This window comes from Candidatus Njordibacter sp. Uisw_039 (genome assembly GCF_047730075.1).
Classification (GTDB): Bacteria; Pseudomonadota; Gammaproteobacteria; order Pseudomonadales; family Balneatricaceae; genus Njordibacter.
This window is the reverse complement of the sequence record NZ_CP159831.1, coordinates 335,001-450,343: the sequence shown is the minus strand read 5'-3', so window position 1 is coordinate 450,343 and position 115,343 is coordinate 335,001. Positions and strand designations below refer to the sequence as shown.

Below are 115,343 nucleotides of genomic sequence, written 5' to 3'. Positions count from 1 at the left end.
GCTTGAGGTTATAAAGACCACGAATAAATTCCATAAACACTCGTCAAATTTGAGGCCATTGACCTCAGCAAAAAGTAAGCGTTGCATTATATACCAGACCGGACTCATTTTGCGACTTAGAAACCGCTTATTAGAAGGCGATATTTGGGCCTATTTTGGGCCCTGTAAATGCCGCCACCGAAGACCCATTAACACTAGCCCAATGCCATAGGCCAAAATACCCAGAACCACGATTATCGCTAACTGCTCTACCCGCTGCCATAAGCCCCACACAAGCCACCTTTGAACAGGTTGAAAAGTGAGGTAAATAACACCACATAGTGCCCCACTAGCTAGCAATATGCGTAATGAAAATATTCCCCAACCGACACAGGGCTGCCAAATTTTTTGACGATATAACCCAAAACCCAAAAGCACCGCATTTAGTAACGCAGACAAGGAGGTGGCCATAGCTAAACCCACGTGGGCAAACTGCCAAACCAACAACAAATTCAATAACATGTTGCTCGCCATAGCCCAAATACCAATACGCACAGGTGTTTTCATATCTTGTCGTGCAAAGTAACCTGGAGCCAACACTTTAATCAACATAAAAAATAGCAAACCAAGGGCATAAGCACGTAAACTGGCAGCACTAAACAGCACGTCTTGATCACCCATAGCGCCGTAGTGAAATAGCGTCGCTACCAGCGGCTCAGCCAACAGTCCCAAAGCAATTGCTGCGGGCACACCAACCAACAACACCATACGTAAGGCCCAATCTATCGTATCACTAAATGCTTGAGGTGATTTTGATGCATGCCTTTGGGATAACCCAGGCAGAATAACCGTAGCGATAGCGATGCCAAACACACCTAACGGCAACTCCATCAGCCTATCCGAATAATATAACCAGGACACACTGCCACTTTGCAACAAAGACGCCAGTACTGTGTCTAATAACAAATTAATTTGCGCTACTGACACACCAAACATAGCAGGCAGCATCAATTTCATCACTTGTTTTACGCGTGTATCACTAAATCCAAGGCGTGGGCGCACCAACAAGCCCAACTGAGCCACAAAAGGCAACTGCAAGGCTAATTGCAAAATACCAGCAGCCAACACACCCCAAGCCAATGCCATCACTGGTATGGTCATTTGTGGCGCGAGCCAAAGGGCCGCCGTTATTAAACTCACATTGAGCAATACAGGAGTGAGCGCTGGAATGACAAACCGTTTAGCATGGTTTAATAAACTACCTAAAAAACCAGTCATGGATATCAGCAATAAGTAAGGAAAGGTAATACGCAACATATCTGCAGTTAAGCCTAATTTACCACCATCGCCTGCAAACCCTGGTGCAAATACCAAAGCCAACACCGGCGCAGCAACCAAAGCGATCACAGTGATCACACTCAATACCATCAGCAAGCTTCCGGCCACCTTACTGACCATGGCTTTAAGGAGTTGTTTGTTATCCTGCTGACTCATTTCTGCCAGCACGGGCACAAAGGCCTGATTAAACGCACCTTCGGCAAACAGTCTGCGTAAGAAGTTGGGGATTTTAAAAGCTACAAAAAACGCATCGGCATGGGAACCTGCACCAAATAAGGTGGCGATAACCACATCCCGCACCAAACCCAAGATCCTAGATAACATCGTCATACTGGCTACGATAAGACTGGAACCCAGCAAACCTTTTGCACCCTTAGATGGGTTCGGTGAAGACAGGTTAGATGACGAATAAGAACTCATAGATCCCTATAAATTATTAATTACAGGACAAAAAGTGCATTATTTTTGTCTGCTTACGGATGATTTATCCCATGTTAACGCAAAAACCTTAAAATGAACTGATATTTATAACAAAAAGGCCCAATCTAAGTTGACAAGAGGCGCCCAAACGGGAATAATTTCGCACCTCATAAACACCCTGCTATAAATCTTGTGTTTAACACTTTATTTTAAGCTTTTAATTATATTTATATAGGAGCCAGATCGTGGCCAATTCCGCTGGATCAAAGAAACGCGCTCGCCAGGCAGAAAAACGTCGCAGTCATAACGCAAGCCTGCGCTCCATGGCACGCACATACTTAAAGAAAGTTATCGCTGCTATTGAAACTGGTGACAAAGAAGCTGCCCAAGCCGCGTACGCAACTGCCGTATCTATCATGGACAAGAGTGTCTCTAAAGGCATTTATACCATGAATAAAGCTGCTCGCCATAAGAGTCGTCTAAGTTCAAAAATCAAAGCTTTATAATTTATTATAAGGTTTATAAAAAACCGGCTAAAGCTGGTTTTTTTGTGCCCAAATTAGGCGTACAAAGATCACTTTAGGTAACCTGAGCTTACTTAGCCACCGGCATTTTATCACTCAAACTATTGCCTCAACTCAATTGATTCTTTGCCGCCCAATAGTTCTTCTATACCTTCAGCACCGTTAAAGAGTCACTGGCCTAGAGAAGAACTAGGTTGTCGCGATGAATTAGTTCAGGCTCTGCAACATAGCCAAGGGTTGCCTCAATTGCATTACTGGCCAAGCCCATGATTTTGAGGGCTTCAGGAGAGGAGTAATTAACCAGACCACGGGCAATTGTTTGGCCATGAGAATCAAGGATTAGCACCATATCGCCACGAGTAAAATCACCTTTAACTAAGCTTACACCCACAGCTAACAAACTCTTACCTTGCTGAGTAAGCACTCTTGCTGCACCGGCATCCAAACGCAACTCACCCTTGGCCTTAAGGTGGCCAGCAAGCCACTGCTTACGAGCTAACAGAGGTTCTTGATCGGGAACAAATAAAGTCCCTAGGCTTTCGCCTTGGCGCAGGCGTTGCAAAACATCAGTAGTGCGCCCGTTAGCAACAATGGTGTTGGCGCCTGAGCGAGCAGCAAGTTTAGCGGCCTGTATTTTTGTAAGCATTCCACCACTGCCTAAACTACCTGCAGATCCACTAGCCATATGGATAAGAGCAGGGTCACCAGCGTGTACTTGCGTCAATAGTTTAGCATCGGCATGCTGCCGAGGATCTTTGTCGCACAAGCCATCTTGATCAGTAAGAATGACCAATAAATCCGCTTCTACTAAATTAGCTACCAAGGCACCCAAAGTATCGTTATCACCGAAACGAATTTCATCCGTGACAACCGTATCATTTTCATTAACCACTGGGATGACGTTATGACTCACCAAGGCACGCAAAGTGCCTCGCGCATTAAGATAACGCTCACGGTGAGTTAAATCATCATGGGTAAGGAGAATTTGTGCGGTGCGCATGCCATGGCGCGAAAAACTTTCTTCATAACATTGCACCAAACCCATTTGCCCAACAGCTGCTGCAGCCTGAAGGTTATGGATTTCTTTTGGACGCTGGGTCCAACCCAAGCGCACCATACCTTCGGCAATAGAACCTGAAGATACCAATACAACTTCTACACCCTGTTGACGTAACTGCGCTAACTGATCAACCCAGCCTGCAATGGCCCGCTTATCCAGGCCTTTACCGTCATCGGTCAGTAACGCACTGCCAATCTTAACCACCCATCGTTGGCCACTCACAGCGACCACATGGCTAGTCATAGGTGTACTCGACTTCAACATCATAGTCGTCGTCATCATAGTCCTCATCGTCAAGATCAGCATTGCCTTGCGCAGCTAGGCGCTGCTGATGACGAGCTAGCTTAAACTGCTGGACCCGTTCACGAGCTTCTTGCTCCAAACGCAACTTCAATTCTTCTTCTTGAGCAGCGTATTCTGGGTCTGCAAGGGTGCGCTCATTACGTTCTTCAATGTAGTCCATGATGTCGCCAGCAAGTTTTAGTGTTCCTTGCTTATTAATGGCAGCAATTTCAAATACTGGGCCTTTCCAGTCCAGCGCATCAACAACAGACTGGCAAAGCTCTTGGCGCTCATCGTCTGGCACTAAATCGAGCTTATTAAGTACCAACCAACGCTCACGATCTGCTAACGCCGGGCTAAATTTCTCTAGTTCACGGACAATTATTTTGGCCGATTCTGCTGGAGTAATGTCATCCCAAGGCGCCATGTCTACCAAATGTAATAGCAAACTGGTGCGAGATAAGTGCTTAAGAAATTGAATACCAAGGCCTGCGCCTTCTGCGGCACCTTCGATAAGGCCTGGAATATCAGCTACCACAAAACTACGATGGCGCTGCATGCTCACCACACCAAGGTTAGGTGTAAGGGTGGTAAAAGGATAGTTTGCCACTTTGGGTTTGGCAGCAGACACTGCACGAATAAAGGTGGATTTACCAGCGTTAGGCAACCCCAACAAACCCACGTCAGCTAACACCTTCAGCTCAAAGCGTAGATTACGCTTTTCACCAGGAGAACCGTTAGAGGTTTGGCGAGGAGCGCGGTTTACACTTGACTTAAAACGGGTATTTCCTAAACCGTGGAAACCACCTTGAGCAACTTTCACAACCTGACCCACTTCAGCTAAGTCGGCTAGCACTTCATCCGTATCGCGGTCAACGATAGTGGTCCCAACAGGAACCGTTAGGGTCATGTCTTCGCCAGAACCTCCAGTACAATCACTACCCTTACCAGATTCACCAGACTGAGCCTGGTAGCGTGGCTGAAACCGGTAGTCAACCAAGGTATTGAGAGTCTCATCAGCTTCTACGAAGATACTGCCACCATCACCACCATCACCACCATCCGGGCCACCACGAGGAATGTACTTCTCACGCCGAAAGCTCAAGCAACCATTGCCGCCTTTACCTGCTTCCACAATGACGTTACTTTCGTCAACAAATTTCATACATTCTCCGTACAGCCCAAGCTGCAAGATAAAGGCTCCGCGCCTTGATCAGTAATATTTAAATTGCCACACATCTGACGTCCTGCGTTGTGGCATACCGCTCGTCCTGAGCACAAAAAAGCCCCGCTAGGCGGGGCTCTTTTTAAAGACCCCTAAGGCCTCTTCAGGTTCTTAGCCTTAAGCCGGTACGATAGTAACGAACTTACGGTTTTTAGGACCTTTAACTACAAACTTAACGGTGCCAGTTACTGTAGCAAACAAGGTGTGGTCTTTACCACAGCCTACATTTGTACCAGCGTGGAAGTGAGTTCCACGTTGACGAACTAGAATGTTACCCGCTGCAACAGCTTGACCGCCAAAGCGCTTCACGCCTAAGCGTTTCGACTCTGAATCGCGACCGTTACGAGTACTACCACCTGCTTTCTTATGAGCCATGGGTTATCTCCTTACGATTAGGCACTAATGCCAGTAATCTTAACTTCGGTGAACCACTGACGATGACCCATCTGCTTCATGTGGTGCTTACGACGCTTGAACTTCATGATGCGCACTTTCTTGCCGCGACCGTGAGATACGATCTCTGCAGAAACATTAGCACCTTTAACAACAGGGGCGCCGATCTTCACATCTTCACCGTTGACTACCAAAAGCACACGGTCAAAATCAACGTTAGCGCCGACTTCAATGTTCAGTTTTTCTAGCTTAAGGGTTTCACCCTCTTCTACACGGTGCTGCTTGCCACCGCTTACAATTACTGCGTACATACACTTCTCCAATATGTGCTGATCCGGCTACTAAAAAAAGGCCTGCTGCTAATAGCATTTTAAGGCCCACAAGTGGTTCTTAAAAGTGCCATATGACAGGGAGCAAGTTGGACCAGTCACAGGGGGCGTAATATTACGCTAACTCACACCCATTCACAAGCACATAAGGGCAGTATATTAAGGGTTTTTAGTGGCCGCTTGCAGATACTTAAAGCCATGTAAAAAGCCGTTAGAATACTGCACCTGCACTTGGCGCTTTCCTTGACACTTGAGCTCTAGCTCACTAGCATGGCGCACTTAACTTTCTAACATTCGATTCCGCATAACCTATGCAGGCTACCGACCTATACTCTTCAGTAAGAGACGACTTCACAGCCGTTGATGCTGCCATTATTGAGCACCTTAGCTCACAAGTTCCGCTAGTGGAAAAAATTGGCCAATACATCATAGAAAGCGGTGGTAAACGCCTACGGCCACTATTAGTACTACTGGCCGCACGGGCCTGTGGTTACCAACAAGACCAACATATCACCCTTGCTGCAGTCGTTGAGTTCATCCACACTGCCACATTACTGCACGATGACGTGGTGGATACTTCTGATCTGCGGCGTGGCAAACCTACCGCTAATAATAAGTGGGGCAACTCCTCTAGCGTGCTCGTGGGGGATTTTTTATATTCTCGCGCCTTTCAAATGTTGGTCTCCATTGGCCAAGTTGATGTCATGGATACCTTATCGAACGCTACTAACGTCATCGCAGAAGGTGAAGTACTACAACTACTTAACGCCAAAAACCCAGACGTAAGCGAAGCCGACTATCTACACGTAATTCTTGGCAAAACAGCCATGCTATTCGAAGCAGCAAGCCATACAGGTGCTCAACTAGCTAAAGCCAACACCGAACAAGCAGACGCCTTGCGACGCTTTGGCCGACATCTTGGTATCGCATTTCAGCTAATAGATGACCTAATGGATTACGCTGGCGACCAAGCCACCATGGGCAAAAATGTAGGTGATGACTTAGCCGAAGGCAAACCCACCTTGCCACTTATTCATGCTATGGCCCATGCCACAGACGATGAACGCAAACTCATTCGCAAAGCTATTAGACAAGGCAGCTGCGAACACATTAGCGAAATTCAATCTATTCTCAGCCGCTGTGGTTCCTTGAACTATACCCACGCTAGAGCCTGCCAAGAAACCCAAGACGCCTTAACTTGCCTTGAATCACTTAATGATTCGCCCTATAAAACATCCTTAGCTGATTTATGCACCCTAGCCTTAACCCGACAAAACTAATAATGCTATAATGCTGTTCTAGTTAGTTATTATCCCTAGTTACCAAACAGTACTACCTACAAAGTTACCATACGGAAATATAATCATGAGCAGACCCTCTTCCTTTAACCGTGACGAATTATTGTCCTGCGGCAATGGCGAAATGTTCGGCTTAGGCAATGCACGCCTACCCGTTGGCAACATGCTTATGATGGATCGTATTACTCACATTTCTGAAACTGGGGGCAGTAACGATAAAGGTCAAATTATTGCAGAGTTGGATATTCATCCAGGCCTATGGTTCTTTGATTGCCACTTCCCAACTGATCCAGTAATGCCAGGCTGCCTAGGTTTAGACGCTATGTGGCAGATCGTTGGGTTTTACCTTGGTTGGAAAGGCAACGAAGGCCGCGGCCGTGCTTTAGGTTGTGGCGAAGTTAAGTTTTTTGGCCAAGTGTTACCCACTGCTAAAAAAGTAACCTACAAAATTGATATCACTCGCTGCATTGAGCGCAAATTAGTGATGGGTATTGCCAACGCCAGTATGGAAGTGGATGGTAGAGAAATCTACACCGCCAAAGATTTACGTGTTGGATTGTTTACCAGTACAGACGATTTTTAAGCTATTAATGACGCCTAAGGCACATTATCTAACTGCACATTAACGAGGTCTATTATGCGACGTGTTGTCGTTACCGGATTAGGAATTGTATCTTGCATTGGACACAATCAAGAGGAAGTTTTAGCATCCCTGCAAGCAGGTAAATCAGGTATTAGCTTTCAACCTGAATACCAAGAAATGGGATTCAAAAGCCACATAGCAGGCAGTGTCGATATTGACTTTGCGAGCTTAATTGACCGCAAATTAATGCGTTTTATGGGTGATGCCGCTGCGTACGCCTATTTATCCATGCAACAGGCTATTGCCGACTCTGGCTTAACAGAAGATCAGGTGTCTAACCCGCGTACTGGATTGATTGCTGGCTCTGGCGGCGCCTCTAACGGCAATGTTGTAGAAGCCGCCGATGGCATGCGTGAAAAAGGCCTACGCCGTGTAGGTCCTTACCGGGTTACCCGCACCATGGCCAGCACCGTATCTGCCTGTTTAGCGACACCTTTTAAAATCAAGGGTTGTAACTACTCCATTACTTCTGCCTGTTCCACCAGCGCCCACTGCATTGGCAACGCCATGGAACAGATCCAGCTCAACAAACAAGATGTCGTTTTTGCTGGTGGCGGTGAAGAACTGCACTGGAGCCAAAGTGTGTTGTTTGATGCCATGGGTGCATTGTCTAGCAAGTACAACGAAACACCGACAAAAGCTTCCCGCGCTTACGATGCTCACCGTGATGGATTTGTTATCTCAGGCGGCGGCGGTATGCTAGTACTAGAAGAACTAGAACATGCCAAGGCTCGCGGCGCAAAAATCTATGCAGAACTAGTTGGCTACGGTGCCACTTCAGATGGCTATGATATGGTTTCACCTTCTGGTGAAGGCGCGATGCGCTGTATGCAACAAGCCTTGAGCACTATGGACAAACCAATTGATTACATCAATGCCCATGGCACCAGCACACCAGCTGGTGACATACAGGAACTCAAGGCAGTGAAATCTGTATTTGGTGACAGCTGCCCGCCAATTACTTCTACTAAATCACTCACAGGCCACTCTTTGGGCGCTGCAGGTGTGCAAGAAGCGATATACAGCCTGTTAATGCAGGCCAATAACTTTATTGCAGCTTCTGCCAACATAGACGAATTAGATGAAGGTGCCAACGGCATGCCTGTTATTACCAAGAAGCAGAACAATGTGGCATTAACCACTGTAATGTCTAACAGCTTTGGTTTTGGTGGTACTAACGCCAGTTTGGTGTTTACTAAGTACGTTTAAAATAATGGGTTTTAGTTTGCAGTTTGCAGACAACTACAAGCTGCAAACACTGAATCTATTAACTAAGAAATCTCTGCTAAATTCTCTGTCATCCAACCAACCATCTGTTCGTGCATCTCTTTTGTAGGTGCATCAGGGCTAATTGGCTGGCCAATTCTCACTTCAACTTTACCAGCCTGCTTCAGCCATTTGCGCGGTGTAGACAAGCGCCCACTATTTTGCACGATAGGCAGTATTGGCACGCCAGCTTGGTGAGCCAACATGGCAGCCCCTTTGGTGCAGGAGCCTAATCGTCCCGGAGGACAGCGCGTGCCTTCAGGGAAAATAACCACAGAAATACCTGCATTCAAACGCTCACAACCCTGCTGGGAAAGCTGTTTCAGTGCATTGGTTTTGCGTTTACGATCTATGGCAATGGGGTTAAGCATAGCTAAAGCCCAGCCAAAAAATGGAATGTATAACAGTTCACGCTTCAGTACCGTACTTACCGGCAAACCCATGGTCAAAAGATAAAATGTTTCCCAATCACTCTGGTGGTTGCACGCCACAACCAAGGGCTGATCTTTAGGTATATTGTCTAAGCCTTTTATGTCAAAACTCACACCACACGTTATATTCATCCACTGCAGTACGCAGCGATTGCAATAACCAACAAACTTAAATCTAAGACGCCGCTTTACAAGAGGGGAAGTAACCACCAACAGTGTTGAAGCAACAATGGAAATAACGCCTAAACCGATATAAAAGAGTACCGCTCTAATAAATAAAATACGTTTAGCCTCCCGTTACTGGTGGGAAAAATGCCACTTCTGAAGATCTTGACACCACCGTCTCTGCCTTAGCCATGATTTGATCTACTGCAACTAGTAAGGTTTCATTGTTAAGATCGTGAGCCCAATGGGGGTGGGTTTGTATCATACCCTCCAGCAACTGTGACACTGTCACATTAAACTCTATAGAGACCTCAGTACCAGCAACGCCAAGCTGTTCTTTAAGCTGTCCAAAAAAAAGCACCTTAATCATGCATTACCTACCACTGAGGCATCCGCCACCCAATGGCCACTTTTACCACCTTGTTTTTCCATCACTCGTAATCCAGTAATTGTCATACCACGGTCAACGGCTTTACACATATCATAGAGCGTTAGAGCTGCAGTAGAAGCTGCACACAAGGCTTCCATTTCTACACCTGTGCGGCCATTAAGCTTGCACATGGTATCAATGCGAACACGATTCAGTTCCAGTTCTGGCGTCAACTCTACACTGACCTTAGATAACATAAGAGGATGACACAGGGGAATTAAGTCACTGCACTTTTTTGCTGCTTGAATACCCGCTATACGCGCCACGGCCAACACATCGCCTTTTTTATGTTTCCCATGGGTAATTAATGCCAAGGTTGTTGGCAACATTTCCACAAAGGCTTCGGCCCGAGCCACACGGGTGGTGATGTCTTTTTCAGATACATCTACCATGTGAGCATGACCTTGGCTGTCTAAATGAGTCAATTGTGACATAAAGTGGGGTTATCCTTAGCCTGCTACTGCGGCATTAAATTGTTGTTGGCGCAACACTGGATTGACATACATAGCTAGTGCATATTCTTTTTGCTTGACCGTAAGATCTGCAAAGCGCTGTTGCAAGGCATCTATAGATGGATGGGGTTTTCCCATAGTCATTGCATGAGCTGCCATGTTAGTGCCATGCAATTGGTAGTTCTTAGCAATACTTGAATCTATGGCGATGGAAATTTCTTCTGGCGTATTAAACTGACCTTCCAAGGGTTCACCGAAGACAACATGAACTTTACCTTTATAACCCACAATGCCCTTAACAATGCTTTTCATATCTTCAAATTTAGCTTTAACGTATTCACCACTGCTCGCCAAAGCTTCCAATTCACAAGCTTTAGCTTTGTCGCAAGGGTCAAATTCATAGGCAATAGACACGGGTACTATGTGCAAACTGTTAATATAGTCTGCGTAACTTTGGCCTGATTTCTTCTTACTCATATAGAGCATTTTCATCACTGCGGCATCAGTCGCGTCAATCCCATCTTTGGCACGGCCTTCTCGCTGAGCGATCCAAATATTGTGTCCCGCATGTACAGAATGATCGATATAAGTCGACAAATCCATATAGGCTTTCACTTTTTCACGCACTCCAATTGCGGAGCGCTTAACCACAAAACTTTTATTTAAGCGCATAATGTCGCTTACATAAGGTTTTTGCAAAAGATTATCACCAATAGCTACACGAGCTGTTTCCAAACCTTGTTGATCTAAACCATAACTCACCAAGGCCGGGTCCATAGTGATATCTCGGTGGTTAGAGATAAACAAATAACCTCTACCTGGTTGTAGTTTATCCAGTCCACTATAGGTTAATTTCGACACGGTACGCCTAAGCATTTTCCCCATATATTTGGCTATCATCTTTTGCCATGAAGCCACATCTGTAACGTGCCTAAATTCTCGCTTGAGCGCCCATTGGATGAGAGGATTTAAAGCAGGGCCCAAAAGTGCTTTTAAACGAGGAAATTTAAAGCGCCCCAATACATCCAGCAGCTCTTTGTTATTCACAAGTGCATCTATTACCGGCCTAACTTCTTCGTCGTTATAGGGTCTAATATCATGAAACGGATCAATGTTGTTGGTCATGTTTATGTAATTCTTATTATCCGCCAGTGGCGTTCATAAATCGGAGGATTTGCGGCTTCTCGTGCAAATCAAAATAGTGTTTTTCAGGTTTCAGTGCCATAGATGCAATAATGGCTTGTTTTAAAGGTGCTACTTGCCCAGGCTGGCCACGCAGTATTGGCATAAGATCGACGCTGTGTTCATTGCCTAAACATAACAACAAACGCCCCTCTACAGTCACCCTTACACGGTTACAGTCACCACAAAAGTTATGGCTATGGGGAGAGATAAAACCAATCCGAGTGTCATGATTTGGCATACTGTAGTAGCGTGATGGTCCTGCAGTTTTTTGAGGGTGATGAATTAATGGGTAACGTTGTTCTATGATTTCACGCACGTCGTCACTGGAACAATAAGTAATGGCGCGATCATGACTTTCGATTATACCTAGAGGCATTTCCTCGATAAATGCAATATCAATACCTTTATCTCGAGCAAACTCAACCAAGTCGAGCACTTCATCATCGTTACTACCGCGCATCACCACCGCATTAATTTTTATCCGCTCAAAACCTTCTTCAATAGCCGCATTAATACCCTGCAAAACCTGTGGCAATTTTCCAGTGCGCGTCATTACTTTAAACTTGGCTTCATCTAAAGAGTCTAGACTTACATTTAAGCGTTTTACGCCCGCATCTTTAAGGGCTTTGGCATAACGCACTAATTGAGAACCATTGGTGGTGATCAGCAGTTCATCTAGTCCCTCAATGCGGCCTATTTTATGTAAATTATCGACCAAACCTCTACGAACTAGCGGCTCTCCTCCCGTTAAACGGATTCGGTTCACCCCCAACTCCACAAACGCACGGGCAACAAGCTCAATTTCTTCGATACTCATAATGCTTTCGCGAGGCAAAAAAGTCATTTCTTCTGCCATACAATAAACACACCGAAAGTCACAGCGGTCGGTAACGGAAATACGCACGTAATCGACTTGGCGTCCAAAATCGTCTATTAGCTGATGTTGCATAGGTTCACTCTTGGCCACACTGAATGGCCGCTTCAAAATTTAATTACGAGACATTATACCCGCCCTTGCCCATCTCTTCTAACTTAGCCACAAATCTTTTTCGATTACTCCGGATTTTAGTCGTGGTTGGGGGCTGTTAGGAAGGATTATTAATTTATTCTGCAGCCCTAAACACCTGATCGATTACCTTAACAAGCCCAGAGCGCCAGGGTCTCTGACGGATACCAAAAGTGGACAGGATTTTACTACAGTCCAGCACGCTGTAGGCGGGCCGAGGCGCGTTTGCCGGCCACTCAAGACTAGTCACAGCATTAATGGTTTGAGCTTGGGTAACACCATGTTTTTTTGCTGCAGCAAGTATGGCTTCAGCAAAACCTTTCCAAGTAGTTACTTCAGCGCCACTGTAATGATAGGCACCCCAAACATTAATATCACATTCTAACTGTTCAATTATTGCAATAAGTACGCGAGCCACATCGTTGGCATAAGTAGGGCATCCCTGTTGGTCCGAAACAGCTTTTACATAATGATGCTCTTGCAATTGCCGCAGGGTTCTTAATACAAAATTATTACCTTGGGCGCTGAATATCCAACCCACACGAACAATAATGTGTTTGGGACAGTGTTGCTTGATCGCTTGCTCTGCAGCAAGCTTGGCCTCGCCGAAACAATTCACTGGGGCCGTATAAGCGTCTTCTTTGTAAGGCACTCGCTGCTCACCATCAAACACGTAATCAGTCGATAGGTGCAATAATGGCAGATCTAAGCCATGACAGGCCTGAGCTAACACTATGGCTACATCATGATTGGCAACGTGGCTTTTGTGCGGATTGTCTTGAGCCACATCCACCACAGAATCACTTACCGTATTCACCACATAATCCGGCTCGTAACTTGAAATAGCCGCTTGAATAGGTTCCAGTTGCAAGCTAGTGAGTGTACTGTCGTCAAACCAAACCACAGACATTCCTGCGCCCAATGCCCTTGCGCAAAGGGCAGAACCGACTTGGCTAGATGGGCCAGTGACCAGAAGTTTTATATTCCTCATGGTTTATTGGTTGTCCACATAAGCTTGCAGCTGTTGATGTAGTTCGTACTTGCGTCCCACACTACAAAAACTCGCATCAATAGCATTGTATGTAAAGTTAGCTAATTCTTTATGACTTAAGGTGTGAGCGGAGGCTACAGCATTGAAATTGTCGTTCATATAACCACCAAAATAAGCTGGATCATCAGCATTAATACCCACACTAACGCCTTGGCGCAGCAAATCAACGATATTGTGCTGATCCATAGAGTCAAAAACTTTTAGCTTGGTATTCGATAACGGACAGATGGTTAAATGCACCTTTTGCTCAACTAGCCTAGCTACCAATTGAGGGTCGTCAACACAACGCACACCATGATCAATACGGCTCACTTGGAGGATATCTAAAGCATCTATGATATTGCTTGATGGCCCTTCTTCTCCAGCATGGGCAACCGTAAGGTAACCTTGTTCACGGGCAGCAGCAAATACTCTGGCAAACTTTTCTGGCGGGTGGCCCACTTCTGAGGAGTCTAGACCTACAGCAACAATTTTTTCTTTCCACAACTGGGCTTGTTGAAGAGTATCAAAGGCACTTAGTTCATCTAAGTGCCGTAAAAAACACAGAATAAGCTGACTGCTAATACCCAATTCCGCCTCAGCCTTGGCCAACGCTTTAGTGAGGCCTTTCATAACTGTGTCAAAACCGATACCTCTAGCGGTATGGGTTTGTGGATCAAAAAACAACTCTGCATGAAGCACATTATCGGCTTTGCAACGTAGCATATAGGCCCAGGTTAAATCATAAAAATCCCGTTCAGTAACTAGGACCTGTGCTCCCTGATAATAGATATCCAAAAACGACTGCAAGTTAGAAAAATCATACGCTGCACGAACTTCATCCGGGTTAGCAAAGGGAATGTCTATATTATTCCGCTGCGCTAGCTCAAACATTAGTTCAGGTTCTAAGCTGCCTTCAATGTGCAAGTGCAGTTCCACTTTTGGCAAGCCAGCAATAAATTGATACAAAATAGGATTCCAATTAGACTGATATAATATAAGCGCAATTCTATCATTAATTACTCACTTCAAGCAGCTTCAGTAACTATATGCTTGCTTTTCAGCTGCCCATAGATTGCTTAAACTGGCGGCAGTAAATAAGCTCCCAAAATCACAATAATAGGCACGAGAAGCAACCCATGAGCTCGACTAAATCACCGCCAAGCAGCTACCCCAAGAACGGTGGCTGGAAGAGAATGTATACCGCTGCTGTATGTGTATCAGTTCTGTTCTTTATTTATGTTTGGGGTGAATTTATTTATCGTGGTTTTGGTTAATCGTTTATAGCTGTGTAAAAAAACTGTTTATATGCCGGCTTTTTTGTTGCTTGTAGCAGATAACACTAGAACCTAAAGTGTTCTTCATCTAAACCTTGCAAAGTGTCCGCACCTGCTAGCATGGTTGTCGCATGAGCTTGAATACGAGGCAATAAACGCACAAAGAAGAAGCGTGCGGTAAATAGTTTGGCGTTGTAGAAATCTGCTTCAGAAGTGTCTCCAACCAAAGCATCTTGCGCTACCTTTGCTGCTCTGGCAAAAAAGTATGCTTGAGTGACATAACCTGAGTACATTAAGTAATCTACCGAGGCTGCGCCTACTTCATTACGATCTTTTACGGCTGCCATACCAACTTTCACAGTGAGTTCGCCCCATTCTTTGTTAGCTGCGATAAGTGGTTTGATAAATTCAGCCATAGCTTCATTTTCAGCTTCTGCCTTACAGAACTGATGAATTTTCTTGGTAAAGGCTTTGAGGCTTTCACCTTGGGTCATCAGCACTTTGCGTCCTAGTAGGTCTAGGGCTTGAATGCCCGTGGTGCCTTCGTAGATGGTAGAAATTCGTGCATCACGAACAATTTGTTCCATGCCGTGCTCGCGGATATAACCATGGCCACCAAAACACTGCATCCCTAAGTTGGCAGACTCTAAACCGGTTTCGGTCATAAAAGCCTTGGCGATAGGAGTTAGCAATGACAGTAGTATCTCGGCTTCTTTCGCCCCATCACTGTTGGCATTGCGCTTAATTGTGTCATTTAACTGTGACAGGTAATAAACCAACATACGTCCGCCTTCCGCAAAAGATTTGGCTGTTAACAGCATTCTACGTACATCTGGATGCACAATGATTGGGTCTGCAGGCTTTTCTGGCGCTATTGGTCCAGTAAGGGAACGCATTTGTAAGCGCTCTTTGGTGTATTCTAAAGCGCCTTGAAACGCACCTTCAGCTGAACATAACCCTTGTGCCGCGGTACCTATTCGGGCGGTATTCATAAAGGTGAACATGCAATTTAAACCTTTGTTAGCTGGGCCAATAAGGTAGCCTGTAGCGCCATCAAAGTTCATCACACAGGTGGCATTCCCATGGATGCCCATTTTATGTTCTAAAGAGCCACACTTAACTTGGTTGCGGTCACCAAGGCTGCCATCTTTATTAACGTCGAATTTAGGTACGATAAACAATGAAATACCCTTGGTGCCTTGAGGTGCATCTGGTAGACGGGCGAGTACAATATGCACAATGTTATCCACCATGTCGTGTTCACCAGCAGATATAAAGATTTTGGTGCCGGTAATGGCGTAGCTGCCATCTGCTTGAGATTCTGCTTTCGTGCGTAACAAGCCTAAGTCTGTTCCACAATGTGATTCAGTCAAACACATAGTACCGGTCCAGCGGCCTTCAACCAATGGCAATAAATATTGCCGCTTCTGCTCTTCGGTACCATGGGCCTCTATGGTGTTCATAGCGCCGTGGCTTAGCCCAGGATACATGCTCCAAGACCAGTTAGCCGTGCCACTTAGTTCATTAATCATAGTGCCTAAAGATTCTGGCAAGCCTTGGCCACCTAAATCTGTGCTGTGGGAAATTGAAGGCCAACCACCCTCTACAAATTGAGCATAAGCTTCTTTAAATCCGGAAGGCGTAGTTACCTCACCATCATTCCAGCTGCACCCTTGTTCATCACCAGCGGCATTGATTGGCGCGAGTACATTTTCAGAAAACTTAGCAGCCTCTTCAAGAATTGCATCAATCATTTCTGCATCAATGTCTTCTCCACCGGGCAAGGTTTGATAGTGATCAGCCATAGCTAAAACTTCGTGCATTACGAATTGAATGTCACGACGCGGGGCTCGGTAATTAGGCATGATGACTCCATTGTTTTATAGCTTGATAGTATTTTTCAAACAACTGTTTGAAAAATACTCTGTTTAATAGCCTCACGTCAATTCCGAGACTTTATAGTCATTAAAATTAGGCAAATAAAAAAGACTGCCAGCATGCTATCTGGTCAGCGTATTAAGGTGTTATTTAAGCAGAGTTTCAAGGTCTAAATAAGCTTGACAAGCTTCAACCCGTTGAGAGGCTACATTAATCTCAGAAAAATTAGGCACCAAACCTAACATAGGAGCCTGAATGCGATGCTGCAAGGTGGTAACATTAGCGTCCAGTTCGTCCATCTGAGGATCGATACAGTTGGCTACCCAACCAGCAAGTTCTAATCCGTCTCTAGTAATTGCCTCTACTGTTAGTAACGTATGGTTAATACAGCCCAAACGCATGCCTACAACTAAGACCACTGGTATAGAGAGGGCTATAGCAAGATCCGCCAAGGTTTCACGTTCATTCACTGGCACCCGCCACCCACCAGCGCCTTCCACAAGAGTGAGATTTGCGCCTTGCATTAACACGCCACTGGTGAAGCCTGCCAGACGACCTACCTGCATACGCTGGCCCTGTTGTTGAGCAGCAATATGGGGCGCGATAGGTGCCATGAAAGCCACAGGATTCACCTGCTCGTAATACAAAGGTAAGGTGCACTGAGCCAACAATTGCTCAGCGTCATCATTTCTTAAACCATCTTTGGTATCGATACACCCAGCTGCCACTGGTTTAACAGCTGCCGTAGTCAGACCCTGGCCGCGGGCTTTTGCTAACAAAGCACAAGCCACCATAGTTTTTCCAGCATCAGTGTCTGTACCCGCTATAAAGTAACGCTTTTTCATCTGCCTCATGTACCCAGCTTGGTTTTAGCCTTTATATAGTAAACTTCGTAAGTGACAGGCAACTGGCCCTCATCATCACGCAAGGATTCGTAGGCTTGCACCATCTTACGCAAACGCCCGACACCCATAAGCCCTTGAGCCGCCTTGGGGTTGTGATTGCTGGCGCCGAGTTGTTTTAAATCCTTTGTGAGCTGCTGTACGGAAAGATATTTAAGTTCAATCATCTCACACTCAATGTCCACTTCTGCAAAGTGGTTTTCGAGCGTATCGCGAAGAGTATCTAACGCCACAAAGTCATTAACGTGTTGATAGTCATCTACTTGGGCCCACGCCCATTTAAGTTGATGTAAGGTTTGGGGGCCAAGGGTAGCACAATGAAAAAAACCATCTTGAGTAAGACAGTTAGCCACGCCAGAAAACACTGCATTAAGATCTTTACACCACTGGATGGCTAAGGAAGAGATCACGAAATTATAGGCCTTAGCACTATCTAACAAAGCATGTGGTAATTGTTGTGCATCACCTAACTGCCAGTTTAGCTTGCTGCTATGGTGTCGGGATTGGGCATAGGCAAGCATGCCTTCAGCAATATCTAACCCAGTCACTTTAGTGACTGCTGCAATATCTGCTAACTGGGCACTAACGTAGCCCGTGCCGCTACCAATATCTAACACTGTGCCAAAGTGAAGGCCGGCGCCTTTGTTTAATAGCTGATCGGCTGCAAGTCGTTGTAAGCCTGCAACCTGATCATAGGTTTTTGCTGCTTGGTTAAAGGCTTGAGCCACTTGCTGCACATCGGGTAAAAACTTCGAGTTAGGCATCACTTGACCACCCCAACATGAAAAAAACGGGCCATCGTGCTGTCGATACCGTCCTCTCCAAGAAAGTAGCCATGGCCACCTGCTACATAATTAACCTGCACATTGTTGGGTAATTCTAATTGATTAACCCATGCACATGGGACCAATTCGTCATCCTCAGCCAGTTGAAGACAACAAGGTTGAGAAATTTGGCAAAAATGTGCCCGCTCGTCCAGTTCTTGCAATAACGTAAGGCCAAAGGCTTTTTTAGCTTGCACAGGCATTAGTCGGATCATTTGGGCCGCCAGCACCTTGGGGTTGGATGAACCCTGTGCCTGTAGGCTGGCAAATCGAAGCAAGGTTTTATTTGCCAGTGTCTGATAGCCTTTTTTAAACTGCATCAACAGATCCCTTGACATTGCTGCTGGCCAATCATCACAAATGATAAATTTAGGATTAACAGCCATTAACATTATGCGCTGTACACGACTATCATTATGGGCCATTCGAATGGCTATTTGCGCGCCTAAGGACCAACCCATTAAGTTATACTGGCTGGGTAAAAGTCGTTTGGTAGCGGCAATCCACTCATCAAGTTGTTCTATACTGTTACGTTCATCTGCCACATAGGTGTCTTGCCCATGTCCGGGCAAATCTAATAGAATTAAATCATAGTTAGACCTCAGCCGTTGCAGCATCTCTTTAGGCCAACAGGTGTTGTCATAACCCCAGCCATGAAGCAATACCAGGGTTGGTTTGTGTGTGTTCAATTTAACGTCTAAAGGATAAATAATTGCATGCGCCATTTAGTCATCCACCGAAGCTAACAAGCCTTGCTGTTGCACCTGAGCTAATGCCTGTAATAGCTGCTGCAGATGACTTTCCGTATGAGCAGCAGACAAGGTAATTCTTAATCGAGCAGTATTTTTAGGGACCGTTGGGGGGCGAATAGCTGTGACCAACAAGCCCATTTCTTTAAGTGCGTGACTCAACTGCAGCGCCACAGCAGATGAACCCACCATAAGTGGCTGAATTGCAGTATCACTCGGCATCAATGGTAACGCTAAGTCTTTTGCCTGCTTTTTAAATACATCAATCAAGTGATCAAGGTGTTGTTGCCGCCAAGCCTCATCCATTAACAACTTTACAGCGGCAAGACTTGCTGCAGCTATGGCGGGAGGCACGGCAGTGGTGTAAATATAATTGCGGGAGAATTGAATTAGACTTTCGATCAATTCGTCACTACCTGCTACAAAAGCGCCATAGCTACCTAGAGCCTTACCTAGGGTTGCCATATAAATCGGGCACTCAAAAGTGGTTAAGCCTTGTGCTAGTGCGCTACCACCACCGTTAGGACCAAGCACACCAAAACCATGGGCATCGTCGATCATCAACCATGCTTGTTGTTCATTACAAAGCTTGCTGAGGGATTTTAGCGGTGCACTATCACCATCCATACTAAATACGGCATCCGTGGCAACCAAATGCCGCCGAGCTTGAGTCTTGCTTAATTGACGCTGTAAGTCGAGCGTATCCTTGTGGCGATAACGCTGGAACTTGGCTGCGCTCAACAGCCCACCATCCAGTAGTGAAGCATGATTCAGGCGATCTTGATAGACCGCGTCTTGGCGGTCTAATAGGCTATTCATCACCCCAATATTGGCCATATACCCACTTGAGAACAATAACGCTCTTGGGCGCTGGGTAACTTTGGCTAAGGTTTCTTCTAGCTCATGATGAAGGTCTGTATGCCCCACCACCAGATGTGAGGCTCCACTACCTAACCCATAGTCTGCACATGCTTTCTGTGCCGCACTAATCAGTTGAGGGTGATTTGCTAAGCCTAAATAATCATTACTACAAAAAGCCAACAACACTTGACCATTTACCTTGAGCTCTGGGGTTTGTGGCCCTGTATGTGAATTTCGGCTGCGGTAAAGGTGATCGAGACGGCACTGATTGAGTTCAGCGCCTAGTGTGTGTTCTAAACTGTGCATTAGAGACTAGCATCAACAAACATTTGCTCCGACTTTGCGTTCTCAATAGCCTGCTCAATTGCACCTCGATGGGCTTCGTCGGAAACATCTTGGCGCTTTTCTGGGCGAATACCTAACTTCACAAATAGCGCTCTATCTTTTTCTGCAGCTGGGTTTTCGGTAGTGAGCAAGCGCTCTCCATAGAAAATTGAATTGGCTCCGGCAAAGAAACACATGGCTTGCATTTGCTCGTTCATTTGTTCCCGGCCAGCAGACAATCGCACGTGGGATTGGGGCATTAATATACGGGCTACTGCTATGGTGCGGATAAAATCAAAGGGCTCAAGGTCTTCGACTTGATCGAGGGGAGTGCCCTCAACTTTGACCAGCATATTGATAGGCACACTTTCTGGGTGCTGGGGCATGTTGACTAATTGCTGTAACAGACCCACACGGTCACGCAGGTTTTCTCCCATACCCACGATGCCACCGGCACAGACTTTCATTCCTACATCACGCACATTGGTTAAAGTATCTAGGCGATCTTGGTAGGTTCTAGTTGTGATAATTGATCCATAAAATTCTGGCGACGTATCAAGGTTATGGTTGTAGTAATCCAAACCTGCTTCAGCCAATTTCTGCGCTTGATCCGGTGCCAACATGCCTAAGGTCATACAGGTTTCAAGACCCATAGCCTTCACTTCCTTAACCATCTCCAAAACGTAAGGCATGTCTTTAGCACGAGGGTTTTTCCAAGCTGCACCCATGCAAAAACGGCTGGCCCCTGCTGCTTTTGCCGCCGCAGCCTCTTCGATGACTTCTTTCACCTTCATTAATCGTTCAACTTCTAAACCCGTATCGTTGTGGACACTTTGCGGACAATACTTACAGTCTTCAGGACAGGCACCAGTCTTTATCGAAAGCAGAGTACTCACCTGTACTTCATTAGGATCAAAGTGGTCACGGTGAATAGCTTGTGCCTTAAATAGAAGGTCGTTCAGCGGTAGGGCGAATAACTGAGTAATTTCATCTACACCCCAATTATGTCGCTGGCCATTATCGAAATGTGGACTAAACTTAGTCTCTGTGTTGATAGAAGACGTTACAGCAGTGGTTGATGTCATGGAATATCCAGCTTTAAAGTTCAGCACATATTAAAAGGTCAACATTTTTAGTCAACCAATTCACTCAATGAGGTTTACATGTGGTCAATTATAAACCAGCTTAGAGGTGCTATTCAACCACCATGCATGCTTTGCGGCGCACACCCCCACCACCACGACAACTTGTGTGGCCCATGCCTTATTGATATTCCATGGACTAAAAATGCCTGCAACAGGTGTGCTGAGTATATCGAATCTAATGGCTTAGATAGTGCTCAGGTATGTGTCAGCTGTATCCAAGAACCACCTCTTTACAGCAAAACGGTGTGCGCTTTTGATTATCTTGTTCCTATTAAAGGTTTAATTAATCAATTCAAACATCAGCGTAATTTCGCCGCTGGACGTCTGTTAACATCCTGCCTTAGCCAAACCGTTTTCGAAATAATGTCGCAACACCAAACTATTACTCCTGATCTACTAATCCCCGTGCCACTACATAGGCGCAGGTTAAGACAAAGAGGGTTCAACCAAGCACAATTTATTGCCACTGGACTGAGTCAGTCATTGAAGTTAAGGATTAATACAAGGTTATGTCAACGCAGTGCGTATCAAGCACCTCAACAAGGCCAATCTCGTCGGCAACGGTTAAACCAAATGACAGGAATTTTTCAGGTATCACAAGCTGGTGTTGACCAGAAGATCAATAATATTGCCATAGTAGATGATGTCATGACAACAGGGGCCACGGCCCAAGCGTTAAGCAACAGTTTGATTAACGCTTGGGATGGTCCCTTAAACATCCAGGTTTGGTGTGTTGCGAGAGCACAACCACCTGATGTTCAGCTTGAGTGGTAAGGAAACTATTCTTCGACAGAGGATCCTGTATCAGAGGCTTTTTCGTCTTGAATACGTTGGTAAATTTCTTCGCGATGAACTGCAACATCACGAGGAGCATTTACACCAATACGAACTTGGTTACCTTTTACACCCAATACGGTGACTGTGACTTCATCACCAACCATTAGAGTTTCACCAACACGTCGAGTCAAAATTAACACATTAAAGCTCCTTCTTATTGGGCCGATAAACCAACCACAGTTGGTTTTCGAACACCTTAATTATTCCTACACAACTTGCTTTGTAGCGATATAAGTAAAACACTGACCTACACCAATGCCATCCTTACCCAATAATCATAAGTGTAAATGTACTAATCTTCAACTGTTCGAGGCTTATCCATCTCAAAAGTTGAGTGTAAGGCGCGTACAGCAAGCTCCAGGTATTTTTCGTCAATAACCACAGAAATCTTTATTTCTGAGGTCGATATCATTTGGATGTTAATGTTTTCTTTTGCAAGACTCTCGAACATACGGCTTGCAACACCAGCGTGAGAACGCATACCCACTCCAACAATGGAGACTTTTACAATTTTTTCACTGCCAATGGCATCCGTTGCATTAAGGCTTTTTGCTATGCCTTTTAAGATACTTAGGGCTTGATCATAATCATTACGATGAACGGTGAAAGTGAAGTCCGTAAGACCCTCAGCACTAACGTTTTGCAAGATCATATCTACTTCTACATTGGCATCACTGATGGGGCCCAAAATCTTAGAGGCAACTCCTGGCACATCTGGTACGCCAGTAATAGTAAGCTTGGCTTCATCGCGGTTAAATGCTATCCCAGAAATAACAGGTTGTTCCATGGTATCTTCACTCTCAGTTGTAATCAGTGTTCCCGGACCTTCGTGAAAACTATGCAGTACACGAAGGGGAACATTATATTTGCCGGCAAATTCAACAGCACGTATTTGTAATACCTTTGAGCCCAAACTGGCCATTTCCAACATTTCTTCAAAGGTAATTTCTGTAATGCGTTGGGCATTGTCTACGACTCTTGGATCGGTGGTATAAACGCCATCCACATCAGTGTATATTTGGCATTCATCGGCTTTAAGCGCCGCCGCCAGCGCTACGCCAGTAGTATCTGAACCGCCACGACCAAGGGTAGTGATGTTACCTTCGTCGTCGACTCCCTGGAACCCTGCTACCACTACCACACGCCCTTTGTTCAAATCACTACGCATATTGTCTACGTCAATATTTTGAATACGGGCTTTGGTATACGATGAGTCTGTCTGTATTTTAACCTGGCCGCCTGTATATGAGCGCGCAGGGCAATCTTTTTCAGCCAAAGCCATACACAGCAATGCTATAGTGACCTGTTCGCCAGTTGATACCAGGACATCCATTTCACGAGGTAAGGGTTTATCCTGTAGTTCATTAGCCATGCCGATTAGGCGATTAGTTTCTCCACTCATTGCGGATACAACCACCACGATATCATGGCCTTTATCTCTAAAACCTTTCACCTTATCTGCTACTTGCTGGATACGCTCTACTGAACCAACAGAAGTTCCACCAAATTTTTGTACGTACAACGCCATGTTAATTTCCTAATCGCTATCTATGTATTTCGCTACTTTAGCTTGCGTTTAAGGGTAACAACCTTATGCTAGCCTAATAATTCTTGCAACCAGACCTGAGCGCTTTTTAAAGCTTCAGGTAGTTGGTCTGCTTGACCACCGCCTTGAGCCATGTCTGGACGACCGCCGCCTTTACCTGACATGCTAGACGCTGTGTGGCGGATTAAATCTCCAGCCTTTACCCTGCTAGTAAGGTCTTGTGTAACACCCGCTACGATGCTGGCTTTTTCACCTTCTGTGACTGCTAGCATTACCACACCAGACCCAAGCTTATTGCGTAACTGATCCATAGCATCGCGCAAGGATTTTGGTTCTACGCCCTCAAGCCGACTAATCAGTACCTTTATGCCGTTGATATCTTGGGCCTGAGAAATCAAATCAGTACCTTGGGATGCCGCCATCTTGACTTTAAGCTGGTCTAGTTCACGCTCTAACTGCCGATTTTTTTCAATTAAGCTCTGCACCTTATCCGCAACCTGTTCACGGCTCGCTCTAACCAGGCCAGAAACTGCTGCCAGAATTTTACCAGTTGAAGCCAACCATTGACTCGCTGCAGCACCCGTTAGCGCTTCTACACGTCGGACGCCCGCAGCAACTCCTGATTCAGAGGTGATAATAAAGGCACCAATATCACCCGTTCGCTCAACGTGGGTTCCGCCACAGAGTTCCAAGGAAAACACATTGGGTGTCTGTTTTATATGAGTTTCTCCAACAGTGCCTACTGTTCCCATTGTGACCACACGAACATCATCACCGTATTTTTCTCCAAATAACGCCATAGCACCAGCTGCTTTAGCATCATCAATGGCCATAGTTTCAACTGTAACAGGGGTATTGTGGCGAATCTCCTGGTTAACCATTGATTCGATAATAACCAACTGCGCCGCAGTAACAGGCTCTGAGTGAGAGAAGTCAAACCTTAAACGTTCGGGGTCCACTAAAGAACCTTTTTGAGTCACATGGTCACCTAATACTCGACGCATAGCCTCATGGAGTATATGGGTAGCTGAATGATTTTTTGCGGAATCGGCCCGCAAAACAGTATCTACACGGGTTTTCACCTCATCGCCTACACTTAGCTCACCGGCAATCAGTTCACCATGGTGAACGAAATGTTGACCTTGTTTGAGCGTATCAGTCACTTCAATACAACCGCCCTGCCACTCGATAACACCATGGTCTCCGGTCTGGCCACCTGATTCAGCATAAAAAGATGTGCTATCCAAAACTAACTGAAGTTTACCCACCTGGCTTACACTGTCGTTTAGTTCGCCGTCGACAATTAATGCCACAACCTTGCCAGTGTGAGTTAGATTGTCGTATCCTTTGAAATTAGTTTGGCCTGTTAGTTCTAACTTGTGACTATAGTCAACACCAAAGCTGCTTGCTGAGCGAGCACGTAATCGTTGCTGCTCCATTGCATCTTCAAAGCCCTCGATGTCCATTTCTAAGTTTTTTTCACGAGCAATGTCTCCCGTAAGATCTGCAGGAAAACCATAGGTATCATATAATTTAAAAATGGTTTCGCCTGAAATCACATTACCCCTTAGCTTACTTAAGTCTTGCTCAAGAATACGCATCCCTTGATCCAAGGTTTTAACAAATTGAAGCTCTTCTTTGACAATGACTTTTTCAATAGTGGTTTGTGCTAGTGCAAGATCCGGATATGCTTCGCCCATTTCCGTAACAAGAGGAGCAACCAGTTGGTTAAAGAAACTCCCCTGCGCTCCCAGCTTATTACCATGTCGAATTGCACGACGCATGATACGACGCAGAACATAGCCGCGACCTTCATTGGATGGCATCACCCCATCCAAAATCAAAAACGATACTGATCGAATGTGGTCAGCAATAACACGTAAAGACTTGTTTTCTAAGTCCTCTGTGCCTAACACTCTGGCAGTAGCCTTTAGTAGGTGTTGAAACAAGTCAATTTCGTAGTTTGAGTGCACGTTTTGCAGAATCGCTGCAATGCGCTCCAACCCCATACCAGTGTCAATCGATTGTTTTGGTAAAGGCGCCATTTGGCCACTGATATCGCGGTTGTATTGCATGAACACCATATTCCAAATCTCTATATAACGGTCACCATCTTCTTCTGGCGTACCTGGAGGGCCACCCCAAATTCCTTCCCCATGATCATAGAATATTTCAGAACAAGGACCGCAAGGACCAGTGTCGCCCATAGACCAGAAGTTGTCTTCGTCTAGCCGCGAAAACCGTTGCTGATTGATGCCGATTTCCTCAAACCAAATTTTTTCCGCTTCCGCGTCACTATGGTGTACCGTAATCCATAATTTTTCTTCTGGCAGGCCGAGCTCAACGGTTAAAAAGTTCCAGGCAAACTTTATCGCATCTTGCTTAAAATAATCGCCAAAGCTGAAGTTGCCAAGCATCTCAAAGAATGTATGGTGACGAGCGGTGTAACCGACGTTCTCTAAATCATTGTGCTTACCACCAGCACGCACACAACGCTGAGACGTAACGGCACGTTTATAGGAACGTTCTTCATCACCTAGAAAAACGTCTTTGAACTGAACCATACCCGCATTGGTAAATAACAAGGTGGCATCATTGCCAGGAACTAGAGAACTACTAGGCACAATTTCGTGTCCTAATTGTTCATAATAATTAAGGAATGCCTGACGGATAGCCGCGATTTTCATGGTCAGTCTCGCTGTTAACACAAAAGCGTAAGTATATACTGAACCACTAATGGCTTTCGACCATTGCAGGCAATTTACATTCTAAATTAGCTGATTATTAAACATTTTTTAGAATAAATGACCAGACTCACGGGCGCTCGTCCAGTTGCGCATCTAAGGCGTAATAAATATGCTCTTGAGCAAAACCACGCTGATACAAATATCGAGCTTGTTTAGCCCTGTCTTGAGGGCTGGTTGCCACAGCCCAACCACAATGCTTACGCTTTTGTTGCAGCGCATTTTTGCGCCAGTCAAATTGCTGTTCCAGCATTTGTTGGTGCACTAAATTGCGGTCCAAGCCGTATTGAACACCCCATTGATAGAGGCGTGATGGACCAAACCCTGCGTTTGCTTTCGACCGAACCAGCACTTCTGAAAAGCGCAGGTCTGATTGCAAACCTTGCCGCTCAAGTTCATCGAGTAGAAACTCTAAATCAACATTCCAGCCCTTTTCTACCGCCTTAAGGTAAAGTTTTCTCTGGAGCTCATCACGGGATTGCTCACGTCGTGCCAATAAACCGATGGCTTTATGGCGCAAAGATGAAATTTGTTTTTCCACACCCGTTAGCACAACCCTCTTTTCCATAACCTAAAAACTTAACTCGGCAATTTAAAACGTCAGTGGCGTTACCACATCGTCAGCCACTTCTTTGGGCTTAGGAATGCTCAAAAGAGCTTCTCTAATTTGTAATTCAATCTCTTCACCGATCTCAGGGTGATCTAATAAATATTGCGCAGCATTGGCTTTACCTTGACCAATCTTATCGCCCTTATAGGCATACCAGGCACCAGCCTTGTCCACCAATTCTTGTTTAACTCCTAGATCAATAATTTCACCCATACGGTAAATGCCCTTACCATATATGATTTGGAATTCTGCTTGTTTAAAAGGCGACGCTACTTTGTTTTTGACAACTTTAACTCGAGTTTCGTTGCCTACAATCTCATCGCCATTTTTTACCGCGCCAATACGACGAATGTCCAAGCGCACAGAAGAATAAAACTTTAATGCGTTGCCGCCGGTGGTGGTTTCTGGACTGCCAAACATCACGCCGATTTTCATGCGGATTTGATTAATGAATATAACCAAACAGTTAGCATTTTTGATGTTGCCTGTGATTTTACGCATGGCTTGGGACAATAAACGAGCCTGAAGTCCTACATGATGATCGCCCATTTCACCTTCAATTTCTGCCTTAGGTGTCAACGCAGCCACAGAATCAATAATGATTACATCAACGGCATTTGAACGCACTAGCATATCGGTAATTTCAAGGGCTTGTTCACCCGTGTCTGGCTGACTGACCAATAAGTCGTCAACGTTAACTCCCAGTTTTTCTGCATAGCTTGGATCTAATGCGTGCTCAGCATCAACAAAAGCGCAGGTCTTACCAATTTTTTGGGCTTCTGCAATCACCTGTAACGTAAGGGTAGTTTTGCCAGAGGATTCAGGGCCATAAATTTCGCAAATACGCCCAAATGGTAATCCACCTATACCTAACGCAATATCTAGGCCAAGGGAACCTGTGGATACGGACGGCATAGCTTCTCTGGGTTGATCACCCATACGCATCACTGCGCCCTTACCAAATTGGCGTTCGATTTGGCCTAGCGCTGCTTCGAGGGCTTTTTGTTTGTTTGCATCCATGGGGTTCACCTTATTTTTTGGCTTAGAGCCTATGCCTTTGGTCTTTTCAAGGTACTGTAATTACATACAGTACCTGTTTGTATGTACAGTATTAAACCATACCTGAGAAAAAGTGCAAGGCTTAATTCATAATTTGTCTAAAAGCTTGTTTTGATGTTAATGATTGGATCGGCTTGATAGGTGTATTGATTAAAACGGTCCACTGTTTTTTGTACCCTGCACCCCCTACTTTAAATCATCTAATGTATTATGATCTGGGCTCAACTTACCCTCATCTACTCTCACATTATGAATGACGATACCCCTAAGGGTTGGTGCTTGTGTGGTCGTAAGCAAGAGATGTCAACATTGATTGACAACACCCTTCAATGCCATTCGCACGGCGGCACTTTGGATTTCTTTTCGCCCACCATCTAAATGATATAACCGACTCGTTAACTTTTGCTCAGGTCCGCACCAAGCTATCCATACACTGCCCACAGGTTTTTCAGTGGTACCGCCATCCGGTCCTGCGACCCCACTCACCGCCACACAAATATCGACCGCCATGGCTTTGCAACCCCCTACCGCCATCGCCTCAACTACTTCTTTGCTCACGGCCCCTTGAACATCAATGGTTTGGGAGTTCACGCCCAGCAAATGTATTTTTAAATGGTTACTGTAACTAATCACACCACCATTAAACCATCTTGAGCTGCCTGAAAGAGAGGTCAGCAAGGCGCCAATGGCGCCACCCGTGCATGACTCGGCAGTGGCCATTGAGAGGCCCTTATCCATCAGAGCATGAGCCACTTCATTGGCTAAAATTAGGTCCTGCTTTGGGTCTATGATCAACTTATTCTGCATTGTTAAAAGCACCATGATTGCGGAAAAGAAATTGGCCTCAGCGACCAATGGGTAACTATGACCTTAGGTACCACCTCAGTGCAAGTTAAAATGACACAATTACATGGGTTTCTATGGGACTGCATAAACGGTCTGTGGTAGACATCCATGACACCATAAATGCCACAGCCTAGGACTTTATAAAATTGTCTTTGTGTCGATCCCTAAGGATATTTTTTAATACCTTACCCATTGTGTTTCTGGGTAATTCATCAACGAAAAATATATTTTTGGGCCGCTTAAAGGCCGCAATTTTTTGCTGCAAAATATTTTTTATGCCATTTTCGTTTTGACTTGTATCGCCTGTCAGCACCACAACCGCCAACACGCCTTCGCCAAAGTCAGGATGGGGGACACCAATGACTGCGGATTCATAAACACCTTCAACATCATCCAGAATGATTTCTATTTCTTTTGGGTAAACGTTATATCCACCAGAGATAATAAGATCTTTTGAACGGCCCACAATGGATAGGTAGTTGTCGCCGTCCATAGTGCCAAGATCGCCTGTAATAAAGAAACCATCTTCACGGAATTCTTGTTTTGTTTTTTCGGGCATTTGCCAATAACCCTTAAACACATTGGGTCCACGAATTTCAACTGATCCAATTTCACCCTGACCAAGTTGTTGGCCACTATCTGCATCGGTAATACGCACCTCAACGCCAGGAAGAGGCATTCCTACGGTACCTGCACGACGCTCACCTTCATAGGGATTTGAGGTATTCATATTTGTTTCTGTCATGCCATAGCGTTCTAAAATTTCGGCACCTGTGACTGCGCTCCATTGCTTATGAGTCTCTGCCAACAAGGGGGCAGAGCCAGAAATAAATAAACGCATAGGGGCCACTGTTTTTGGGGAGAGATTAGGGGACTCTAACAATCTGACATAAAACGTTGGCACGCCCATTAACACTGTGGCCTTACTCATGAGTGATAAAATAGTCTCACTATTAAAGCGGGGCATAAATAACATAGACGCACCTGCACATAAGGTGACGTTAGTCGCCACAAATAGCCCATGGATATGAAATATAGGCAGGGCGTGAATCAATACATCGTGGCGATCAAAATGCCAACATTGTTGCAGTGCTTGGGCGTTGGAGACCAGATTGTCATGGGTGAGCATGGCACCCTTAGAGCGACCCGTTGTGCCAGAGGTATACAAAAAGGCTGCGAGATCATCTTTAGCCCTCGCCACTTCTTTAAAATTCTCAGTATGGGTGGGTAATGCCTCCATAAGTGTGCCTGTGCCATCGCTTGAAAGGGTCAACACTTTGCTAACACCTGCCTGCGCCGCTAAGCCTTCCAAGGTCGGCGCTGTTTCAGGATCACACACAAATATGAAGGGTTTGGCATCAGCCAAAAAGTATTCAAGTTCTGAGGGGGTATAAGCCGTATTAAGTGGCAGGAAAATACCACCTGCCAATATGGTTCCTAAATACAATTGTATCGACTCAATAGATTTCTCTAGCTGCGCCGCCACACAGTCACCAGGACTTAAACCAACCTTTTGCAAAGCGGCAGCATTTTTTTCAGCTGCACTAAACATTTCGCCGTAAGACAGGGTTCTACCATCAAGCATTTCGGCATAGAGGGTTTCATCTCGTCCCACTGACGCGGATCTTAAATGGTGGCCAAGGTGGTTAGTATCATACATTGACAATATCCTATTAAGTTTCTATTTCAAAAGTCGTTGCACAGTCTCTGAACAGATGATCGTTTTTAGATTGGCAAAGGCCTCATGGGGGTGCTCAATGGAACTGAGGTCATATAGATAATTGACCATCACACCCCAAGAGCTTTCCAATCTGCTTTCGCTTGGGTCAGCCTGGCTATTAATTTGCTCAAGACAGACGCCATTGCCTAAGTGAAACCGTGACACATAGTCGAAGGGACTGCTGTCACTCTTTTTAGCCTTGAGAAGATACCAAGCTGTCAATTTTTCAAGTAATCCGCAATCAACTCCAATGGCATCTTTTGAATTATAAAGTGAGCGTGCAGTTTCCTGAAGTGCTATTGACATTTTACTCAGTTTATTTTTCTCGACTTGCTGGCGCACCCAATGACACATTTCTGGTAAGGGAGATAGGGTGACAAATTGACTAAGGTTAGTGAATTCATGACGTAATTCTTCCATCACCTGTTTGATTAAAAAATTACCAAAAGAAATACCTTGAAGTCCTTTTTGACAATTAGAAATTGAATAAAACACAGCCGTAGTGGCTACTGATGGATTGAGGTGCTGCCGTTGTTTGGCGAGAATCGGGGTGATTGCCCGCGGAATATCAGCGGTCATCGCCACTTCAACAAATATTAGTGGTTCAGCACTCAGGGCTGGGGTGTTGTAAAAATCAAAGTAAGGTGATTGCTCAAAACGTCCCACTTTGATGAATACAAGATCGGTCGAGGGATGCCCCTGTGTCTTACTCATCCACTAAGGTGCCTTTTGCCGTGACACCGCCTTGGGTAATTAAATCAGCCTTATTTTTACTGTAGCCAAACAGGACCTCAATAAGCCCAGCCATTACGATTGCCCCTGCACCCACCCATTGCATCAGCACCATGGATTCTTCAGGGATAAGGATGGCCGCACTCACGATGGCGACTATGGCTTCAGTCATGGTCAAGATACCTACGCGCCCTGGGAATAATAATTGTGAGATTCTGAAAATCATAAAAAAGGAGGGTACGAAAATAAACATTGCCCAGAATGCAGCGGCTGGGAGTGCTGTCTTGATGGTCTGTAAATCGGGCATTGGATTAGCAGGCAACAGCTCAGCAGTTAATGCAGAACATAGGGTGGTTGCTAAAAATGTAAATGCCATCAGGGGAAAAATAGGAATCGCAGCCCACCGATTTAGTATGGAGATGCCAATGGCCCAAAATATGCCTGACAAAAGGCTATATAGGTCACCTATATTCAGCGGTTGGTTAGAGGAGTTTGCATTTGATAGTAGTAAAAACAAGCCTAGAAGTGCCACACCAATGGCAATCATTCGGGCTTTGGTTAATGGCTCTGAAAGCCAAAATACGCCTAGTAAAGTAGACCAGATCGGAGTTAAGTAATACAGTAAGGTGGCCCTGGCTACAGTGGTTTCTAACAGACCATTGGCATAGAGGGTGAAGGCTATACCGATTATGAGCCCGGCAAAAATAGTAGGACCCACAAGCCCTTTGAGTTGCTGGTAGTTGAACATGAGCAAGGGCACTAATACCAACAAAGGGCATGCATTAAAGAGGACAACGCTCCATGAAGCTGATACACCTAACTCTTCAATGGTTCTTAAAGGCAACCAATAAAGCCCCCAGACACCCGCGCTTAGGGCGAGGAAGATACTTAAGGTTTTATCAGACGTTTTTTCTAAAAACATGCACTCTATTTTCCTTATTTAGCTTGGCAGTTTAGTGTTAGACAACGCCCCTAGAAACGCCTCTATAGGGGGCAATATCAGTTCAGGGTGATCAAATGTCTGGGCATGATCTAGGCCCATAATGGGCACAAATTGGGCATTTGGTAGCCGTTTAACGCACCTTTCAACCTTAGAAATTCGGCGGTCATTTGTACCCACGTATAGGCAGCACGGCATAGTCATGGTGGGTATAGTTGACTCTAGGGAGTGACGATGATTCATGGCCGCAGCAAGTGCCTGTAAATCATTTGCGACGATCTGAGAGCGACTTTTTGGCGTAATACGAACATCCACAAAGGCCTCCATCGCCTCTATGAACGCATCTTCATCGGTGCCATCAATGTGATCAAAAACGTCCATTGCATCAGTATAAGGATGTGCCCCTCCCAAAATCAATGAGCGAATCCGTGGCGCAGCATACTTTGCTATACCGAAGCCAATCCAACCACCCATTGAGTAGCCCCAATAGTTAGTTGCTCTAATGCCCAGATCATCTAATACGGCGACAACGTCACTGACTCTGAGGGCTAGGGAATAAGACTCTACATCATGGGGTTTATCACTATGTCCATGCCCACGAGCATCCATCAGAATCAGTTGGTAATTTGGTTTAAGCAGTTCAACGTAACCACTTTCGTACCAAACATCTAGGCTTTCTGCACTGCCATGGTGGAGTATGATGGGTTCGCCCTTACCTTCTACTTGGTAATAAATACAGATACCTTGATTATTGGCGTATGGCACTAGTGCACCCTCCCCGATCACACAGGCTAATTGATAACAAAGTTGGCAACCATGCTAATACTAAGGGGTCGCTCAGGTAAACGTCTTTCTTTATTATAGCGCTGGTACCTTTTGGGCCTATTCAAAGGATGTGTAAACCTGCATCTTCTAGCACCCTCAGAGGAATCCAGAATAATCCACCAAACTCCGCCCACATAAAGGCAGGCCAATTTAGCTCGGTTCTCAACGGATATTCTCATGCTCTGTCCTTAGTGCTTAGAATCAAGGTAAATTGGCATATTGCTTGGCTTAATGACTAGTTTTAATGTTATTCAGGTGATGAATGCTGCCATAATTCCAGCTCAATGGGAGACAGTGGTGGCAGGCCAAGAATAGTGTCGCTTAACTTGTCTGCCAACATCAATGTGGGGGCATTGGTATTGCCATTGGTTACCCTTGGCATAATGGAAGCATCGACTACTCGCAAGGCTTTTATACCATGCACCCGCCCACTAGGGTCAACCACAGCACCCATTTTTGGGTCCATACCCATGCGCGCTGTACACGACAAATGCCACTGAGTGGTGGTCTCGCTATTAATGCACTGGTCTATCTCAGCATCACTTTTTAACGCATCACCAGGAAAAATCTCTGCCCCGCGGTATTGGTCTAGAGATGGCTGACGAACTAATTCACGCACCAAGCGAACACCTGAGCGTAAGGCTTCACGATCATGATGGTCGTGCAGATAGTTGGCCAAAATACTAGGCGCTGCTGCTGGATCTGCACTAACCAACTCAATCCTGCCCCGACTGTGCGCTTGCATTAAACCAATATGGATCTGGAAAGCATGTTCGTTGATGGGCTCCCAGGTGGTGTGATCTATGGCCAAGGGTGTGAGTGTCAATTGGAGGTCTGGATAAGCCACATCAGGATGGGAGCGGATACAGCCAACAACGTCAAAATGGTTGCTAGCACAGATACCCTTGCGGCGAGTTACCCACTCCACTCCGGCCATGATCCGTCCGACTAAGGTTAGTTTCGACCACATACTTACAGGCTTTACACATTTAAATTTCATCACAAGATCTGGATGTTCATTTAGGTTCTGTCCCACTCCAGGTAGATCTTCAACCAATAGAATGCCCATATCTGCCAAGTGCGCTTTGGGCCCAATACCTGAGAGCATAAGGAGCTTTGGAGAACCCACCGCGCCAGAACACAAGATCACTTCTTTATTCGCCAAGGCTGTGACACGTTCACCGCGTCGGTTTTTGTATTCGATGCCTGTAGCCACTTTATCACTAATCAATACTCGCTCTACCAAGGCACCGGTTTCAATGGTTAGATTAGATCTGTCACGCGCAGGGTTAAGGTAAGCACGTGTGGTACTCCAGCGTTCCCCATTATAAATTGACTGGTCAAGGGGACCAAAGCCTTCCTGACAATAGCCAACAATATCATCAGTCTGAGGATAACCTGCCTCTACACCCGCTTGCACAAAAGCTGACGACAACGGGTTACTAGGACTTGGACGATGAACTTTCATGGGCCCAGAATCGCCACGGAAGTCACTGCCGCCAGCGTCAAAGTTTTCTAAGCGCTTAAAATAAGGAAGCACATCGGCGTAACCCCACCCTTGGCAACCAGATTCTTTCCAGCCCTCAAAGTCTTGTGCATGACCCCGAATAAAAACCATACCATTAATGCTAGATGATCCACCGAGGACTTTGCCTCGGTCATGGATGATTTGCCGGTTATTTAATTCCGGTTCGGGATCGCCTTTGAAAGTCCAATTGTATTTTGTGCTTTTTAAATTAGCCAACATGGCGGCTGGGATTTTCAGCGACAAGGCACTATCCTTTGGCCCGGCTTCAACAACTAGTACACTATGTTGGCCACTCTCTGATAATCGATTAGCCAGAATACAGCCCGCTGAACCTGCTCCCACGATAATGTAATCAAATTTCATTTCAGCTTTCCTTGTGTCACTTGTGATCTCGTAACAGTCTGATTGAAGTTCATTCATTTCAGTGCTTTCATGACTAAAGAACGAAGCAGTTTACACCGTTGGTGTTTGCTTGAAGCTACTACTGACCGTACAATTGTGCTTTGCATCGTGGTGTTCCTAAGTCAGAATAACTACTTGCTCTTCAATTATTTCGTTTGGGTGATCCTTACTTAGGACGCCAATACGTTAAGCAAAGAACCTACAATAGAACCTTGACTAAAGAATGAGAGTTGCTGATGTAAACATTTACTTTAAGATACCACATGATACGCAAGTAAAATAAATTTATTTTTAATATAAACAATGAGTTATGCTTAAATAATGAATATTTCTAACAAAAACAAAGAATTAAAAAACGGCATTAACTCTAACCATACTCCCATGATGCAGCAGTATTTAGGCATTAAGCACGACCACCCCAATGATTTAGTATTTTACCGCATGGGTGATTTTTACGAAATGTTTTATGAAGATGCAAGAGATGCTTCACAGTTACTCGACATCTCCTTGACATCAAGAGGTCAGTCCGCGGGCCAACCCATACCCATGTGTGGCATCCCATACCATGCGGCTGAAGCATACATTGCTAAAATTGTTAATGCTGGTCGCGCTGTTGCTGTAGCCGAGCAAATCGGAGACCCTGCTACCAGTAAAGGCCCCGTAGACAGAAAAGTGGTTCGCGTTGTTACGCCAGGGACCCTCACCGATGAAGCATTAATGGACGCTAATCGAGACCATTTACTGACTGCTGTTTATCAATTACAAGAGACCTATGGCATTGCTAGCTTAGACATGAGTAGCGGTCGGTTTGCCCTAGTAGAGGCCAGCAATGCGGACCAATTGCAGACCCAGTTACAACGTTTGAGGCCTGCAGAGCTGCTTTTTGATGAGACCAGCGATCTCATCAATCACATACAAGATTGGCCCTGTCGCCGCCCGCAAGCGAGTTGGAATTTCGCTTACGATACGGCCCAGCGATTACTATGTAGCCAGTTTAATACCCGTGATCTAAGTGGCTTTGGCTGCGATGCCATGCAGGCTGCTATTTGTGCGGCCGGGTGTTTATTGAATTATGCCAAGGAAACTCAAAAAGGAGACCTTCCTCATTTACGTAATTTACAAGTAGAGCTACCTCAAGATACCCTTATTCTCGATGGTCCAAGCCGAAAGAATTTGGAAATCGACCACAACATTCAAGGTGGTGAACAGTTTACCCTCGCAGCAGCACTAGACACAACGGCTACCCCGATGGGCGGCCGGCTATTGCGCCGTTGGCTCAATAACCCTTTGCGCAACATTGAGACGCTCGAACAGCGGCAAGATTTTATAAGCCAAGCTATAGAGCGAGACGGCCCTGAAGACCTCCAGCAATGCCTTACCCCGATTGGCGACATGGAACGCATCCTGTCGCGCATCGCCTTGAGATCCGCACGCCCTCGCGATTTATCGCGCCTTTGTACAAGTCTTAGCGCATTACCAAATATACAAGTCTTATTGCTTTCTCTGGAGTCTACAAAAGCTCAGTCATTAGCCACAGACATTAGTGAGTTCCCGTCTATTGTTAACTTACTAACTAAGGCCATTGTAGACAACCCACCTGTGATTATACGAGACGGCGGGGTTATCGCCAAAGGTTATGACGAAGAGCTCGACCAATTACGTGGACTAAGCCAAAATGCAGGCCAGTTTTTGCTTGATTTGGAAACCCAAGAGCGCGAGCGTACAGGCCTGTCCACCCTAAAAGTTGGCTACAACCGTGTGCATGGTTATTATATTGAAATAAGCCGATTACAGTCTGGCCAAGCCCCTACTGAGTACGTCCGACGGCAGACTTTAAAGAACGCCGAGCGCTTCATCACCCCTGAACTGAAGGCCTTTGAAGACAAAGCCTTAAGCAGCAAAAGCCGCAGTCTGGCTAGAGAAAAGGCGCTTTATGAAGCGCTAATTGAAGACTTGGCTACTCACCTTCCTCGACTGCAATGCGCATCAGACGGCATCAGCGAACTTGATGTACTATCTTGCCTAGCTGAACGAGCGGTCTGCCTAGATCTTCGGCGGCCAAGCTTAAAAACTGAACCTGGAATCAGCATCATCCAAGGTCGCCATTTGGTGGTGGAGCAATTAATTACGGATCCGTTTGTAGCGAATGACACCAAACTCTCTACCAACGCCAGCATGATGATGATTACCGGCCCAAATATGGGTGGCAAATCTACTTACATGCGGCAAGTTGCGTTAATCGTTATTATGGCCCAAATTGGGTCTTACGTGCCTGCCTTCAGTGCCACCGTTGGCATTGTTGATCGAGTATTCACTCGTATGGGCAGTAGTGATGACCTTGCTGGTGGACGCTCCACCTTTATGGTTGAAATGACGGAGACTGCAAACATTCTCAATAACGCAAGCGCTAAAAGCCTAGTTTTAATGGACGAAGTGGGGCGCGGAACCAGTACCTTTGACGGTTTATCTTTAGCTTGGTCCTGTGCCTTAAATCTGGCGCAGGACATTGGCGCGTTGACACTGTTTGCCACTCACTATTTTGAAATGACACAGTTAGCGGATCAGTTACCACAAGTAGATAATGTCCATTTAGATGCCACGGAACATCATGACAACATTATCTTTATGCATAAAGTATTACCAGGACCAGCAAGTCAGAGTTATGGCCTACAAGTGGCTAAACTAGCAGGTGTACCCCATCAAGTTATAATCGAAGCTAGGCAAAAATTGCAACATTTGGAACAAAACGGAAGTCTAAGCACATCTAAAAAGTCAACACCAACAGTGACGCCCCTGCAATCAGATTTATTTAGTAGTTTAGCTCACCCTATCGAAGCGCTGCTAAAAGACAACAAGGCAGACGAGCTAACACCTCGACAAGCGCTCGACCTCATTTACCAAATGCAGCAACTACTCCATAGCCAGCGCAACTAAGATGCTCAACTTTAGGATTTAAAAAATTAAAGCTTAGCGTCCAACAAATCAGTACTGTTAAGACCCTCTATTTCTAAAATTTTACGCAGGCTACGCAATGCTCCTACTTGAATTTGGCGCACTCTTTCGCGGGTGAGCCCAATTTCTCTGCCAACGTGTTCAAGGGTACAGACAGTATGGCCTCGCAAACCAAAACGACGAGCAATGACATCCTTTTGGAGATCAGTAAGTAGGTCTAACCACTGTTCCATGTTACTCATTAGATTACTGTCTACTAAAGAATTTTCGGGGCCTTGGCTTGCAGTGTCTGCAATGGTTTCCAATAGTGTGGTATCACTATCAGGACCCAAGGAATTATCCACCGAACCCACCCTGTCATTTAAGCTCAACATGGCTCTAACTTGCTTTACTGGCTTACCTAGGAAGCAGGCAATTTCTTTTGGAGTCGGCTCATGATCTAACTTTTGCGCCAACTCTCTCGCCGCTCGCAAATAAACATTAAGTTCCTTGACCACATGAATTGGCAAACGAATAGTGCGTGTTTGATTCATGATCGCCCGCTCAATGGTCTGGCGAATCCACCATGTACCGTAAGTAGAAAAACGAAACCCTCTTTCAGGGTCAAACTTCTCTACGGCGCGTATTAAGCCAAGATTACCTTCTTCGATCAGGTCAAGTAAAGTAAGTCCACGATTGACGTAACGGCGTGCAATTTTCACCACTAGCCTTAAATTACTTTCAATCATCCGATGGCGAGCTTGCTCATCGCCCTTTAGTGCCAAACGAGAAAAGTGTTGCTCTTCTTCCGCCGTAAGTAAGGCACGAAAGCCAATCTCACTTAAATAGAGAAGGGTCGCATCTTTAAAATCGGTTACCTTGTTTGAATATTTACCAGCAGACTTATATTTTGCATATTGCAATTCACTGCGTTGTTCATGCGCCTCTTCTACAGATAATTCTTGCGTCATTTAAATAACCTATGAACTAACCTAATTAACCAGCTACTTCCATCAAAGACTACACCAGGTAATTTGTTATAGAGAATTTATAGCTTGGGCAAATACCTCAGTGGATTAACAGGTTTACCATCTTTACGAATTTCAAAATGTAGTCTTGGGTCCAATTGGGGGCCCTTGCCTACTTCCGCTATAATCTGGCCTGCATTCACCATAGTACCTTCCGCAACCAAAATACGGCTGTTATAGGCATATGCACTAAGGTAAGTATTATTGTGTTTTACCACAACCAACTTACCGTAGCCTTGGATACCACTGCCAGCATATACTATTATTCCACTAGATGCAGCTTTTACCGATTTTCCAAAAGTGGATGATAAATCAATCCCATGGAAAGCGTTGCCTTTATTAGAAAAAACTTGTATTAATTTCCCCTTCAAGGGCCAGCTCCAGTGAACGGACAGAGGGCCCTTGTAAGCCTTTCCATCTGGGGACTTAGAGGTGGAATTTGAAGCTGAAGAAGGCGCTTTATAAGTTGGTTTTTTGGTACTAACAACGGGCTTTTTGACAGATCCTTTTGAAACAGAAACATCAATTACATTATTACTATTTGTATCATTAAAATAAACGACCTGACCGACATAAATAGTGTATGGCGAGCCAATGCCATTCACTTTGGCTAGTTTTTTATAATCCCAACCAAAACGCCAAGCAATCGCAAACATGGTATCACCAGGCCTGACTTGATATGATACTGGAGTAGTTTTTACACTATTGCCCGCTAAAGATTGAGCAGTGCTGTAACCCAACTCCTGCACTGGTGCATATTGGCTGGCACTGCAAGCAGCAAGCAAAAAAGCAACCACGCCAACGCTACAACACCTAGTCACCCACAAAGTTACATTGTTAGAGCGCATATCTACGTCGCCAAATCTTGCAATTGAATACGGCCAAACTTAGCCACCAACAAACCCGCCAAGCAACAGACCAATATGCACCAAATAAGCTGATTATCGCTGCCGGTCATTTGGCTATAAACCCAAGGCATAAGGTTTTCTTGTTGCAGTGGTACTTCTAATCCCGCACTATTCAAGCGGTAACTGATGGTATGTTTCCATGGCCATAATTTTACCACCGAACCCATCATTAGTCCTGCTAAAAGACTCATTACAGCTGCAGTGTGTCGCTTCAGCAAATAACTAATCACTCGACTGAAGGCAATTAAACCAAAACCACACCCCAAGGAAAATATAGCAATAATTTGAACATCTAAAGCCGCTAAGCGGGCAATTAAGAATGGGTAAATGCCCAACATTAGCAACATAAAGCTACCGGAAACGCCAGGCAGTATCATAGCAGTGATGGCCAAAGCTCCTGCGGCCATCAACCATAAATAACCCCACCCAGAAAACCCATCTACTGTATGCAACATAGGCACATTAGCTAAAGCCACACTCACCACCAAACCTAATACAAGCCAGCTCCGACGCAGCTGATTTTGAGCATATAACTCCTGTAGCAACAACAAGCTCGCCACCATTATCAAACCCAAAAATAAACTCCACATAATCAAAGGCTGCACTAATAACAGCCAAGTAATGAGCTTGGACAACAACAAGAGCGCGGTTGCCATACCGAGGCCAAGGTTCACCAAAAACAGACCATCAACATAGTGCCACGCTTTAGCCACCTGCCGCCCCATTACTAGCTTTAATAAATGCCGGTGACTGAGGTGACTAATTGCAGTTAATAAGCGGCCATAAATGCCACTCAACAAAGCCACACTGCCACCAGATATACCGGGTACTAAATCTGCGGTTCCCATAAGCATACCGGTCATGAACGTTCGCCATTGTATAGCCCTAGTTTTTACCGTCATCATACTAATCCATTAACTAGAGGCACAAAATTAGCCGCTTCTACTTTTTGTTTGCTAAAGCGGTTACCAGAGCGAGTGATTTTTAATAGGCATTGGTCATTATCACCTACGGGGATAATCATACATCCCCCTTCGGCAAGCTGCCACTGTAGCGCTTGGGGGACCAGTGAAGGTGCCGCCGTCACCATAATACCGTCAAAAGGTTCTCGTGCAGGCCACCCTTCGTAGCCATCACCATGTTTGTAGACAACATTGTGGATATCCATTAGCTGCAAGCGGCGTTTGGCTCGATTTAGTAAAGGCTCGATACGCTCCATAGTCAGCAATCTAGGTACCAGCTGAGCCAAGATACAGGTTTGATAACCAGAGCCCGTGCCAATTTCTAATACCTTTTTAGCAGGGCATGAAGCCAGCAAAAGTTCACTCATACGCGCAACGGTATAAGGCCGCGATAGGGTTTGATTATGACCAATGGGTAGGGACTTATCTTCGTATGCTCTATGAGCTAAAGCCTCATCTAAAAATAAATGACGAGGGGTTGAGCGCATCACATCCAGCACTCTAACATCCTGTATACCAAGCTCTATCAACATATCAACCAAGCGCTCTCGTGTTCGCTGGGACGTCATACCTATACCCTGCCTGTTAGCGACAGTCCTCTTAGGATCAGTAACACTGTAGCGCATTAAAACGTGTCCCGCAGCCAATCAGTTACAGTATCAAAGGCCCTATGGCAGGCCATATCTGGCGATAAGGGAGTAACAGATACATAGCCATGTTTTATAGCGTGAAAATCCGTGCCTTCACTGGCATCCTTAACCATACCTGCCGGGCCAATCCAGTAACATTGATGGCCGCGTGGATCCTGGGCATCGATAGCAGACCCCCCAAGTTCTCGACTACCTAAACGAGTGACTTTCACACCTTTAATCTGTTCATAAGGCAAATCTGGCACGTTTACGTTAATAATACAGCGCGGCGGTAAATCAAGCTGCTGTATACCTGTCATTAGTTGTCTGGCTACTTTTGCGGCCGTCAAAAAGTGAACTTTACCAACTAAAGAAACCGCCATCGCGTGGTGAGCAAGATAGCGACCTTCCATCGCCGCCGCAACGGTGCCTGAATAGAGCACATCATCACCCAAATTAGCTCCATGATTAATACCAGAAACCACCATGTCAGGCGTGATATCCAGCACCCCATTAATGCCCAAGTGCACACAGTCTGCAGGGGTACCATCTATGCCAAAAAAGCCATTTTCCTGTGGAATCAATCTCACTGGACGAGACAAGGTTAACGAATTGCTAGCACCACTCAAATCCCGATCGGGTGCAATGACAGTCACTTGATGATCTTGCACTAGCTCTTGTACCAAGTGCGATAGCCCTACGGCATGAACACCGTCATCATTAGAGATCAGTAGTTGCATCTTACCACTCCTTGCCTTGACTGCTTTTGTTAGTTGTCATTGGGGTTGTTCTGCCTGGGCTATTTCTCGCACCAATGCGGTCGCGTAACTGCCCCGCATCAAATGAAAATTTAGCGCCAATACATCGCCTTCACACCAACGCCAGCTAAAGGCTTTCGGCCATAAGCGCAAGCTACGCCTTTGGGCGGTCATATTTTGCACAACTAAGGCTTCTATCCAAGGCTGCCATGGATCTAGGGCTTGTGCTTCATAAATACTTGCAGAAGTAACTAGAGGATTGCCAACACGCCCAGCCATGACGCCGGTTGGGGCTAAATCACCCGTATCGATGCGCTGTTGGACAGCGGCTAAGTCAGTGGATGCACACGCATCAAACTGACTAAACCCATCACTAAACATACAGCGTTCACCCACAGCAGCTTTTAGCCAAGAACCATCGTCCACACGCTTACTCAAAAGCTGGTTAAATAGGTAAGAACGAACTGATGACAATGCCATACCGCGCTTAAAGCGGTCCTTTATACGCTTACCTTGCATCATCGACAAGGCAAGACCAAGATTACCACCCTGGCGCCCAAACCGCTGATCACCAAAATAATTAGGTGCACCTTGCTGTGAAATTATGAAGAGTTTTTGTTCTAAAGCTTCACTAGTTTTTATATTGCGTAAACGAATTGCAAAAAAATTACCCTGATGCACTCCGGTTTTTAGCTTGCGCTGATGCCTAACTACTTGGTGCAGATGGACCTCTGAGTTTTGCAACTGTTGCCAATCGGGATCTACAGCTTCTGCCTTTCCTGGTAGATGCACCCCAAACCATTGTCTAGTGACACCTCGGCGATCCTTCAGACCTGAGTAGTTAACTTGCCTAGCAGGCACACCCGCAAGTTTTGCAATATTACGCGCTAGAAAATCCGTATTAGTATCAGTTTTAGTGATGTCGAGGTAAACGTGCTCTCCCTCACCACAAGGCTCGTAACCTAGGTCCTCTGTGACTATAAAATCACTGCAATGGGATTTAATATGAGCTTTAGACTGGGGCACACCAGAGGCATGGGCCCATTCAACAGGCCACTGCAGAGGCTGTAATTCCAAACTATTCATTAATCTTCCACGAGTTGGTAAAAGGTTTCATTAGGTTTGACCATACCGAGATCGTGGCGTGCACGTTCTTCAATGGCAGCGATCCCCTGCTTCAAGTCCAATACCTCGGCATGGAGTTGTCGATTACGCTCAGACAAACTCGCATTCACCGTTTCCTGAGCCGTAATTTGCTCCTGTAGGCGTGCAACTTCAAGCAAACCAGACTGCCCCCACCAAAGGCTGTACTGCATAGCCACTAAGGCGATTAATATTAATCCAACTAACCATTTCATAAATATATCAACAAAAAAGGGAGCTGACCTTGGCCATAATTAGCCAACGTGAGCTCCCTAGACCAGGTCAATAATTGTTATTGGCCTTTAATTTCCTGACGCCCACGATAAGGAGCGTCAGCACCTAGTTCCTGCTCTATTCGTAGTAAGCGGTTATACTTAGCCACTCGATCTGAGCGACATAGTGAGCCCGTTTTAATTTGGCCCGCTGCAGTGGCTACGGCCAAGTCTGCAATAGTAGTGTCTTCTGTTTCACCAGAACGGTGGGAAATAACCACACTAAAACCCGCTTTTTGAGCCATACGGATTGCCGCCAAAGTCTCAGTAAGAGTGCCGATCTGATTAAACTTAATCAAAATAGAGTTACCGATACCTTGCTCAATGCCCCGACTCAATATTTTCGTATTAGTGACAAATAAATCATCACCTACTAGCTGAACACGATCACCACACTTTTGGGTAAGATCTTGCCAACCATCCCAATCACTTTCATCCATGCCGTCTTCAATGGAAATAATGGGGTGCTTATGCGTTAACTCAGTTAGGTAATCAGCAAAACCAGAAGCATCAAAGGACTTACCCTCACCACTTAGGTTATAAGTGCCATTTTCATAAAATTCTGACGCGGCGCAGTCCAACGCTAAGGTCACATCCTTACCAAGCTCATAGCCAGCATACGCTACTGCTTCAGCAATGACATCCAGTGCAGCTTCGTTTGAAGGCAGGTTGGGGGCAAAACCACCTTCATCACCCACGGCAGTACTTAAACCCCTTTGGCGGAGCACCTTTTTAAGGGCGTGGAAAATTTCCGCACCACAGCGCAGAGCCTCTGAGAAATTAGGCGCACTTACTGGTTGCACCATAAATTCTTGAATATCCACGTTATTATCAGCGTGTTCACCACCATTAATAATATTCATCATTGGCACGGGCATACTGTACTGCCCTGCAGTGCCGTTGAGCTCAGCAATATGTGCATATAGAGGTATGCCTCTGTATACCGCAGCTGCTTTGGCTGCTGCCAGGGATACAGCAAGAATAGCGTTTGCACCAAGAACTTCTTTGTTTTCTGTGCCATCCAATTCGATCATGGCCGCATCCAAGGCCTGCTGATCAGTTGCATCTATACCCTTCAAACGCTCTAAGATAGGTCCATGAATGCCAGCAATAGCATTGATAACACCTTTGCCTAAATAACGGGATTTGTCACCGTCACGAAGTTCTAGAGCTTCGCGGGAGCCCGTGGATGCGCCAGAAGGAGCGCAAGCGGTACCAAAAGCACCACCCGCCAGTAATACATCTGCTTCAATAGTAGGGTTGCCCCGAGAGTCCAACACTTCCCTTGCCTGGATGTCGGCAATTAATTGGTCCAAAATATTCTCCTGTTACTCAAGTAGCTTAAAATTATGACTATGTGATTATTTACTTTTCGCCTGAATAATTGCTGCACCCACAAAACCTTCAAACAGACCGTGGCCAGCGCGGGGCGTCGAGGTGAATTCTGGATGGAATTGGCAGGCTACAAACCAAGGATGATCAACTATCTCAACCATTTCCACTAAACTGCCATCCATAGAATGGCCAGAAACCTTCAGACCTGCCACTTCCAACTGCTTAATAAATGTATTATTCACTTCATAGCGATGACGATGACGCTCCGTAATCACTTCTTGTTTGTATGACTGGTGAGCCAAAGAACCAATTTGTAAACGACATTGCTGCGCACCTAAGCGCATAGTTCCACCCAAATCTGACGATTCTGAACGTTGCTCAAGCTGACCAGACTCATCCTTCCATTCGGTAATTAAACCGACAACACAATGTTCTGAACTTGCATCAAACTCACTACTATTAGCATCACTCCACCCGACTACGTTACGGGCAAATTCAATCACCGCAACCTGCATGCCCAGACAAATACCTAAATACGGTATTTTTTTCTCACGTGCGTATTGAACAGTCTTAATTTTACCTTCCGTGCCTCGCTCTCCAAAACCACCGGGTACTAATATCGCATCAACACCATCTAACAATGCAACACCTTTCGTTTCAATGTCTTCAGAATCAATATAACGAGTATTAACCTTGGTGTGTGACTTAATACCTGCATGGCTAATCGCTTCAATCAAAGACTTATAGGCGTCCAACAATTCCATGTACTTGCCAACCATAGCAATAGTGACTTCCCGTTTAGGGTTTAGCTTTGCTTCCGCTACTGCATCCCATTCAGTTAAGTCGGCTTCGTTACAAGCTAAGCCAAAGCGTTCAATAACGATGGCGTCTAAACCCTGCGCTTTTAATAAACTTGGAATTGTGTAAATACTCTCTGCATCAGGTAATGAAATAACCGCACGCTGTTCAACGTTGGTAAACAAAGCGATCTTGCTTCGTTCTGGCAATTCAATAGCAACTTCGGAGCGGCACACCAAAATATCTGGCTGAATACCAATAGAGCGTAGTTCTTTTACCGAATGCTGGGTAGGCTTAGTTTTCGTTTCACCTGCAGTGGCGATATAAGGCACTAATGTAAGGTGCATAAAGAGTGCACGGCCAGAACCAAGCTCGAACTTCATCTGACGGATGGCTTCTAGGAAAGGCTGTGATTCAATATCACCAACAGTTCCACCAATCTCTACCAATGCAATCTCTGCACCTTCAGAACCTTTGTATACTCGGCGCTTAATTTCGTCGGTAATGTGTGGAATAATTTGTACCGTACCACCTAAATAGTCACCACGGCGTTCTTTACGTAACACATGTTCATAGACGCGGCCTGCCGTAAAGTTATTACTCTTAGACATTTTAGTATCAATAAAACGTTCATAATGACCTAAGTCCAAATCTGTTTCAGCTCCATCTTCCGTTACAAATACCTCTCCATGCTGGAACGGGCTCATGGTGCCGGGGTCCACATTAATATATGGATCTAATTTCAACATGGTTACTTTGAGGCCACGTGCCTCTAGGATGGCGGCCAAAGATGCCGAAGCGATGCCTTTACCCAAAGAAGATACAACACCGCCAGTAACGAAGATGAAACGAGTCATGAAATGCCCTATGTCTTATTGTGGCGCACCATACACCAATTTGAATTAAAACACGGTAGAGCAACCACACAAAAGCACCGCAACAATGGCGAATACATGCCCACTAGTTTAACAAGTGGATGGATATCTCTAACGTTTATAAATTTTTGACGCGGAAACTGCAACCCGTTTTCAGGTTTTATTTTCCGACTTAAGATGGGAGTGTAGGATACCAGAAGAGACTAATCGGAACAATCAAAAGCTGTATTTTAAGTGCCCTTTTGCCAGCACCAAGAAGGGGCATCCAAGGCCGCTTCAAAACCCACATTTACCCACAAGTCTGCCACCATAGCGAGCTGTCCATTAACATAAAATAAGGGCAATTGATCTCGCTCCCATGCTGGCACTTTCGTTTCTTGCAGAAGTTTTTTAAGGCTTTGGCTATGCGCTCGCCCCAAGGGTCTGCAACGCTCACCACCAACTCTAAAGCGTCTCTCTAAACAATCGCCCTCCACTAGGGCCAAGCCAACCTTGGCTCCTTGCTTTAGGCAAAGCGCACCATCAGGTAAGGCAATTGAACGACTTACCAAAGCCTGCAGCTCTACATCGCAAATCCAACTCATTGCTACCACATTAGGCTGCTCAGATCGGCGCATCAACAGCAAATCACCTTGATTGCGACGCAAACACCAGTCTCCCAATTGCAGGTAAGGCTGACCGTCTAGGGCGCTATAGAGAAACTCCCTATCGATAGTTTGCATTGTCACATAGCTAGGCATAGGCACCTGATGTCGATCCAACCAATAGCGCAAGAGGTTATGCCTCCGGGCCCGGCTCAGGTTTTGAATCTCTGCACAAGGTAAGCACTCACCAACCTCAGTCTCTTTGCGCATCAGCATTAAATCAGCCGATGCCATCTCATCTAACAAGGCCTGTGTGTCGCCCATTAAGGATGCAACCGTGGCCATTCGCTGATCTAATGCCGGCCACCGCTGGCGCAACAATGGCATCACTTGATGTCGCAAATAATTACGATCAAAGCGAGTGTTTTGATTACTGGGATCTTCACACCAGTCTAAGTGATGGCTTTGCGCGTAGTCATAAAGATCGGTTTGGCGAACATACAGCAATGGCCTTACAAGGCAACCTAAACCCAACGTTCGCTGCTGCGGCATTGCCCGTAAACCTGCAACTCCTGCACCGCGCAATAACCGTAAAAATAGGGTTTCAGTTTGGTCATCAGCGTGCTGCCCTAACAAGATCACCTCACCCATCTGCACATGCTTTTTAAATATCTCATAGCGAGCGTTGCGAGCTGCTGCTTCTAACCCAAGCTGTCGCTGCTCTTGCGGGCACAAGGTGACCTTATGACTGCTACAAGGCAAGCCATAATCTTGGCATTTTTTTTCAATATCTTGCTGCCATTGATCCGCTTGCAGTTGCAGACCATGGTTAATATGTATGACACGTAGGGGCGGACAATGATGATCCCGCTGAAGCAGCACAAGCGCATGCAGCAGACACATAGAGTCCAACCCACCACTCACGGCAATCAACCAGCCAGAAGCTTGCAAATGAGCTTTCAAACCTGCTGCGTCAGTGATTAGTTGATAATGGGAGAATGACATAGGAGGGAATTTCAGGCCCTAATGAGCGGCCTAAGAACTTAGTCCGTAGGACATTAAACGTTTATATCGACGATCTACAAGCGCTTCAATTTCCATTGGCTCAAGCTCAGCTAACTGGCTAATCAGTGTCGATTTAATACTTGCCGAAACTAATTCAGCGTCTCGATGAGCACCACCTAGCGGCTCTTTGATCACATGATCCACCAAACCTAAGTCGTGCAAACGGTCAGAGGTAATACCCATCGCATTAGCAGCGTCGGCGGCATAATCGGCACTCTTCCAAAGGATGGAGGCACAACCTTCTGGCGAAATCACTGAGTAGGTGGAATATTGCAACATATTAAGTTGGTCACATACGCCAATAGCCAAGGCGCCACCTGAGCCACCCTCGCCAATAACAGTGGCTATAATGGGTGTTTTTAGGGCAGACATTTGGGCAAGATTGAAAGCAATAGCTTCACTTTGTCCACGTTCTTCAGCATCAATGCCTGGATAGGCCCCTGGGGTATCAATAAAGGTAAGGATAGGCATTTTGAAGCGTTCAGCCATCTGCATCATACGCAGGGCTTTACGATAGCCTTCTGGGCGCGGCATACCAAAGTTACGGGCAACTTTTTGCTTAGTGGAGCGACCTTTTTCTTGGCCCATGACCATGACGGCCTTACCATTAAGGCGAGCAATACCGCACACCATGGCCTGGTCGTCACCAAAGTGGCGATCACCATGCAACTCATCAAATTCATCAAAAACGCTATCAATGTAATCGATGGTGTGGGGGCGTTGTGGGTGACGAGATACTTTAGATACCTGAGCCGCGCTCAAATTAGAAAAGATAGACTCAGTTAAGCTAACGCTCTTATCAGAAAGCTTGGTTATTTCGTCACTGATGTTAAGGTCGTTGTCGTTGCCCACTAAGCGCAAGGCTTCAATCTTGGCTTCCAGATCGGCAATGGGTTGTTCAAAGTCGAGATAATTTGGGTTCATAAGGCCTAGCTTTAAAGGTGTGACTGGCGAGTATTGCGTTTATTATAACCTATATTTTACACATTTTATAATTTGCGGTAGCGCATTTTAACGGCATCTTCACCTAACAAATATGCTAACTCTTGCAGCATGTCATCTTCTACTTCTAGTCGCCATGGCGAGGCACAACGGATCACTCCTCGCCCCACACTATTTTGATACTGCAATTCAAGTTTTGCCGCAGGCGTATCGCCACGCACTTGATGGGGCGCAAGAATACCTAGCAGTTGCTGCAGACCCTTACCTTGCGCAAAGTCTGGCGCTATCGACAAACGCAAACCCTTTGAAAATACAGTACGCGCTTGCGGCATAGTAAGAATCTGCTGGGCACTAACTTTAAGACCGCCAGAATAATCATCTTCTGACACCTCTCCTTCAACGATGAGCAGGCGATCGTTGTGTAACAACTCTCGGTACTTTTCGTAGCTATCTCCAAACAAGGCCACTTCCACCCTAGCTCTGCGATCGTCTAGGGTTAAAAATGCAATGGTTTTACCGCGCTTGGTTTTCATGGTTCGACTTGCCACCACTAAACCCGCTATCCACTGTTTGTCTTTTTTAGCAATAAGCTGATCTAAACGACAGCGTAAAAAGCGCCCTAGCTCATGATCGTAGCTATCAATAGGATGACCCGTTACATACAAGCCTAAAGTATCTTTTTCACCTTTTAACCGCTGTTTAAGGGTCAGAGGCCGGGCATCTATGTGCCGCTCATAAGCTTGTTCCAAACCTGCCAATTCATCCACTGGCGTAGCCATTTCACCAAACAAATCCATCATCCCAGCGTCAGCATTACGCTCACTTTGATCCGCTGATTGCACAGCGTCAGGGATGGCACTATAAAGCACAGAACGTTCTTTATTAGGCACTAGGTTGTCTAAAGCACCACTAGCTATCAATGCTTCTAATACCCGCTTGTTGATTTTTTTACTACCAACACGCTTACAGAAATCAAACAAATCGATGAAGTCGCCACTTTCTTCACGAGCATTAATAATTGCCGCCACCGGCCCTTCGCCAACTCCTTTAACAGCACCAAGTCCATAAACGACTTCATTAGCATCATTCACTGTGAACTTGTAATGGCTTACATTCACATCGGGCAGGTTGAGAGGCAGTTCCATACGCCGACACTCTTCAACAAAAATAACTATTTTGTCGATGTTTTGCATATCCGCTGATAACACAGCAGCCATAAATTCTGCAGGGTAGTGGCATTTGAGCCAAGCGGTTTGGTAGGCGACTAAGGCGTACGCTGCAGAGTGGGATTTGTTAAAGCCATAGCCAGCAAACTTTTCTACCAGATCAAAAATATTGCCTGCCAAACCTTCGTCGATACCGTTGGCTACACTACCAGCTAAAAATCCCGCCCGCTGCTTAGCCATTTCTTCTGGCTTTTTCTTACCCATCGCACGGCGCAGCATGTCTGCCTCGCCAAGGCTGTAGCCTGCCATCACCTGAGCGATCTGCATCACCTGCTCTTGGTACAAAATAATACCGTAAGTTGGTTCCAGTACCGGCTGCAATGCATCTAGCTGATAATCTTCATGGGGCCATGCGAGCTTAGCTCGGCCATGCTTACGGTTAATGAAGTCATCTACCATGCCAGATTGCAATGGCCCAGGTCGAAACAATGCCACAAGAGCGATAATGTCCTCAAAGCTACTAGGTAACTGTCGCTTAATAAGATCTTTCATGCCCCGTGATTCCAGTTGGAACACCCCGGTCGTCTCTGCTCCCTGAAGTAGCTTGTAAACAGGTTCATCAGCTAGGGGGATTGTCTCGATAGCAATGGCTGCTTCGCCCTTGGCCTTGCGCCTCTCGTTGATCATACCCATGGTCCAATCAACAACAGTGAGAGTTTTTAAACCTAAGAAGTCGAACTTCACCAAACCTGCATCTTCAACATCATTTTTGTCATATTGGGTGACTAAACCGGAACCATCTACATCACAATATAGGGGTGAAAAATCAGTTAACTTGGTAGGTGCAATTACTACACCACCGGCATGTTTACCCACATTCCGAGTTAGTCCCTCCAACTGATAAGCCATGTCCATTATTTCTTGCACTTCGTCATTGTTATCAATGAACTCCCGCAGAGCGTCTTCTTGCTCCACGGCCTTATTTAAGGTTATACCCACTTCAAAAGGAATTAATTTGGACAGTTTATCAGCCAAACCAAAAGGTTTGCCTTGCACGCGAGCTACATCTCGCACTACGGCTTTAGCTGCCATGGTACCAAAGGTAATAATTTGAGATACGGCATCCTTGCCGTAGGTTTGCGACACGTATTCAATCACGCGGTCGCGGTTATCCATACAGAAATCGATGTCAAAATCAGGCATGGATACCCGCTCTGGATTCAAGAATCGTTCGAATAACAGATCGTATTTCAGTGGGTCTAAGTCAGTAATTTCCAACACGTAAGCCACTAAAGATCCTGCACCAGAGCCACGCCCGGGGCCCACAGGAATGTCGTTATCCTTGGCCCAACGAATGAAATCCATAACGATAAGAAAATAGCCTGGGAAGCCCATTTGGCAAATGATGTTGAGTTCAAAATCCAATCGATCATCAAAGGTTTTACGTTTGTGATGATATTCTGGGTCTGAAGGATCCAAAATAACTAGTAAGCGTTTATCCAGACCATCGCGAGATACCTGGCCAAAGAACTCATCGATGGTCATGCCTTCTGGCACGGGAAAATTAGGCAGGCAACATTGGCCTAGTTCAATATCCAAATTACAGCGCTTAGCAATCTGTACGCTATTAGCCAGTGCAGAAGGTAAATCTGCAAACAGGGACCGCATCTCTTCAGTGCTGCGTAAGTACTGCTGATTGGAGTATGCCTTAACCCTCCGTGGGTCATCTAAGGTCATACTTTGGTTAATGCACACCCGCGTTTCATGAGCTTCAAAGTCTTCTGCAGAAACGAACATTACGTCGTTGGTTGCCACTAATGGCACTTGTGCGACCTGTGCAAGTTCAACGGAAAGGTGCAGACAATCTTCGTCGTATTGACGGCCTGTACGCTGAATTTCTAAATAAAACCGGTCGCCAAAAATAGTGGTCCAGTATCTCAAAATCTCTTGGGCATCGTCCAAACCACGATTTATTAATGCCCGACCAACTTCGCCTTGAGCGGCGCCAGACAGCACGATAAGCCCTTCGTTTTTGTCAGCCAACCATTGCTTTTGTACAATGGCCTTACCGTCGGCCTGCCCTTCTTGAAAGGAGCGCGACACCAACTCTGTAAGGTTGAGGTAGCCTTTGGCATTCATAGCCAATAAAGTAATGCGACTGGCACTAGAGTCGCTTGTAGGCCCTGCTGCAATGAAAATATCACACCCACAGATAGGCTTAATACCGGCACCTTGCGCTGCTTTATAAAACTTTATCATGCCACACATGTTGGATTGGTCAGTTAAAGCGATGGCAGGAATTTGCTCTGCCTGCAGTGTTTTCATCAATGGTTTGATACGAATCATACTATCAATCAATGAAAACTCGGAGTGCATGCGCAAATGCACAAAGGGTACAGCTTGGGTCATATTAAGTTCCAATTAAACGTCGTACTGGCGCAAAACTGCGCCGATGGTGTGGGCTGATACCATACTCGTCTAAGGCTTTCATATGCGCCTGCGTAGGATATCCTTTATGTTTATCTAGGCCATAGCAAGGGTATTGCTTATGCCATTCTAGCATCTCCCTATCGCGGGTGACTTTAGCAATAATTGAGGCTGCGCCAATGGTGATTTCTTTCGCATCACCTTTGATAATGGCTTCACTTGCACACATTAGCGAAGGACAGCAATTGCCATCGATTAATGCCAGATCTGGCACCATGTCCAAACTTTCTACTGCTCGCTGCATGGCCAGCATACTGGCATGTAATATGTTCAGCTGGTCAATCTCTTCAACGCTGGCTCTACCTACACCTACACTGATGGCGTGTTGATAAATTTGCTCGTATAACCTTTCTCTCACTTTTTCAGTAAGCTTTTTCGAGTCACCTAAACCTAAAATAGGTTTTGCCGGATCTAGTACCACCGCTGCCGCAACCACCTCACCAAATAACGGCCCACGGCCTGCCTCATCAACACCACAAACTACACCCACTCTCGGTGCCACTGTAATTATAGCCACCTGTTGGCTCATGTCTTGCCCACTCGGGTAATATCTTCGCCGTGTTCTGCAATAACTTCAATCACAGCCTCAGCCGCACTAATATCGGCGCCACAAGCCAGCTGTTGATGTATATTAGCAAACTGACTGCGCTGTTTTTCGGCTGCCACCTGGTTAAACAATAACACCTCTAAATGATCTGCTATAAGCTGCGGCTGTACTTGGTCCTGTAGCAATTCTTCAACTATTTTTTCACCAGCCAACAAATTAGGTAAACTCACAAAAGAAATTTTAAGTTTGCGTTTGAACAAACGGTAACTAATTGGACTTAAGCGGTAACAAACTAGCATGGGTTTTTCAAACAACAGTGCTTCTAAAGTAGCCGTGCCCGAGGCCACCAACACTGCGTCTGCAGCCGCCAAAACCAAGTGAGACTGGCCTAATACCAGCGTCACCTTTAGATGTGGGTGGCCCTGTAATAAAGCGTTCAACTGTTGCTCTCTTTGCTGATTCGCCACCGCCAATACTAATTGTAAATTTGGGTTTTGGGTTTGCAATATGGCCGCAGCAACTAAAAAATCGGGCGCCAGTTGTTTGACTTCCATGGCCCTACTGCCTGGTAGCAAAGCCAGCACGGGTTGGTCTTTTAGTTGCAGATCCTGCCTAGCCTGTGTCTGAGTTAATACACCGGGAATGACATCTGCTAACGGATGGCCCACAAATGTAGCCGGTATCTGGTGGCGGTCATAATAAGGCAACTCGAAAGGCAATAGTGCTAACACTCGGTGGCATGCCTTCGCCACAGTGAACACCCGATCTTCGCGCCAGGCCCACACAGATGGGCTCACATAGTGGACTGTGGGTATATTGCTGGCTTTGAGTTGCGTTTCCAAGACAAGGTTAAAATCTGGCGCATCAATGCCCACCATAGCCAGAGGAGGCTGTTGGGTATAACGTTTAATCAGGCGTCTTCGAAGCAATAATAATTCGGGTAGGCAGCCCAAAACCTCTACCAAACCCATGACAGATAGGCGCTCTATAGGCACCAAACTTTTGAAACCAAGGGCGATCATTTGTGAGCCACCAATACCTTCAAAGTTGAGGCCCGGCTGTTGTTTTAACAAAGCCCTCATTAAACCGGCCCCCAATATGTCTCCAGAGGCTTCACCTGCAACAATGACAATGGTGTTATTGGACATGGAAAACCTGCTAGCGAATGATGCCGCGGCTAGAATTTTTCAAAGAAGCAATTAAAACTGACAGTTCATCATCACCTACAGACATATCCTGAAGACGCGTGATAGCCGTGTCTAAGGTTAACCCTTGGCGGAAGATGATTTTATAAGCTTGGCGCAAAACTTTAATGGCTTCTTCACTAAAGCCCCGGCGTTTTAAACCTTGGGTATTCATGCCATGAGGAGAAACAGAATTGCCATTGGCCATTACAAAGGCTGGAATGTCTTTCAAAACTACACTGCCCGCTCCAGTCATACAATGGGTGCCAATATGGCAAAATTGATGCACGGCAGTAAAACCACCCAAAATAGCATAATCAGCCACACGCACGTGGCCTGCCAAGGCAACATTATTAGCCACAATAACATGGTCGCCCAATACACAGTCATGGGCCACGTGAACATTGGCCATTAATAAATTATGGTTGCCAATTTTGGTCACACCAGCATCTTGAATTGTGCCGCGGTGCAAGGTGCAACCTTCGCGTATGACGTTGTGGTCGCCAATTTCCAAGCGGGTAGGTTCGCCATTGTATTTCATATCCTGGCAGGCTTCACCCACGGAACTGAATTGGAAAATATGATTGTTACGCCCGATGCTCGTTGGCCCTTTAACCACCACATGGGGTTCAAGCTTAGTGCCCGCTCCTAGTTCAACATTAGCGCCCACAATGCTATATGGACCAATTTCCACATCTGCGGCAATGACGGCGCTGGGATCAATAATTGCAGTCCCATGAATTAATGGTTGGGGCACTAAACCTTCCTATCTGCGCATAAGATAGTAGCAGAAGCAGCCAATTGGCCGTCAACACTTGCACTGCAATCAAACTTCCAGATACCACGCTTTTCAGACATAATAGAAGCCTCTAGCAGGAGCTTATCTCCAGGCACCACTGGGCGCTTAAAACGTAACTTATCAGAACCAACAAAATAATAGATAGATCCATCTTGTGGGGTTTTATTCATGGTCTTAAAACCAAGAATACCGGCAGCTTGGGCCATGGCTTCGATAATCAAAACACCTGGCATCACTGGGTGATCTGGAAAGTGTCCATTAAAGAAGGGTTCGTTGATTGTTACATTTTTGTAAGCCACGATGGAGTCACCTAAATTGAGTTCTGTGACCCGATCGACTAATAAAAACGGGTATCGATGGGGTAAGTACTCTCTAATTTCTTTAACATCCATAACCATGTTGGCACTTTCCTTATGTAGTACTTTTCGATATTGATCAGTTTTGAAGCCGAGCCATTTCTAATTCTAGTTGCTTAAGGCGCTTAGCCATCTGGTCAAGCTGTTTAAACCGCGCCGCGTTACGCCGCCATTTTTGATTATTGTCTAAGCCCGTGCCCGATGAGTATGCCCCAGGCTCGCTAATAGAGTGCGTCACTAAAGACATGGCTGTAACATGCACGCCATCACCTAAGGTTAGATGCCCAGTAATGCCGCAGGCCCCTGCAATGGTACAATGCTTACCCAGTTTAGTGCTGCCTGCGATGGCGGTACACCCCGCAATGGCAGTATAGTCGCCTAGTTCTACATTATGGGCAATCTGTACTTGGTTATCCAGCTTAACACCATAGCCTATAATAGTGTTATCTAAAGCCCCGCGATCTATACTTGTGCCCGCGCCAACTTCAACATGATCACCGATAATGACGCCACCTAGCTGGGCTATTTTAACCCAATCTGGGCCATCTTTTGCAAACCCAAAACCATCTGCGCCGATAACAGCACCACTATGAATAGTACAACAAGCACCCACTTTAACATCATGGTACAAAGTCACATTGGCTGCAACATTGGTGCCATTACCAATACTGGAATGAGCACCCACAACACTATTAGGGCCAATAGAAACAGTATCACCTAGTGTGACATAAGGGCCAATTACGGTACCAGACGCTAGATTAACAGCACTACCAATGGTGGCCGTAGGATGAACTTCTGCACTTTTATCAATACCACTAAAATCAGATGTTGGAGCAAACTGCTGTGACAATTTTGCATAACCCAAATAAGGATTATCTAACAGTAAACAGTGTCCAGCAAATAGTTTAGCTTGATCAGCATGCAAAACCACCGCACCAGCTTGGCTAGAATCTAGCTGGCTAGCATATTTCATATTTGCCAAAAAGCTCACTTGATGTGGCAATGCAGAAGCCAATGTAGCCAGACCGGTGACAGGGTAGCTTGCGTCACCTTCTAATTTCGCACCAATGAGCTCAGCTATGGCGCCTAAGGTTAAGTGACGCAATTACGGCTCCAAATTCAACAACTCAACTACCTTAGAGGTAATATCAATTCCAGCAGCGTTATAAATCGCAGACTGGCCGTTAATAATTAAAGAGATATCATTTTCTTCAATCAACTGGCGCAACACCTTATCTAAAACTGGGCGCATGTTGGCCAAAAATTCTTGTTCTACCTGCAGTTTGGCCTTGGATAGGTATTGCTTAAGCTTTCGGTAATCGACGCTCAGGGCCTGAATTACTGTTTGCAGTTTCTGCACTTCATCACTACTCATGATGTCTTTATCAGCCTCAAGGCGCTGTTTCAACGCTTGTAATTCCTGGCCCATAGCGTCGAAGCGCGTAGTTTGAGGCTTGAGTTGAGCAGACAAATTTTGTCCCAAAGCAATGGCTTTTTCCGTAGCAAAAATTGCCTTTTCAACTTTAAGCACAACAATGACGTTTGCTATTGCCAATTGCGGTGTACTTAAAGTAACGGCAAAGGCTGCAGCTGCGATCATTATCTTCACTTTATTCATAATAATTCCTTGTGAGTTTAGGCTAGAAAGGGCTGCCTAACGTAATGTGCGTTGATTGCGTTTTATCGCCAGTTTTTTGCCTTAACGGATTAGCTACAACTAAGGTTAAGGGCCCCACAGGGGTCAACCATGCAAGGTTAAGACCACCAGAAACTCTTAGTTCTCCCGCAGTAAATTCGCCAGATGTATACACGTTACCTATATCAGTAAACAGTGAAGTGCGCACCGAGGGCATATCGCTGAACAACGGGAAAATTAACTCTGCAGAAGCCGTAGTAATTAATTGGCCACCCAATGGCACATTATTGGAATTTTTAGGCCCCAAAGAATTATTGGCAAAACCACGCACACTGCCAAAGCCACCACTGTAATAGTTGGCAAAAAACGGCGCTATGGTGGTGGAGCCATAAGCACCTAATAGTCCTACCCGCGCACCCGTAGAGAAAACTAAAGATTCGTTGTAGTTAAGGGGCACGAAATTACGGTAATCATAGCTCAATTGATAGAAGCTGAGGTCACTATTAGGTAAAGTTAAATCTAAGTTAACGCCATGAGTGCTGCCTGTGGTTGGGTACCAAAAGTCATTCAGGGTATTGTTATTCCAGTTTACTGAGGTTTTAAACTGCTTGTACTTCTGTCCTTCTGCGGCTACAAAGGTTGCAGCTTCTGTGGCAGGAGAAGAGCCTAACTTTAGGTCCATACGTTCATAACCCATTTTAAAGTCTAACCGAGTGTAGTCGTTAATAGGATAGCCAAAGCGCATGCCGGCACCAACGGTATCGGTGGCAAAATCACTCACATCAACCTTGGAATAATCTCGTTTGGTATAATACAAATCAATACCACGACTCACACCATCAACAGTATAATAGGGGTTAAGATAGCTGAATCGATATTGATCAGTGCTTGAACTGGAAGTAAAAGACGCTTCCATCTTATTACCAGTACCTAAGAAGTTATTTTGATTGACCGAACCACCCCAAAAAGCACCGTCGCCATCACTATAACCAAACATTAAAGACCAATCAGCGGTAAGCCCTTCTTCTACGTTAAATTCCACATCCAGTTGGTCATCAGTGCCGTCCACTAGTGTTGTCTCTACGGCCACCTCGGTGAAGTAACCTAAACGCTGAAGGCGTAATTTTGATGTGGTAATGTCTGCCATAGACGCCACTGTACCTTCCATTTGGCGCATCTCACGTCGCAATACATCATCACCGGTGCGGGTGTTGCCACGGAAGTCTATGCGGCGAACATAGGTTCGTTTACCCGATCTAATTTGGTACTGCACATCAACAGTTTTTTGCGCTTCGTTAACTAGGGGAACTGGCTGCACTTCTGCAAAGGCAAACCCATTGTCTCCAAACAATTGCTGTACGTTCGCAGCTGCATTGACAAAGTTTTGCCGAGAAAAAACTTGGCCTGCAGGGGCGTCAACAAGAGCCCATATATCCGCCTCTTCTAGACTGTATTGGCCAGCAATACTTATCTTACCAATATTAAACTGTGTGCCTTCCACTAAGTTGATGGTAATAAACACTTCAGTTTTGTTAGCAGAAATAGCCACTTGTGTTGATTCAATATTAAACAGAACATAGCCTTTGTTTAAGTAATAGGATCGTATATTTTCTAGGTCTGCCGTGAGCTTTTCTCTGGAATACTGATCATCTTTAGTAAACAAGGTCCAAAACCCAGGCGTTTTCAGGCTCATTAAATCTGCAAGTTGGGCGTCGGTATAACTGTCATTGCCAATTATATTAATGTGGCTAATGGAAGAAGTGACCCCTTCATTAACTTTCACATCAATTGAGACACGATTTTCGTCCAAATCAGTTACCACAGATTCTACTAACACAGAGTATCGCCCCAGGCGATTGTATTGTCGTTCTAACTCTAGCTCTATCTGCGCCAAAGTGGCACGTTTAAAAATTTCACCTTCCTTTAGACCAGCTGCTTTTAAAGCAGAACGAAGGTCTTCTGTTTTAAGAATTTTATTACCCTCTAGGCTAATAAAACCGATGGCTGGGCGCTCTTGCACGATAACCAACAATAGATTGCCTTCTTGCTCTAGATGAATATCTTCAAAGTAACCACTTTTAAACATACTTCGCGTGGCGTAAGCCAAGCTACGTTCGTCGGCTTCATCGCCTATTTTTAGGGGTAACTGCGCGAAAGCCTGGCTTGATGTAAGCCGCTGCAAGCCTTCTATATGAATGTCTTCAATAATGAAGCTCGCGGCCGTGGCCATTTGCGACACTGCCAATGTGCAACTTAACAAAACAGCTAAAATAATTTGTTTCATATTTGACTAACCTAAAATGAGATTAAAGACGCATCAAGTCATTAGCCACGGCTATAATCATGATGCTAAACACTAATGCCATACCAATACGTAAACCGATGGCCTGAATACGTTCAGGCACTTTGCGTCCTGTAACTACTTCTACAAGGTAATATAACAAATGCCCGCCATCCAGCATAGGAACCGGCAATAGATTTAACACTCCAAGGCTGACGCTTAAGTATGCCATAAAGCTAATGTAGGCAATCACACCAGATTCTGCCGAAGCCCCAGCGATTTTAGCAATGCTAATGGGGCCACTTAAATGTTCAATAGACACTAAACCTTGCACCATTCGGCCTAAAAATCTTAACGTCAACTTCGCCATTTCCAAGGCCTGCTGACCACCAGCAACCAAACCAGCAACCAAACCCAATTGTTGTTGAAACTGTATAGATTGAGGCCACGAAATAGACGCCACACCTATACCAATAAGACCAATGCGACCACCTAATTCATTGGTATAAGACCCTAACTGCACGGGAATCTCTAAGCTTTGGGAATGCCGTTCAAGGGTGACGCTAACCTCCATATCTGCATGGCCTTGAACAAAGGCGACAAACTCATTGTAGCCTGCCATAGGCTGTTGATTAATAGCCACTATTTTGTCACCAACCTGTAACCCAGCTATTTCTGCTGACCCTTTAGGGACGATATGGTCAAGTGTGATTGGTACGTTGGGGCGCCAAGGCTGCAAGCCCAGTTGAGCCATGGGGCTAGATTGTATAGACGCCGACATCCACCGTGTCACTGCGAAATTACGCTCTACCGGAACACCTATAGCCGGCAAAGCATCAAGCTTATTTGGTGCTATTGCTTGATCTTGTAGCAACCGCTCATCGAGTCCCTGTAACAAAAAGTCTATGGTTGTCGTTTCACCTATACGCTTTGCAAGGGCGATATTCACCGCTTCCCATGTGGGGGTCTTGTGACCATCAATGGCTAGAATCTGTTGTGGTGATTCGAATCCAGCAATATTTTTGTCCACCGCCACGGCCACAGGAATCAACTGGGATGTGCCAGAAATCTGCACCACAGTGTAGAGTAATGCGGCGAACAGCAGGTTAACCAAAGGACCTGCAGCAACTATAGCAATTCGTATCCAAGGAGACTGCTGATCAAAGGCCGCACTTAGGTCTTTAGTGCCCATCTCATCGTTGCGCGAGTCCAACATACGCACATAGCCCCCTAAAGGCAGCCAAGCGAACACGTATTCCGTACCATCTTTACCTAGTATGCGAAAAATAGGTCGTCCAAAACCTACAGAAAAACGTAATACTTTTACCCCACACCAGCGAGCCACAAAGTAATGGCCAGCTTCATGGACAGTAACAAGTACTGCTAGGGCAAATAGGGTGGTTAAGATGGTCATTACCATTACGCCATCATTTCCTTATGTACCAAACAAAATAAGACACAAAGCAAAGACTGGGGCGGCGGCCGTTAAACTATCAATACGATCCATTATACCTCCGTGTCCTGGTAGTATTGAGCCACTATCCTTAATACCACACTGGCGCTTAAACATGCTTTCCGTTAAGTCTCCTACAACAGAAACAAATAACAGTACTAAAGCCAATATATAGATACCAAAGGAAAGGTTTTGGGAAAAATGAAGGTACTGTTGAGTGATCATAGATACCAAGAGTACGGCAAGAGCAGCGCCACCAATACCCGCCCAAGACTTTGCAGGGCTTACATGAGGCATGAGTTTGCGCTTACCGAATCGTTTGCCAGCAAAGTAAGCCCCGGTGTCTGCGCCCCATACCATCAGAAACATATACACGATTAACCAAGGACCCTGATCCAGCTCACGGATATATACCATTGCAGCCCAGGTAGGTACCAGCACCAAAAAGCCAACAATGCCTTTGCTCACGCGCCCACACCAAAGGGCACAGGCTCTGGGGTAAAGCATCACCAACACTGTTGCTGCTAACCACCACAGAGCAGCTACGGCAAATATAATTTGCTCATAGTAAGGTAGGACTTTTTGGGCAACCACAATAGCGAAGAGCACGGACAACATATAAACCGTCCGCGCGCTTCGGCTCACAAGGCGCATCATTGCTGTCCATTCCCATGCAGCCATAAGCACGATAAGAGCCATAATCAAAGCAAAGGCTTGTGGGGGTAGAAAAAATACAGCCGCTAAAGTAAGTGGCGCGATCACCAAAGCTGTAGCAATTCTAGATTTCAACATATTATTATTTTACATTTTATTAAAGAGGCCAACCACTCCGTGGTTAAACACTTGATTCTTATTCTATTGATTGCGCACTAGTTTGGCCAAATCTCCTTTGTCTTTGACCAAACTGAGCTAATGTATCCACCATTTTTTGATGTTTAAATTCTGGCCAAAGCGCATCTACAAATACTAATTCTGCATAGGCCATTTGCCACAATAAAAAATTGCTTATACGCTGCTCTCCACTAGTGCGTATGCATAAATCAACTGCAGGCAAGTCCCCTAGACACAGAAATTTGCCAAAATCATCTTCACTTATAGATTCCGGGGGGGTGCCGTTTTCCGCGAGATCTATAGCCATTTTTTTGGCCGCTTCAAGAATATCCCATCGGCCGCCGTAGTTGGCCGCAATACTCAACTGCAACCCAGTATTAGCAAATGTTTTTCCTTCAGCAGCCACTATCAACTTTTGTAACTCAGGACTCAAGCCAGATGTATCACCAATGATGCGCAACCGAATATTATTGTCATGTAGCTTATTCACTTCGAGCTTTAATACGTAGGCAAATAGGTCCATCAACGCTTTGACTTCGAGGGGTGGCCGACGCCAATTTTCACTACTAAACGCAAATAGAGTAAGCGCAGGGATTTTATAATGCACGGCCGTTTCAATTACCGCCCGTACTGCATCAACGCCAGCCTTATGGCCCGCTACACCAGATAGGCTGTGGCTTTTGGCCCAGCGATTATTACCATCCATGATAATGGCGACATGCTCAGGCAGTGCTCCTAGTTTGCGGGCCAGAATGGCTTGGCGCGGGTCAGTCATGCATTAATCCTTAATCTAGGCCTTATCAGAAATAATGATGTAGGTTAAACCTCCATCAAATCCTTTTCTTTCGTTACTAAAGCCGCTTCGATAGTTGCAACGTGCGCATCAGTAACCTTTTGCACCATGTCTTCGCCACGGCGCGCATCATCTTCTGAAATATCTTTATCTTTCAAAAGGTCTTTGATATCGCTATTCGCGTCACGGCGAATACTGCGGACGGACACGCGGGCTTTTTCGGCTTCTTCCCGGGCACCACGAATAAAACTCTTGCGGGTTTCTTCCGTGAGCGATGGCATAGGCACTCGAATTAAATCACCAGAGGTAGATGGATTTAGTCCCAAATTAGCCTTCATGATGGCTTTCTCTATCTCTGGCACCATAGGCTTCTCCCACGGAGATACCGCTAAACATCGACCATCTTCAACAGAGATGTTAGCCAACTGGTTAAGAGGCGTATCACTGCCATAATAAGACACCATTACGCTGTCCAGGATACTTGGATGAGCTCGGCCAGTGCGGATGCGTTTAAAAGCTTCACTTAGGGCTGCAATGCTCTTGTCCATGCGCCCATTGGCATCTTGCTGGATATCATTAATCATTCTATTCTCCGCCCTTAGGCAATGTCACATTCACCAAGGTGCCTTCATGGCCACCAACCACTAAATTGACTAAAGCCCCTGGTTTATTCATATTAAATACTCGCACTGGCATCTCTTGGTCACGACACAAACACATGGCTGTAAGATCCATAATGCCTAATTGCTTTTCTATAGCTTCATCAAAGGTGATGTATTCATACTTCACTGCATGTGGATTTTTAACTGGATCAGAATCATAAACACCATCAACTTTAGTCGCTTTAAGCACCACGTCAGCTTCAATTTCTATGCCGCGTAATGAGGCCGCTGAATCTGTGGTGAAAAATGGGTTGCCAGTACCGGCAGAAAAAATCACCACATTACCCTGCGACAAATACAACATGGCATTACGACGGTCATAATGATCTACCACACCACTCATTGGTATAGCAGACATCACTCGGGTGGTTATATTAGAACGCTCTAGGGCGTCTCGCATAGCCAAAGCATTCATCACCGTAGCTAACATGCCCATGTGGTCGCCAGTTACACGATCCATGCCGGCTTCACTGAGGGCCGCACCACGAAATAAGTTACCCCCACCAATCACTAAACCCACTTGTACGCCAATGCCTACCAACTGGCCAACCTCTAGGGCCATACGATCTAAAACCTTGGGGTCAATACCAAAATTTTCACTCCCCATCAGTGCTTCGCCGCTGAGTTTGAGCAAAATCCGCTTATAGCGAGGTTGCCGCTTATCAGAAATTGGCATTTATATTCTCCAAAACGTTAGTGTGCAGGCGCTATATTATTACTACAAAGATATAGCCCTGACAAAACAATAAGATAGTGACGTATTAACAGCTCAAGGGCAAGTTATGCGCTCAACTTCAGTCAAAAAAAAACGCCACCACAGTGGACTCATCCACCATGGCGACGCTTCATGGAGACTAATAAGACTTAACCCTTTAGCTGCTGTGCTACTTCAGCAGCAAAATCCACTTCCTCTACTTCAATACCTTCACCTACTTCTAAACGATTGAAGGCAGTAACAGAGGCATCAGCAGCTTTTAACAAATCACTGATTTTTTGATCTGGATTCTTAACAAATGGTTGCTCAGTTAAACTGTTTTCAGCCAAGAACTTGTTAATACGACCCATCATCATCTTGTCAACGATCGCATCTGGCTTGCCGGCCATATCAGGCTGGGCCTTGATGATGTCCTTTTCTTTTTCTACTTCCTCAGCTGTCATATCATCACGGCTAACTACACGCGGGTTAATGGCTGTCACGTGCATGGCGATGTCTTTAGCCAGTTCACGGTCACCCGCAGTCAATGCAATCAAAGTAGCAATTTTGCTGTTGCTGTGGACGTAAGCACCAACATTAGCAGCTTCAAGCATAACGATACGACGAGGAGTAATGTTTTCGCCAATCTTTTGTACCAACGCCTCACGGGCGTCAGACAATTCGCCTTCCATCAACGCAGCCATGTCATCTTGCTTAGCAGCAAACGCTGCATCAGTAACCTTAGTAACAAACGCAAGGAAGCCTTCGTCACGAGCAGCAAAGTCTGTTTCTGAGTTCACTTCAACCAGCACGCCAAAAGAATTATCATCGGCAACTTTTGCAAACACAACACCTTCAGCAGCAATACGACCCGCTTTCTTTGCAGCTTTCATGCCACTAGACTTGCGCAAATCTTCAATTGCCTGCTCAATGTCACCTTCAGCAGCAACAAGTGCTTTTTTACAATCCATCATGCCCAAGCCGGTGCGCTCGCGCAGTTCTTTAACCATAGATGCAGAGATAGCAGCCATTAGGAAATCCTCAAATTGGGTTCTCAACGTCACACAGGACGTCTTTAAAAAAAGGGAGCCAAGCTCCCTTTATTATACTCGCCTAGCTAAACCAAAGGTTTAGGCTTATTCAGCGGCTGCAGCTACTACTGCTGATTCTGCTTCTTCTTCAGCAACTTCTACGAACTCGCCAGCAACAGATGTGCCATCGTCTTTGCCAGATGCACAAGCATCAGCCATGGCAGAAACGTAGATTTCGATAGCACGTAAAGCGTCGTCATTAGCAGGGATTACGTAATCAATGCCGTCTGGGTTGCTGTTGGTATCAACAATACCGATAACAGGGATGCCCAGTTTGTTAGCTTCGTTGATCGCAATGCGCTCATGCTCAACGTCTACCACGAACAATGCGTCTGGAAGACCACCCATGTCCTTGATACCGCCGATTGCGCGCTCAAGCTTTTCCATTTCACGTTGACGCATCAACGCTTCTTTCTTAGTCAACTGCTCAGAAGTACCGTCGCTGAACTGAGTTTCTAAAGTACGGAAACGGTTGATTGACTGACGAATAGTCTTGTAGTTAGTTAACATGCCACCCAACCAACGATGGTTAACGTAAGGCATACCAACACGACTAGCGTGTTCTTTAATCAACTTACCTGCCGCACGCTTAGTGCCAACGAACAATACTTTGTTCTTGTTGGAAGCCATGTTTTCAACGATCGCAAGAGCTTCGTTCAACGCTGGCAAGGTTTGGTCTAGGTTGATGATATGGATCTTGTTACGAGCGCCAAAGATATACTGGCCCATTTTTGGGTTCCAGTAACGTGTTTGGTGGCCGAAGTGGGCGCCAGCTTTAAGCAGGTCGCGCATACTTACTTTAGTCATTTTACTTTCCTTTGTACGGGTTAGGCCTCCATAAACCCTCGTCTTGCTTATACTTTATTAAAAGAAAAGCTAGAACCATAGTTCGATCAGAAGCCTTAAAGCAGACCTCCAACACCCAGAACCATGTGCCGGTTTATGTGTGACGTTATAGTTAAGCTCCAAATACACAGCCCTTTTTGTTATAAAGAGCCCAGAACGAATTTGGGCGCGCAATTTATACCATAACTATCAGAAAATATCAAAAGTAATCGGGGACATCAATGGCTTAATGACCCTCTAGTGGATAATCAACTCGCTAGATAACTGATTACTGCATCTAGCCATGGCGTATTGCAAAGCCATCAAACAACTCATGCTTCAGTTGGCTACTTATTTCACCAGCCAATTACTCTTCTGGCGTATGATATATGCTTTTGTGATCACAGGCATCAATACTCGCGGCAAGGATATAAAAATCTTACTTCAAAGCCATGGGCTCAACTATGTCTGATATAATTACTCAAAATTTGGTTTACTATACAGATAGCCTTTCCAGTATAAAAAAGCATCGAGAAATACATGAGCATATTGATTAAAGACGCCGCTGAAATTGAAAAGATGCGTATCGCTGGCCGCTTGGCAGCGGAAGTATTGGAGATGATCCACGAACACGTGCAAGTGGGAGTGACCACCAATAAGCTTAATCAAATTTGCCATGACTATATTATTGATGTGCAAGAAGCTATCCCTGCTCCATTAAATTACCACGGCTTTCCTAAGTCTATTTGCACCTCAGTTAATCAGGTAGTGTGCCATGGCATTCCTAATGATAAGCCCCTTAAACAAGGTGACCTAGTTAATATTGATATCACCGTTATTAAAGATGGTTATCATGGTGATACCAGCCGCATGTTTGCCGTTGGCACAATTGCGCCCCACGCTGAACGTTTAGTCACCATTACTCAGGAATGCCTTTATAAAGGTATAGCGTTGGTAAAACCAGGTGCCCGCCTAGGTGACATCGGACATGTAATTCAAGCACATGCCGAGGCTAACCATTATTCTATTGTACAAGAGTATTGTGGCCACGGCATTGGTGTAGGCTTCCACGAAGACCCACAGGTACTTCATTACGGCAGGCCAAACACAGGCGTTGAACTCAAAGAAGGCATGATCTTTACTATTGAACCTATGCTTAATGCCGGCAAACGTCACGTTAAACTTAATAAGAATGATGGATGGACGGTAACCACCGTGGACAAGCGTTTATCTGCTCAGTTTGAACACACTATCTTGGTAACTGCCGACTGCTATGAAAACCTTACCATTCGTAAAGAAGAAATGGCCTAACAGTGTCTTTGGTTAGCAAGTCCCTGCAAGACCAACTTATTGATTACGAGCAGCTACAGCTACAGCTTGCCAGCCTCCCCGCTGCCAAAGTATTAAAAGCAGCCTTACACACGGGGCAAACCCAGCTCGACGACTTATTCAATGAGCATAAAGAAACACGGATTTACGAGCTTATCCATGCCCGTGCATGGTTAGTGGATCAGATTCTTTGCATAGCGTGGCAGCAATACTCCTGGCCAGATGAAGCTGCACTGGTAGCCGTGGGTGGTTATGGGCGCGGTGAATTACACCCGCAATCAGACATCGATTTACTTATTCTGTTAGGTAACGATCTTGATGAATCCTGCTGGCACAGTTGCACCCAGGAATTTATTACTTTTATTTGGAATCTAGGCCTGCAAATTGGCTCCAGTGTGCGCACCCTAAACGATTGCTACGAGCAGGCCAAAGGTGATATCACCATTGCCACCAGCCTACTTGAATCCCACACCATCATAGGCAAAGCTGGCTTACGCCGGAAAGTATTTGATTGGGTTATTTCTGAACAAGCGTGGAGTAATGAAGCCTTTTACAAAGCTCGCATTAAAACCCAACAACAACGGCACTTACGCACTAACGACACAGAATATAACCTCGAGCCCAACATTAAAAACTCTTCTGGTGGCTTGCGTGATATTCAAACTATTGGCTGGATTGGCAAACGACATTTTGGCCTGCGCTATATGGCACAACTTTCTGGACACAGCTACCTTAACCAAAATGAGTTAGACACCCTTAAAGCGGGTACTAATTACCTTTGGACTATTCGTTACGCACTTCATTTGATCACCAAACGACCAGAAGATCGATTACTATTTGACCATCAACGTAAATTAGCTGCTTTTTTTGGGTATGAGGATAATGACGATGAACTGGCTGTTGAGCAGTTTATGCATCGTTATTACCGCACAGTCATGCACTTAGCAGAGCTTAACCAAACCTTACTTCAACTGTTCGACCAAGCGATCTTACATGCACATGATGAAGATCTAGTTGTGTCCATCAATCGACGCTTTGAACTCCGCAATGGTCGTTTGCAGGCCTGTTATCCGAGCGTGTTTTTACGCCAGCCATTTGCCATCATGGAAGCCTTTGTCATATTAGCTCAACACCCCAAATGCCAAACCATTGGAGCCGAGTGCAAACGATTGATTCAAGCTCATCGTCACTTAATTGACGACAAGTATCGCCGTGATATTCGGGTGAATAGCCTTTTTATGGAGCTACTTCGCTCTCCCGAACGTATGTCTCACACTTTATTAGAGATGCAGCGCCAAGGTGTGCTAGGGGATTACCTTCCCAGCTTTCACAAGATTGTGGGGCGTATGCAGCACGATTTGTATCACATCTACACTGTTGACGCTCACACTATGAAAGTGGTGAAAAAAATGCGCGAACTGCTGCTACCAAGAGAGCAGAAGCGTTTCCCCGTGGCGGGTCGTTTAGTACATAAACTACCCAAGATTGAGTTACTGTACATTGCCGGCCTTTACCATGACATTGGCAAAGGTAGTGGCCGTGATCACTCAGTAGTTGGGGCTGAGGAAGTGCGGCAATTTTGCAAGCAGCATCAATTAGGAAAGTGGGACACGGAGCTGGTTAGCTGGTTAGTACGTCATCACTTACTCATGTCTATGACAGCTCAGAAACGTGACATTGGCAACCCCGATATCATCCATGAATTTGCCTCCAAAATGGGTGATGAATTACATCTAGATTACCTTTATGTGCTCACAGTTTGCGATATCAACGCAACCAATCCAGCACTTTGGAACAGCTGGCGTGCATCCCTATTACGCCAACTTTATACCGCCACCAATCGAGTGCTGCGTTTAGGCCTAGATGTACCGGTAGATCACCACGCACTTATTGAACAAAGCCAAACCGATGCCCGTAAGTTGTTGCAAGAACAGCGGTTTAATCCTGCCTCGGTAATGCGCTTATGGAAGAATTTGGGCGATGACTACTTTATCCGAGAGAACGCCAAAACCATTGCTTGGCATACTCGTACTATTTTAAACCACCAGATCGCAGGACCTTTGGTGGCTCTTAGCGAAACCTCATATAGCGCGTTTGAAGGTGGCACCCAGGTGTTCGTTTACACCCAAGACAAGGCCAACTTATTTGCTGCCCTTTGTGCCATCCTTGGCCAGCTTCACCTAGACATCCAAGATGCGCGCATCATTACCACAGAAGATGGTTACAGTATGGACACCTTTGTGGTGCTGGACACTGATGGCAACACCATAAACCAAACTCCCGCACTATTGGAAAAACTGCAACAACGCCTTACCCAAGCATTGCAGTACCCCGACGACTTTGCCTATATCGTCCAACAACGCCAACCTAGAATCCATAAACTTTTTAACCAGTCCTCCATCGTTAGTTTAAGCAACCCCAAAGGCCGTAGCTGGACCCGATTAGAATTATCTAGTGCTGATAGGCCTGGCTTATTAGCCAAAGTGGGCTTAGTATTTATGCGTTTGGGTATTAGCCTACAAAAAGCCAAGATCCAATCTATTGGGGGCCGTGTGGAAGACGTGTTCTTTATTACCCTAAGCAATGGCGAGCGCATTATTGACGAAAGCCTGCTGAAAACCCTCGAAAATAATATTTGCAGCGCCTTGGATGAATAAGGCTCACATGACATAATTTTAAACCTCTAAATAGCAAACACACCCGTACTTCTGATATTATCTGGTCTTGGTTTTTAGGGTCACAACACGCCCCTTCTACAAACTCTACGGAAACTCCTGTGACTCAAGTACATATGCATGGCATCAGTAATTGCGACACCATTAAAAAAGCCAAAAAATGGCTCACTGATGCAGGCATTGAGTTTAGTTTTCGGGACTACAAACAACATCCCCCCAGCGCTATAGAGCTTCAAAGCTGGTCGTACCAAGTGGGTTGGGAAGAGTTGCTTAATAAACGCGGCACCACATGGCGCAAGCTGTCAGAAGAACAACAGGACGCTTGCAATGAGACTACTGTTTGTGTGCTTCTCTCAGAGCAACCTAGCATGATAAAACGACCTCTGCTTGTAATACAACGTCAGCAAGATGGGCAACAAATTCAGGTCTTTGTGGGTTTTAAAGCCGGCCAATACGCCACTATTTTTAAACTATAAGTTTTACACATTATTTATTGGAGAGTTCCATGAGCCATTTTAGTTTTGCCTTTGGTGTTGGCAGCCAGTCTAGCCAAGGAGATTGGTTAGAGGTTTTTTACCCACAGCCTGTTTTAAACCCTAGTACTGATTTAGTTACCGCCATTACGGGCGTCTTAGGCAGCCATTTAGCTACCGGTAATCACGCCCTACAAATTAACGCTAAGCAAGCCAGTCAACTTGCTGAAGCTTGCACTATTGCAGGTGAGGCAGACCAGTCCAAATGGTTAACTCAGGCGGCCGATAGTGGCCAGCCCTTGGTCATTACTTTACTAGAGAATGATACTGGCCCACAAAGTACGCCCGAGGTGTACCTCAAACTACAGTTGCTATCTACCGGCCTTAAGCAACCTAACTCGATGGACCTTAACGGTATTTTTGGCCTTTTGCCTAACGTGGCCTGGACTAACGAAGGTGCTATCGCCATTGACGATTTAACTCAACACCAAATGGATGCCCGTTTACGTGGTGAATGGTTACACGTTAACGCCGTCGACAAGTTTCCTCGTATGGCAGATTACGCCGTACCAAAAGGTATTCGTATAGGCGACGCTTCTCGTGTACGTTTAGGCGCCCACGTGGCGGAAGGCACCACAGTGATGCACGAAGGGTTTATTAACTTTAACGCAGGTACTTTGGGCCACGGTATGATTGAAGGACGTATTTCAGCAGGCGTTACCGTAGGCCATAACAGCGACTTAGGCGGTGGTTGTTCTACCATGGGTACGCTATCCGGTGGTGGTAAGATCGTTAACTCAGTGGGTGAGGATAGCCTTATCGGTGCTAATGCTGGCATGGGCATTCCGATTGGCGACCGCTGCATTATTGAAGCCGGTTTGTACATCACTGGTGGTTCAAAGGTCGCCTTATTGGATATCAACAATGAATTGGTGGATACGGTTAAAGCTGCAACCCTCGCCGGTAAACCAGACCTTTTGTTCCGTCGTAACTCACTCAATGGTCGCATTGAAGTGAAGCCTAACCGCACCGCCGTAGAACTTAATGCCGACTTACACAGTAACAACTAAGATGGCTCAACCCATGTCTCTGTCACCTACTATCGCTTTAGCCCAAGATCTTATGGCTCGCGCCTCAGTCACACCCGAGGATAAGGGCTGCCAAGAATTAATGATAGCTCGCCTTCAAGCCATTGGTTTTAACGTTGAGCGTATGCCCTTTGGCGACGTGGATAACTTTTGGGCCCGCCGCGGCACAGACAAGCCGGTACTTGCCTTTGCTGGCCATACGGATGTAGTGCCCAGTGGCCCAGTGAATCAATGGCACACCCCCCCGTTTAAGCCCACCCTTAAAGACGGTTTCCTCTACGGCCGTGGTGCTGCGGATATGAAAGGCAGTTTAGCGTCATGGGTTGTTGCCCTTGAAGAGTTTGTCGCCTTACACCCTAATCACCGTGGCAGCTTGGCGCTACTCATCACCAGCGACGAAGAAGGCCCCTTTGTTGATGGTACAACCCGTGTGATCGACACTTTGGAGGCCCGTAACGAAAAAATAGATTGGTGCATTGTTGGTGAACCTTCCTCTACCAGCACTTTAGGTGACGTCATTAAGAATGGTCGCCGTGGTTCGTTAACCGCCACTATTACCGCCAAGGGCATTCAAGGCCATGTAGCCTATCCGCACTTAGTAGTTAATCCTATTCATAAAGTTGCACCAGCGTTAGCTGAGCTAGCGTCTACTCAATGGGATGATGGCAATGAATCTTTCCCTCCAACTAGCTTTCAAATTGCCAATATTAATGGCGGTACTGGTGCATCTAACGTAGTACCTGGCCATGTAGAAGTGATGTGCAACTTCCGTTACTCCACTGAACTTACCGCAGATGAGTTAACAGCTAAGTTAGAAACCATTCTGAATAACCATAGGGTAGATTATGACATTGTGTGGACCTACAACGGTCTGCCCTTCTTAACGAATTCAGGTGCATTGGTAGATGCCTGTCGTGATGCTATTAAAGCCACCACTGGTACTGTCACCGAACTGTCTACAGCTGGCGGCACCTCAGATGGTCGCTTTATAGCGCCAACGGGTGCTCAAGTGGTTGAACTAGGGCCTTGTAATGGCACTATTCACAAACTGAACGAATGCGTAAAGGTGAGTGATTTAGAGGATCTGACACAAGTCTACCTTGGGGTCCTTACCCGCTTAATGGTGCAGGAGTCGTGAACATGACGCAAACTGATATCGAAATTTATATTAAATCTGCCAGCCCAGAAGCTATTAAAGTTTGGTTAGAAACCTGTACATCTAGTCTAGACGTGCAAGGCTCTAGCCCTAAACGTCAGGCCTATTGGGCCACCTTTGCTGGTGCTGGCAACCAACAATCAGAGTTTGAAATAATCGTGCTTAACAAGGTTCAAAGCAACTTTAGTAGTGTTTGGTTTAATACCAAAAGCACCCCCTGGGCTAATGATAAAGCCTGCGCCCAACAAGCCTTTGAACACTTCCAGTCAACTGTGCGTTGTGTCGCTTCTAGCTGGCAAGAAGGCGATGCCCCAGATCAATGGTTAAATATTGATGTCGAGGGCGAAAACACCATTGATTGGCTTTAACTTATAACTCGTGGGCTGACAGTATTCTGCCTACCGCTGATCCAAAACCAATACGATAACCCTGACCTTGGCAGTGTCCTCGCAGGGTTAAGGTATCGCCATCTTCTACAAACTGACGCTCTTCACCATTTGCCAACAGCAAGGGGTTTTGCCCATTCCATGTGAGCTCAAGCAAACTACCTAGAGACTCCTTGGTACTGCCGCTAATAGTGCCAGACCCTAACAAATCCCCTGTTTGCATAGCGCAACCACTACTTGAATGGTGGGCAAGCTGCTGAGCGCTCGACCAATACATGGCCTTGAAGTTGGTTTGGCTAATGGTTTGAGATACGGATGACGATTGGGTTTGAATATCCACCTGCAATTCAACATCGTAGTTACCTGCATGACTTTGGGTAAGGTAAGCTAGGGGTTTAGGCTGCTGCTTTGGGCCATGTACTTTGAAAGGTTCTAACGCTTCTTGAGTTACTACCCAAGGTGAGATAGTCGTAGCAAAGGCTTTAGCCTGAAACGGCCCTAATGGCTGGTATTCCCAAACCTGTATATCACGTGCACTCCAGTCATTAAGCAAAACAAACCCAAATATATTGGCTTGGGCTTGCGCTACGGTGAGCGGAGCACCCATCTCATTCGGAGTGCCCACTATGGCTCCCATTTCGAGCTCAATATCTAGTTTTTGGGTGGGACCAAAATGAGGCTCGCTGGCTGTAGGTGATTTTAGCTGACCTAACGGCCTACGGACATCGGTACCACTCACAACAACAGTACTAGCACGGCCATTGTAACCAATGGGAATATGTAACCAGTTGGGCATAAGGGCATTTTTTGGATCACGGAACATAGTGCCTACATTGGTGGCATGCTCTTTGGAGGCATAAAAATCTGTATAGCCTTCCACCTTAATAGGTAACAATAGGGTCGCGTCAGTTTGCGGCACCAACGCCAGACCCACTTGTTGCTGAATGATTGAATCTTGACTGCTCAAGAGTTTAGACAAATCCCTGCGGCACTTTGTCCACACAGAGTGTCCTTGAGCCATAAACTCGTTGATATCTTCTTGATCAAATACAATAGCGTTTAAACCTAACAAACCTTCTTGTGCCAATAAATAGAGATCAACAATGTCGTTACCAATGGCCACACCGACGTGTGGTTGATGATTATTGGCAGAGGTAAATACACCAAACGGCAGGTTTTGAATTGGAAAGTTTGCGCCTTCTTTGTTAGCACTTATTACCCAGCTAGTAAGACTTGGATCATGTGTGGCATTGAGCATACAGAAAACCTTTATTGGTGCATCCAGCGCCCATGACTAGGCGCTTTTTTTGTTTCTGCCCATTCATTGAGCATATCCCATTTCACCTCATCCAAACGTTTTTCCATAGTGAGGGTATTGGTATTTAGCGCCAATTCTAAGCGGTGACCACTTGGATCAAAGAAGTAAATTGATTTAAAAATAGTGTGGTTAGTCGGGCCAATGACATTGATTCCATCGGCTTCTAAGGAGGCTTTGGTAGTGAGGAGGTCATCCATTGTTTCCACCTGCAAAGCTAAGTGCTGACACCAGGCAGGTGTGTTTCGGTCTAGCTGCATACTGGGATGAGTTGGCAATTCAAAAAATGCCAATACATTGCCCTGACCTGCATCTAAGAACACATGCATGTAAGGATCGGGCTCTTTAGTCGATGGCACCTCGTTTTCTGCAATGGCTAGAATAAAATCCATGTTTAGGTATTTTCCATACCATTCTACAGTTTGCTTCGCATCCTTACAGCGATACGCCACATGGTGGATCTGTGTTACTTTCATTTTACATTCCTTTTTTCAACAGGGTCATAACCCTCTGAAAGGACTAGATAACTCCGCGATATAGTTGGTCCCGCTCTATGGATTCAAACAACGCTTGGAAGTTACCTTCGCCAAAACCATCACCTTGTTTGCGTTGAATGAATTCAAAAAACACTGGCCCTAACAGTGTTTTGGAAAATATTTGTAATAGTAACTTAGGCTCACCATCACCTGTGCTGCCATCTAGCAGGATGCCTCGGTTTTGTAGTTCGTATGTAGGCTCGCCATGGTCAGGTAAACGCCCCTCTAACATCTCATAATAAGAGTTAGATGGTGCAGTCATAAAGGGTACTCCTTGGGATTTAAGCCTATCCCAACAAGCCAGCAGGTCGTCACAAATCAAGGCGATGTGTTGAATGCCTTCCCCATTAAATTGCATTAAAAATTCTTCAATTTGACCCGAACCTCCAGCAGCCTCTTCATTTAAGGGAATACGGATTTTGCCATCAGGTGCGGTCATAGCACGGGAAGTAAGGCCAGTATATTCGCCTTTGATGTCAAAATAGTGCAACTCTCTAAAACCAAATAGTTTTTCGTAGAAATCCCCCCAATGCTGCATACGACCACGGTATACGTTATGCGTTAGATGATCAATTTCGAAGAAACCACAGCCTTCTGGGTAGCGATTGACACCTTTGATAAACTCAAAATCGATGTCGTAGATTGACGCTCCTTCGTGGAAGCGATCTATCAAATAGATAGGCGCGCCACCGATACCTTTTATTGCAGGTAAGCGCAATTCCATCGGTCCTACTGGAATATCAATGGGTTGAGCTCCTAAAGACAAGGCATGTTCATAGGATGCTTTTGCATCGTTTACCCTAAAAGCCATGCCACAGGCTGAAGGCCCATGCTCTTCAGCAAAAAATGCAGCCAAGCTATTAGCCTCATTGTTAATGATGAAGTTGATACCACCCTGACGATAGAGGCTTACATCCTTAGAACGGTGATTAGCCACATGACTAAATCCCATCATTTCAAAAATGGGTTCTAATACGCCTGCTTTTGGCGAAGCAAATTCAACAAACTCAAAACCGCATAGGCCTGCGGGGTTAGCAAATAAATCATTCATTAACAAGTCCTACGGAATTAATATTTGCCATATAGTTACATACGTAACTATATATTACAACGATTTTTGACACCTCCTCGATAAAAACATTGGATAAAGGTTTTGTATATTGCGTTGTTTTATGCAAAAGTCAGCCTTTGGTTTTAGGACATTAATTATGCTTAGCTCTCAGCAACTTCAAGAGTATGATCAACAAGGCTACCTTGTTATCAACGATTTTATATCACCTGCCCAGCGCCAAGTGTTAATGCAGCGTGCAGCAGACCTCATTGAATCATTTGAACCACCACAAAAGCGCTCCATCTTCACCACCGATGAGCAAGAACGCTCTAGTGATGATTACTTTTTAGAATCAGGCAGTGGCATTGGGTTTTTCTTTGAGGAGAAAGCAATTGATAGTGAAGGCCACTTTACAGTGCCCAAACAACAATCCATCAACAAAATAGGCCATGCCCAACACCTGTTAGATCCCGTGTATAAAACCATGGTTAAAGAGTTGGATTTTGCGACTGTGGGCCGAGAACTGGGGATCAAAAAACCACGTGCAATACAGTCTATGCACATCTTTAAACAACCTAGTATTGGCGGTGAGGTAGGCCTACATCAAGACTCTACTTTCTTGTATACAGAGCCTAAAAGTTGTATTGGATTTTGGCTTGCATTAGAAGACGCTACGGTCGAAAACGGCTGTTTACAGGCGTTGCCAGGGGGCCACCACATTGCCCTGAAGCAACGTTTTAAGTTATTAAATAATGGCGGCACCGAATTTGAATGTTTAGACGATAAACCATGGCCCACACGATCATTGGAATTGCTAGAAGTGCCTGCAGGTACGCTCATCATCCTGCATGGTCAACTACCCCACTACAGTGCAGCCAATACCTCAAACCGCTCTCGCCAAGCCTTTACTTTGCATCTGGTAGACGATGCATGTCATTACCCAACCGATAACTGGCTGCAACCTATAGCGTCACTATAATGTGAGTACGCGCAGGCCTAAACCCAACAATATGACGCCACTAATCTTATCGATGGTGGCCGATTGTGACTGCAACTTTTCAAGCACTTTCGATTGAGATAAAGCCAGCGCCACAATGATATACCAAACGGCATCAATTACTGCAGCCGTGCCCGTCATAATAAGTTTGTCTGCCATAACCAACTCAGCAGAAACAAACTGAGAGAATAGTGCGATAAAGAAAAATGCCAGCTTTGGGTTCAGTAGAGACACCATTAATCCATCTCTAGCCGCTTCGCTCATAGGCGCTATAATAGGTTCTACTTGCAAGGGGCCAGTACCTTTTGAGCGCAATGCTTTGATGCCCATCCACATCAAATACATGGCCCCAGCGTAAGTAAGCAGCTTATAAATGAGTGGCCATTCCACCACCAGTATCGCTAGGCCCCATACCGTGAGCAAAGCCCATAAGGCTACACCTGCTGCATGACTAACAGCTGTAGCCATACCGTGGGCGCGGCCATTACTAATAGTATGCCTTAACACCACTGCTAAACTTGGCCCAGGCGACATAGCACCTAAACAGCAAATTGCTACCAGTGAAAACCATGTAGTCAGTGTCATATATTGACCTTAATCATCTGCTATGAGGCGTTTTCCTAGCGTCTTTGAAGCATCTAGGGCATACCCACGGTTGCCATAGAACTCTAATACGGCAACATTGGTATCGCGCACAAAGAGATTTATTTTAGGGCATTCTAGGGCTAATAAAAAGGTCTCGCAGTGATTCATTAATAAACACCCTAGACCCTGTGCCTGATAGTGTGGATGAACTGCTAAATAATACACACTACCGCGGTGACCGTCATAACCTACCATAACACTGCCAATGAGTTTGCTTTCATCATGGATAACGAACAACCCACCCACACAGTCTTTAAGCTTACGGTTAATGTCTTTAATGGGGTCGTTCCATGGTTTGACTAGATCGCAGGTTTGCCACAAGGCCACTAAGGCTGCACTATCTTTAGCATCAAACGTTTCTACAACAAAGGTATCTAGCATCAACGTTTACTTAACCAAACCAACAAGTCGCTAATGACTTGTTGTTTGTTTGGCTCATTGAACATTTCGTGACGACCACTGGGGTACAAACAGCAATCTACCTGTTTTGATCCGGCCCGTTGCAGCGCCTTTTGCAATGCAATAACTCCTTTGCCCTGCTTGCCGACGGGGTCTTTATCACCAGCAAATAGATAGATGGGTAAATCATTATTTATTTGCGCCATAGCATCAGGCTCAGACAGTTCAGCTAGGCCGTTCATAAAGTCAAACCAGAACTGGTTACTAATACTGTGACCTGCTAGCGGGTCGGCAATGTATGCATCCACCACTGTCGGATCTGAACTTATCCAATCTTTAGGGGTGCGGACAGGTTTGAAATTGTTATTAAAGCGGCCGAAAGATAATTGTTCTAGCAGTTTGCTTTTACCCAATGGCCCTTGGCGCCATCTCTCAAATGAGGCAATTACAGACCCTATACGAAACAACCAAGGCGGGCTGTAATTAGACCCCGAAAGTACTAACCCTTGAAGTTGCTTGGAGAACTTTTTGGCATATCGCTGCACTACCCTTGTGGCTAAAAAAGACCCCATACTGTGGCCTAGGATGGTGAGGGGTTGGGGCCACCTTTGCTGAAGATGTGTAACAATTTCAGCCTGATCCGACACCATTTTATGCCAACCGTTTTGGTTAGCTACGTGGCCAAGACTAATAATGCCTTTACCGGTGAGTCCGTGCCCCCGATGATCATCAGCACTAACATTAAAGCCCACATTATTCAGCTCTTTTGCCACATGGTCATAGCGCCAACCATGCTCACTCATGCCGTGTATGATGTGCACCCAACCCTTAGCATCATTAACTGGCCACAGGTGAACCTGCAGAGTAATCTGATCATCCTCGGTGAGGATCTGTATAACCTGATGATGCGTCTCTGACATCAACATAACCTATAGCAAATGAGCAATAGCGCTTATTAAAGAGCAAACGGCTCTAGTGTGCAAATAAGGAATCCCTAGTCGGCATTAAAATCGAAGGCAAAGAGCTCACGACTCCAACATCCCGCGCGGGTTAAATCCAATGCCAAAAGCCCATCACCATAACCCAGTTGAGCCAACACGTGGGAGTCTAACTCATCAGTAATAGAGGTTTGTGACAATGCTAAACGTTGTTTAAAGTTATCACTCTTAAAAGTAAATTGCTGAGCTTCTTGGTCGTATACACATGCGAGGTGTTTACACGGCTGCAGAACCTGCAGCTCATCTTCTTGGGGAGTGCCACAGGCAGGGCAACATAATGCTGCCACTGATGCAGCTTGGTAAACTGAGGCATAAGATACGCGGGGTGTTAGAAAGGCATTAGATAAGTTCATAAGGCAGGCTTCCATGAATTAATTTCAATAATGTAACTATAGTACAAGCCTTTACTGCCTTGCTGGGTGAAGCTTTCGACCTAAACATGAGCCAAACTCATGCAATCCAATTAATTGCACAAAAAACAGTATGGCCCCATAATAGGTCCAAGTTTTGCCGATTATTTGAATAATTAAGGAAAAGTGAACATGAAAATATTAAGCCAAGCGTTAACAGCAACTGCCATGGCAGTTTGTTTAGTCATACCTGCCACAAGTATGGCGGCAGGTAGTCAAGTCACTGCTGGTGTTAATTCAGCCAGCGGAAAAGTCTACGTCAACAGCACTCTTTATACCCTCAGTGGAAACAAAGCACACATTAGCGCAGAAATGGCTATTAATGACAAATTAGGCTTCATGCTGAGTTCCAGCAGTGCTTTAGACGCAGCAAACACGAAAGTTGAATTCATGGACTTCGGTGTACGTTATCGTCTCGGGGAAGACACGTCTACCTATTTCAGCTCCAACAGAACAAAAGTAGGGAGCAATAGTGAAACTTTAATGATGCTGGGAGCTATGCACCACATAAGTACCGGTGAAGCTTCAAGCTTAGCACTCAAGATCGGCACCAGCACTACCAATATGTTTGACGATTTGGAGGTTGGATTTGATTTTAATGTGGGGTTAATGGATGCTTTAGTATTAAACATCGGGTATCAATCCACAACTACTACTTTAGCTAAAACTAGTACCAAAGCCACCTCTTCTGGCTTTAACGTAAGCATTGGTGCGCAATTTTAACCACCCCTTACAATAAAGACTTATCGAAGAATTCAATAACCCGATGCTTGAACTCATCGGGTTTTTTTGTGTCAAATTTAGCGTGCCCGAGGGCTTCCTCAAACCACAACTCTTTATCACCACAGGCTGCATCATAAATCCACTGACCACTTTCCACTGACACTACAATGTCTTGTCCACCTTGCATAATAAACAACGGTGTATTACACAACTTTGCAGCGGCTTTAGCCGTATTAGCCTGCGCTACATCCATGCCCAGTATAGTTTCTGCCCAAAACGAAATCATTGGCGCAAAAGGAAAAGCAGGCAACCCTGTGAAGTATTCAACTGAAACATTAATGGTATCTTGTAACGAAGAAAATGCACTCACAGCAACCACTGCTGCAATGTCCTGATTAAGCGCAGCATATTCAATTACCATAGCCCCACCCATAGAATTACCCAACAAACCCACCTTACCTTTTGCCACACCTTGTACGTTCATTAGATAGTTATACCAAGTGTTAAGGTCATCCATTTCTCTCACACCAAAAGTAATTTCATCACCGTCGTTTAGATCATGGGCTCTGATACTTGTTACTAATATGCCATAACCTGCCTCTTGTAATATTTTGGCTTCTTCTAGCATGTAACCACGATTAGCTTTGAATCCATGTTGCAACATTACATATGCACCATTATTACTGGCTGAGAAATAGCCATGAAGCTTCTGTCTATTTGGGTTGAGTAATACCACTTCTTGCACTTGTAGATCAAAATATTGCGGCTGGTGCGTTGCAGGGGTGCGCGCCTCCAACGGGTGATGCACCAAATAATCAGCTTGTTGATAAGTCACTAGTAAAAAGCCACCCATCACGACTAACAATACAACGGCTAAAATCCACCCAATTGCGCGCTTCATACTCACTCTTAACAGCACTCTGAATAACAAAAGCAACTTGTTAAATGATCATTAACCATGCCAATGGACTGCATGTAGGCATACATACCAATAGGTCCAACAAACTTAAATTCACGTTTTTTTAGGTCTTTGGCAATCCGGGCGGAAAGCTCGGTTTGGGTGGGAATATTAGCGTTTTTTTCAAACTTATTAACTATAGTGACACCGTCAACAAAACCCCAGATATAGGCGTCAAAGCTACCAAATTCTTGTTGAATGTCAATGAATTTTGCAGCGTTGTTGACTACACTTTGGACCTTCAAACGGTTGCGGATAATGCCCTTATCTTGCAGCGCTGCAGCAATATCATGCTCAGTAAATGCTGCCAACGTAACTACATCATACTGGCAGAAGACACGCTTATAATGATGTCGGCGCTTGAGTATAGTGATCCAAGACAATCCAGCCTGAGCACCTTCTAATACAAGTTGCTCAAATAGTCGATCGTCATCATGCACCGGTCGGCCCCACTCTTGATCATGGTAAGTTAGATATTGCTCATCTTTTGTAGGCCAACTACAGCGATTAACATGAGTTTCTGGCATATGAAATCCGTGATCATTGCTTGGTTTTAGGTTAGTAGATGCGGGACTTTGAATTGGAATTCAACTAAGGTTGCCAAAGCATCAGCCTTAATACTATTCACTTCTCCTTTAAAAAGGAACCAATACCAATACAACATAAGCCATGGTGTAGCTAAGCCATCATACTTTGCCTATTTAGTAGCTCACTTGGTCTCGAAATAGCATTACTTTGTGCTATCATCATGGCTCATTATTACCCAGCGACTTAACACATGACCCAATATTTTCGATTGCTTCTGGCATCATTATCATCGCCATTTTCGTTTTACCTACACAAACAGAAAACTTTAAAAAAGCACTATACTAGCACCTATTGTGATTGTTCAGTGATATGAGCAACCGACGTTTTAAAACTCACAATCACCCTAACGCTAGCTTGATTAAACGCCTGCTAGCCATGGTGTACGATAGCTTATTAATAATGGCCTTGTGGATGCTTGTAGGTTACGTATTTATTGCTTTTAATGACGGCGAAGCTGTCTCTGGTCCATTGTTTAATAGCACAGTATTTATCGTTACTTTCTTGTTTTTCGCTTTGTTTTGGACTCGGTCTGGACAAACCTTAGGCATGATTGCTTGGCGCTTGCGGGTAGAATCTGATCAAGGCCAGCCCTTAAGCGCAAAACAAGCTTTATTGCGCTTTATGGCTGCCATATTTTCGGCCCTAGCATTAGGCATAGGGTATTGGTGGATCATCTTTGATAGCAACAAATTAAGTTGGCATGACCGCTGGTCTAATAGCCGCGTTGTACAACTACCCAAAGCCTAGTTCTAACCTGCTTTACGTAACAGCCAGGCCCCACCAGCAACGCACACTAAGATGGGTAATAAGTAAGCAAAAAGCGGGGTGAAACCAAACACACTACTGGCTGGGCCTAATACTTCCTGAACGTAATTAAAGGCCAACCCCACCATTACTCCTACCAGCACTCTTTGACCTAAAGTTACCGACCGAGCGGAACCAAACACGAAGGAAATAGCAACAAAAACTAACGCAAAGGTTGCTAAGGGTTGTAAGATTTTTTTCCAAAAAGCCAAGTCATAAGACGCCGCGTCTAACCCACTCTGATCTAGATACTGACTGTATTGCACCAAGTCATCAATAGCTAGATGTTGTGGGTCCATACTCAAAATGGATAACAAGTGGGGTTTTAAAGAAACGGACCAAGGCATGGTTTCTTGCCCTTGCTGGATGATATTTTGATTTTCTACCGAAACTTTTTGCAACCGTTGCAATGTCCACTGTTGATCTTCATAAACGCCTTTTTCCGCGACCAAGGTCTGTTGCCAATCATGATCGGTAAAACGGTAACGAGAGACACTTTGCAATACCCCGTCAGACCTCACAGATCGTACAAATACATAATCATTGCCTTCGCGCAACCAAAAACCCTTAGTCGATGCCACACCCTTATATTGAGACTGTTCAATTTCGGCCATTTGCTGGCTTACTGGGGCGACAAACTCTCCTACGATGGCGGCCACCACAACAAACACAGACACGGCCTGCATAACGGACCAAACAATACGCCGCAAAGATACACCAGCCGCACGCATCACCGTAAGTTCACTGTTATTGGCCAAAGCACCCAAACCTACCAAGCAACCTACCAACACCGTTAGTGGCATAAATTCGTATACCCTTCTGGGTACAGTTAATACAATGTATGTTAGTACTTGCTTTAAGTTTGCGCCTTTGTCTAATGCATCTAACTCGCTGCCAAATGCAATCATTACATCTAACCCTAGAATAACCAGTAACACAATGGCCACTGCAGCCCATATATGACGCGCAATATATAGATCAAGCAGGTGCATTAGAATCACCTTCTCTGACCAGCTGTCTCAACCATTGCCGCCCAAACAATAAAATCAAACCCAACAATAAGAAAGCGCTGTGTAAAAGCCATATTTTTATGTCCGCATTAGCAGCCGCTCTAGTCATATCATCACGCAAAGTTGTTAACACCGACAAATAAACTAAATAAACCAAAACTGCTGGAAGCAGACTGGCAAAGCGTCCTTTGCGTGGATTAACTTGGCCTAAAGCAATGGCTACAAAACTCACAATAAGGGTCATCAAAGGAAGGGAAATACGCCAATAAAGTTGGGCCCTGTGGTCAGCATTATCAGAACCAATGAGCATGAGTGTAGGCAGGGTAAAACCGCGGGTAATGTCTATTTGCAACTCTTCGGTATACAAACGTACTGCCAACTCTTCAAACCGCGTCACGTTATAATCCAGTTGATCTGGTTGACCCTCAGTTCTTGAACCTTCTTTAAGTAACAAATAACGCGTTTGGTAGGCTTCATTGAATACCTGCCGAGCTGAAGTTGCCTTAATTATTACCGAGGGCGCACTGACCTCTGGCCTATTAAAAACAAACACATTGAGTAGCTGCTGACGATCATCAGACATGGTTTCGGCATAAATAACTTGGCGTTCGATATTGCCCTGGAATCGTCCAGCCACCACACTGTCAAATTCAGTCGTGTGAGATTGTTGGTAGAGAATCTCTTCGACATTACGGGAAGCCTCTGGGGCTAGCCAGAGACTCAAAGTAGCAACTAACACTGCCAATATTGATAAGGGTACCAACACCATCTGCACTAATTGCTGTTGGCTTACCCCGTTAGCAAACAGCACTGTAAGTTCGTTGTCGACACTCAGCTTCCCTAAGGTGAGTAACACCCCTAGAAAACCACCCAAGGGCAGCAGTGTACTTAAGTATGCTGGCAGTAAATTGACGATAATAGCCAACACGGCTTGGGCATCAAGCTCACCAGTAACGGCTTTACTGAGGTAATGGGCAAAGCGGCTACTAGATATAATCAACAGTAAAACCATACTCACTGCTAACGCACTTATCAGCACTTCTTTGTTGATGTATCGAGTAATTATGGGCAAATGATTGGCTTCTTAACAGACTAATAGCTGGCTAACGCTAACAATGGCCCTAAGTGTATCAGATTTTTAACAAAACGAAGATTTAAGCCACATTATCGCCATACATCCCTAGAGACAGAGGCCAATTTGGCGTAAAATTTCACCATTGTCTTGAACTTCACAAGGCCATTCATTTGTAACATCATCACGGAGACAACATGGAATTTTCTTTGCAACAGGACGCCTCTCAACTTGATACCGCGGCTAGCGTTATTTTACCCCTGGCTAAGGTGGCAGAAGGCAATGACACTCTAACGACCGATAGTCTCAAGATAGCCGACAAATTACTTAATGGTGCTATCTCCCATGCCATCGCCAGCGGTGATTTGTCTAGCAAGTTCAAGACCAGCCAATTGTTCCTTAATACAGGTGCTGGCCCAGACCGTATTTTAGTCATTGGTACCGGTGCTGCGGACGAGCTCAGTGGCCGTAAGTACCGACAGCTAATTCAATCGGCATGGTCACACATAAGCGCTAACCCCGGTCCTAGGGTATTGAACCAGCTAACCACTGTAGATACAAAAAACTTGGATCTACAGAGCAAAGTGCGCCTTACGGTCGAAGCCATGGTTCAGGCCTGTTATCGTTTTGATCAGTTCAAAACTACTACTAAGGAAGTACCACCTAGTCCTCATATGGCGTTAGTGGCCGACACCAGTGCGCAGGCTCAGTTAAACCAATCTGTAGCCACTGCTCAAGCAATGAACTTGTGCCGTGATCTAGGCAATCTTCCCGGTAACATATGTACCCCTAGTTTCTTAGCTGAACAAGGCCACAAATTGGCAGCGGGATCTAACAAGGTCACTACCCAAGTGTTGGAAGAAGCCGAAATGGAAACCTTAGGTATGCATTCGTTACTGTCTGTCGGTAAAGGCAGCGCAGAGCCCTCCAAACTGATCGTCATCAACTACCAAGGGGGTGAACAAGGTGTCCAGCCCCATGTATTAGTCGGTAAAGGTATTACCTTCGATTCTGGGGGCATTAGTATTAAGCCAGGTGCTGCAATGGACGAAATGAAGTACGACATGTGTGGTGCAGCGAGTGTTATTGGGGCCATGCAGGCCGTTATCGACATAGACCTCAAAGCCAACGTTGTTGCTATCGTGGCGAGTGCAGAAAATATGCCTTCAAGCACCGCATCTAAGCCAGGTGATATCTATACCACAATGTCTGGTAAAACTGTGGAAGTCCTTAATACCGACGCTGAAGGCCGCCTCGTTTTATGTGATGCCTTAACCTATGCTGAGCGTTTTAACCCTAAAACTGTGGTTGATGTTGCTACCCTTACAGGCGCTTGTATTATTGCCCTTGGCCACCACACTAGTGCAGTATTGAGTAATGATGACGAATTTGCTGTAAGCCTGATGGCGGCCGGCAAGCAAGCTTTTGATAATGTATGGCAATTACCTATGGGCGAAGAATACCAAGAACAGCTAGACAGCAACTTTGCTGATTTAGGTAATATTGGTGGCCGTGCTGCGGGCACTATTACTGCTGCGTGCTTCTTGTCACGCTTTACCGAAAGTTTCACTTGGGCACATTTAGATATCGCTGGCACCGCTTGGACCTCCGGTGCCAAAAAAGGCTCCACAGGACGTTGTGTACCGCTGCTGGTTCAACACTTAGTTAATCAGGCATAGCCATGCTTCGAGCGGATTTTTATCAGCTAAAATCTGACGATCCGGCTAGCCGCTATCCATTACTGTGTCGTTTGCTTGAAAAGTGTTTAGGGGTTGGGCAACAGGTCTACATCATCTGCCGTGATGATGCAGAAGCTCGCCACCTAAACCAATACATTTGGGCCTTCCAACCCGATTCTTTTATCCCCCACATATACGCGCACGAAGATGCCCAGGCGATCGTGGTTCTGGGCCACCCATCAACACCGGGTTTAGCCCAGCCTCATCATCATGAGATATGTATTAACCTAAGCCAAGAACCGGCTCCTGAAAAATTTGACCGTATTATAGAACTAGTAGTGCAAGAAGCAGACATGTTAAAAACAGCAAGAGATCACTACGCCAAATATAGCCAACTGGGCCGCACTATGCAGTATCACAAGCTCTAACTTGAATGAAGCCTGTCTGCAATTAAACTAATCATTTCAAACATAATAGCCATCGCCACTATGGCCGTGATTTGATTGGGGCTGTCTTTTGTGGCATTAAACAAACAACATCCCCACCAATAATATTCATACCCCGTGTTGCCTGTAGTAGTTCCATAACCTGATCCATCATAAAGCCTTGGCAACCTGCCTCTATGTTAGACACGTCTGGGGCCACAGTAGGGTCTAGGCAATCTAAATCGAGGGTAATATAAACCGGCCTATCACCAATGCGCTCACGGATAATGTCAATGCTTTGCTGAGCGCCAATTTGCTTGTACCGGTCCATGGTAATCACATCATAACCATGTTCATAACTAGGCTTCAGCCAATCCAAGGTTCGAGCATTACCTCGAATACCAATCTGTACACTATGATGAGCATCTACATTACCTTGCTAGACTAAATATAAAGCCCAGTGGGCTGCTGATCTTTTGGCCCCCAGAAAGTGTTTCCATATTACTAAAACAGTCAGTATGGCTATCAAAATGTAAAATGCAGTCAGGCTCACTATCAATTAGCTTTGATTGAGGGCCACCCAAGGCTTGCAAAATACCGCCAGTGACAAAGTGATCCCCACCTAAAGATACGGGTCGCTTCACCGTACCAATATAAGGCATCCATAAACACATTTTTGATTACGATCAAAACTAGCATTTATTTGTTTACTCATGATAATGCTCAGTAACTTCGGTGGGAACTAACTTTCACCTTACCAGCATGGGTGACGTCAATTTTTTTAAGACAAAAAAAACGCCGCTAGAAGCGGCGTTTTTTGTAATGTTATTTTCTTAACTAATTAAGAAGGAACAACATTGTTGGCACAAGGGCCTTTTTGGCCTTGGCCAACTTCGAATTCTACGGCTTGACCGTCGTTCAAAGTGGCGTAACCGCCGCCATTGCGGATTTCAGAGTGATGTACGAATAAATCCTTACCACCATCTTCTGGAGTGATGAAACCGAAACCTTTATCGGCATTAAACCACTTCACTGTACCTTTGCTCATATTGTTACTCTTTGCTACTAAATTAATTTGACAAACCGCCTTCATCTGCGCGGGTTATCAAACAGATGACATCTGTTACTGCGCAAATTTACGGTTTGGATCTTCACACATAACGGTCAGGCTAGTGCGGAGCACAGTCTATCACCACATTAAAAGGAAAGTCAATTAATACACCGTCCTTTACCGACTTGACGGGAGGGGCTGTTCCCCTTTCACCACAAAAAGGCCTGCTTAAGCAGGATTAAATTCCTTCAATTTTCGCCACTTGCTGCTGCAGAGTACTGGCAGCAGTTTCAGCATCCTTTAACTTAGTACGTTCCTTTTCGATAACTTGTACAGGGGCCTTATCAACAAATTTTGCATTACCCAGCTTGCCACCAAGGCGCTTAATTTCGCCTTGTAACTTGCCAAGCTCTTTGTTTAAGCGCCCAAGCTCTGCGTTTTTATCAATGAGGCCTGCCATAGGCACCAACACTTCTAGCTCACCAACCAATGCCGTAGCACTCAGTGGTGCCTCTGCACCCTCTTCCATCCAAGTGATAGACTCTAACTTAGCCAACTTAATAAGGAACTGGCTATTGGTGTTGAGACGCTGCCGATCTGCAGTGTCACCTTGCTTTAGCAATACAGGTACAGGTTTACCCGGCGAGATATTCATTTCACCACGAATATTGCGCACACCATCTATAATGCCACGCACCCAGTTTAAGTCTGTTTCAGCAATTTCATCAACCTTACTTTCATCAGCAATTGGATAAGGTTGGAGCATAATGCTATCACCCTCAACACCTACAAGGCCTTTAAGCTTTTGCCAAATTTCTTCAGTAATGTATGGCATCAACGGGTGAGCCAAACGCAACACTGCTTCTAATACACGAACTAAGGTTCGGCGGGTGCCACGTAGCTGGACTTCAGTTGCATTATCATCCCATAACACAGGTTTAGATAGCTCTAAGTACCAATCGCAATATTCGCTCCAAATAAAGTGGTATAGCGCTTCTGCGGCGTGATCGAAGCGATAGACCCCCATAGACTCAATCACTTTTTGTTCAGCTTTTTGCAACCTTGATAGGATCCAGCGATCTGCCAAACTCAGCTCAACTTCACCACCAGCTTGACCACAATCCTGCTCTTCACAATTCATCAACACATAGTTAGTGGCGTTCCAAATCTTATTGCAGAAGTTGCGATTACCTTCAATACGACCCAAATCAAACTTTATGTCTCGTCCAGTTGAAGCCAGTGAACACAAGGTAAAACGCAAGGCGTCAGTACCATATGAAGCAATACCATTAGGAAAGTGCTTTAAGGTTTGTTTTTCAATTTTTTTTGCGAGCTGGGGCTGCATCATGTTGCCAGTGCGCTTCTCTAACAACACATCAAGCTCAATACCATCAATTAAGTCCAATGGATCAATCACATTGCCCTTAGATTTAGACATTTTTTCACCGTCTTGATCCCTCACCAAACCATGTACATAAACGGTTTTAAAAGGCACTTGAGCTTCGCCATCCTCGTCTTTGGTTAGATGCATAGTCATCATGATCATGCGTGCTACCCAGAAGAAAATTATATCAAAGCCCGTTACCAATACGTCCGTTGGGTGATACTTGGCCAAAGCTTCCGTAGAGTTAGGCCAACCTAAAGTGCCAAAGGTCCACAAGCCAGAAGAGAACCAAGTGTCGAGCACATCTTCATCTTGCTTAAGGTTGATATCACCTAAATTGTATTTTATACGGACTTCTTCCTCACTACGGCCTACATAGAAGGCGCCTTCATCATCGTACCATGCAGGAATTCTGTGTCCCCACCAAAGTTGACGCGAGATACACCAATCTTGGATGTCACGCATCCAAGAGAAGTATGTGTTTTCCCACTGTTTAGGCACAAATTCAATACGGCCATCCTCCACCGCGGCAATGGCTGGTTCTGCCAAGGGTTTGGTGCTCACAAACCATTGATCCGTTAACAAGGGCTCGATGACCAAGCCAGAACGGTCTCCACGTGGCACTTTTAAGCCATGGTCTTCAACTTGCTCTAACAAATTCATGGCATCAAGGTCTGCAACGATTTTATCCCGCGCCACATATCGGTCTAAACCGCGATAAGCTGCTGGGATAGTTTCATCATGCTCGTCAACCGCCATACCTGCAGTGGTGTATACATGGGGTACTTGCACGATGGCGGCATCGTGATCTAGCACGCTGATCATGCCAAGATCATGGCGCTGGCCCATCGCATAGTCATTAAAGTCATGGGCTGGGGTGATTTTTACACAACCCGTACCAAATTCCATATCTACATAGTCATCGGCAATGACAGGAATTAACCGGCCTACTAACGGCAACTCTATAAATTGCCCAATAAGGTGTTGATAACGCTCATCTTTAGAATGAACTGCAACGGCAGCATCGCCCAACATGGTTTCTGGGCGTGTGGTAGCAACAACTAGATAATTTTTACCATCAGCAGTGGTTGCGCCCGCTGCTAAAGGATAACGCAAGTGCCACATGTGACCCTTTTCATCCGTAGAAATAACTTCTAAATCGGAAATTGCGGTATGTAGTTTTGGATCCCAGTTAACCAATCGTTTACCACGATAAATTAAACCCTCGTCATACAATCGAACAAAGGCTTCTTGCACAGCTGTATAAAAGCCATCGTCCATGGTAAAGCGTTCGCGACTCCAATCTACACTGGCACCCATACGACGTAACTGGCGAGTAATAGTGCCACCTGATTCTGCTTTCCAATCCCATACTTTTTCTAGAAATTTATCACGGCCTAATTCATGGCGTGTCTTACCTTCCTCAGCCTGGATTTTTCGCTCCACTAACATTTGTGTAGCAATACCGGCGTGGTCAGTACCCACTTGCCATAATGTATCATGCCCTTGCATACGCTTAAATCGCGTTAGGGCATCCATAATAGTGTCTTGAAAAGCATGCCCCATGTGCAAACTACCCGTGACATTGGGTGGCGGAATAACAATACTATAAGGAGTGCCTTCGCCGGACGGGGCAAAGTAGTTATTATCTTCCCATTGCTGGTACCACTGTTGTTCGATGGCGTTAGGGTTATATGTCTTTTCCATGATGTTAGGCACATGCTCTAGATTAAGTAGTTATAAAGTGGGGCTAAAGGGGGGTCAAAGGTGGGGCTAAAACAGCTCCACCTATCGAGGCCGGTAAGAAACTAGGTTAGTGGTTACAGCCTGGGCCATGAATATGACCATTGGATAGCTCATCCGCAGAAGCATCGCGGATATCCATGATTTCCACATCAAAATTCAATATTTCGCCAGCTAGGTCGTGATTGCCGTCCACGCTCACCATATCGCCTTCAACGGCAGTAATAGTAACCACCTGCTGCTGGCCCGAGTCGCCTTCAGCGTGGAACTGCATGCCTACTTCTAGAGTTTCAATACCAGAGAACATCTCACGATCTACTTGTTGAACCATTTCTTCCATGTACTCGCCGTAACCCAAATGGGGAGGCACTTCTACCTGCAATTTATCACCTAACTGTTTGCCTTCAAGAGCTTCTTCTAAGCCTTGTACAATATTATTTGCACCATGTAGATAAGGCAAAGGCTCGCCTTCACGTGAGGTATCAACCAGTTCGCCAGCACCATTGGTGAGGGTGTAATGGAAGCTAACTACGCTATTTTCGGCAATTTTCATTCGTGACTCCAATACGCCCTTAATACTTCGATTAGGGCTGATAAAATTAAACATTACTCATGGGTATGAGCGACCTGCTATAATACCGCAAAAATTACTCCTAGGCCCGCATTTCCATGCATTTTACCATTCACGATACGCCTGGCGTTATTCACATTATTAGGCTACTTTCTTGGTTAGTATTAAAGCTTAGCGGCTGGAAAGTTGTTAATGTAGCGCCTGCTACTGGCAGCTACCTGATTATCGCCGCGCCACACACGTCTAACTGGGACTTTCCCCTTGGCATTGCCATGGCGTACCATTTACGTTTAAAAGTATACTTTATCGGCAAACACACTCTATTCGAAGGTATTAGGGGCCCTATTATGCGCTGGTTAGGGGGCATCCCTCTTAACCGTGAAGCCAGTAAAAATTTTGTAGATGCATCCATTGAGATTTATGCCAGCAACGAAAATTTGATTTTCGCCATAGCGCCAGAGGGCACCCGTGCCAATGTAGCACGCTGGAAAACTGGTTTTTACCACATGGCTAAAGGTGCTAAGGTACCACTAGCCTTGGCTTATTTCGATTTCGCCACGCGCACTGGCGGCATCGGGAAAATGCTTAATACTACCGAAAACATGGATGCGGACATGCAGGCCATTGCCGACTTTTATCGCCCCATTATAGGAAAAAATCCAAGCAACTTTAACCCAAATATTACTGGCGCCAAAAAAAACTGCTAAAGCTGGGCTTTTAGCACCACAAAGTTGGGGTGAGTGCCCACTTGCTCCACCCACTTAAACCAACGTTTAAGCTTAGCGTGATAGCCTAAGTGACGATTACCCACCACCCAAAGCTCACCTTCTTTAGTGAGCACCTGCGCCGACTGAGCAAACATGCGCATAGCAATGTGATCACCAACCACTCTTTCTTGATGGAATGGTGGGTTACAGAGAATCAAGTCGGCCGATTGGGAAACCATGTCCGTTAAACAATCATTCACCCTAAACTGACACCGATCACCGACGCCATTATTGTTTGCATTTATGATTGCTGAAGCCACTGACATATAGGATTCGTCCACTCCAATGACTTGGCATTGGGGCCATTTTTTGGCAGCAGCAATGGCCTGCACACCATTACCACAACCTAAATCAATCACCCGTTGGTATGGCCCTTGTGGAAATTGATGCAACAGCACTTGTGCTCCAGGATCTAACTTAGTGCGGCTAAACACGCCACTAAAATGCTGCAAGGAAAGCCCTAACGATGGCAGGTCCCAGTGTGTTTCCTCAGCCTTTGAGTTTTTCACCAACGCTACTGTATTGTTTACTGCAAAGATTAAGCGAGCCTTTTTTCGCGCTAAACTGGTGCTTAGTACGCCCAGCAAAGACTCCAATAACTGATACACAGCGTTATCGATATGCTTAACCATCGCAGGCATTACAATCAATGCACCTGGGGCTAATTGCGGTAAAACCCTTTGCAGCTGGTCACGTAGCAAAGCATGACTTTTAGGTAAACGTAATATGACGATTTCAAAGGGGCCTTGGGGCGTCTCTTGAGCCTGCACAAAATTAGCCACAGGCAATCCGTTAGCATGAGCATTATATTGCAAACCAAGGTGAGCAAGGTGAGAATCGCTCCACAAAGTTGGCAGTGGCCCACCCATAGTTGCCAAGGCCTTGGTCACAGCACAGGTGATGGCACCAAATGTTTCGTTGACAACAAGCACACGACAGTTTGGATCCAACAAGGCTTCTGTCTGCAAGTAATCTAACGCTAGGAGATCGGCTTGATCAAAAGCCTGCAGTGTTTCTTTACGAGAATATGGCACCCTTCGTATTGCCAATTCACCCAACGCACTGATCATCACAGGTTGTCTCATAATGTTTGGTATTATGGCGCTAAACGATCAATGGACCAAGCATCACCCGTCTGCTGATATCTAAAACGGTCGTGCAAGCGACTGGGTCGGCCTTGCCAAAACTCAAACTGTGATGGTTGAAGACAAAAGCCCACCCAAGGCTGTGGTCGTTCAATTGCGGTGCCTTGAGTTTGTAGATCGAGCTGAGACACCCTGAATTCAAGATCCTCAAGTCCTGACACCACTTGGCTTTGGGGTGTGGCAGCAGCACTCAATTGGCTGGCCCGAGGACGACTTATAAAATAGGCATCAGCAGTGGCCTCTGGAACTAGGGATACTGTGCCAGAAATTCGTACTTGCCGCTCCAATGGTTGCCAATAAAACAACACTGATGCTTTTGGGTTAAGAGCGATATCCTGGCCTTTGTTACTGCGGCTATCCGTGTACCACACCAGGCCATCATTGTTGTAACTTTTCATAAGCACGATACGCGCACTAGGCATGCCCGCCGCAGAAACTGTTGCTAAAGACATAGAAGTAGCGTCGAGAGGGCAAGCCACCTCGGCTTCACTCAACCAATGGGAAAATTGCTGCCATGGGTCTAAAGCCAAGTTTTGTCGACGCAAACCTTCTGCTTCATACTCACGCCGGTAATCTTTATAGTCTTGAGAGGACATGCAACCTACCTAAATACAGTTAATAATAACCAGACAGATATTATATGCTGCTGCAGCCATGGCGGAAACAGTTGGGGACCAAACCATTAAAAGAAATGTTCAATATCTCGACCAGAAGTAAAGGTGCGTAAAGTATGCTTACCTTGGCGCGTGAAGTTATCAAATAAGATCTTTTTGTTGTAACATTCACGATCAATTTTTATTTGCTTCGTTGGCTGCAAGTTAACTTCTCACACAACAGGTCACTTTTCATGAGCCTCAAGTCTTTTATTTTTAGCTTTTTGACTAAAGTTTTACTTCCTATTGCTATTATTAGCGCAGCTGGATATGGCTTTGTTCATCTCAAAAACTCAAGACCAAAAGCACCTGCTAAACCTGTTACTGAGCAAGTGTGGGGCGTTTCAAGCCAATTAGTGGAATTACAAGATATTGCTCCAGAAATTACTCTTTATGGGTCAATCGAGGCTGGTGAAACGGCTCAATTAAGTTCAACAGTGAGCGCTTTTGTAACCCAAGTAAATATAAGCCGGGGAGATAGCATCAAAAAGGGGCAGAAGCTAGTTGTTCTAGATGACAGTGAATTACGTTTAACACTTGCCCAACGAAAAGCCAGCGTGAGGGATGTTGAAGCGCGAATTAAGAGCGAAATAAATAGTGATAAAACTAACCAGCAAGCATTTATTATTGAGCAACAACTGCTGGCCATTAACCAAACGAATTTTCAAGCGCTAATTAAGAGCGAAATAAATAGCGATAAAACTAACCAGCAAGCACTACTTATTGAACAACAACTGCAGGCGGTTAACCAAAAGAATTTTGAACGCCAACAACAACTGGTGGCACAAAAATTAGCACCTACCTCACGCCTAGAGGATGCCACTCGAGCACTGCAGCAACAACAACTGTCTTTACTTAACCGTAAAAATACTAATTCAGACCATCCTAATCGTATTGCGCAACTTGAGTCACAGTTGACTCAAAGCAAGTTTCAGCAGCAATTGTCTTTACTTAACCGTAAAAATACTATTTCAGACCATCCTAATCGTATCGCGCAACTTGAGTCACAGTTGACTCAAAGCAAGATTCAGCTTCAGTTTGCTTTGCTTGACGTAGAACGCACTCAAATTGTGGCGCCCTTTGATGGCCGTGTACTGAGTGTAGACACGGCATTGGGTAACCGTGTGCGTAATGGAGATCGAGTTGTTAAACTTTATAACATCCAAAGCCTCGAATTGCGTAGCCAAATCCCTGCCAGATACCTTCCGATGATGCAAACGGCAGATTCTGGTAGAGGACTAGAAGCCAGCACTTTTCATCAAGGCCGAACCTATCGCCTAACATTAGATCGGTTATCGGCGGAAGCCTCGTCTAGTCAGGGTGGTATTGATGCCTTCTTTAGCTTAGGTGGCAGCCAAAACATTGAAGTAGGTCGGAATTTACAAGTCAAAGTTAAACTCCCTATACAGAAGAATGTTGCGGCCTTACCCGAATTAGCTATCTATGGACAAAACCGTATTTACCGTATTGTTGACCAACGTTTGGAAGTGCTGAGTATTATCCGCGTAGGAGATTGGACTAGTCCAGCTGGCGATCGTTTAACCCTTGTACGAAGTAATGAACTACGCAGTGGTGACAAGGTTTTGATCACACAACTTCCCAATGCCGTTACCGGCTTACTAGTCGAAGCGCGCTAGCTGGAGCATAAGTTCATGATGCAATCATTTATTCGCCTCTTTGCTAATCACAGAGTAGCTCCTAACCTTTTAATGTTATTGTTGTTTTTAGCTGGTGCCTATGGGCTAAAGCAGCTTAATACCCAATTTTTTCCAACTTTTGCCATTGACACTGTAAAAGTCTTTGTGGCTTGGCCCGGTGCGGCTGCAGAGGATGTTCAAAACAGCATCACTATTCCTCTTGAGCAAGAGCTTAAGAACGTTGCCAATGTTACTAAAGTGAAATCCAGCACATCCCGCGGCGGCGTTTCTATCATTCTAGACGTTGACAGTAGCGCAGATTTTACAGAAACCACTAATGCTATTAAACAACGTGTGGATGCCGTAGGCAACCTACCTGCAGAAGCTGAAACCCCCACCATTGAACAGTTTGTCATGTATGAAAACGTCGGCACCGTGCTGATTACGGCAGCTGGGCCAGTGGAGGAACTCACTGGCTTAGCCCGTCAGGCAGAACGCGAATTGTTAGCCAAGGGCATCAGTAAAATCAATTTCACTGGCTTGCCAGAACAAGAGATTGCTATTCAAATTGAGCCCAGCACAATACACGACCTAGGGTTGTCACTGCGCAATATAGCAGGACTCATTAACAACCAGAGCCAAGACGTAATGGCTGGCACTGCGGGCCGCTCCGACGGGTCAAAACAATTGCGCGCCATTGGCAAGGTGTCAAACGTCAGCAGCTTTGAGCAGCTGCCACTGCTCACTGGAGACAACGCTCAACTCCTTCGCTTAGGTGACGTAGCCGACATAAGCCTTCGCGCCAAGGAAGATCAAAGCACCATTAGTTATAAAGGTAACCCTGGCATACAACTAACGATCATGCGTAGTAAAAATGACGATACCATTAAAACTGCTGCCATCATGAACAAGTGGGTGCTGGACGCTCGAGAACGATTCCCACAGGGTGTTGACATAGTCGTCTATGACGAAAGGTGGCTGTTGTTAAAGGCGCGTATTACTTTGTTAATTAACAATGGTGCCTACGGCTTGCTTTTTGTGGTGGGTTTATTGTTTATGTTCCTCAATTCGAGGGTCGCATTTTGGGTTGCTATGGGCATTCCAGCCGCGCTACTGGCTACTTGGGGAGTGATGTACTTTATCGGCGGCTCCATCAACATGATCAGCCTCTTTGGTATGATTATGGCTTTGGGCATTATTGTAGACGATGCCATAGTAGTGGGTGAAGACACCCTCTCACACTTCCAACAAGGAGAACCGCCTTTGCAGGCGGCTTTAGGCGGTGCGCAACGGATGATGGGGCCAATTACAGCCTCTTCGTTAACAACCATAGCAGCTTTTTTGCCGTTATTACTGATCAGTGGAACCATAGGTAGCATCCTAGCTGACATCCCTATTGTTGTGATTTGTGTCATTTTAGTGTCACTAGTTGAGTGCTTTTTAATCTTGCCAGGTCATCTTCACCATGCCCTCAAGAATCAGATGAACAAAAAGCCTGCACGTTTGCGTAGTGCGTTTGACCGGGGTTTTGAAAACTTTAAAAATAGCATGTTCCGGCCGGCTGTTAACTTTGCCATTAACTTCCGTTTAGTTACTTTTAGCTTAGCCATTACCGCATTAGTGTTGGCCGTAGGTTTGTTAGTGGGTGGGCGGATTCAGTTTGCATTTTTCCCCAGCGTAGATGGCGATACTATAAGAGCCAATGTGCAGTTCAGTAGCGGCACCCCCGCCAGTGAAGTGGCGGCTTACTTAGTGAAGGTAGAGGACGCGTTACTCGATACTGAGGCTGAACTAGGCGGCAATATGATCAGTGAGCGAATAAGCTATTTTGGCACTAATAAGCTCCCTACGGCTGGTATATCTAGCACTGAGCAAGTCGCACTATTAAAGGTGGAGCTTGATAGTTCAGAACTGAGACTTATTTCAAATGCTGAATTTATAGATGTATGGAATAAAAAAATACCGAAGGCTCCTGGATTAGAAAAGATCATTATAGACCAACCTGCATCTGGTCCCCCAGGCAAACCTATTGAAGCCAATATCACCGGTGCTAGTGCTGGCGTAATGAAACAAGTCGCCTTAGAGCTGCAGACCGCTCTAAAGGTGTTTACGGGGGTTCAAAACATTAATGACAACCTTCCGTATGGCATGGAACAACTCATCTTTACATTAACGCCTCAGGCGACAACCTTAGGATTCACAAGCGCAGACATCGGCCGTCAACTAAGATATGCCTTTGATGGTGTAACCTTGCAAAGCTTTTACCTTGGCGCAGACGAAATTGACGTCCGTTTAATGCTCAAAGACCAAGACCGCAACAGTCTTGCAACTTTGTATGCGCTACCCATTATTCTTCCCTCAGGCAACACTGTACCTTTGTTAGAACTGGTAGAGTTTAGCTCTCGACGAGGTATTGATAAATTCAGCAGCGAAAATGGGCAGCTAACAGTTTCTGTAAAAGCAGATGTCGATGTGGGTGCAACTAACGCCAACGTGGTTATAGCGGCTTTAAAGAAAGATGTTATTCCGGATCTTGAGCGCCAATACGGTGTTAAGATTAGTTTTGGTGGCGCTAGGGCTGATGAACGAGATACTTTAGGGGACATGCTGACTGGTTTAGTTTTGGCCCTCATCCTTATTTATATTGTTTTAGCTTGGGTATTTACATCCTACACTTGGCCTATTGCAGTAATGTTCACCATACCGTTTGGCTTAACAGGCGCCGTTTTAGGCCACCTTGTTATGGATAGAGATCTCACCATTTTGTCATTATTTGGCTTGTTTGGTTTATCTGGCATCGTCATTAACAACAGTATCGTGTTGCTGTCTTTCTATAAGGGCTTCCGTGAACAAGGCATGGCGCCTAAAGAAGCCATTGTAGAAGCTGCATGCCAACGTTTACGAGCAGTGCTATTAACCTCAATGACCACCATCGCGGGCCTAACGCCTATACTGTTTGAAGAGTCACTGCAGGCGCAGTTCCTGATTCCAATGGCAATATCAATCGTTTTTGGCTTAGCACTTGGCACCTTACTGATCCTATTTGTAGTGCCTTCGATGATATTAATGCTAGAGAACTTAGGTGCTATTGTTACGGGCAAAAAGCGCAGCACCTAACCTGAAAATGAGGTTAAAATAAACGTAACTGCTGCTGTGTGATTGGGGCTTTTAATTTGAGCCCCAATCCCAACAAACGCACCCCTTGCGCTTGTTGTTTTGGTTGACCACCCTCAAAAGCCAGTTTTAGCAGGGCCTTAAAAAAGTCTAAGTCGATGTTTGCACTAGCTTGTTCTCGCGTCAATTGCGAAAAATCTGAAAATTTTAACTTCACTACCAACCCTGAAACTGCATAATGGCACGAGAGTTTTTTCCAACGCTCCATAAGCTCCTCATACAAGGGGCACAAAGCATCACGACAGTCCTCGATGCTAGTTAAATCTTGGCCATATGTATTTTCTACAGATACAGACTTACGCACCCGGCTGGTTTGTACGGGGCGATGGTCCTCACCAAACCGGCGTGAGGCTAAAGTTAGTCCCATACGGCCAAACTTTAATTCGAGCTCCAACTCACTAAATGGTCTTAGGTCAGCGCAGGTATGAATACCCTGTGCGGCTAACTTGGCAGCGCTAACGGGGCCAATACCAGGTATCTTTTTAACTGGAAGCTGAGCACTAAACCCGTCTAATTCCCCAGGTTTTACCACAAATAAGCCGTTGGGTTTGAGCCAATCACTGGCTACCTTAGCAATAAACTTGTTAGGTGCCACTCCTGCAGAAATAGTAATACCTACTTCGGCTTCAACATCTGCACGAATCTGCTGAGCAATACGGGTTGCACTGCCATCAAACAAAGTAGCTTCAGTCACGTCTATAAATGCTTCGTCTAATGATAGGGGCTCTATAGTGTCCGAATAGCGCCGAAAAATGGCCATTATTTGTTGTGAAACAGCCTTATACAGAGCCATACGTCCAGGCAAAATCAATAACTCTGGACAGGCACGTAATGCTTGGGCAGATGGCATAGCCGAGTGCACACCAAACTTACGTGCAGGATAATTGCAAGTAGCAATGACTCCCCTACTATTCGCCGCTCCACCGATAGCAATCGGTCGATGACGATAGCTTGGCACATCTCGCATCTCCACAGCAGCGTAAAAACAATCACAATCACAATGAATTATCTTTCGGTTCACCTACATGCCACCTTGTATTAATTACTGTACATACAACCAGTATTTTACCTATAATGAAGCAGAGATCAAGTGTATCTGCAACCCCGCCTAGCACTAGCGCAGGTAAAGTTATATTATGGCGGTTGCTTATTTTGGCCTTCACGAGAGCTATATGGATCAACAAACACAAATTGAACTTGAGGCTGCCGCCTTTCGTAGCTTAGTTACACACCTCGACAACCGTAAGGATGTACAGAATATCGAGCTGATGACATTGGCCGGTTTTTGCCGTAACTGTATGGGCAAGTGGCTGATGGCTGCAGCCAACGAACGAGGTGTTGCCATGGATTATGATAAAGCCCGTGAGCATGTCTATTGTATGCCCTATGGAGAATGGAAAGACCATCACCAGTTGCCAGCAACTGAAGCACAAATGGCAGCTTTTAAAGCTGTGGAACAAGCTAAAAAATTGGCCAAGGTATAGTTCAATGGCTGCTTTATCAACATCCACCAGCTCTCACCTGCTCATGCATGCACTTGAAGAAAAGGTAACGCTATTGATAAGCCAAAGTTTGGTAACCACCTTGGAAATCGCACAATTGCAGCAAGAAAATGCTCGCTTAATGACTCAGCTAGGGGAAAGGGATATCCCCACAGCAAAGCTTATTAATCCCTAGGAGATTTCTGCTGCCTATGAATACTCCAGCATTTTTGCGCCAGAACGCCGAGTTAATAAGTTTAGTTGTACTGCTTGTGGTCGCCTTTTTACTTAAAAATATAGATACAACTGCATTAATTAGCGCTCAGACTGACCGATTAAAGACCGCAAGCGAATCTGCCGCAGCTAACTACACCAAGGGTGGGATAATCGCCCAGCCCAATACCACACCTCGGGCGGTTTCTAGTGCCAATGCAGCCGCCAGCATTAGCCACGCTATTGAATCTAGCTTACGCCCAAAAGTGGTGCCATTGCCTAACTTTTCCGCTATTAACGATGTAAAAACAAAAAAGATAAAATTTTTTAATTACTTAAATCAATTATCCAACACAGCAAATGAGAAGGTTGTGCAGATTCGTACAGAAATTCAACGTATGAACCCTCAGCGGCTCACACAACAACAGGCCAAACGTCTCAACCGCTTGTCAAAAAGTCATAAAATCAAAACCAAAGTGCCTGCAGAGCAAATCGATTTACTATTACGTAAAATTGGAACAGTACCAACGGCCCTGGTGTTGGCTCAAGCAGCTAATGAAAGTGCCTGGGGCACCTCTCGCTTTGCGACTGAAGGTAATAATTTATTCGGTCAGTGGTGTTTCAGTCTTGGCTGCGGTTTGGTTCCTAGCGGCCGCCCTGAGGGCGCTAATTATGAAGTAAGACAATTTAAAAACCCACAAGATTCAGTGGATGCCTACATTCGCAACTTAAACTCTCACGGTGGTTATATCGGTTTGCGTCGTATCCGAGAATGCCTAATCAACAACGGTCAAACCGTTACTGCACGTGCTCTATCTGCAGGATTAATCAGCTACTCCTCTCGCGGTGTGGATTACATTGATGATATTAGGTCTATGATTCGGGTCAATAAGCTAGAGCCATGGCAAAAAATATGGTGGGGAAACGGCGTTCAGCACCCCTGCAGTGAGTTAGTGCAACTTGTGCGCCCAAAAACTGCTACTGAAGACCCTATTCACGGCATTACCACCCCAGGGAAATATTAACATGTCGAGACTTGTATACTCCACAGACCAAGGTCGACTTTGCCCCGATTGTGGCCTTGCTCAGTGCCAATGTGCCCATAATATTAGTGCAGTGGGTGATGGCAACGTGCGCATTAGCCTTGAAACTAAAGGTCGTAAAGGTAAAGGTGTCACTACCATCACTGGCATACCTCTGGCTAAGCCAGAGTTAAAGAAATTACTTAAAGAGCTCAAACAAAAAACTAGTTCTGGTGGCTCTGTTAAGGAACAGACCCTTGAATTACAAGGTGACCAACGCGATATACTAACGGTGTTATTGGCTAACCGTGGTTGGCCTTCTGTTAAAAAGGCGGGTGGGTAATGAGTTTGGAGTGGCTTTTATTGCCTTTAGTTTTAGGCTTACTTTACTGGTGGGATACGAGTGCTGCGAAAGATCGAGCTCGCTCAGTCGCTAAGCAACAATGCCAGCAGCAAGACCTTCAGTTGCTTGATGACACTGTGGTGCTTAAAAAAACTCGCCTAAACCGCGATCACAAAGGCCACATATCGCCATTGCGGCAATTCACTTTTGAATTCAGCAGTGATGGTGAGCAAAGAACCCAAGGTGAATTGCATTTATTAGGTAAGAAAGTCACGCACCTGCACTTGGAAGTGCATCGAATACACTAGAATACGTCACAGACCTAGAGTTTAGCCACCACTCTGCTAGAATGGCCACTAACGTGTTCATGTCATTCATTTTGGGGAATTGTTAGTTGTCGAATCTACCAGTCATTATTGGTTTTGGCGGAATAAATGCCGCTGGTCGAACCTCCTCCCACCATGGTTATCGCCGCCTAATTGTTGATCACTTAGATACACAAAGCCGTCTGGACACGATGACAGACCTCGCCACACTAACCAACAAAGCCACCTTCTACAATGGTCTATACCACGTTACCGGCCAAGAGCAAGGACTAACCCAGGTTCAGTTAACTGAACTACTGGGCCAACAATTAAAAGATGCCACTCTGATACGTGCTATCCGGCCGGAAGCTTACGATATCCACCAACTAGTATTAAACAAAGCGGCCGAAATTAAACCAGCGTCCGGCGACTGCACCTGTATTCGTATGCGTAAGCGCCACCTACCCAACCGCCTACCAGACAATTGGCAAGTAACCTCAGTTGACGGCGACACCGTAGAAGTGACCATAAGCGGCACCTTTTCGGCTATTCTACCAGACACCAAGCGCGCACCAGTGAGTGCAGCAGGCCAACTACCTGATGGGTTTGAACCCGGTTCGCTGTACCAGTCTCGCAACCACCCACGCAATTTACAAATGACTGTGTTTGGCGCATCTGACGCCCTCAGTTCCACAGGTATTGCCTGGCAAACTATGCAAGACCAAGTTGCACCAGACCGTATTGCTGTTTACGCTAGCAACTCCATTGGTCAGCTAGATGAAGCCGGTTTTGGCGGCTTACTAAAAAATCCAAGTACTGGGAAACGTATTACTTCAAAACAAATGCCGTTGGGTTATGGTCAAATGCCAGCTGATTTTGTTAATGCCTATTTATTAGGTAGTGTTGGTGCTGTGGGTTCTGCCTTAGGTGCATGTGCTACGTTTCTATACAATCTACGTAATGCCGTTGAAGACATTAAAAGTGGTCGCCGAGATCTAGTCATCGTCGGTGGCAGTGATGCACCTATTACCCCTGAAGTTATGGAAGGCTTCCGCACCATGGGTGCTTTAGCCGAAGATCATGAAGTGTGTGCCTTAGATGCCAGCGCTGAGGCCGATCTCCGCCGCACCTCTCGCCCCTTCTCCAGTAACTGTGGTTTCACTATGGGGGAAGCCTCCCAATGGATTGTGCTCGCCAGCGACGACCTAGCCCTCAAGCTAGGTGCGCAAATTCATGGTGCAGTGCCTGGTGTATTTGTTAACGCTGATGGTCATAAAAAATCTATATCAGCCCCAGGCATAGGTAATTACATCACCTTGGCCAAAGCAGCAGCCCTTACAGAAACGATGCTAGGCACAGAGTCGTTACGCCAACGCTCTTGTGTGCAAGCCCATGGTACAAGTACACCACAGAATCGTGTTACCGAATCCCACGTCATCAATGAAACTGCTAAGGCCTTTGGCATAGATCGCTGGAAAGTGGCTGCGGTTAAAGCTTACCTTGGCCACTCTCAAGGCACAGCAGGGGGCGATCAACTTGCCGTTTCTCTGGGCGTGTGGCGCTATGGAGTTTTACCCGGGATCGCCACCATAGATCACGTCGCGAGCGATGTTCATGATAGTCATTTAGCTATCCAAGCCGCCCACCATGAAGTTGGTATAGAGGGCATCGATACTGTGCTGCTGAATTCAAAGGGATTTGGCGGTAACAACGCCAGTGCAGTAATAATGGGACCTCATGTGGCTAATCAGCTCATGGTCAAAAAACATGGCACTAAAGCTATGCAACAGATGCTCCTAGCCCAAGAAACCCATACTCAAGCCGCAGCCAATTATGATTTACAAAGCATGCGTGGCCTATCTAAGCCAACTTATAAATTTGGCCATAACGTATTAACTGGCGAAGATTTACTCATAAATCGCAACGAGATTCATATCCCAGGCTATGCAAAAGCTGTGAATTTATCCATTAGCAATCCATTTGAAGACATGTGCTAACCCTCTATACTAACATTTAAAAGATACCAAGCAGGCTATTTAAGTCTTAGCACGTCTAAGGTGTTAGCTACAGTCTGCATGGCGATCTCAGATAAAGACTCCCGCCGTAGCTCTGCCAACACTGCCAGCACACGTGGCAACATGTCCGGTCGATTAGGCTGCCCTTTGCCCTGCCCTGCCATTGGCATATCTGGCGCATCGGTTTCTAGTACGATACCTGTGAGTGGCAGTGCTTGTGCTAAACGTCTCATGGCTTGAGCTCGCTCATAGGTTAGGCTACCACCTAGGCCTATCTTAAATCCCAACTGGATAAATTTTTCAGCTTGCTGCACGCTACCACTAAACCCGTGCACAATACCGCCCTGATCAAATTTTAACTGCCTTAAAAGCTGGCCTAAACGATCGTTGGCTTTTCGGCTATGCACAATGAGAGGTAGTTTCGTTTGTTGGGCTAGTTGCACCTGTGCTACAAACCAACGTTCTTGGTGAGCTATGGAAAACCCCTCAAGTTCTATGTCTAACACAAAATCCAGCCCAATCTCACCCACAGCAATGGGTTTATAGTGGTGAATGGCGTCAGCTAAATCTGTGAGGTGCTGCGGAATGTGCTGGTCACTAAAATAGGGATGAAGGCCAAGGGCTAAATGCCAACATGGGTGCTGTTCACATAGGGATATTTGCTGGGCAAACAAGGCTTTCTGAGTTCCAGGCACCACTAACTGCCCCACCCCTTGGTCAAGGCAAGAGCGCCATAAATGGGGCTGCAGACTTTGCAAACGAGGGTGATCCCAATGACAGTGACTGTCAATCAACTGATGCATTAAAACCCCCCCTTTTTAAACTGGTGTTAGTGTTCCCGCGTTGCGCGGAAACGAATGTCTGGCCAGCGCTCTTCCGTTAAACTTAGGTTCACTCTAGAAGGTGCCAAATAGGTTAAGTGACCACCGCCATCGATAGCCAAATTTTCTGCCGCCTTACGCTTAAATTCATCAAGCATTTTGCTGTCATCACACTCAACCCAGCGGGCAGTGTTGACGCTAATAGGCTCATAGATGCATTCAACTTTGTACTCGTCCTGCAAACGGTAGGCGACTACCTCAAACTGCAATACACCTACTGCGCCAACAATCAGGTCGTTATTTTTCCCTGGCATAAACAACTGAGTTGAACCTTCTTCCGATAGCTGCTGCAATCCCTTCTTCAGCTGCTTCATCTTTAACGGGTCTTTAAGACGTACTCGACGAAAAAGCTCAGGTGCAAAATGAGGAATACCTGCAAACTTAAGATTTTCACCAGCAGTGAAGGTATCACCAATCTGAATAGTGCCATGGTTATGTAAGCCAATAATGTCACCAGGCCATGCCTGCTCTACGTTGGAACGCTCGCCAGCCATAAACGTTACTGCATCAGCAACTTTTACATCCTTACCTATACGTACATGGCGCATTTTCATGCCCCGTTCATAGCTACCAGAACAAATGCGCATAAAGGCAATACGATCACGGTGCTTAGGGTCCATATTGGCTTGGATTTTAAATACAAAGCCAGTGAATTTAGACTCCACCGCTTGCACTACACGCTCACCTGCATCTCGAAACTTTGGAGCGGGCGCCCATTTTACGAAGTAATCCAGCATTTCACGAATGCCAAAGTTGGATAAAGCCGTACCAAAGAATACCGGTGTCAGCTTGCCCTCTAAGAACAACTGCATATCAAATTTATGGCTTGCACCACGTACTAATTCAATTTCTTCTTTCAATTCTTCCAATAATTCACCCAGCACTTCTGCGGCCTCATCAGATTCCAATCCTTTAATTTGAATATCTTCAGGAATGGTGTGGCCCTGACCTGGGGTGAATAAGTGTAAGGTGTCGGTATAAAGGTTGTACACACCCTTAAAGCGTTTGCCCATACTAATGGGCCAGGTAATAGGCGCACAAGCAATGTTAAGCACGTCTTCGACTTCATCCAAGACTTCTATTTGCTCACGTACTTCCCGGTCCATTTTGTTGACGAAGGTGAAAATAGGTGTGTCTCGTAAACGACAAACTTCCATAAGTTTAACGGTTCGATCTTCCACACCTTTAGCGCCATCAATAACCATTAGCACTGAGTCGACCGCCGTCAATGTGCGATAAGTATCTTCAGAAAAGTCCTCGTGCCCTGGGGTATCCAAAAGATTTACGGTACGGTCCTTATAGGGGAACTGCATCACCGAGGAGGTCACGGATATACCTCGTTGCTGCTCCATCGCCATCCAATCTGAGGTGGCTTTTTTATCACCCTTCTTACCCTTTACCGAACCTGCTATTTGAATAGCTTGTCCAAATAACAATAGTTTTTCGGTGATGGTGGTTTTACCCGCGTCGGGGTGAGATATAATGGCAAAGGTTCTTCGCGTTGCGACTTCTTCTGCAATCAAGTTGGGCATAATGGATACAATCTGTGGCAATATAGGATGGCACATTGGCGTGTGCCCAGAATAGTGCCTATTGTCGCTGATTAGCGTCTTTTCCTCAATATAAAACACTGAAAAAGTGGTTAAAAAACAACCAGATCCCTATCAATATATTGAAAAATAGTGATAATTTACGTATAATACGCGCGTTTTTACAGTCCCCTGTTATTAGGAAATATCATGTTCGATCTGGCAAGCCGTGCTCCGGCTAATGCAAAAAATGACATACTCTCCGGCCTTACGGTTGCTCTTGCGTTAGTGCCTGAAGCTGTTGCTTTTGCTTTTGTAGCAGGTGTAGATCCACTAGTGGGCTTATATGCTGCCTTTATGGTGGGTTTAATCACCGCTGTTATCGGTGGCCGCCCTGGAATGATTTCTGGTGCTACCGGCGCATTAGCAGTGGTTATGGTAGCTTTGGTGGCCGACCACGGGGTGGAGTACCTCTTTATTACTGTTGTATTAATGGGTATCTTACAGGTTTTAGCTGGCGTTTTTCGGCTAGGAAAATTCATCCGCATGGTGCCTCATCCAGTAATGTTAGGTTTTGTTAACGGCTTGGCGATCGTTATCTTTTTGGCACAATTGAGCCAATTTAAGTTCATCGACAATAACGGTAACTTGCAGTGGCTAGAAGGCACCCAGCTGTATTTGTTAATCGGGTTAATTGTCCTTACCATGGCGATCATTCACTTTTTACCTAAACTCACTCGCGCCGTTCCATCATCCTTAGTGGCTATTTTGGTAGTGACTTTGTTAGCGTGGTTCATGGAGTTGGATACACGCTCTGTGGGCGATATCGCCTCCATTGCGGGAGGCCTACCTAGCTTCCATCTTCCTCAAGTACCTTACACTTTGGCCACCCTAATTATCATTTTGCCTTACGCTATCATTTTGGCCGCTATTGGATTAATCGAATCATTATTAACTCTTACTTTGGTTGATGAAATTACTGGCACCCGCGGCCGCGGTAATAAAGAATGTGTTGGCCAAGGTATCGCTAACACTGCAACTGGCTTGTTTGGTGGCATGGGTGGTTGCGCCATGATTGGACAGAGTATGATAAACGTCAATTCTGGTGGGCGTGGCCGCCTTTCTGGCATTAGCGCTGCGTTATTCCTTCTGGCCTTTATCTTAGTGGCATCCTCTCTTATTGAAATGATCCCGTTGGCCGCCTTAATCGGTGTTATGTTTATAGTGGTGTTAGGCACCTTTGAATGGTCCAGCTTCCGTATTTTGGGAAAAATTCCTAAATCCGATGCCTTTGTATTAATATTGGTTTCTGGCGTTACGGTAATTACCGATCTTGCTATCGCCGTGGTAGTGGGTGTTATTTGTTCGGCTCTAGTGTTTGCCTGGAAGCATGCAAAACATACACAGGTAACCCATAAAGACGTGGATGGTAGCCGTATCTATTACTTACGTGGGCCGATTTTCTTTGGCTCAGTACAAAACTTCTTGGACTTATTTGACCCAAGCCAAGATCCAAATGATGTAATTATTGATTTCGAGCGTTCACGTGTAGCTGATCACTCTGGCTTGGAGGCCGTTGATACCCTAGCTGAACGGTATTCGCGAGCTGGCAAGACCCTACACCTTCGCCACCTTAGTGCAGACTGTAAGCGTCTCTTGTCTAAAGCGGGCAACATGGTAGAGCTAAATGTCATTGAAGACCCAGATTATAAAGTCGCTACAGACACGCTAGGCTAAACACCCAAGCGTCTTCTCGCACACCATCAACGCCGGAATAATAATCTCGGCGTTTTTGTATACATTCAAAACCCATAGATTGATACAAATTAACGGCTACTTGATTAGAAGGCTGTACTTCTAAAAACACTGTCTCTGCCCCTCGGCTCACTAGACCTTTGATCAATGCTTGCAACAATTGTCGCCCTAAACTCTGCCCCCTAAAGGACTGGTTTACCACAATATGTTGCACATCAGCTTGATCAACAGCATAACTTGCTACGGCATAAGCCATCACCTGGCCTGTGGTTGCATCTAAACCAACGTCAGCTAGGTAAGTGCCACCTAACACACCTTCCAAAGCAATCTCTAAGGCCTTTTTTGACCAAGCCGATTCATTTGGTCCCAGCGAAAAATCCATTATCTGATCGATATCGTCCTTAACTAAAGCACGAATAAACATCCTTTACTAAACCGTTTTGGGAGCGTTAAATAGTGACTGTAAGTGCTGCCAGGTATCAGCTTTAAGAGTCGGCACAGCTAATAGCTGGTGCAAACTGTGGCTATATACCGCTTCGATCACCATATTAGGTAGTTCAATATGGGTACTTTCGCCAAGGGTCATGCCAGGCTTAAGTAATTGTATCGCCGCAGGTCCCATTATCAAGAGCTTGCTGCATGAGTTATCCTTTAACAATTTTATTAGGCTGTATTTGAGCCCACTTTGCGCCCCCATTAATGAGTGATCGGCGTGGGGACCTGGTACTAACGGCCAGTTAAATTCCATAGATACTGCAGGCATAGCTTGCGCACTGGCATCTACCAACGTAGAGCGTAGGGCATTAACGATGGCTGTTTGTAAGCGCTGTATAGGGCTGCTCATAGCGGCCCCTTCTTGCACTGGTATATCGTTTACCACCAACACTCCGTTACTGTACCAAGATAACCCTAAGTGTAGCGGAGCGAGCCGGTCTGGATGAGTAACTGTCACCGGCATTGGAGGCAGAACCTCAACAATTGACGGCGCAGTATCGGCTTCAACAGATAACGATTGTACAGAAAACACTATGGTTGATGGGGCAAGCAGATCTCTTGCTGACGAGCTATTGCTGGCCTGTACCAATTCTTCCTGCCACAGCACATCATTGGCGTCACTACCGACCAGCGGCTCAATCGGCAACCAACTCGCAATCCCTAGCGCTTGCAAGTATTGTAAGCGCTGGGCTTCATCAATAGCAGGGAACATAACCATAGTCTATTCTACTGTTTCATTAAACTTGTGGATGGGCTTTGCTCCCCATCACCAGGGGTGGCAGCAAAGATGATGACACTTTCATTGTTGCTCATTGCTGAAGCTCCAAATTAACGCATTTTTAGCGTAGATTAAGGGGTAAATATGGTCCAAACTGTAGCCCATAAGATAACGCCTAATATAGCCCTTGACCCTGTCTCTGGCAATACACAAAAGGACTCAAACACAATGCAGTCTAACGATAACTACTCATTCGATGACATTGTAGATCGTCACAATACAAACTCCTTAAAGTGGAATAAATATAAGCACCAAGATGTTATTCCTCTGTGGGTAGCAGATACAGACTTTAAAGTCGCACCGGTGATTCAACAGGCCTTAGAAGATCGAATAAAACATGGGGTATTTGGTTACACCCGAACAGATGAACAATACGATCAAGTGGTGGCTGACTATTATCAAAAAAAATATGGCTGCCATGTAGAGGCTAGCTGGGTGGTTTGGGTGCCAGGTATTGTAGCAAGCTTAAGCCTTGCAATACGTAGCTTATCAAGGCAACACCAACAAGTGTTTACACCGGATATGGTCTATCCGTATTTTCACACAACCCCTGCAGCAGCTGGTAAACAGGCTAACCATTTGGCCATGACCTATGCTCAAGACAGGGTTCGTATTGACCTAGATACGTTAGAAAAACGTAATGCTCAAGATGTACGCGTGATGTTATTTTGTAATCCGCAAAACCCTGGTGGAGCGATTTACACCCGCGATGAATTAAAACGCATTGATGCCTATTGTGAAGCTAATAACTTGATTTTAGTGTCTGATGAAATACACGCAGATATTATTTTGGATGAAGATAAAACACATATTCCCTATTTAGATGTCAGCGCACACGCCCTTAATAATTCCATTGTACTGGGTGCTGCGAGTAAAGCCTTTAATGTGGCTGGTCTTGCTTGTTCATGGGCGGTAATTGCTAATGACGAGCTACGCAAAGCCTTTGTGGATGAGATGCATGGCATTATTTCTGAGATAAATCCATTTGGTTATACGGCTACTGTTACTGCACTCGCAGAAGGTGATGATTGGTTGGCTGCGATGAATGGGTATTTACGCGACAACCGTGACTATTTAATGGAGCAATTGAATGCTATTAAAGGTCTTCAGATGCTGCCCTTAGAGTCCACTTTTTTAGCTTGGATCGATGTCTCTGAACTACAATTAGAAGACCCATGCGCTTTCTTTGAAGCTGCAGGTGTGGGCCTGTCTCCAGGGCAAAATTTTAATGATAAAAACTTTTTACGGCTTAACTTTGGTTGCGCTAAATCTGTGTTGGAAGAAGCTGTTAGGCGTATTAAAAAGGCTTTAGTTTAAGCTTTGATAAGCTAAAAATTCATGCCGCTGTAGAGCCGATACTGCGGCATGAATATCTTCTCCATGTTTAACTTCAAGAGCAAGCCGCTGCTTGGTGAACTTTTGTTTGGCTTTCTTATCGAGCTGTTGCCATTGTTCCTTGATAGGCATGTGCTCTGTTTCACTATAAATTAGGGCAATCACCTGATATTCGTCTCGCCTTAATAAATCTGACTCAACCTGGTCTAACAACTGCTTTAATCGTATGCACCCCTCTGTTGATTCACATTGTTTATCAACCATTGCCCTAGCGATCACTCCTATACTTTCTACACGATGGGTATATTGTTTTTCCAACATATCTTGCATGTCCACGATACGTTGTTGATTAAGTTTTAAAGCTTTTTTCTGGCGCACAAGAACCCTGACTATTACCCCAACCATAACGATACAAAATAATATGAGGAGTAACATTAACGTGTTTGTTGACATTGTTTTTTCGTCTTAGTGAAGTAGTAGTTATTATAACATGGAGAATACACTGGGATTCAGCCGTCATCATCCTGTGAGAGTAACTCATCGCTTTCCTGCGCCCAATAAAAAACCCCTAGCTTTTTGGACTAGAGGCTCTTTAGTACTGAATGGGAAGCTTGGCGATGGCCCGGTCAGGGCCTCAGGCCCTGCCGTTCGAGTGGCGCAAAGCGGTGCTTTGCCAACTGCGCCAGTCTCACCCTACTATCACATGATTTGTGGCAGCGTAGCTGCCCTGTCTTTATCCATGTGAGAGTAACTCATCGCTTTCCTGCGCCCAATAAAAAACCCCTAACTTTTTGGGCTAGAGGCTCTTTAGTACTGAATGGGAAGCTTGGCGATGACCTACTCTCACATGGGGAAACCCCACACTACCATCGGCGCTAAGACGTTTCACTTCTGAGTTCGGAATGGGGTCAGGTGGTTCCATCTCGCTATGGTCGCCAAGCAAAAAAGGGTGAATGAAGATCGTTAAATCACCATCCATGAATTTGTGATATTGAGTTTAGGCACTACACTAATGCGCTTATCGAGGGCTTACCCGTCGTATTATCGTAAACCTAATGGTTTGTACTGGGTACTTATGTACCAGCTTGTACAACGCTTTTGGCGTTATATGGTCAAGCCTCACGAGCAATTAGTATTGGTTAGCTCAACACGTTACCGTGCTTACACACCCAACCTATCAACGTCCTAGTCTTGAACGGCTCTTTAGGGAGTTAAACTCCTGTGAGATCTCATCTTGAAGGGGGCTTCCCGCTTAGATGCTTTCAGCGGTTATCCTGTCCGAACGTAGCTACCCGGCAATGCCACTGGCGTGACAACCGGAACACCAGAGGTTCGTTCACTCCGGTCCTCTCGTACTAGGAGCAACTCTTCTCAAATCTCAAACGTCCACGGCAGATAGGGACCGAACTGTCTCACGACGTTCTAAACCCAGCTCGCGTACCACTTTAAATGGCGAACAGCCATACCCTTGGGACCGGCTTCAGCCCCAGGATGTGATGAGCCGACATCGAGGTGCCAAACACCGCCGTCGATGTGAACTCTTGGGCGGTATCAGCCTGTTATCCCCGGAGTACCTTTTATCCGTTGAGCGATGGCCCTTCCATTCAGAACCACCGGATCACTATGACCTACTTTCGTATCTGCTCGACGTGTCTGTCTCGCAGTTAAGCATGCTTATGCCATTGCACTAACCTCATGATTTCCGACCATGATTAGCATACCTTCGTGCTCCTCCGTTACTCTTTGGGAGGAGACCGCCCCAGTCAAACTACCCACCACACAGTGTCCTCGATCCGGATTACGGACCTGAGTTAGAACCTCAAACATACCAGGGTGGTATTTCAAGTTTGGCTCCACGATGACTAGCGTCACCGCTTCAAAGCCTCCCACCTATCCTACACAAATAGGTTCAAAGTTCACTGTGAAGCTATAGTAAAGGTTCACGGGGTCTTTCCGTCTAGCCGCGGATACACTGCATCTTAACAGCGATTTCAATTTCACTGAGTCTCGGGTGGAGACAGTGTGGCCGTCGTTACGCCATTCGTGCAGGTCGGAACTTACCCGACAAGGAATTTCGCTACCTTAGGACCGTTATAGTTACGGCCGCCGTTTACCGGGGCTTCGATCAAAAGCTTCGCTTGCGCTAACCTCATCAATTAACCTTCCGGCACCGGGCAGGCGTCACACCGTATACGTCCACTTTCGTGTTTGCACAGTGCTGTGTTTTTAATAAACAGTCGCAGCCACCTGGTATCTTCGGCCGCCGTCAGCTTAGGGAGCAAGTCCCATCACCAACAGCGGCGTACCTTCTCCCGAAGTTACGGTACCATTTTGCCTAGTTCCTTCACCCGAGTTCTCTCAAGCGCCTTGGTATTCTCTACCTGACCACCTGTGTCGGTTTGGGGTACGGTCACTCAATATCTGATGCTTAGAAGCTTTTCCTGGAAGCATGGCATCAACCACTTCAGTCCTAATGGACCTCGTCATCACGCCTCAGCCTTAAGGGAATCCGGATTTACCTAAACTCCCAGCCTACACGCTTAAACGCGGACAACCAACGCCGCGCTGGACTAGCCTTCTCCGTCCCTCCTTCGCAATATTGAGTGGTGCAGGAATATTAACCTGCTTTCCATCGACTACGCTCTTCAGCCTCGCCTTAGGTGCCGACTCACCCTACCCTGATTAGCATTGGATAGGAAACCTTGGTCTTCCGGCGGGGGAGCTTTTCACTCCCCTTATCGTTACTCATGTCAGCATTCGCACTTCTGATACCTCCAGGATGCCTCTCAGCTTTCCCTTCAACGGCCTACAGAACGCTCCTCTACCACGCATGTAAACATGCGTCCGTAGCTTCGGTGGTATGTTTGAGCCCCGTTATATCTTCCGCGCAGGCCGATTCGACTAGTGAGCTATTACGCTTTCTTTAAAGGATGGCTGCTTCTAAGCCAACCTCCTAGCTGTCTAAACCTTCCCACATCGTTTCCCACTTAACATACACTTTGGGACCTTAGCTGACGGTCTGGGTTGTTTCCCTTTCCACGACGGACGTTAGCACCCGCCGTGTGTCTCCCGTGATTGCACTCATTGGTATTCGGAGTTTGCATCGGGTTGGTAAGTCGGGATGACCCCCTAGCCGAAACAGTGCTCTACCCCCAATGGTGAGACACGAGGCGCTACCTAAATAGCTTTCGAGGAGAACCAGCTATCTCCGGGCTTGATTAGCCTTTCACTCCGACCCACAGCTCATCCCCGCATTTTTCAACATACGTGGGTTCGGTCCTCCAGTTGATGTTACTCAACCTTCAACCTGGCCATGGGTAGATCGCCCGGTTTCGGGTCTAATCCTAGCAACTATACGCCCTATTAAGACTCGGTTTCCCTACGCCTCCCCTATTCGGTTAAGCTTGCTACTAAAATTAAGTCGCTGACCCATTATACAAAAGGTACGCAGTCACAGAACAAGTCTGCTCCCACTGCTTGTACGTACACGGTTTCAGGATCTATTTCACTCCCCTCACAGGGGTTCTTTTCGCCTTTCCCTCACGGTACTGGTTCACTATCGGTCAGTCAGGAGTATTTAGCCTTGGAGGATGGTCCCCCCATGTTCAGTCAAGATTTCTCGTGTCCCGACCTACTCGTTTTCATCCAAAATGCCTTTTCGCGTACGGGGCTATCACCCACTATGGCGTAACTTTCCAGCTACTTCCGCTAAAACAAAATGAACTTAAGGGCTAATCCCCGTTCGCTCGCCGCTACTAGGGGAATCTCAATTGATTTCTTTTCCTCGGGGTACTTAGATGTTTCAGTTCTCCCGGTTCGCCCCCTATACCTATGTATTCAGTATAGGGTACCCAGCTTATGCTGGGTGGGTTTCCCCATTCGGATATCTCTGGATCATAGGTTGTTTACCACCTCCCCAAAGCTTTTCGCAGGTTACCACGTCCTTCATCGCCTCTGACTGCCTAGGCATCCACCGTGCACGCTTATTCACTTGACCATATAACCCAAAAGGGTCGCAGTAATTCTGACAAATTACCTTCAATCAAGCTTACGATAAACCCTCAACTCGCTAAAGTGAGGGCCTTCGGATAAGTCACTCGATAAAACAC

Annotated in this window: 110 protein-coding genes and 2 rRNA genes (1 of these 112 only partly in view); 30 read left to right on the top strand and 82 right to left on the bottom strand. The window is 45.6% G+C overall.

The genetic code is table 11. The features are described 5' to 3' along the window. Both ribF and murJ read right to left on the bottom strand, forming a co-directional pair. Positions 1 to 34 carry the beginning of a bifunctional riboflavin kinase/FAD synthetase gene (ribF, locus tag ABXT70_RS02135; RefSeq protein WP_443641540.1) on the bottom strand. The gene continues 902 nt to the left of window position 1, outside the view, so 34 of the gene's 936 nt are visible here — the first part of the coding sequence; it begins with the start codon at positions 32 to 34; its stop codon lies off the left edge, out of view. A 116-nt stretch (positions 35 to 150) separates the two neighbouring features. Next, positions 151 to 1,737, bottom strand: a complete 1,587-nt coding sequence (gene murJ / locus ABXT70_RS02130) for a murein biosynthesis integral membrane protein MurJ (RefSeq protein WP_443641539.1) — start codon at positions 1,735 to 1,737, stop codon at positions 151 to 153. Positions 1,738 to 1,982: 245 nt separating this feature from the next. Here murJ and rpsT point away from each other — a divergent pair, with 245 nt between their 5' ends. Then, positions 1,983 to 2,243: a 30S ribosomal protein S20 gene (rpsT, locus tag ABXT70_RS02125; RefSeq protein ID WP_443641538.1), complete on the top strand. Its 261-nt coding sequence runs from the start codon at positions 1,983 to 1,985 to the stop codon at positions 2,241 to 2,243. Between the two features lie 196 nt (positions 2,244 to 2,439). Here the strand turns inward: rpsT and proB are convergent, their stop codons facing one another. The 4 genes from proB to rplU all read right to left on the bottom strand — a co-directional run bounded on the left by proB (position 2,440) and on the right by rplU (position 5,532). Further along, positions 2,440 to 3,585: a glutamate 5-kinase gene (gene proB / locus ABXT70_RS02120; RefSeq protein ID WP_443642470.1), complete on the bottom strand. Its 1,146-nt coding sequence runs from the start codon at positions 3,583 to 3,585 to the stop codon at positions 2,440 to 2,442. After that, positions 3,557 to 4,768: an Obg family GTPase CgtA gene (cgtA, locus tag ABXT70_RS02115; RefSeq protein WP_443641537.1), complete on the bottom strand. Its 1,212-nt coding sequence runs from the start codon at positions 4,766 to 4,768 to the stop codon at positions 3,557 to 3,559. The genes proB and cgtA overlap by 29 nt, the downstream gene beginning before the upstream one ends. A 177-nt stretch (positions 4,769 to 4,945) precedes the next feature. After that, entirely contained in the window at positions 4,946 to 5,203 is a 258-nt protein-coding gene (rpmA, locus tag ABXT70_RS02110; protein WP_443641536.1) for a 50S ribosomal protein L27, read from the bottom strand. Positions 5,204 to 5,220: 17 nt separating this feature from the next. Further along, positions 5,221 to 5,532, bottom strand: a complete 312-nt coding sequence (rplU, locus tag ABXT70_RS02105) for a 50S ribosomal protein L21 (protein WP_443641535.1) — start codon at positions 5,530 to 5,532, stop codon at positions 5,221 to 5,223. A 329-nt stretch (positions 5,533 to 5,861) separates the two neighbouring features. Here rplU and ispB point away from each other — a divergent pair, with 329 nt between their 5' ends. The 3 genes from ispB (at position 5,862) to fabB (ending at position 8,700) form a co-directional block, all read left to right on the top strand. Then, a complete protein-coding gene (gene ispB / locus ABXT70_RS02100) occupies positions 5,862 to 6,830 on the top strand; it encodes an octaprenyl diphosphate synthase (protein ID WP_443641534.1) in 969 nt (322 codons plus the stop codon). An 85-nt stretch (positions 6,831 to 6,915) separates the two neighbouring features. After that, the gene (gene fabA / locus ABXT70_RS02095) at positions 6,916 to 7,431 is read left to right on the top strand and encodes a 3-hydroxyacyl-[acyl-carrier-protein] dehydratase FabA (protein WP_443641533.1); all 516 of its coding nucleotides are present in this window, start codon (positions 6,916 to 6,918) and stop codon (positions 7,429 to 7,431) included. Positions 7,432 to 7,485: 54 nt separating this feature from the next. Continuing rightward, positions 7,486 to 8,700, top strand: coding sequence for a beta-ketoacyl-ACP synthase I (gene fabB, locus ABXT70_RS02090; RefSeq protein ID WP_443641532.1), 1,215 nt, complete (start codon positions 7,486 to 7,488; stop codon positions 8,698 to 8,700). Positions 8,701 to 8,762: 62 nt separating this feature from the next. Here fabB and ABXT70_RS02085 read toward each other — a convergent pair whose 3' ends face one another. From ABXT70_RS02085 to ABXT70_RS02055, 7 genes are all read right to left on the bottom strand, one after another. Next, positions 8,763 to 9,302, bottom strand: coding sequence for a lysophospholipid acyltransferase family protein (locus ABXT70_RS02085; protein WP_443641531.1), 540 nt, complete (start codon positions 9,300 to 9,302; stop codon positions 8,763 to 8,765). Positions 9,303 to 9,474: 172 nt separating this feature from the next. Further along, positions 9,475 to 9,723, bottom strand: a complete 249-nt coding sequence (gene moaD, locus ABXT70_RS02080; protein WP_443641530.1) for a molybdopterin converting factor subunit 1 — start codon at positions 9,721 to 9,723, stop codon at positions 9,475 to 9,477. Beyond that, complete coding sequence (gene moaC / locus ABXT70_RS02075; protein ID WP_443641529.1) at positions 9,720 to 10,217, bottom strand: cyclic pyranopterin monophosphate synthase MoaC; 498 nt, start codon at positions 10,215 to 10,217, stop codon at positions 9,720 to 9,722. Before moaC ends, moaD begins: the two co-directional genes overlap by 4 nt. A 15-nt stretch (positions 10,218 to 10,232) precedes the next feature. After that, complete coding sequence (locus tag ABXT70_RS02070; protein WP_443641528.1) at positions 10,233 to 11,360, bottom strand: 1-acyl-sn-glycerol-3-phosphate acyltransferase; 1,128 nt, start codon at positions 11,358 to 11,360, stop codon at positions 10,233 to 10,235. 16 nt (positions 11,361 to 11,376) lie between these two features. Further along, positions 11,377 to 12,369: a GTP 3',8-cyclase MoaA gene (gene moaA / locus ABXT70_RS02065; protein ID WP_443641527.1), complete on the bottom strand. Its 993-nt coding sequence runs from the start codon at positions 12,367 to 12,369 to the stop codon at positions 11,377 to 11,379. A 154-nt stretch (positions 12,370 to 12,523) separates the two neighbouring features. Beyond that, positions 12,524 to 13,417 carry a dTDP-4-dehydrorhamnose reductase gene (gene rfbD / locus ABXT70_RS02060; protein ID WP_443641526.1) on the bottom strand — a complete coding sequence of 298 codons (894 nt, stop codon included), beginning with the start codon at positions 13,415 to 13,417 and terminating at the stop codon, positions 12,524 to 12,526. Between the two features lie 3 nt (positions 13,418 to 13,420). Beyond that, positions 13,421 to 14,425, bottom strand: coding sequence for an adenosine deaminase (locus ABXT70_RS02055; protein WP_443641525.1), 1,005 nt, complete (start codon positions 14,423 to 14,425; stop codon positions 13,421 to 13,423). 170 nt (positions 14,426 to 14,595) lie between these two features. Here ABXT70_RS02055 and ABXT70_RS02050 point away from each other — a divergent pair, with 170 nt between their 5' ends. After that, the gene (locus tag ABXT70_RS02050; RefSeq protein ID WP_443641524.1) at positions 14,596 to 14,733 is read left to right on the top strand and encodes a hypothetical protein; all 138 of its coding nucleotides are present in this window, start codon (positions 14,596 to 14,598) and stop codon (positions 14,731 to 14,733) included. A gap of 65 nt (positions 14,734 to 14,798) precedes the next feature. Here the strand turns inward: ABXT70_RS02050 and ABXT70_RS02045 are convergent, their stop codons facing one another. From ABXT70_RS02045 to bioB, 6 genes are all read right to left on the bottom strand, one after another. Then, positions 14,799 to 16,598, bottom strand: coding sequence for an acyl-CoA dehydrogenase C-terminal domain-containing protein (locus tag ABXT70_RS02045; RefSeq protein ID WP_443641523.1), 1,800 nt, complete (start codon positions 16,596 to 16,598; stop codon positions 14,799 to 14,801). A gap of 159 nt (positions 16,599 to 16,757) precedes the next feature. Continuing rightward, positions 16,758 to 17,465: a dethiobiotin synthase gene (gene bioD, locus ABXT70_RS02040; protein WP_443641522.1), complete on the bottom strand. Its 708-nt coding sequence runs from the start codon at positions 17,463 to 17,465 to the stop codon at positions 16,758 to 16,760. Continuing rightward, on the bottom strand, positions 17,462 to 18,277 hold the full coding sequence (gene bioC, locus ABXT70_RS02035) for a malonyl-ACP O-methyltransferase BioC (RefSeq protein WP_443641521.1): 816 nt from the start codon (positions 18,275 to 18,277) through the stop codon (positions 17,462 to 17,464). The genes bioD and bioC overlap by 4 nt, the downstream gene beginning before the upstream one ends. Further along, on the bottom strand, positions 18,277 to 19,062 hold the full coding sequence (locus ABXT70_RS02030; protein WP_443641520.1) for an alpha/beta fold hydrolase: 786 nt from the start codon (positions 19,060 to 19,062) through the stop codon (positions 18,277 to 18,279). Before ABXT70_RS02030 ends, bioC begins: the two co-directional genes overlap by 1 nt. Then, positions 19,063 to 20,253: an 8-amino-7-oxononanoate synthase gene (gene bioF / locus ABXT70_RS02025; RefSeq protein ID WP_443641519.1), complete on the bottom strand. Its 1,191-nt coding sequence runs from the start codon at positions 20,251 to 20,253 to the stop codon at positions 19,063 to 19,065. Further along, positions 20,253 to 21,356, bottom strand: a complete 1,104-nt coding sequence (bioB, locus tag ABXT70_RS02020; protein WP_443641518.1) for a biotin synthase BioB — start codon at positions 21,354 to 21,356, stop codon at positions 20,253 to 20,255. The genes bioF and bioB overlap by 1 nt, the downstream gene beginning before the upstream one ends. Positions 21,357 to 21,434: 78 nt before the next feature. Between bioB and ABXT70_RS02015 the strand changes: the two genes are divergently transcribed. Then, entirely contained in the window at positions 21,435 to 22,190 is a 756-nt protein-coding gene (locus ABXT70_RS02015) for a ComF family protein (RefSeq protein ID WP_443641517.1), read from the top strand. Positions 22,191 to 22,195: 5 nt separating this feature from the next. On the opposite strand, the gene csrA is transcribed toward ABXT70_RS02015, so the two are convergent. From csrA to ABXT70_RS01960, 11 genes are all read right to left on the bottom strand, one after another. Then, on the bottom strand, positions 22,196 to 22,393 hold the full coding sequence (csrA, locus tag ABXT70_RS02010) for a carbon storage regulator CsrA (RefSeq protein ID WP_443641516.1): 198 nt from the start codon (positions 22,391 to 22,393) through the stop codon (positions 22,196 to 22,198). A 152-nt stretch (positions 22,394 to 22,545) separates the two neighbouring features. Beyond that, on the bottom strand, positions 22,546 to 23,781 hold the full coding sequence (locus tag ABXT70_RS02005) for an aspartate kinase (RefSeq protein ID WP_443641515.1): 1,236 nt from the start codon (positions 23,779 to 23,781) through the stop codon (positions 22,546 to 22,548). Between the two features lie 68 nt (positions 23,782 to 23,849). Then, positions 23,850 to 26,486, bottom strand: coding sequence for an alanine--tRNA ligase (alaS, locus tag ABXT70_RS02000; RefSeq protein ID WP_443641514.1), 2,637 nt, complete (start codon positions 26,484 to 26,486; stop codon positions 23,850 to 23,852). A 127-nt stretch (positions 26,487 to 26,613) separates the two neighbouring features. Beyond that, entirely contained in the window at positions 26,614 to 27,111 is a 498-nt protein-coding gene (locus ABXT70_RS01995; RefSeq protein ID WP_443641513.1) for a regulatory protein RecX, read from the bottom strand. A 24-nt stretch (positions 27,112 to 27,135) separates the two neighbouring features. Further along, entirely contained in the window at positions 27,136 to 28,173 is a 1,038-nt protein-coding gene (gene recA, locus ABXT70_RS01990; RefSeq protein WP_443641512.1) for a recombinase RecA, read from the bottom strand. A gap of 342 nt (positions 28,174 to 28,515) precedes the next feature. Beyond that, a complete protein-coding gene (locus ABXT70_RS01985; protein ID WP_443641511.1) occupies positions 28,516 to 29,019 on the bottom strand; it encodes a CinA family protein in 504 nt (167 codons plus the stop codon). A gap of 169 nt (positions 29,020 to 29,188) precedes the next feature. After that, positions 29,189 to 30,718, bottom strand: coding sequence for a malonate--CoA ligase (locus tag ABXT70_RS01980; RefSeq protein ID WP_443641510.1), 1,530 nt, complete (start codon positions 30,716 to 30,718; stop codon positions 29,189 to 29,191). A 21-nt stretch (positions 30,719 to 30,739) separates the two neighbouring features. Further along, a complete protein-coding gene (locus ABXT70_RS01975) occupies positions 30,740 to 31,492 on the bottom strand; it encodes a malonyl-CoA decarboxylase domain-containing protein (RefSeq protein WP_443641509.1) in 753 nt (250 codons plus the stop codon). Beyond that, positions 31,485 to 32,432 (bottom strand): DMT family transporter, encoded by a 948-nt coding sequence (locus ABXT70_RS01970; protein ID WP_443641508.1) that lies wholly within the window; start codon positions 32,430 to 32,432, stop codon positions 31,485 to 31,487. Before ABXT70_RS01970 ends, ABXT70_RS01975 begins: the two co-directional genes overlap by 8 nt. An 18-nt stretch (positions 32,433 to 32,450) precedes the next feature. After that, positions 32,451 to 33,215, bottom strand: a complete 765-nt coding sequence (locus tag ABXT70_RS01965) for an alpha/beta fold hydrolase (RefSeq protein WP_443641507.1) — start codon at positions 33,213 to 33,215, stop codon at positions 32,451 to 32,453. Positions 33,216 to 33,522: 307 nt separating this feature from the next. Continuing rightward, the gene (locus ABXT70_RS01960; RefSeq protein ID WP_443641506.1) at positions 33,523 to 35,166 is read right to left on the bottom strand and encodes a choline dehydrogenase; all 1,644 of its coding nucleotides are present in this window, start codon (positions 35,164 to 35,166) and stop codon (positions 33,523 to 33,525) included. Positions 35,167 to 35,526: 360 nt separating this feature from the next. On the opposite strand from ABXT70_RS01960, the gene mutS reads away from it, so the two are divergent. Further along, positions 35,527 to 38,139 carry a DNA mismatch repair protein MutS gene (mutS, locus tag ABXT70_RS01955; protein ID WP_443641505.1) on the top strand — a complete coding sequence of 871 codons (2,613 nt, stop codon included), beginning with the start codon at positions 35,527 to 35,529 and terminating at the stop codon, positions 38,137 to 38,139. Positions 38,140 to 38,165: 26 nt separating this feature from the next. On the opposite strand, the gene rpoS is transcribed toward mutS, so the two are convergent. The 26 genes from rpoS to rpsB all read right to left on the bottom strand — a co-directional run bounded on the left by rpoS (position 38,166) and on the right by rpsB (position 66,222). Then, a complete protein-coding gene (gene rpoS / locus ABXT70_RS01950; RefSeq protein ID WP_443641504.1) occupies positions 38,166 to 39,107 on the bottom strand; it encodes an RNA polymerase sigma factor RpoS in 942 nt (313 codons plus the stop codon). 77 nt (positions 39,108 to 39,184) lie between these two features. Further along, positions 39,185 to 39,961, bottom strand: coding sequence for a peptidoglycan DD-metalloendopeptidase family protein (locus tag ABXT70_RS01945; protein ID WP_443641503.1), 777 nt, complete (start codon positions 39,959 to 39,961; stop codon positions 39,185 to 39,187). Between the two features lie 53 nt (positions 39,962 to 40,014). Then, positions 40,015 to 40,935 (bottom strand): DUF368 domain-containing protein, encoded by a 921-nt coding sequence (locus ABXT70_RS01940; protein ID WP_443641502.1) that lies wholly within the window; start codon positions 40,933 to 40,935, stop codon positions 40,015 to 40,017. 38 nt (positions 40,936 to 40,973) lie between these two features. Beyond that, on the bottom strand, positions 40,974 to 41,603 hold the full coding sequence (locus ABXT70_RS01935; RefSeq protein WP_443641501.1) for a protein-L-isoaspartate(D-aspartate) O-methyltransferase: 630 nt from the start codon (positions 41,601 to 41,603) through the stop codon (positions 40,974 to 40,976). A 56-nt stretch (positions 41,604 to 41,659) separates the two neighbouring features. Further along, complete coding sequence (surE, locus tag ABXT70_RS01930; protein WP_443641500.1) at positions 41,660 to 42,403, bottom strand: 5'/3'-nucleotidase SurE; 744 nt, start codon at positions 42,401 to 42,403, stop codon at positions 41,660 to 41,662. 36 nt (positions 42,404 to 42,439) lie between these two features. Continuing rightward, positions 42,440 to 43,507 carry a tRNA pseudouridine(13) synthase TruD gene (truD, locus tag ABXT70_RS01925; protein ID WP_443641499.1) on the bottom strand — a complete coding sequence of 356 codons (1,068 nt, stop codon included), beginning with the start codon at positions 43,505 to 43,507 and terminating at the stop codon, positions 42,440 to 42,442. After that, positions 43,507 to 43,779, bottom strand: a complete 273-nt coding sequence (gene ftsB / locus ABXT70_RS01920) for a cell division protein FtsB (RefSeq protein ID WP_443641498.1) — start codon at positions 43,777 to 43,779, stop codon at positions 43,507 to 43,509. The genes truD and ftsB overlap by 1 nt, the downstream gene beginning before the upstream one ends. A gap of 77 nt (positions 43,780 to 43,856) precedes the next feature. Beyond that, positions 43,857 to 45,152 (bottom strand): phosphopyruvate hydratase, encoded by a 1,296-nt coding sequence (eno, locus tag ABXT70_RS01915; protein ID WP_443641497.1) that lies wholly within the window; start codon positions 45,150 to 45,152, stop codon positions 43,857 to 43,859. A 45-nt stretch (positions 45,153 to 45,197) separates the two neighbouring features. Next, positions 45,198 to 46,826 (bottom strand): CTP synthase, encoded by a 1,629-nt coding sequence (locus ABXT70_RS01910; RefSeq protein ID WP_443641496.1) that lies wholly within the window; start codon positions 46,824 to 46,826, stop codon positions 45,198 to 45,200. Positions 46,827 to 47,074: 248 nt separating this feature from the next. Continuing rightward, a complete protein-coding gene (gene tilS / locus ABXT70_RS01905; RefSeq protein ID WP_443641495.1) occupies positions 47,075 to 48,433 on the bottom strand; it encodes a tRNA lysidine(34) synthetase TilS in 1,359 nt (452 codons plus the stop codon). Positions 48,434 to 48,463: 30 nt separating this feature from the next. Further along, entirely contained in the window at positions 48,464 to 49,417 is a 954-nt protein-coding gene (locus ABXT70_RS01900) for an acetyl-CoA carboxylase carboxyltransferase subunit alpha (RefSeq protein WP_443641494.1), read from the bottom strand. 65 nt (positions 49,418 to 49,482) lie between these two features. Beyond that, positions 49,483 to 53,010, bottom strand: a complete 3,528-nt coding sequence (gene dnaE / locus ABXT70_RS01895) for a DNA polymerase III subunit alpha (protein ID WP_443641493.1) — start codon at positions 53,008 to 53,010, stop codon at positions 49,483 to 49,485. Position 53,011: 1 nt separating this feature from the next. Continuing rightward, positions 53,012 to 53,617 carry a ribonuclease HII gene (gene rnhB, locus ABXT70_RS01890; RefSeq protein WP_443641492.1) on the bottom strand — a complete coding sequence of 202 codons (606 nt, stop codon included), beginning with the start codon at positions 53,615 to 53,617 and terminating at the stop codon, positions 53,012 to 53,014. Beyond that, positions 53,614 to 54,783 (bottom strand): lipid-A-disaccharide synthase, encoded by a 1,170-nt coding sequence (gene lpxB / locus ABXT70_RS01885; RefSeq protein ID WP_443641491.1) that lies wholly within the window; start codon positions 54,781 to 54,783, stop codon positions 53,614 to 53,616. Before lpxB ends, rnhB begins: the two co-directional genes overlap by 4 nt. Positions 54,784 to 54,793: 10 nt before the next feature. After that, complete coding sequence (gene lpxA, locus ABXT70_RS01880) at positions 54,794 to 55,576, bottom strand: acyl-ACP--UDP-N-acetylglucosamine O-acyltransferase (RefSeq protein WP_443641490.1); 783 nt, start codon at positions 55,574 to 55,576, stop codon at positions 54,794 to 54,796. After that, entirely contained in the window at positions 55,576 to 56,016 is a 441-nt protein-coding gene (gene fabZ, locus ABXT70_RS01875) for a 3-hydroxyacyl-ACP dehydratase FabZ (RefSeq protein WP_443641489.1), read from the bottom strand. Before fabZ ends, lpxA begins: the two co-directional genes overlap by 1 nt. A 37-nt stretch (positions 56,017 to 56,053) precedes the next feature. Then, complete coding sequence (gene lpxD / locus ABXT70_RS01870) at positions 56,054 to 57,079, bottom strand: UDP-3-O-(3-hydroxymyristoyl)glucosamine N-acyltransferase (RefSeq protein ID WP_443641488.1); 1,026 nt, start codon at positions 57,077 to 57,079, stop codon at positions 56,054 to 56,056. Then, positions 57,080 to 57,592 (bottom strand): OmpH family outer membrane protein, encoded by a 513-nt coding sequence (locus ABXT70_RS01865; RefSeq protein ID WP_443641487.1) that lies wholly within the window; start codon positions 57,590 to 57,592, stop codon positions 57,080 to 57,082. A gap of 22 nt (positions 57,593 to 57,614) precedes the next feature. Continuing rightward, positions 57,615 to 59,894: an outer membrane protein assembly factor BamA gene (bamA, locus tag ABXT70_RS01860; RefSeq protein WP_443641486.1), complete on the bottom strand. Its 2,280-nt coding sequence runs from the start codon at positions 59,892 to 59,894 to the stop codon at positions 57,615 to 57,617. 22 nt (positions 59,895 to 59,916) lie between these two features. Further along, positions 59,917 to 61,305 carry an RIP metalloprotease RseP gene (rseP, locus tag ABXT70_RS01855; protein WP_443641485.1) on the bottom strand — a complete coding sequence of 463 codons (1,389 nt, stop codon included), beginning with the start codon at positions 61,303 to 61,305 and terminating at the stop codon, positions 59,917 to 59,919. A 21-nt stretch (positions 61,306 to 61,326) separates the two neighbouring features. Further along, complete coding sequence (locus ABXT70_RS01850) at positions 61,327 to 62,136, bottom strand: phosphatidate cytidylyltransferase (protein WP_443641484.1); 810 nt, start codon at positions 62,134 to 62,136, stop codon at positions 61,327 to 61,329. Between the two features lie 58 nt (positions 62,137 to 62,194). Beyond that, the gene (gene uppS / locus ABXT70_RS01845) at positions 62,195 to 62,950 is read right to left on the bottom strand and encodes a polyprenyl diphosphate synthase (RefSeq protein ID WP_443641483.1); all 756 of its coding nucleotides are present in this window, start codon (positions 62,948 to 62,950) and stop codon (positions 62,195 to 62,197) included. A gap of 44 nt (positions 62,951 to 62,994) precedes the next feature. Then, positions 62,995 to 63,552: a ribosome recycling factor gene (frr, locus tag ABXT70_RS01840; protein WP_443641482.1), complete on the bottom strand. Its 558-nt coding sequence runs from the start codon at positions 63,550 to 63,552 to the stop codon at positions 62,995 to 62,997. Between the two features lies 1 nt (position 63,553). Then, positions 63,554 to 64,306, bottom strand: coding sequence for a UMP kinase (gene pyrH / locus ABXT70_RS01835; protein WP_443641481.1), 753 nt, complete (start codon positions 64,304 to 64,306; stop codon positions 63,554 to 63,556). 188 nt (positions 64,307 to 64,494) lie between these two features. Then, positions 64,495 to 65,355, bottom strand: coding sequence for a translation elongation factor Ts (gene tsf / locus ABXT70_RS01830; RefSeq protein ID WP_443641480.1), 861 nt, complete (start codon positions 65,353 to 65,355; stop codon positions 64,495 to 64,497). A 105-nt stretch (positions 65,356 to 65,460) separates the two neighbouring features. Further along, positions 65,461 to 66,222: a 30S ribosomal protein S2 gene (rpsB, locus tag ABXT70_RS01825; protein WP_443641479.1), complete on the bottom strand. Its 762-nt coding sequence runs from the start codon at positions 66,220 to 66,222 to the stop codon at positions 65,461 to 65,463. 558 nt (positions 66,223 to 66,780) lie between these two features. Here rpsB and map point away from each other — a divergent pair. From map to ABXT70_RS01795, 6 genes are all read left to right on the top strand, one after another. Continuing rightward, on the top strand, positions 66,781 to 67,551 hold the full coding sequence (gene map, locus ABXT70_RS01820) for a type I methionyl aminopeptidase (protein WP_443641478.1): 771 nt from the start codon (positions 66,781 to 66,783) through the stop codon (positions 67,549 to 67,551). A 2-nt stretch (positions 67,552 to 67,553) separates the two neighbouring features. Continuing rightward, positions 67,554 to 70,226 carry a [protein-PII] uridylyltransferase gene (glnD, locus tag ABXT70_RS01815; protein ID WP_443641477.1) on the top strand — a complete coding sequence of 891 codons (2,673 nt, stop codon included), beginning with the start codon at positions 67,554 to 67,556 and terminating at the stop codon, positions 70,224 to 70,226. Positions 70,227 to 70,345: 119 nt separating this feature from the next. Further along, positions 70,346 to 70,720: a Spx/MgsR family RNA polymerase-binding regulatory protein gene (locus ABXT70_RS01810; protein ID WP_443641476.1), complete on the top strand. Its 375-nt coding sequence runs from the start codon at positions 70,346 to 70,348 to the stop codon at positions 70,718 to 70,720. A gap of 29 nt (positions 70,721 to 70,749) precedes the next feature. Further along, positions 70,750 to 71,787, top strand: a complete 1,038-nt coding sequence (gene dapD / locus ABXT70_RS01805) for a 2,3,4,5-tetrahydropyridine-2,6-dicarboxylate N-succinyltransferase (protein ID WP_443641475.1) — start codon at positions 70,750 to 70,752, stop codon at positions 71,785 to 71,787. A 13-nt stretch (positions 71,788 to 71,800) separates the two neighbouring features. Next, positions 71,801 to 72,943, top strand: a complete 1,143-nt coding sequence (dapE, locus tag ABXT70_RS01800; RefSeq protein ID WP_443641474.1) for a succinyl-diaminopimelate desuccinylase — start codon at positions 71,801 to 71,803, stop codon at positions 72,941 to 72,943. A gap of 2 nt (positions 72,944 to 72,945) precedes the next feature. Continuing rightward, positions 72,946 to 73,329 (top strand): hypothetical protein, encoded by a 384-nt coding sequence (locus tag ABXT70_RS01795; protein ID WP_443641473.1) that lies wholly within the window; start codon positions 72,946 to 72,948, stop codon positions 73,327 to 73,329. A 1-nt stretch (position 73,330) separates the two neighbouring features. Here ABXT70_RS01795 and fahA read toward each other — a convergent pair whose 3' ends face one another. The 3 genes from fahA to hppD are packed head-to-tail and all read right to left on the bottom strand — an operon-like array spanning position 73,331 to position 76,249. Beyond that, positions 73,331 to 74,605 (bottom strand): fumarylacetoacetase, encoded by a 1,275-nt coding sequence (fahA, locus tag ABXT70_RS01790; protein WP_443641472.1) that lies wholly within the window; start codon positions 74,603 to 74,605, stop codon positions 73,331 to 73,333. A gap of 11 nt (positions 74,606 to 74,616) precedes the next feature. After that, positions 74,617 to 75,138 carry a VOC family protein gene (locus ABXT70_RS01785; protein WP_443641471.1) on the bottom strand — a complete coding sequence of 174 codons (522 nt, stop codon included), beginning with the start codon at positions 75,136 to 75,138 and terminating at the stop codon, positions 74,617 to 74,619. 43 nt (positions 75,139 to 75,181) lie between these two features. Next, positions 75,182 to 76,249 carry a 4-hydroxyphenylpyruvate dioxygenase gene (gene hppD, locus ABXT70_RS01780; protein WP_443641470.1) on the bottom strand — a complete coding sequence of 356 codons (1,068 nt, stop codon included), beginning with the start codon at positions 76,247 to 76,249 and terminating at the stop codon, positions 75,182 to 75,184. Between the two features lie 157 nt (positions 76,250 to 76,406). On the opposite strand from hppD, the gene ABXT70_RS01775 reads away from it, so the two are divergent. Beyond that, positions 76,407 to 77,228 (top strand): phytanoyl-CoA dioxygenase family protein, encoded by an 822-nt coding sequence (locus ABXT70_RS01775; RefSeq protein ID WP_443641469.1) that lies wholly within the window; start codon positions 76,407 to 76,409, stop codon positions 77,226 to 77,228. On the opposite strand, the gene ABXT70_RS01770 is transcribed toward ABXT70_RS01775, so the two are convergent. The 4 genes from ABXT70_RS01770 to ABXT70_RS01755 form a co-directional block, all read right to left on the bottom strand. Continuing rightward, positions 77,223 to 77,831, bottom strand: coding sequence for a LysE family translocator (locus ABXT70_RS01770; RefSeq protein ID WP_443641468.1), 609 nt, complete (start codon positions 77,829 to 77,831; stop codon positions 77,223 to 77,225). The genes ABXT70_RS01775 and ABXT70_RS01770 overlap by 6 nt on opposite strands. 9 nt (positions 77,832 to 77,840) lie before the next feature. Further along, positions 77,841 to 78,272: a GNAT family acetyltransferase gene (locus ABXT70_RS01765; RefSeq protein WP_443641467.1), complete on the bottom strand. Its 432-nt coding sequence runs from the start codon at positions 78,270 to 78,272 to the stop codon at positions 77,841 to 77,843. Further along, complete coding sequence (locus ABXT70_RS01760; RefSeq protein WP_443641466.1) at positions 78,272 to 79,210, bottom strand: alpha/beta fold hydrolase; 939 nt, start codon at positions 79,208 to 79,210, stop codon at positions 78,272 to 78,274. Before ABXT70_RS01760 ends, ABXT70_RS01765 begins: the two co-directional genes overlap by 1 nt. A 74-nt stretch (positions 79,211 to 79,284) precedes the next feature. After that, positions 79,285 to 79,641: a hypothetical protein gene (locus tag ABXT70_RS01755; protein WP_443641465.1), complete on the bottom strand. Its 357-nt coding sequence runs from the start codon at positions 79,639 to 79,641 to the stop codon at positions 79,285 to 79,287. A 189-nt stretch (positions 79,642 to 79,830) separates the two neighbouring features. Here ABXT70_RS01755 and ABXT70_RS01750 point away from each other — a divergent pair, with 189 nt between their 5' ends. Then, complete coding sequence (locus ABXT70_RS01750) at positions 79,831 to 80,421, top strand: hypothetical protein (protein WP_443641464.1); 591 nt, start codon at positions 79,831 to 79,833, stop codon at positions 80,419 to 80,421. 7 nt (positions 80,422 to 80,428) lie between these two features. Here the strand turns inward: ABXT70_RS01750 and ABXT70_RS01745 are convergent, their stop codons facing one another. Then, on the bottom strand, positions 80,429 to 81,322 hold the full coding sequence (locus ABXT70_RS01745) for an alpha/beta hydrolase (RefSeq protein ID WP_443641463.1): 894 nt from the start codon (positions 81,320 to 81,322) through the stop codon (positions 80,429 to 80,431). An 8-nt stretch (positions 81,323 to 81,330) separates the two neighbouring features. After that, on the bottom strand, positions 81,331 to 81,906 hold the full coding sequence (locus tag ABXT70_RS01740) for a DNA-3-methyladenine glycosylase I (RefSeq protein WP_443641462.1): 576 nt from the start codon (positions 81,904 to 81,906) through the stop codon (positions 81,331 to 81,333). A gap of 370 nt (positions 81,907 to 82,276) precedes the next feature. On the opposite strand from ABXT70_RS01740, the gene ABXT70_RS01735 reads away from it, so the two are divergent. Further along, positions 82,277 to 82,714, top strand: coding sequence for an RDD family protein (locus ABXT70_RS01735; protein ID WP_443641461.1), 438 nt, complete (start codon positions 82,277 to 82,279; stop codon positions 82,712 to 82,714). A gap of 2 nt (positions 82,715 to 82,716) precedes the next feature. Here the strand turns inward: ABXT70_RS01735 and lptG are convergent, their stop codons facing one another. Together lptG and lptF are read right to left on the bottom strand one after the other, a co-directional pair. Beyond that, positions 82,717 to 83,763, bottom strand: coding sequence for an LPS export ABC transporter permease LptG (gene lptG / locus ABXT70_RS01730; RefSeq protein ID WP_443641460.1), 1,047 nt, complete (start codon positions 83,761 to 83,763; stop codon positions 82,717 to 82,719). Continuing rightward, a complete protein-coding gene (gene lptF, locus ABXT70_RS01725; RefSeq protein ID WP_443641459.1) occupies positions 83,750 to 84,853 on the bottom strand; it encodes an LPS export ABC transporter permease LptF in 1,104 nt (367 codons plus the stop codon). Before lptF ends, lptG begins: the two co-directional genes overlap by 14 nt. Positions 84,854 to 85,050: 197 nt before the next feature. Here lptF and ABXT70_RS01720 point away from each other — a divergent pair, with 197 nt between their 5' ends. Both ABXT70_RS01720 and ABXT70_RS01715 read left to right on the top strand, forming a co-directional pair. Further along, positions 85,051 to 86,532, top strand: coding sequence for a leucyl aminopeptidase (locus ABXT70_RS01720; RefSeq protein ID WP_443641458.1), 1,482 nt, complete (start codon positions 85,051 to 85,053; stop codon positions 86,530 to 86,532). 2 nt (positions 86,533 to 86,534) lie between these two features. Then, entirely contained in the window at positions 86,535 to 86,960 is a 426-nt protein-coding gene (locus ABXT70_RS01715) for a DNA polymerase III subunit chi (RefSeq protein ID WP_443641457.1), read from the top strand. A 58-nt stretch (positions 86,961 to 87,018) separates the two neighbouring features. Here ABXT70_RS01715 and ABXT70_RS01710 read toward each other — a convergent pair whose 3' ends face one another. The 5 genes from ABXT70_RS01710 to ABXT70_RS01690 form a co-directional block, all read right to left on the bottom strand. Continuing rightward, positions 87,019 to 87,336, bottom strand: coding sequence for an arginase family protein (locus ABXT70_RS01710; protein WP_443641456.1), 318 nt, complete (start codon positions 87,334 to 87,336; stop codon positions 87,019 to 87,021). A gap of 52 nt (positions 87,337 to 87,388) precedes the next feature. Further along, a complete protein-coding gene (locus tag ABXT70_RS01705) occupies positions 87,389 to 87,619 on the bottom strand; it encodes an arginase family protein (protein ID WP_443641455.1) in 231 nt (76 codons plus the stop codon). 179 nt (positions 87,620 to 87,798) lie between these two features. After that, the gene (locus tag ABXT70_RS01700) at positions 87,799 to 88,005 is read right to left on the bottom strand and encodes a cold-shock protein (protein WP_046484454.1); all 207 of its coding nucleotides are present in this window, start codon (positions 88,003 to 88,005) and stop codon (positions 87,799 to 87,801) included. A 241-nt stretch (positions 88,006 to 88,246) separates the two neighbouring features. After that, a complete protein-coding gene (locus tag ABXT70_RS01695) occupies positions 88,247 to 91,099 on the bottom strand; it encodes a valine--tRNA ligase (RefSeq protein WP_443641454.1) in 2,853 nt (950 codons plus the stop codon). A 106-nt stretch (positions 91,100 to 91,205) separates the two neighbouring features. Next, on the bottom strand, positions 91,206 to 91,688 hold the full coding sequence (locus ABXT70_RS01690; RefSeq protein ID WP_443641453.1) for an FKBP-type peptidyl-prolyl cis-trans isomerase: 483 nt from the start codon (positions 91,686 to 91,688) through the stop codon (positions 91,206 to 91,208). 116 nt (positions 91,689 to 91,804) lie between these two features. Between ABXT70_RS01690 and ABXT70_RS01685 the strand changes: the two genes are divergently transcribed. Then, positions 91,805 to 92,413: a lysophospholipid acyltransferase family protein gene (locus ABXT70_RS01685; protein WP_443641452.1), complete on the top strand. Its 609-nt coding sequence runs from the start codon at positions 91,805 to 91,807 to the stop codon at positions 92,411 to 92,413. On the opposite strand, the gene ABXT70_RS01680 is transcribed toward ABXT70_RS01685, so the two are convergent. Both ABXT70_RS01680 and pdxH read right to left on the bottom strand, forming a co-directional pair. Beyond that, the gene (locus tag ABXT70_RS01680; RefSeq protein WP_443641451.1) at positions 92,410 to 93,543 is read right to left on the bottom strand and encodes a methyltransferase; all 1,134 of its coding nucleotides are present in this window, start codon (positions 93,541 to 93,543) and stop codon (positions 92,410 to 92,412) included. The two genes, ABXT70_RS01685 and ABXT70_RS01680, sit on opposite strands and share 4 nt — an antisense overlap. Before the next feature lie 26 nt (positions 93,544 to 93,569). Continuing rightward, positions 93,570 to 94,214 (bottom strand): pyridoxamine 5'-phosphate oxidase, encoded by a 645-nt coding sequence (gene pdxH / locus ABXT70_RS01675; RefSeq protein WP_443641450.1) that lies wholly within the window; start codon positions 94,212 to 94,214, stop codon positions 93,570 to 93,572. Positions 94,215 to 94,465: 251 nt separating this feature from the next. Between pdxH and ABXT70_RS01670 the strand changes: the two genes are divergently transcribed. Together ABXT70_RS01670 and ABXT70_RS01665 are read left to right on the top strand one after the other, a co-directional pair. Then, positions 94,466 to 95,908 carry an efflux RND transporter periplasmic adaptor subunit gene (locus ABXT70_RS01670; RefSeq protein ID WP_443641449.1) on the top strand — a complete coding sequence of 481 codons (1,443 nt, stop codon included), beginning with the start codon at positions 94,466 to 94,468 and terminating at the stop codon, positions 95,906 to 95,908. Between the two features lie 15 nt (positions 95,909 to 95,923). Beyond that, positions 95,924 to 99,025 carry an efflux RND transporter permease subunit gene (locus ABXT70_RS01665; RefSeq protein ID WP_443641448.1) on the top strand — a complete coding sequence of 1,034 codons (3,102 nt, stop codon included), beginning with the start codon at positions 95,924 to 95,926 and terminating at the stop codon, positions 99,023 to 99,025. 13 nt (positions 99,026 to 99,038) lie between these two features. Here the strand turns inward: ABXT70_RS01665 and dinB are convergent, their stop codons facing one another. After that, entirely contained in the window at positions 99,039 to 100,103 is a 1,065-nt protein-coding gene (gene dinB / locus ABXT70_RS01660) for a DNA polymerase IV (RefSeq protein WP_443641447.1), read from the bottom strand. 151 nt (positions 100,104 to 100,254) lie between these two features. Here dinB and ABXT70_RS01655 point away from each other — a divergent pair, with 151 nt between their 5' ends. The 6 genes from ABXT70_RS01655 (at position 100,255) to ABXT70_RS01630 (ending at position 104,443) form a co-directional block, all read left to right on the top strand. Continuing rightward, complete coding sequence (locus tag ABXT70_RS01655; protein ID WP_443641446.1) at positions 100,255 to 100,566, top strand: DUF1244 domain-containing protein; 312 nt, start codon at positions 100,255 to 100,257, stop codon at positions 100,564 to 100,566. 4 nt (positions 100,567 to 100,570) lie between these two features. Then, positions 100,571 to 100,759: a hypothetical protein gene (locus tag ABXT70_RS01650; RefSeq protein ID WP_443641445.1), complete on the top strand. Its 189-nt coding sequence runs from the start codon at positions 100,571 to 100,573 to the stop codon at positions 100,757 to 100,759. Positions 100,760 to 100,775: 16 nt separating this feature from the next. Then, positions 100,776 to 101,801 carry a glucosaminidase domain-containing protein gene (locus tag ABXT70_RS01645; RefSeq protein ID WP_443641444.1) on the top strand — a complete coding sequence of 342 codons (1,026 nt, stop codon included), beginning with the start codon at positions 100,776 to 100,778 and terminating at the stop codon, positions 101,799 to 101,801. 1 nt (position 101,802) lies between these two features. Further along, complete coding sequence (locus ABXT70_RS01640; protein ID WP_443641443.1) at positions 101,803 to 102,141, top strand: translation initiation factor; 339 nt, start codon at positions 101,803 to 101,805, stop codon at positions 102,139 to 102,141. Next, on the top strand, positions 102,141 to 102,449 hold the full coding sequence (locus ABXT70_RS01635; protein WP_443641442.1) for a DUF3301 domain-containing protein: 309 nt from the start codon (positions 102,141 to 102,143) through the stop codon (positions 102,447 to 102,449). Before ABXT70_RS01640 ends, ABXT70_RS01635 begins: the two co-directional genes overlap by 1 nt. Positions 102,450 to 102,535: 86 nt before the next feature. After that, positions 102,536 to 104,443 (top strand): beta-ketoacyl synthase, encoded by a 1,908-nt coding sequence (locus ABXT70_RS01630; protein ID WP_443641441.1) that lies wholly within the window; start codon positions 102,536 to 102,538, stop codon positions 104,441 to 104,443. 35 nt (positions 104,444 to 104,478) lie between these two features. Here ABXT70_RS01630 and ABXT70_RS01625 read toward each other — a convergent pair whose 3' ends face one another. Continuing rightward, a complete protein-coding gene (locus ABXT70_RS01625) occupies positions 104,479 to 105,264 on the bottom strand; it encodes a TatD family hydrolase (RefSeq protein WP_443641440.1) in 786 nt (261 codons plus the stop codon). 26 nt (positions 105,265 to 105,290) lie between these two features. Then, positions 105,291 to 106,910, bottom strand: a complete 1,620-nt coding sequence (locus ABXT70_RS01620; RefSeq protein ID WP_443641439.1) for a peptide chain release factor 3 — start codon at positions 106,908 to 106,910, stop codon at positions 105,291 to 105,293. 171 nt (positions 106,911 to 107,081) lie between these two features. On the opposite strand from ABXT70_RS01620, the gene ABXT70_RS01615 reads away from it, so the two are divergent. Further along, positions 107,082 to 108,608, top strand: coding sequence for a SulP family inorganic anion transporter (locus ABXT70_RS01615; protein ID WP_443641438.1), 1,527 nt, complete (start codon positions 107,082 to 107,084; stop codon positions 108,606 to 108,608). Here the strand turns inward: ABXT70_RS01615 and rimI are convergent. Then, entirely contained in the window at positions 108,589 to 109,050 is a 462-nt protein-coding gene (gene rimI, locus ABXT70_RS01610; RefSeq protein ID WP_443641437.1) for a ribosomal protein S18-alanine N-acetyltransferase, read from the bottom strand. The genes ABXT70_RS01615 and rimI overlap by 20 nt on opposite strands. A gap of 6 nt (positions 109,051 to 109,056) precedes the next feature. Continuing rightward, positions 109,057 to 109,839 carry a hypothetical protein gene (locus ABXT70_RS01605; protein WP_443641436.1) on the bottom strand — a complete coding sequence of 261 codons (783 nt, stop codon included), beginning with the start codon at positions 109,837 to 109,839 and terminating at the stop codon, positions 109,057 to 109,059. 144 nt (positions 109,840 to 109,983) lie between these two features. Between ABXT70_RS01605 and ABXT70_RS01600 the strand changes: the two genes are divergently transcribed. Next, positions 109,984 to 111,216: a MalY/PatB family protein gene (locus tag ABXT70_RS01600; RefSeq protein ID WP_443641435.1), complete on the top strand. Its 1,233-nt coding sequence runs from the start codon at positions 109,984 to 109,986 to the stop codon at positions 111,214 to 111,216. On the opposite strand, the gene ABXT70_RS01595 is transcribed toward ABXT70_RS01600, so the two are convergent. Continuing rightward, complete coding sequence (locus ABXT70_RS01595; protein WP_443641434.1) at positions 111,208 to 111,687, bottom strand: DUF2489 domain-containing protein; 480 nt, start codon at positions 111,685 to 111,687, stop codon at positions 111,208 to 111,210. The genes ABXT70_RS01600 and ABXT70_RS01595 overlap by 9 nt on opposite strands. 37 nt (positions 111,688 to 111,724) lie before the next feature. Between ABXT70_RS01595 and ABXT70_RS01590 the strand changes: the two genes are divergently transcribed. Then, positions 111,725 to 111,979, top strand: coding sequence for a hypothetical protein (locus ABXT70_RS01590; RefSeq protein WP_443641433.1), 255 nt, complete (start codon positions 111,725 to 111,727; stop codon positions 111,977 to 111,979). 79 nt (positions 111,980 to 112,058) lie between these two features. Here the strand turns inward: ABXT70_RS01590 and rrf are convergent. Both rrf and ABXT70_RS01580 read right to left on the bottom strand, forming a co-directional pair. Further along, positions 112,059 to 112,174 (bottom strand): 5S ribosomal RNA (gene rrf, locus ABXT70_RS01585). Between the two features lie 168 nt (positions 112,175 to 112,342). Beyond that, positions 112,343 to 115,231: ribosomal RNA gene (locus tag ABXT70_RS01580) — 23S ribosomal RNA — on the bottom strand. Positions 115,232 to 115,343 lie beyond the last annotated feature (112 nt).

Coding starts and splice junctions, on each gene's coding strand:
- rpmA (WP_443641536.1), bottom strand. CDS start 5,203: ATGGCTCATAAGAAAGCAGGTGGTAGTACTCGTAACGGTCGCGATTCA.
- ABXT70_RS01615 (WP_443641438.1), top strand. CDS start 107,082: ATGTTCGATCTGGCAAGCCGTGCTCCGGCTAATGCAAAAAATGACATA.
- ABXT70_RS01745 (WP_443641463.1), bottom strand. CDS start 81,322: ATGAAGCGCGCAATTGGGTGGATTTTAGCCGTTGTATTGTTAGTCGTG.
- ABXT70_RS01625 (WP_443641440.1), bottom strand. CDS start 105,264: ATGCATCAGTTGATTGACAGTCACTGTCATTGGGATCACCCTCGTTTG.
- ABXT70_RS01975 (WP_443641509.1), bottom strand. CDS start 31,492: ATGAGTAAGACACAGGGGCATCCCTCGACCGATCTTGTATTCATCAAA.
- lpxB (WP_443641491.1), bottom strand. CDS start 54,783: ATGTCCAATAACACCATTGTCATTGTTGCAGGTGAAGCCTCTGGAGAC.
- ABXT70_RS01795 (WP_443641473.1), top strand. CDS start 72,946: ATGACGCAAACTGATATCGAAATTTATATTAAATCTGCCAGCCCAGAA.
- ABXT70_RS01655 (WP_443641446.1), top strand. CDS start 100,255: ATGGATCAACAAACACAAATTGAACTTGAGGCTGCCGCCTTTCGTAGC.
- ABXT70_RS01775 (WP_443641469.1), top strand. CDS start 76,407: ATGCTTAGCTCTCAGCAACTTCAAGAGTATGATCAACAAGGCTACCTT.
- alaS (WP_443641514.1), bottom strand. CDS start 26,486: ATGAAAATCGCGGCTATCCGTCAGGCATTCCTTAATTATTATGAACAA.
- ABXT70_RS01705 (WP_443641455.1), bottom strand. CDS start 87,619: ATGCCTTATATTGGTACGGTGAAGCGACCCGTATCTTTAGGTGGGGAT.
- ABXT70_RS01770 (WP_443641468.1), bottom strand. CDS start 77,831: ATGACACTGACTACATGGTTTTCACTGGTAGCAATTTGCTGTTTAGGT.
- ABXT70_RS01690 (WP_443641453.1), bottom strand. CDS start 91,688: ATGAAAATTGCCGAAAATAGCGTAGTTAGCTTCCATTACACCCTCACC.
- murJ (WP_443641539.1), bottom strand. CDS start 1,737: ATGAGTTCTTATTCGTCATCTAACCTGTCTTCACCGAACCCATCTAAG.
- ABXT70_RS01620 (WP_443641439.1), bottom strand. CDS start 106,910: ATGTGCCATCCTATATTGCCACAGATTGTATCCATTATGCCCAACTTG.
- ABXT70_RS01760 (WP_443641466.1), bottom strand. CDS start 79,210: ATGTCAGAGACGCATCATCAGGTTATACAGATCCTCACCGAGGATGAT.
- ABXT70_RS01635 (WP_443641442.1), top strand. CDS start 102,141: ATGAGTTTGGAGTGGCTTTTATTGCCTTTAGTTTTAGGCTTACTTTAC.
- mutS (WP_443641505.1), top strand. CDS start 35,527: ATGAATATTTCTAACAAAAACAAAGAATTAAAAAACGGCATTAACTCT.
- ABXT70_RS01700 (WP_046484454.1), bottom strand. CDS start 88,005: ATGAGCAAAGGTACAGTGAAGTGGTTTAATGCCGATAAAGGTTTCGGT.
- ABXT70_RS01670 (WP_443641449.1), top strand. CDS start 94,466: ATGAGCCTCAAGTCTTTTATTTTTAGCTTTTTGACTAAAGTTTTACTT.
- hppD (WP_443641470.1), bottom strand. CDS start 76,249: ATGAATGATTTATTTGCTAACCCCGCAGGCCTATGCGGTTTTGAGTTT.
- dapE (WP_443641474.1), top strand. CDS start 71,801: ATGTCTCTGTCACCTACTATCGCTTTAGCCCAAGATCTTATGGCTCGC.
- ABXT70_RS01695 (WP_443641454.1), bottom strand. CDS start 91,099: ATGGAAAAGACATATAACCCTAACGCCATCGAACAACAGTGGTACCAG.
- dapD (WP_443641475.1), top strand. CDS start 70,750: ATGAGCCATTTTAGTTTTGCCTTTGGTGTTGGCAGCCAGTCTAGCCAA.
- ABXT70_RS01995 (WP_443641513.1), bottom strand. CDS start 27,111: ATGGAAAAGAGGGTTGTGCTAACGGGTGTGGAAAAACAAATTTCATCT.
- ABXT70_RS02005 (WP_443641515.1), bottom strand. CDS start 23,781: ATGGCGTTGTACGTACAAAAATTTGGTGGAACTTCTGTTGGTTCAGTA.
- dnaE (WP_443641493.1), bottom strand. CDS start 53,010: ATGACCCAAGCTGTACCCTTTGTGCATTTGCGCATGCACTCCGAGTTT.
- ABXT70_RS01935 (WP_443641501.1), bottom strand. CDS start 41,603: ATGACGTCCCAGCGAACACGAGAGCGCTTGGTTGATATGTTGATAGAG.
- moaC (WP_443641529.1), bottom strand. CDS start 10,217: ATGTCACAATTGACTCATTTAGACAGCCAAGGTCATGCTCACATGGTA.
- ABXT70_RS01685 (WP_443641452.1), top strand. CDS start 91,805: ATGCATTTTACCATTCACGATACGCCTGGCGTTATTCACATTATTAGG.
- rpoS (WP_443641504.1), bottom strand. CDS start 39,107: ATGACGCAAGAATTATCTGTAGAAGAGGCGCATGAACAACGCAGTGAA.
- ABXT70_RS01595 (WP_443641434.1), bottom strand. CDS start 111,687: ATGTCAACAAACACGTTAATGTTACTCCTCATATTATTTTGTATCGTT.
- pyrH (WP_443641481.1), bottom strand. CDS start 64,306: ATGCCAATTTCTGATAAGCGGCAACCTCGCTATAAGCGGATTTTGCTC.
- ABXT70_RS01640 (WP_443641443.1), top strand. CDS start 101,803: ATGTCGAGACTTGTATACTCCACAGACCAAGGTCGACTTTGCCCCGAT.
- ABXT70_RS02070 (WP_443641528.1), bottom strand. CDS start 11,360: ATGACCAACAACATTGATCCGTTTCATGATATTAGACCCTATAACGAC.
- ABXT70_RS01765 (WP_443641467.1), bottom strand. CDS start 78,272: ATGCTAGATACCTTTGTTGTAGAAACGTTTGATGCTAAAGATAGTGCA.
- bioC (WP_443641521.1), bottom strand. CDS start 18,277: ATGCCTAACTCGAAGTTTTTACCCGATGTGCAGCAAGTGGCTCAAGCC.
- rpsB (WP_443641479.1), bottom strand. CDS start 66,222: ATGACTAAAGTAAGTATGCGCGACCTGCTTAAAGCTGGCGCCCACTTC.
- ABXT70_RS01980 (WP_443641510.1), bottom strand. CDS start 30,718: ATGTATGATACTAACCACCTTGGCCACCATTTAAGATCCGCGTCAGTG.
- bioB (WP_443641518.1), bottom strand. CDS start 21,356: ATGACATCAACCACTGCTGTAACGTCTTCTATCAACACAGAGACTAAG.
- ABXT70_RS01720 (WP_443641458.1), top strand. CDS start 85,051: ATGGAATTTTCTTTGCAACAGGACGCCTCTCAACTTGATACCGCGGCT.
- ABXT70_RS01735 (WP_443641461.1), top strand. CDS start 82,277: ATGAGCAACCGACGTTTTAAAACTCACAATCACCCTAACGCTAGCTTG.
- ABXT70_RS01970 (WP_443641508.1), bottom strand. CDS start 32,432: ATGTTTTTAGAAAAAACGTCTGATAAAACCTTAAGTATCTTCCTCGCC.
- ABXT70_RS01865 (WP_443641487.1), bottom strand. CDS start 57,592: ATGAATAAAGTGAAGATAATGATCGCAGCTGCAGCCTTTGCCGTTACT.
- truD (WP_443641499.1), bottom strand. CDS start 43,507: ATGAATAGTTTGGAATTACAGCCTCTGCAGTGGCCTGTTGAATGGGCC.
- moaA (WP_443641527.1), bottom strand. CDS start 12,369: ATGCAACATCAGCTAATAGACGATTTTGGACGCCAAGTCGATTACGTG.
- ABXT70_RS01740 (WP_443641462.1), bottom strand. CDS start 81,906: ATGCCAGAAACTCATGTTAATCGCTGTAGTTGGCCTACAAAAGATGAG.
- ABXT70_RS01665 (WP_443641448.1), top strand. CDS start 95,924: ATGATGCAATCATTTATTCGCCTCTTTGCTAATCACAGAGTAGCTCCT.
- fabB (WP_443641532.1), top strand. CDS start 7,486: ATGCGACGTGTTGTCGTTACCGGATTAGGAATTGTATCTTGCATTGGA.
- ABXT70_RS01985 (WP_443641511.1), bottom strand. CDS start 29,019: ATGCAGAATAAGTTGATCATAGACCCAAAGCAGGACCTAATTTTAGCC.
- ABXT70_RS01940 (WP_443641502.1), bottom strand. CDS start 40,935: ATGACCGGTATGCTTATGGGAACCGCAGATTTAGTACCCGGTATATCT.
- ABXT70_RS01715 (WP_443641457.1), top strand. CDS start 86,535: ATGCTTCGAGCGGATTTTTATCAGCTAAAATCTGACGATCCGGCTAGC.
- ABXT70_RS02015 (WP_443641517.1), top strand. CDS start 21,435: ATGTGGTCAATTATAAACCAGCTTAGAGGTGCTATTCAACCACCATGC.
- ABXT70_RS01960 (WP_443641506.1), bottom strand. CDS start 35,166: ATGAAATTTGATTACATTATCGTGGGAGCAGGTTCAGCGGGCTGTATT.
- ABXT70_RS01605 (WP_443641436.1), bottom strand. CDS start 109,839: ATGGTTATGTTCCCTGCTATTGATGAAGCCCAGCGCTTACAATACTTG.
- ABXT70_RS01850 (WP_443641484.1), bottom strand. CDS start 62,136: ATGTTGAAATCTAGAATTGCTACAGCTTTGGTGATCGCGCCACTTACT.
- bioD (WP_443641522.1), bottom strand. CDS start 17,465: ATGAGGCAGATGAAAAAGCGTTACTTTATAGCGGGTACAGACACTGAT.
- ABXT70_RS01785 (WP_443641471.1), bottom strand. CDS start 75,138: ATGAAAGTAACACAGATCCACCATGTGGCGTATCGCTGTAAGGATGCG.
- ABXT70_RS01910 (WP_443641496.1), bottom strand. CDS start 46,826: ATGACTCGTTTCATCTTCGTTACTGGCGGTGTTGTATCTTCTTTGGGT.
- frr (WP_443641482.1), bottom strand. CDS start 63,552: ATGATTAATGATATCCAGCAAGATGCCAATGGGCGCATGGACAAGAGC.
- uppS (WP_443641483.1), bottom strand. CDS start 62,950: ATGACTGACCCGCGCCAAGCCATTCTGGCCCGCAAACTAGGAGCACTG.
- pdxH (WP_443641450.1), bottom strand. CDS start 94,214: ATGTCCTCTCAAGACTATAAAGATTACCGGCGTGAGTATGAAGCAGAA.
- map (WP_443641478.1), top strand. CDS start 66,781: ATGAGCATATTGATTAAAGACGCCGCTGAAATTGAAAAGATGCGTATC.
- fabA (WP_443641533.1), top strand. CDS start 6,916: ATGAGCAGACCCTCTTCCTTTAACCGTGACGAATTATTGTCCTGCGGC.
- ABXT70_RS01590 (WP_443641433.1), top strand. CDS start 111,725: ATGGAGAATACACTGGGATTCAGCCGTCATCATCCTGTGAGAGTAACT.
- fahA (WP_443641472.1), bottom strand. CDS start 74,605: ATGCTCAATGCCACACATGATCCAAGTCTTACTAGCTGGGTAATAAGT.
- bioF (WP_443641519.1), bottom strand. CDS start 20,253: ATGCACAGTTTAGAACACACACTAGGCGCTGAACTCAATCAGTGCCGT.
- ABXT70_RS02050 (WP_443641524.1), top strand. CDS start 14,596: ATGAGCTCGACTAAATCACCGCCAAGCAGCTACCCCAAGAACGGTGGC.
- ftsB (WP_443641498.1), bottom strand. CDS start 43,779: ATGAAATGGTTAGTTGGATTAATATTAATCGCCTTAGTGGCTATGCAG.
- ABXT70_RS01645 (WP_443641444.1), top strand. CDS start 100,776: ATGAATACTCCAGCATTTTTGCGCCAGAACGCCGAGTTAATAAGTTTA.
- proB (WP_443642470.1), bottom strand. CDS start 3,585: ATGTTGAAGTCGAGTACACCTATGACTAGCCATGTGGTCGCTGTGAGT.
- recA (WP_443641512.1), bottom strand. CDS start 28,173: ATGGATGCAAACAAACAAAAAGCCCTCGAAGCAGCGCTAGGCCAAATC.
- ABXT70_RS01600 (WP_443641435.1), top strand. CDS start 109,984: ATGGTCCAAACTGTAGCCCATAAGATAACGCCTAATATAGCCCTTGAC.
- fabZ (WP_443641489.1), bottom strand. CDS start 56,016: ATGGTTATGGATGTTAAAGAAATTAGAGAGTACTTACCCCATCGATAC.
- surE (WP_443641500.1), bottom strand. CDS start 42,403: ATGCAACTACTGATCTCTAATGATGACGGTGTTCATGCCGTAGGGCTA.
- ispB (WP_443641534.1), top strand. CDS start 5,862: ATGCAGGCTACCGACCTATACTCTTCAGTAAGAGACGACTTCACAGCC.
- ABXT70_RS01680 (WP_443641451.1), bottom strand. CDS start 93,543: ATGATCAGTGCGTTGGGTGAATTGGCAATACGAAGGGTGCCATATTCT.
- ABXT70_RS02030 (WP_443641520.1), bottom strand. CDS start 19,062: ATGGCGCATGCAATTATTTATCCTTTAGACGTTAAATTGAACACACAC.
- rfbD (WP_443641526.1), bottom strand. CDS start 13,417: ATGAGGAATATAAAACTTCTGGTCACTGGCCCATCTAGCCAAGTCGGT.
- cgtA (WP_443641537.1), bottom strand. CDS start 4,768: ATGAAATTTGTTGACGAAAGTAACGTCATTGTGGAAGCAGGTAAAGGC.
- lptG (WP_443641460.1), bottom strand. CDS start 83,763: ATGCACCTGCTTGATCTATATATTGCGCGTCATATATGGGCTGCAGTG.
- moaD (WP_443641530.1), bottom strand. CDS start 9,723: ATGATTAAGGTGCTTTTTTTTGGACAGCTTAAAGAACAGCTTGGCGTT.
- bamA (WP_443641486.1), bottom strand. CDS start 59,894: ATGAAACAAATTATTTTAGCTGTTTTGTTAAGTTGCACATTGGCAGTG.
- ABXT70_RS01755 (WP_443641465.1), bottom strand. CDS start 79,641: ATGAACTTATCTAATGCCTTTCTAACACCCCGCGTATCTTATGCCTCA.
- ABXT70_RS01650 (WP_443641445.1), top strand. CDS start 100,571: ATGGCTGCTTTATCAACATCCACCAGCTCTCACCTGCTCATGCATGCA.
- rplU (WP_443641535.1), bottom strand. CDS start 5,532: ATGTACGCAGTAATTGTAAGCGGTGGCAAGCAGCACCGTGTAGAAGAG.
- rimI (WP_443641437.1), bottom strand. CDS start 109,050: ATGTTTATTCGTGCTTTAGTTAAGGACGATATCGATCAGATAATGGAT.
- rnhB (WP_443641492.1), bottom strand. CDS start 53,617: ATGAGCCAACAGGTGGCTATAATTACAGTGGCACCGAGAGTGGGTGTA.
- rseP (WP_443641485.1), bottom strand. CDS start 61,305: ATGACCATCTTAACCACCCTATTTGCCCTAGCAGTACTTGTTACTGTC.
- ABXT70_RS02045 (WP_443641523.1), bottom strand. CDS start 16,598: ATGCCTAATTACCGAGCCCCGCGTCGTGACATTCAATTCGTAATGCAC.
- ABXT70_RS01900 (WP_443641494.1), bottom strand. CDS start 49,417: ATGAACCCAAATTATCTCGACTTTGAACAACCCATTGCCGATCTGGAA.
- tsf (WP_443641480.1), bottom strand. CDS start 65,355: ATGGCTGCTATCTCTGCATCTATGGTTAAAGAACTGCGCGAGCGCACC.
- tilS (WP_443641495.1), bottom strand. CDS start 48,433: ATGTCATTCTCCCATTATCAACTAATCACTGACGCAGCAGGTTTGAAA.
- ABXT70_RS01750 (WP_443641464.1), top strand. CDS start 79,831: ATGAAAATATTAAGCCAAGCGTTAACAGCAACTGCCATGGCAGTTTGT.